The sequence below is a fragment of the Dyella caseinilytica genome (assembly GCF_016865235.1).
In the GTDB taxonomy this organism is placed as follows: Bacteria; Pseudomonadota; Gammaproteobacteria; order Xanthomonadales; family Rhodanobacteraceae; genus Dyella_B; species Dyella_B caseinilytica.
Window position 1 is genome coordinate 173,015 of record NZ_CP064030.1, and the last position, 115,343, is coordinate 288,357.

At 60.9% G+C, this 115,343-nt stretch carries 98 protein-coding genes and 1 pseudogene (1 of these 99 cut by a window edge); 33 read left to right on the plus strand and 66 right to left on the minus strand.

Translation table 11 applies throughout. From position 1 onward, the window contains the following. Positions 1-497, minus strand: partial view of a 4-hydroxybenzoate octaprenyltransferase gene (ubiA, locus tag ISN74_RS00750; RefSeq protein ID WP_229679183.1) — the 5' portion only. It extends 397 nt beyond the left edge of the window; the window shows 497 of its 894 coding nt (coding positions 1-497); its start codon is at positions 495-497; its stop codon lies beyond the left edge, outside the window. Between the two features lie 262 nt (positions 498-759). Here ubiA and ISN74_RS00755 point away from each other — a divergent pair, with 262 nt between their 5' ends. Then, positions 760-1,134, plus strand: a complete 375-nt coding sequence (locus ISN74_RS00755; RefSeq protein WP_188796425.1) for a VOC family protein — start codon at positions 760-762, stop codon at positions 1,132-1,134. Here ISN74_RS00755 and ilvA read toward each other — a convergent pair. The 12 genes from ilvA to ISN74_RS00815 all read right to left on the minus strand — a co-directional run bounded on the left by ilvA (position 1,123) and on the right by ISN74_RS00815 (position 14,282). After that, complete coding sequence (ilvA, locus tag ISN74_RS00760) at positions 1,123-2,688, minus strand: threonine ammonia-lyase, biosynthetic (protein WP_188796426.1); 1,566 nt, start codon at positions 2,686-2,688, stop codon at positions 1,123-1,125. The two genes, ISN74_RS00755 and ilvA, sit on opposite strands and share 12 nt — an antisense overlap. Further along, the gene (ilvN, locus tag ISN74_RS00765) at positions 2,685-2,924 is read right to left on the minus strand and encodes an acetolactate synthase small subunit (RefSeq protein WP_188799428.1); all 240 of its coding nucleotides are present in this window, start codon (positions 2,922-2,924) and stop codon (positions 2,685-2,687) included. Before ilvN ends, ilvA begins: the two co-directional genes overlap by 4 nt. A 30-nt stretch (positions 2,925-2,954) precedes the next feature. After that, the gene (gene ilvB / locus ISN74_RS00770) at positions 2,955-4,829 is read right to left on the minus strand and encodes a biosynthetic-type acetolactate synthase large subunit (RefSeq protein WP_229678920.1); all 1,875 of its coding nucleotides are present in this window, start codon (positions 4,827-4,829) and stop codon (positions 2,955-2,957) included. 92 nt (positions 4,830-4,921) lie between these two features. Further along, a complete protein-coding gene (locus ISN74_RS00775; RefSeq protein WP_188796428.1) occupies positions 4,922-5,236 on the minus strand; it encodes a VOC family protein in 315 nt (104 codons plus the stop codon). Positions 5,237-5,311: 75 nt separating this feature from the next. Beyond that, positions 5,312-6,328: a ketol-acid reductoisomerase gene (ilvC, locus tag ISN74_RS00780; RefSeq protein ID WP_188796430.1), complete on the minus strand. Its 1,017-nt coding sequence runs from the start codon at positions 6,326-6,328 to the stop codon at positions 5,312-5,314. After that, positions 6,325-8,043, minus strand: a complete 1,719-nt coding sequence (ilvD, locus tag ISN74_RS00785; RefSeq protein WP_188796432.1) for a dihydroxy-acid dehydratase — start codon at positions 8,041-8,043, stop codon at positions 6,325-6,327. Before ilvD ends, ilvC begins: the two co-directional genes overlap by 4 nt. Positions 8,044-8,054: 11 nt before the next feature. Then, complete coding sequence (gene leuB / locus ISN74_RS00790; RefSeq protein ID WP_188796434.1) at positions 8,055-9,146, minus strand: 3-isopropylmalate dehydrogenase; 1,092 nt, start codon at positions 9,144-9,146, stop codon at positions 8,055-8,057. Beyond that, positions 9,143-9,730: a 3-isopropylmalate dehydratase small subunit gene (gene leuD / locus ISN74_RS00795; protein ID WP_188796436.1), complete on the minus strand. Its 588-nt coding sequence runs from the start codon at positions 9,728-9,730 to the stop codon at positions 9,143-9,145. The genes leuB and leuD overlap by 4 nt, the downstream gene beginning before the upstream one ends. Further along, entirely contained in the window at positions 9,727-11,139 is a 1,413-nt protein-coding gene (leuC, locus tag ISN74_RS00800; RefSeq protein ID WP_188796438.1) for a 3-isopropylmalate dehydratase large subunit, read from the minus strand. Before leuC ends, leuD begins: the two co-directional genes overlap by 4 nt. Continuing rightward, entirely contained in the window at positions 11,136-12,125 is a 990-nt protein-coding gene (locus tag ISN74_RS00805) for a branched-chain amino acid transaminase (protein ID WP_188796440.1), read from the minus strand. Before ISN74_RS00805 ends, leuC begins: the two co-directional genes overlap by 4 nt. Beyond that, entirely contained in the window at positions 12,122-13,726 is a 1,605-nt protein-coding gene (locus ISN74_RS00810; protein WP_188796442.1) for a 2-isopropylmalate synthase, read from the minus strand. The genes ISN74_RS00805 and ISN74_RS00810 overlap by 4 nt, the downstream gene beginning before the upstream one ends. Before the next feature lie 295 nt (positions 13,727-14,021). Continuing rightward, the gene (locus ISN74_RS00815; protein WP_188796444.1) at positions 14,022-14,282 is read right to left on the minus strand and encodes a hypothetical protein; all 261 of its coding nucleotides are present in this window, start codon (positions 14,280-14,282) and stop codon (positions 14,022-14,024) included. A gap of 191 nt (positions 14,283-14,473) precedes the next feature. Here ISN74_RS00815 and pssA point away from each other — a divergent pair, with 191 nt between their 5' ends. Then, positions 14,474-15,871 carry a CDP-diacylglycerol--serine O-phosphatidyltransferase gene (pssA, locus tag ISN74_RS00820; protein ID WP_188796446.1) on the plus strand — a complete coding sequence of 466 codons (1,398 nt, stop codon included), beginning with the start codon at positions 14,474-14,476 and terminating at the stop codon, positions 15,869-15,871. Positions 15,872-15,873: 2 nt separating this feature from the next. On the opposite strand, the gene ISN74_RS00825 is transcribed toward pssA, so the two are convergent. Together ISN74_RS00825 and ISN74_RS00830 are read right to left on the minus strand one after the other, a co-directional pair. Beyond that, positions 15,874-16,470 carry a GNAT family N-acetyltransferase gene (locus ISN74_RS00825; RefSeq protein ID WP_188796448.1) on the minus strand — a complete coding sequence of 199 codons (597 nt, stop codon included), beginning with the start codon at positions 16,468-16,470 and terminating at the stop codon, positions 15,874-15,876. A 90-nt stretch (positions 16,471-16,560) separates the two neighbouring features. Beyond that, positions 16,561-16,767, minus strand: coding sequence for a YdcH family protein (locus ISN74_RS00830; protein WP_188796450.1), 207 nt, complete (start codon positions 16,765-16,767; stop codon positions 16,561-16,563). 105 nt (positions 16,768-16,872) lie between these two features. Between ISN74_RS00830 and ttcA the strand changes: the two genes are divergently transcribed. The 5 genes from ttcA to ISN74_RS21045 all read left to right on the plus strand — a co-directional run bounded on the left by ttcA (position 16,873) and on the right by ISN74_RS21045 (position 21,699). Further along, complete coding sequence (gene ttcA, locus ISN74_RS00835) at positions 16,873-17,754, plus strand: tRNA 2-thiocytidine(32) synthetase TtcA (protein WP_188796452.1); 882 nt, start codon at positions 16,873-16,875, stop codon at positions 17,752-17,754. Between the two features lie 56 nt (positions 17,755-17,810). Continuing rightward, positions 17,811-19,010, plus strand: coding sequence for an amino acid aminotransferase (locus ISN74_RS00840; protein ID WP_188796454.1), 1,200 nt, complete (start codon positions 17,811-17,813; stop codon positions 19,008-19,010). Between the two features lie 141 nt (positions 19,011-19,151). Next, complete coding sequence (locus tag ISN74_RS00845; protein ID WP_188796456.1) at positions 19,152-20,063, plus strand: recombination-associated protein RdgC; 912 nt, start codon at positions 19,152-19,154, stop codon at positions 20,061-20,063. 212 nt (positions 20,064-20,275) lie between these two features. Further along, entirely contained in the window at positions 20,276-21,043 is a 768-nt protein-coding gene (locus ISN74_RS00850; protein ID WP_229678921.1) for a M48 family metallopeptidase, read from the plus strand. Positions 21,044-21,372: 329 nt separating this feature from the next. Further along, entirely contained in the window at positions 21,373-21,699 is a 327-nt protein-coding gene (locus tag ISN74_RS21045) for a methyltransferase family protein (protein ID WP_229678922.1), read from the plus strand. Between the two features lie 6 nt (positions 21,700-21,705). Here the strand turns inward: ISN74_RS21045 and ISN74_RS00860 are convergent, their stop codons facing one another. The 5 genes from ISN74_RS00860 to pip form a co-directional block, all read right to left on the minus strand. After that, positions 21,706-22,125, minus strand: a complete 420-nt coding sequence (locus tag ISN74_RS00860) for a GFA family protein (RefSeq protein WP_188796458.1) — start codon at positions 22,123-22,125, stop codon at positions 21,706-21,708. 13 nt (positions 22,126-22,138) lie between these two features. Then, complete coding sequence (locus ISN74_RS00865) at positions 22,139-23,128, minus strand: alpha/beta fold hydrolase (protein WP_229678923.1); 990 nt, start codon at positions 23,126-23,128, stop codon at positions 22,139-22,141. Positions 23,129-23,247: 119 nt separating this feature from the next. Then, positions 23,248-25,104 carry a M1 family metallopeptidase gene (locus ISN74_RS00870; protein WP_188796460.1) on the minus strand — a complete coding sequence of 619 codons (1,857 nt, stop codon included), beginning with the start codon at positions 25,102-25,104 and terminating at the stop codon, positions 23,248-23,250. Positions 25,105-25,182: 78 nt separating this feature from the next. Then, entirely contained in the window at positions 25,183-25,824 is a 642-nt protein-coding gene (locus tag ISN74_RS00875) for a glutathione S-transferase family protein (protein WP_188796462.1), read from the minus strand. 79 nt (positions 25,825-25,903) lie between these two features. Next, on the minus strand, positions 25,904-26,854 hold the full coding sequence (gene pip / locus ISN74_RS00880; protein WP_188796464.1) for a prolyl aminopeptidase: 951 nt from the start codon (positions 26,852-26,854) through the stop codon (positions 25,904-25,906). A gap of 288 nt (positions 26,855-27,142) precedes the next feature. Here pip and ISN74_RS00885 point away from each other — a divergent pair, with 288 nt between their 5' ends. Continuing rightward, positions 27,143-28,858 (plus strand): DUF3300 domain-containing protein, encoded by a 1,716-nt coding sequence (locus tag ISN74_RS00885; RefSeq protein WP_203546679.1) that lies wholly within the window; start codon positions 27,143-27,145, stop codon positions 28,856-28,858. Between the two features lie 60 nt (positions 28,859-28,918). On the opposite strand, the gene ISN74_RS00890 is transcribed toward ISN74_RS00885, so the two are convergent. Continuing rightward, positions 28,919-29,419 carry an Lrp/AsnC family transcriptional regulator gene (locus ISN74_RS00890; protein WP_188796466.1) on the minus strand — a complete coding sequence of 167 codons (501 nt, stop codon included), beginning with the start codon at positions 29,417-29,419 and terminating at the stop codon, positions 28,919-28,921. 118 nt (positions 29,420-29,537) lie between these two features. Here ISN74_RS00890 and ISN74_RS00895 point away from each other — a divergent pair, with 118 nt between their 5' ends. Together ISN74_RS00895 and ISN74_RS00900 are read left to right on the plus strand one after the other, a co-directional pair. After that, positions 29,538-30,467 carry a DMT family transporter gene (locus ISN74_RS00895; RefSeq protein WP_188796468.1) on the plus strand — a complete coding sequence of 310 codons (930 nt, stop codon included), beginning with the start codon at positions 29,538-29,540 and terminating at the stop codon, positions 30,465-30,467. 42 nt (positions 30,468-30,509) lie between these two features. Beyond that, positions 30,510-31,196, plus strand: a complete 687-nt coding sequence (locus ISN74_RS00900; protein ID WP_188796470.1) for a glutathione S-transferase family protein — start codon at positions 30,510-30,512, stop codon at positions 31,194-31,196. A gap of 101 nt (positions 31,197-31,297) precedes the next feature. Here ISN74_RS00900 and ubiE read toward each other — a convergent pair whose 3' ends face one another. Then, positions 31,298-32,047 carry a bifunctional demethylmenaquinone methyltransferase/2-methoxy-6-polyprenyl-1,4-benzoquinol methylase UbiE gene (ubiE, locus tag ISN74_RS00905; protein WP_188796472.1) on the minus strand — a complete coding sequence of 250 codons (750 nt, stop codon included), beginning with the start codon at positions 32,045-32,047 and terminating at the stop codon, positions 31,298-31,300. Positions 32,048-32,185: 138 nt separating this feature from the next. On the opposite strand from ubiE, the gene ISN74_RS00910 reads away from it, so the two are divergent. From ISN74_RS00910 to ISN74_RS00930, 6 genes and pseudogenes are all read left to right on the plus strand, one after another. Further along, positions 32,186-32,722, plus strand: a complete 537-nt coding sequence (locus ISN74_RS00910; protein WP_188796474.1) for a DsrE family protein — start codon at positions 32,186-32,188, stop codon at positions 32,720-32,722. A 15-nt stretch (positions 32,723-32,737) separates the two neighbouring features. Then, positions 32,738-33,688: a substrate-binding domain-containing protein gene (locus ISN74_RS00915; protein ID WP_188796476.1), complete on the plus strand. Its 951-nt coding sequence runs from the start codon at positions 32,738-32,740 to the stop codon at positions 33,686-33,688. A 2-nt stretch (positions 33,689-33,690) separates the two neighbouring features. Further along, positions 33,691-34,347 carry a c-type cytochrome gene (locus ISN74_RS00920; protein WP_229678924.1) on the plus strand — a complete coding sequence of 219 codons (657 nt, stop codon included), beginning with the start codon at positions 33,691-33,693 and terminating at the stop codon, positions 34,345-34,347. Next, positions 34,344-35,273 (plus strand): c-type cytochrome, encoded by a 930-nt coding sequence (locus tag ISN74_RS00925; RefSeq protein WP_188796479.1) that lies wholly within the window; start codon positions 34,344-34,346, stop codon positions 35,271-35,273. Before ISN74_RS00920 ends, ISN74_RS00925 begins: the two co-directional genes overlap by 4 nt. A gap of 500 nt (positions 35,274-35,773) precedes the next feature. Further along, positions 35,774-36,016 (plus strand): annotated as a pseudogene (locus ISN74_RS21310) (hypothetical protein); the annotation flags it as partial. A gap of 24 nt (positions 36,017-36,040) precedes the next feature. Then, the gene (locus ISN74_RS00930) at positions 36,041-38,770 is read left to right on the plus strand and encodes a S8 family serine peptidase (RefSeq protein ID WP_425488842.1); all 2,730 of its coding nucleotides are present in this window, start codon (positions 36,041-36,043) and stop codon (positions 38,768-38,770) included. A 585-nt stretch (positions 38,771-39,355) separates the two neighbouring features. Here the strand turns inward: ISN74_RS00930 and ISN74_RS00935 are convergent. Next, a complete protein-coding gene (locus ISN74_RS00935) occupies positions 39,356-39,583 on the minus strand; it encodes a hypothetical protein (protein WP_188796490.1) in 228 nt (75 codons plus the stop codon). A gap of 25 nt (positions 39,584-39,608) precedes the next feature. Between ISN74_RS00935 and ISN74_RS00940 the strand changes: the two genes are divergently transcribed. Continuing rightward, positions 39,609-42,323: a S8 family serine peptidase gene (locus ISN74_RS00940; protein ID WP_188796492.1), complete on the plus strand. Its 2,715-nt coding sequence runs from the start codon at positions 39,609-39,611 to the stop codon at positions 42,321-42,323. Between the two features lie 95 nt (positions 42,324-42,418). Here the strand turns inward: ISN74_RS00940 and plsB are convergent, their stop codons facing one another. From plsB to ISN74_RS00955, 3 genes are all read right to left on the minus strand, one after another. Beyond that, positions 42,419-45,124 (minus strand): glycerol-3-phosphate 1-O-acyltransferase PlsB, encoded by a 2,706-nt coding sequence (gene plsB / locus ISN74_RS00945; protein ID WP_188796499.1) that lies wholly within the window; start codon positions 45,122-45,124, stop codon positions 42,419-42,421. A 153-nt stretch (positions 45,125-45,277) separates the two neighbouring features. After that, positions 45,278-46,255, minus strand: coding sequence for a hypothetical protein (locus ISN74_RS00950; RefSeq protein WP_188796501.1), 978 nt, complete (start codon positions 46,253-46,255; stop codon positions 45,278-45,280). 338 nt (positions 46,256-46,593) lie between these two features. Next, positions 46,594-47,490: a 5'-nucleotidase, lipoprotein e(P4) family gene (locus tag ISN74_RS00955; protein WP_188796504.1), complete on the minus strand. Its 897-nt coding sequence runs from the start codon at positions 47,488-47,490 to the stop codon at positions 46,594-46,596. Between the two features lie 142 nt (positions 47,491-47,632). On the opposite strand from ISN74_RS00955, the gene ISN74_RS00960 reads away from it, so the two are divergent. Next, entirely contained in the window at positions 47,633-48,601 is a 969-nt protein-coding gene (locus ISN74_RS00960; protein WP_188796512.1) for an AI-2E family transporter, read from the plus strand. A 62-nt stretch (positions 48,602-48,663) separates the two neighbouring features. Here ISN74_RS00960 and bluB read toward each other — a convergent pair whose 3' ends face one another. Together bluB and ISN74_RS00970 are read right to left on the minus strand one after the other, a co-directional pair. Beyond that, the gene (gene bluB, locus ISN74_RS00965; RefSeq protein WP_188796514.1) at positions 48,664-49,368 is read right to left on the minus strand and encodes a 5,6-dimethylbenzimidazole synthase; all 705 of its coding nucleotides are present in this window, start codon (positions 49,366-49,368) and stop codon (positions 48,664-48,666) included. A gap of 9 nt (positions 49,369-49,377) precedes the next feature. Further along, the gene (locus ISN74_RS00970; RefSeq protein WP_188796516.1) at positions 49,378-51,360 is read right to left on the minus strand and encodes a UvrD-helicase domain-containing protein; all 1,983 of its coding nucleotides are present in this window, start codon (positions 51,358-51,360) and stop codon (positions 49,378-49,380) included. Between the two features lie 217 nt (positions 51,361-51,577). Here ISN74_RS00970 and ISN74_RS00975 point away from each other — a divergent pair, with 217 nt between their 5' ends. Together ISN74_RS00975 and ISN74_RS00980 are read left to right on the plus strand one after the other, a co-directional pair. Beyond that, complete coding sequence (locus tag ISN74_RS00975; protein WP_188796518.1) at positions 51,578-52,210, plus strand: thymidine kinase; 633 nt, start codon at positions 51,578-51,580, stop codon at positions 52,208-52,210. Positions 52,211-52,240: 30 nt separating this feature from the next. Beyond that, positions 52,241-53,017, plus strand: a complete 777-nt coding sequence (locus ISN74_RS00980; protein WP_188796520.1) for a hypothetical protein — start codon at positions 52,241-52,243, stop codon at positions 53,015-53,017. A 61-nt stretch (positions 53,018-53,078) separates the two neighbouring features. Here ISN74_RS00980 and mutM read toward each other — a convergent pair whose 3' ends face one another. The 5 genes from mutM to ISN74_RS01005 are packed head-to-tail and all read right to left on the minus strand — an operon-like array spanning position 53,079 to position 57,255. Next, a complete protein-coding gene (mutM, locus tag ISN74_RS00985) occupies positions 53,079-53,906 on the minus strand; it encodes a bifunctional DNA-formamidopyrimidine glycosylase/DNA-(apurinic or apyrimidinic site) lyase (RefSeq protein WP_188796522.1) in 828 nt (275 codons plus the stop codon). Position 53,907: 1 nt separating this feature from the next. Beyond that, entirely contained in the window at positions 53,908-54,402 is a 495-nt protein-coding gene (locus ISN74_RS00990) for a hypothetical protein (protein WP_188796525.1), read from the minus strand. After that, on the minus strand, positions 54,399-55,721 hold the full coding sequence (locus tag ISN74_RS00995) for a GldG family protein (protein WP_188796527.1): 1,323 nt from the start codon (positions 55,719-55,721) through the stop codon (positions 54,399-54,401). Before ISN74_RS00995 ends, ISN74_RS00990 begins: the two co-directional genes overlap by 4 nt. Beyond that, complete coding sequence (locus ISN74_RS01000; RefSeq protein WP_188796529.1) at positions 55,721-56,506, minus strand: ABC transporter permease; 786 nt, start codon at positions 56,504-56,506, stop codon at positions 55,721-55,723. The genes ISN74_RS00995 and ISN74_RS01000 overlap by 1 nt, the downstream gene beginning before the upstream one ends. Further along, positions 56,503-57,255 carry an ABC transporter ATP-binding protein gene (locus ISN74_RS01005; RefSeq protein WP_188796531.1) on the minus strand — a complete coding sequence of 251 codons (753 nt, stop codon included), beginning with the start codon at positions 57,253-57,255 and terminating at the stop codon, positions 56,503-56,505. The genes ISN74_RS01000 and ISN74_RS01005 overlap by 4 nt, the downstream gene beginning before the upstream one ends. Positions 57,256-57,425: 170 nt before the next feature. Between ISN74_RS01005 and ISN74_RS01010 the strand changes: the two genes are divergently transcribed. Continuing rightward, entirely contained in the window at positions 57,426-58,625 is a 1,200-nt protein-coding gene (locus tag ISN74_RS01010; protein ID WP_188799433.1) for a DesA family fatty acid desaturase, read from the plus strand. Positions 58,626-58,726: 101 nt separating this feature from the next. Here ISN74_RS01010 and ISN74_RS01015 read toward each other — a convergent pair whose 3' ends face one another. From ISN74_RS01015 to rpmB, 3 genes are all read right to left on the minus strand, one after another. Beyond that, entirely contained in the window at positions 58,727-59,143 is a 417-nt protein-coding gene (locus tag ISN74_RS01015; RefSeq protein WP_188796533.1) for a thiol-disulfide oxidoreductase DCC family protein, read from the minus strand. 160 nt (positions 59,144-59,303) lie between these two features. Beyond that, on the minus strand, positions 59,304-59,471 hold the full coding sequence (gene rpmG / locus ISN74_RS01020) for a 50S ribosomal protein L33 (RefSeq protein ID WP_126675274.1): 168 nt from the start codon (positions 59,469-59,471) through the stop codon (positions 59,304-59,306). Between the two features lie 10 nt (positions 59,472-59,481). Beyond that, positions 59,482-59,718, minus strand: a complete 237-nt coding sequence (rpmB, locus tag ISN74_RS01025) for a 50S ribosomal protein L28 (protein WP_128899395.1) — start codon at positions 59,716-59,718, stop codon at positions 59,482-59,484. A 339-nt stretch (positions 59,719-60,057) separates the two neighbouring features. Here rpmB and secB point away from each other — a divergent pair, with 339 nt between their 5' ends. The 4 genes from secB (at position 60,058) to ISN74_RS01045 (ending at position 68,352) form a co-directional block, all read left to right on the plus strand. After that, positions 60,058-60,555, plus strand: a complete 498-nt coding sequence (gene secB, locus ISN74_RS01030; protein ID WP_188796535.1) for a protein-export chaperone SecB — start codon at positions 60,058-60,060, stop codon at positions 60,553-60,555. Positions 60,556-60,565: 10 nt separating this feature from the next. Further along, complete coding sequence (locus ISN74_RS01035) at positions 60,566-61,597, plus strand: NAD(P)H-dependent glycerol-3-phosphate dehydrogenase (protein ID WP_188796536.1); 1,032 nt, start codon at positions 60,566-60,568, stop codon at positions 61,595-61,597. A gap of 98 nt (positions 61,598-61,695) precedes the next feature. Further along, complete coding sequence (locus ISN74_RS01040; protein WP_188799434.1) at positions 61,696-64,719, plus strand: DEAD/DEAH box helicase; 3,024 nt, start codon at positions 61,696-61,698, stop codon at positions 64,717-64,719. Between the two features lie 321 nt (positions 64,720-65,040). Next, positions 65,041-68,352: an autotransporter family protein gene (locus tag ISN74_RS01045; RefSeq protein ID WP_203546680.1), complete on the plus strand. Its 3,312-nt coding sequence runs from the start codon at positions 65,041-65,043 to the stop codon at positions 68,350-68,352. A gap of 162 nt (positions 68,353-68,514) precedes the next feature. On the opposite strand, the gene ISN74_RS01050 is transcribed toward ISN74_RS01045, so the two are convergent. The 4 genes from ISN74_RS01050 to ISN74_RS01065 all read right to left on the minus strand — a co-directional run bounded on the left by ISN74_RS01050 (position 68,515) and on the right by ISN74_RS01065 (position 72,825). Continuing rightward, complete coding sequence (locus ISN74_RS01050) at positions 68,515-69,309, minus strand: SEL1-like repeat protein (protein ID WP_188796540.1); 795 nt, start codon at positions 69,307-69,309, stop codon at positions 68,515-68,517. A gap of 104 nt (positions 69,310-69,413) precedes the next feature. Further along, on the minus strand, positions 69,414-70,097 hold the full coding sequence (locus tag ISN74_RS01055; RefSeq protein ID WP_188796542.1) for an HAD family hydrolase: 684 nt from the start codon (positions 70,095-70,097) through the stop codon (positions 69,414-69,416). Positions 70,098-70,181: 84 nt separating this feature from the next. Next, entirely contained in the window at positions 70,182-71,192 is a 1,011-nt protein-coding gene (gene glk / locus ISN74_RS01060) for a glucokinase (protein WP_188796544.1), read from the minus strand. A gap of 106 nt (positions 71,193-71,298) precedes the next feature. Then, on the minus strand, positions 71,299-72,825 hold the full coding sequence (locus ISN74_RS01065; RefSeq protein ID WP_188796546.1) for a S53 family peptidase: 1,527 nt from the start codon (positions 72,823-72,825) through the stop codon (positions 71,299-71,301). Between the two features lie 212 nt (positions 72,826-73,037). Between ISN74_RS01065 and hemB the strand changes: the two genes are divergently transcribed. Then, the gene (gene hemB, locus ISN74_RS01070; RefSeq protein WP_188796548.1) at positions 73,038-74,030 is read left to right on the plus strand and encodes a porphobilinogen synthase; all 993 of its coding nucleotides are present in this window, start codon (positions 73,038-73,040) and stop codon (positions 74,028-74,030) included. A gap of 80 nt (positions 74,031-74,110) precedes the next feature. On the opposite strand, the gene ISN74_RS01075 is transcribed toward hemB, so the two are convergent. The 3 genes from ISN74_RS01075 to ISN74_RS01085 are packed head-to-tail and all read right to left on the minus strand — an operon-like array spanning position 74,111 to position 75,410. Continuing rightward, entirely contained in the window at positions 74,111-74,491 is a 381-nt protein-coding gene (locus ISN74_RS01075) for a tautomerase family protein (RefSeq protein ID WP_188796550.1), read from the minus strand. A gap of 23 nt (positions 74,492-74,514) precedes the next feature. Continuing rightward, complete coding sequence (locus ISN74_RS01080; RefSeq protein WP_188796552.1) at positions 74,515-75,087, minus strand: DUF4865 family protein; 573 nt, start codon at positions 75,085-75,087, stop codon at positions 74,515-74,517. Beyond that, positions 75,084-75,410, minus strand: coding sequence for a carboxymuconolactone decarboxylase family protein (locus tag ISN74_RS01085; RefSeq protein ID WP_188796554.1), 327 nt, complete (start codon positions 75,408-75,410; stop codon positions 75,084-75,086). Before ISN74_RS01085 ends, ISN74_RS01080 begins: the two co-directional genes overlap by 4 nt. Positions 75,411-75,517: 107 nt before the next feature. On the opposite strand from ISN74_RS01085, the gene ISN74_RS01090 reads away from it, so the two are divergent. Beyond that, positions 75,518-76,405 (plus strand): LysR substrate-binding domain-containing protein, encoded by an 888-nt coding sequence (locus tag ISN74_RS01090; protein ID WP_188796556.1) that lies wholly within the window; start codon positions 75,518-75,520, stop codon positions 76,403-76,405. A 195-nt stretch (positions 76,406-76,600) separates the two neighbouring features. Here ISN74_RS01090 and ISN74_RS01095 read toward each other — a convergent pair whose 3' ends face one another. The 4 genes from ISN74_RS01095 to ISN74_RS01110 all read right to left on the minus strand — a co-directional run bounded on the left by ISN74_RS01095 (position 76,601) and on the right by ISN74_RS01110 (position 78,670). Beyond that, positions 76,601-76,987, minus strand: a complete 387-nt coding sequence (locus ISN74_RS01095; protein WP_188796558.1) for a DUF1801 domain-containing protein — start codon at positions 76,985-76,987, stop codon at positions 76,601-76,603. A gap of 52 nt (positions 76,988-77,039) precedes the next feature. Continuing rightward, positions 77,040-77,450, minus strand: coding sequence for an SRPBCC family protein (locus tag ISN74_RS01100; RefSeq protein ID WP_188796560.1), 411 nt, complete (start codon positions 77,448-77,450; stop codon positions 77,040-77,042). Then, positions 77,447-77,770, minus strand: a complete 324-nt coding sequence (locus ISN74_RS01105; RefSeq protein ID WP_188796562.1) for an ArsR/SmtB family transcription factor — start codon at positions 77,768-77,770, stop codon at positions 77,447-77,449. Before ISN74_RS01105 ends, ISN74_RS01100 begins: the two co-directional genes overlap by 4 nt. Positions 77,771-77,866: 96 nt before the next feature. After that, on the minus strand, positions 77,867-78,670 hold the full coding sequence (locus ISN74_RS01110; RefSeq protein WP_188796564.1) for a glutaminyl-peptide cyclotransferase: 804 nt from the start codon (positions 78,668-78,670) through the stop codon (positions 77,867-77,869). Positions 78,671-78,793: 123 nt separating this feature from the next. On the opposite strand from ISN74_RS01110, the gene ISN74_RS01115 reads away from it, so the two are divergent. Beyond that, positions 78,794-80,629 (plus strand): monovalent cation:proton antiporter-2 (CPA2) family protein, encoded by a 1,836-nt coding sequence (locus ISN74_RS01115; protein ID WP_188796566.1) that lies wholly within the window; start codon positions 78,794-78,796, stop codon positions 80,627-80,629. Positions 80,630-80,840: 211 nt separating this feature from the next. Here the strand turns inward: ISN74_RS01115 and ISN74_RS01120 are convergent, their stop codons facing one another. Continuing rightward, a complete protein-coding gene (locus ISN74_RS01120) occupies positions 80,841-84,314 on the minus strand; it encodes an ankyrin repeat domain-containing protein (RefSeq protein ID WP_188796568.1) in 3,474 nt (1,157 codons plus the stop codon). A gap of 66 nt (positions 84,315-84,380) precedes the next feature. After that, the gene (locus ISN74_RS01125) at positions 84,381-84,695 is read right to left on the minus strand and encodes a YcgL domain-containing protein (protein WP_188796569.1); all 315 of its coding nucleotides are present in this window, start codon (positions 84,693-84,695) and stop codon (positions 84,381-84,383) included. Between the two features lie 374 nt (positions 84,696-85,069). On the opposite strand from ISN74_RS01125, the gene ISN74_RS01130 reads away from it, so the two are divergent. Both ISN74_RS01130 and ISN74_RS01135 read left to right on the plus strand, forming a co-directional pair. Beyond that, a complete protein-coding gene (locus tag ISN74_RS01130) occupies positions 85,070-86,479 on the plus strand; it encodes an OmpP1/FadL family transporter (RefSeq protein WP_188796571.1) in 1,410 nt (469 codons plus the stop codon). A 242-nt stretch (positions 86,480-86,721) separates the two neighbouring features. Beyond that, complete coding sequence (locus tag ISN74_RS01135) at positions 86,722-87,714, plus strand: fatty acid desaturase (RefSeq protein ID WP_229678925.1); 993 nt, start codon at positions 86,722-86,724, stop codon at positions 87,712-87,714. Positions 87,715-87,893: 179 nt separating this feature from the next. Here the strand turns inward: ISN74_RS01135 and ISN74_RS01140 are convergent, their stop codons facing one another. The 11 genes from ISN74_RS01140 to ISN74_RS01190 all read right to left on the minus strand — a co-directional run bounded on the left by ISN74_RS01140 (position 87,894) and on the right by ISN74_RS01190 (position 104,875). Next, a complete protein-coding gene (locus ISN74_RS01140; protein WP_229678926.1) occupies positions 87,894-89,165 on the minus strand; it encodes an SEL1-like repeat protein in 1,272 nt (423 codons plus the stop codon). Further along, positions 89,165-90,361 carry an SEL1-like repeat protein gene (locus ISN74_RS01145; RefSeq protein ID WP_203546681.1) on the minus strand — a complete coding sequence of 399 codons (1,197 nt, stop codon included), beginning with the start codon at positions 90,359-90,361 and terminating at the stop codon, positions 89,165-89,167. The genes ISN74_RS01140 and ISN74_RS01145 overlap by 1 nt, the downstream gene beginning before the upstream one ends. 69 nt (positions 90,362-90,430) lie before the next feature. Next, entirely contained in the window at positions 90,431-92,440 is a 2,010-nt protein-coding gene (locus ISN74_RS01150) for a phospholipase D-like domain-containing protein (protein ID WP_188796575.1), read from the minus strand. Beyond that, positions 92,430-95,084, minus strand: a complete 2,655-nt coding sequence (locus tag ISN74_RS01155; RefSeq protein ID WP_188796577.1) for a type VI secretion system Vgr family protein — start codon at positions 95,082-95,084, stop codon at positions 92,430-92,432. Before ISN74_RS01155 ends, ISN74_RS01150 begins: the two co-directional genes overlap by 11 nt. A gap of 192 nt (positions 95,085-95,276) precedes the next feature. Next, positions 95,277-96,692, minus strand: a complete 1,416-nt coding sequence (locus ISN74_RS01160; protein WP_188796580.1) for a coniferyl aldehyde dehydrogenase — start codon at positions 96,690-96,692, stop codon at positions 95,277-95,279. 8 nt (positions 96,693-96,700) lie between these two features. Continuing rightward, entirely contained in the window at positions 96,701-99,184 is a 2,484-nt protein-coding gene (locus ISN74_RS01165; RefSeq protein WP_188796583.1) for a TonB-dependent receptor, read from the minus strand. A gap of 57 nt (positions 99,185-99,241) precedes the next feature. Beyond that, entirely contained in the window at positions 99,242-100,429 is a 1,188-nt protein-coding gene (locus ISN74_RS01170; RefSeq protein ID WP_188796585.1) for an MFS transporter, read from the minus strand. A gap of 48 nt (positions 100,430-100,477) precedes the next feature. Further along, positions 100,478-101,107: a class II aldolase/adducin family protein gene (locus ISN74_RS01175; protein ID WP_188796587.1), complete on the minus strand. Its 630-nt coding sequence runs from the start codon at positions 101,105-101,107 to the stop codon at positions 100,478-100,480. 5 nt (positions 101,108-101,112) lie between these two features. Beyond that, positions 101,113-102,588 carry an aspartate aminotransferase family protein gene (locus tag ISN74_RS01180; protein WP_188796590.1) on the minus strand — a complete coding sequence of 492 codons (1,476 nt, stop codon included), beginning with the start codon at positions 102,586-102,588 and terminating at the stop codon, positions 101,113-101,115. Beyond that, positions 102,585-103,250, minus strand: a complete 666-nt coding sequence (locus tag ISN74_RS01185; RefSeq protein ID WP_188796592.1) for a class II aldolase/adducin family protein — start codon at positions 103,248-103,250, stop codon at positions 102,585-102,587. The genes ISN74_RS01180 and ISN74_RS01185 overlap by 4 nt, the downstream gene beginning before the upstream one ends. Then, complete coding sequence (locus ISN74_RS01190) at positions 103,247-104,875, minus strand: xylulokinase (protein ID WP_188796594.1); 1,629 nt, start codon at positions 104,873-104,875, stop codon at positions 103,247-103,249. The genes ISN74_RS01185 and ISN74_RS01190 overlap by 4 nt, the downstream gene beginning before the upstream one ends. 85 nt (positions 104,876-104,960) lie before the next feature. Here ISN74_RS01190 and ISN74_RS01195 point away from each other — a divergent pair, with 85 nt between their 5' ends. After that, positions 104,961-105,638: a TetR/AcrR family transcriptional regulator gene (locus tag ISN74_RS01195; RefSeq protein WP_188796596.1), complete on the plus strand. Its 678-nt coding sequence runs from the start codon at positions 104,961-104,963 to the stop codon at positions 105,636-105,638. Between the two features lie 46 nt (positions 105,639-105,684). On the opposite strand, the gene ISN74_RS01200 is transcribed toward ISN74_RS01195, so the two are convergent. Further along, entirely contained in the window at positions 105,685-106,839 is a 1,155-nt protein-coding gene (locus ISN74_RS01200) for an SO2930 family diheme c-type cytochrome (protein WP_229678927.1), read from the minus strand. A gap of 11 nt (positions 106,840-106,850) precedes the next feature. Beyond that, positions 106,851-108,086, minus strand: a complete 1,236-nt coding sequence (locus tag ISN74_RS01205; protein ID WP_188796599.1) for a parallel beta-helix domain-containing protein — start codon at positions 108,084-108,086, stop codon at positions 106,851-106,853. Between the two features lie 266 nt (positions 108,087-108,352). Between ISN74_RS01205 and ISN74_RS01210 the strand changes: the two genes are divergently transcribed. Continuing rightward, entirely contained in the window at positions 108,353-108,586 is a 234-nt protein-coding gene (locus ISN74_RS01210; RefSeq protein WP_188796601.1) for a hypothetical protein, read from the plus strand. Positions 108,587-108,655: 69 nt separating this feature from the next. On the opposite strand, the gene ISN74_RS01215 is transcribed toward ISN74_RS01210, so the two are convergent. Continuing rightward, positions 108,656-109,402 carry a glucose 1-dehydrogenase gene (locus ISN74_RS01215; protein ID WP_188796603.1) on the minus strand — a complete coding sequence of 249 codons (747 nt, stop codon included), beginning with the start codon at positions 109,400-109,402 and terminating at the stop codon, positions 108,656-108,658. Between the two features lie 103 nt (positions 109,403-109,505). On the opposite strand from ISN74_RS01215, the gene ISN74_RS01220 reads away from it, so the two are divergent. Next, entirely contained in the window at positions 109,506-109,886 is a 381-nt protein-coding gene (locus ISN74_RS01220) for an ArsR/SmtB family transcription factor (protein ID WP_188796605.1), read from the plus strand. 6 nt (positions 109,887-109,892) lie between these two features. Here ISN74_RS01220 and ISN74_RS01225 read toward each other — a convergent pair whose 3' ends face one another. The 3 genes from ISN74_RS01225 to putA form a co-directional block, all read right to left on the minus strand. After that, positions 109,893-110,975: an AraC family transcriptional regulator gene (locus ISN74_RS01225; RefSeq protein WP_188796607.1), complete on the minus strand. Its 1,083-nt coding sequence runs from the start codon at positions 110,973-110,975 to the stop codon at positions 109,893-109,895. Positions 110,976-111,229: 254 nt separating this feature from the next. Then, on the minus strand, positions 111,230-111,970 hold the full coding sequence (locus tag ISN74_RS01230) for a TlpA family protein disulfide reductase (protein WP_188796610.1): 741 nt from the start codon (positions 111,968-111,970) through the stop codon (positions 111,230-111,232). Between the two features lie 144 nt (positions 111,971-112,114). After that, a complete protein-coding gene (gene putA / locus ISN74_RS01235; RefSeq protein WP_188796612.1) occupies positions 112,115-115,285 on the minus strand; it encodes a bifunctional proline dehydrogenase/L-glutamate gamma-semialdehyde dehydrogenase PutA in 3,171 nt (1,056 codons plus the stop codon). Positions 115,286-115,343: the final 58 nt, after the last annotated feature.

Consider the following 115,343-nt stretch of genomic DNA (forward strand, 5'->3'; position numbering starts at 1 on the left):
GCGAAGGCCATCGGGATGGACCAGCCGAAGGCCGCACCGAGCACCACTTGCGGCAGATCGGTATAGCGCTTGGTGAACGGATAGATAGCCGCGAGCGCTGCGCCGATAAAGGACAGCTTGATGGTCAGCGGGTTGGTGAACAGCACCAGCACGAAGGCGAATACCAGCAACGAGGCGAAGACGATCAGTGCTTCGCGCGGCGTAACGCGGCCCGAGGCGACCGGGCGCCCGGCGGTGCGTGCCACCTGGGGGTCGAGCTTGCGGTCGGCGTAATCGTTGATGGCGCAACCGGCGGCGCGCATGGCGAAGACGCCGAGCGTGAAGATCACCAATGGCTTCCAGGGAGGGAAGTCGCCCGCGGCCAGCCATAGCGCCCACCAGGTCGGCCACAGCAGCAGCAGCGCGCCGATGGGGCGGTCCATGCGGGTAAGTACCAGAATGTCATGCGCTTTCTGGCGCTGTCGCTCAGGCAGTTTCTGCAGCAGCCAGTCCAGCACACGCGCCGCGCGGGTAGAGCTGTCTGCGGGGCGCTGGGGTTTGGCCGGTGCAGGAGCGGCCGGGCGCACGCGGTTGGTGGCGGGCGCGGGTGGGTTGCGCCGTGGGCGCTTGCGGGAAGTCGGGGCCATCCCACAAGTTTAGCGTGCTGCCATCGCTTCGAAACTGTGCGTTACGCCACCCCTGCCGTGACACCGATCCATTGCCGCCGGGCCAGAAAGCGGTCTAGCATCGCTCCCTCTGCTTCAGGGGTTGGAGTCACTCATGGTTGCGTCTATCGGTCATATCGCACTGATCGTGCGCGATCCTGCGCGCACGGCGGAATTATTCGCCAGTGTGCTGGGAGCCCAGGTGATTCTTGATCGGCCCGATGGCGAAGGTCACCCGCAAAGCTTTGCGAAGCTTGGCGGCGTCTGGTTTTTGCTGCGCCAGGGCGACGGGCCGTCCGGTCGCAATGGGGACCGCATCGCGCTGGAAGTCAGCCATGACGATTTGCGGGCCTGTGCGGATAAGCTGGCGACCTTCGATGTCGAGCATTTCATGGCGCGCCAAGACAGCGCGCTGTATTTCATGGATTACGACAATCATGTGTTCGAGCTGGATGCCAGCGGTTCGATCGATCAAACACTAAGCGCCTAGCAACAGTCGATAAGCTGGATTGTCGCTTTCGTCCACGTGGGGGTAGCCGAGCGTCGAAAGAAAGTGACGCAGCAGCGCATGCTCACTTGGGGGCACCTGGATGCCGACCAGAATGCGACCGTAGTCGGCGCCGTGATTGCGGTAGTGGAACAGGCTGATATTCCAGTCCGGATGCATGCGGTCGAGAAAGCGTGCCAGCGCACCGGGGCGTTCCGGAAAATCGAAGCGGTACAAGCGTTCGTCGCGTGCCAGCGGTGAGCGGCCGCCGATCATGTGGCGTAGATGCAACTTTGCGAGTTCGTCGTCGGTGAGATCCAGCACGCCGAAGTCATTGGCACGAAAAGCGTCGGCCAGCGCATCGCGTTCTCCGCGTCGGGCCATTTGCACACCGACGAAGATATGCGCGGCCTGTGCATCGCCGATGCGATAGTTGAATTCGGTGATTGCGTGCTGGCCCAGCGCGCTGCAAAAGCGCCGAAAACTGCCGCGCTGTTCGGGAATGGTCACCGCAAAGACGGCTTCCCGCTGCTCGCCGACTTCCGCGCGTTCCGCCACGAAACGCAGCCGGTCGAAATTCATGTTCGCGCCGGAAACAACGGCCACCAGGGTGCCGTCGCCAACGCCACGCGTGGCGACGTACTGCTTGAGACCGGCCAGCGCGAGAGCGCCAGAAGGTTCAGGAATGCTGCGGGTATCCTGATAAATGTCGCGAATAGCCGCGCAGATCGCATCGGTGTCGACGCGCAGCACATCATCGACGTACTGCTGGCATAGCGAAAAGGTCAGGTCGCCAACTTGCTTGACCGCTGTGCCATCGGCGAACAAGCCGACTTCATCCAATGACACGCGCGTTCCGGCGCGAAGCGCCTGCGCCATCGAATCGGCATCACTGGCCTGCACGCCAATCACGCGCACATCGGGACGGCACGCCTTGATGACCGAGGCGATACCGGCGATAAGTCCGCCGCCGCCAATCGGCACGAATATCGCCTGCAACGGCCCGGGATGTTGCGCGAGGATTTCCAGCGCGATGGTGGCCTGGCCGGCAATCACATCCGGATCATCGAATGGATGCACAAAGGTGGCGTCCAGCGCCTCGCGCAAACGCAACGCTTCGGCTTGCGCATCGCTGTACGAGTCACCGGCGAGCACGACTTCAGTGAACGCGCCGCCGAAGCGGCGAACTGCATCCACTTTGACCTGTGGCGCGGTGACCGGCATCACAATCGTTGCATGGATGCCAAGTCGCGATGCCGCCAGAGCGACGCCTTGCGCATGGTTACCCGCGGAGGCGGCGATGACGCCCTTTGCACGCTCTGCAGCGCTGAGCTGAGCCATGCGGTTGTAGGCGCCGCGCAACTTGAACGAAAAGACCGGTTGCTGATCTTCGCGCTTAAGCAAAACGTGTGCGCCGATACGCGCGGAAAGCAGCGATGCATGCTCCAGTGCGGTGTGGTGTGCGACTTCGTAGACGCGTGCCGTTTCCGCTCGTCGCAGCACCGAGGCTGCGGTCAATGCGAAGGCAGTGCGCTCCTGCGCGAGACTTGCGTTCATGCTTGCGCCGGGTGCTCGACCAGCAGGACGTCAACCAATTTGCGCGTCTGTTGCAGGATCTGCGTGAGCTTGGCGTCGTCGCCACGCACGGTCAGCGTGAGTCGCGATACGGCTGGGTCGGCGGTGGCGGAAACCGTCAGCGTGTCGATGTTGTGGCCGCGTGCGGCAAACAATCCTGCCACGCGCACCAGCGCGCCGGCTTCATTCTGCAGAAGGATGGAAAGCGTGTGTTGCATGGCAAGGTCCAGTTCGGTCATGGGGGCGGGTCAGAAGCTGTCGGATGTGGCAGCTTCGATGGCGTGTGGCGCTTCACGCGCCGGAATGAAATCGCCCGTGATCATTTGCGCGTAGCTGGCGCCGGGTCCCACCATGGGATAAACGCCGGCGTCAGGATCGATCATCACCTCCAGGAAGGCTGGACCATCGAAGGCCAGGAACTCGGCGATGGTGTCGGCCAGTTCTTGGCGGTCTTCGAGCTTGCGTGCCCAGGTAAAGCCATCAGCTTTGGCTGCGAGCACGAAATCCTTGCGATGCAGACTCTTGTCGGACGAGGCGAAGCGGCCTTTGAAGAACAGCTTCTGCCACTGCCGCACCATGCCGTCGCCGACGTTGTTCAGCACCACGATCTTCAGCGGGAGGCCGTAGGTCGTGACGGTTTCCAGTTCGCCCAGATTCATGCGGATGCTCGCGTCGCCATCGATATCGATGACCAGCGCGTCGCGTTTGGCAAATTGCGCGCCCACGGCCGCGGGCAAACCGAAGCCCATCGTGCCCATCGAACCGGAGGTGAGCCAATGCCGGGGTGCACGAAAATCCAGATACTGCGCCGCCCACATCTGATGCTGGCCCACGCCGGTGCTGATGATGGCGCGACCTTGCGTGTGGCGATTGATTTCCTCCAGCACGGCGTAAGGCTGGATCATGTCGCTGCCATGATCGTAATTCATAGCGTGCGTACGCTTGAGTTCGGCGATATGCGTATGCCACGCATTGAGCGATGGCTGCTGATGGTGCGCGTTGCCGTATTGCGTCAGTCGTTCGAGCGCGCGATCCAGTGGGCCGACATGGTGCCAATGGGCATGTTTGACCTTGTCGATTTCGGCCGGATCGATGTCGATATGTGCGACGAACTTTGCCAGCGGCGCGAATTGCGACGGTAAGCCGGCGACGCGATCGTCAAAACGGGCACCTAGTGCAAGCAGGAAGTCGCAATCTTCCACGGCGTAGTTTGCGTAAGCAGTGCCGTGCATGCCGAGCATATGCAGCGCGAGCGGATCAGTGGTGTCGAAACCGCCGATGCCCATCAGCGTGGTGGTGACAGGCAGGCCGAATGCATCGACAAACGCGCGCAGCATCGGCGTGGCACCGGCAGCGATGACACCGCCACCGGCATAAATCAGCGGTCGCTTTGCCTTTGATAACGCGTCGAAGAAGCTTGCGCATTCGTTGTCGTTGAGCGTTGCTTGTTCAACGGCACGCAGGCGCGCGCGATAACCTGGCAGCGGCAGTTCACCTTCGCCTTGGAAGCGAATCGTCGCGTTCTGGATGTCCTTGGGAATATCCACGACGACCGGCCCCGGACGTCCGCTGCGCGCGATGGTAAAGGCTGTGCGCATGGTCGCTTCCAGTTGCGACGCATTGGTCACCAGGAACACGTGCTTGGCACAGGAACCCATGATGTTGCTGATGGGTGCTTCCTGGAACGCATCGCTACCGATCGCTTGCGTCGCCACCTGTCCACAGAGCACCACCATGGGGATGGAGTCGGCGGTGGAATCGCGCACCGGCGTGACCATGTTGGTGGCCCCGGGGCCGGAGGTGACGACGGCCACGCCCACCTTGCCCGAAGCGCGCGCGTAACCGGAAGCCATGAAGCCGGCGCCTTGTTCGTTGGCTGGCACGATCAGCGGCATCGGTTCGCCGCCATCTGCACGAGGATGTTCGGCGTTGTAGCGGAAGATGGCGTCATAGACGGGCAGGATCGCGCCACCGGAATAGCCAAAGAGTACGTCGACGCCTTGCTCAGCCAGGATTTGTACAACGACATCCGCACCGCTCAGGTCCTTTCCTGCGAGCGGGTGACGCGCAATGCCCGTGTCGGCGTCGGCGGCGAATGTGGGTTTGAGCAGTGGCGTATTCACGTCGGTCCCTTGGTGATGTTCAAAGCGTGTGTCGCTGTCTTGTTGTATGGATCGGAGCGAGGTCGTTTCGCTGGAAGCGTGCCGATCAGGCGCTATGCACTGACCGGTACGCCATACATCGCCACGATGCGTTCATCCTGCGCAGCCGTGGAAAAGTGTTCCCATTCGATGCCGTTCACATCCGATGTGCTGGTAAAGCCTTCCGCGCTGTCGTCCTCGAAGCCGATGTGCCGCAATTGGCCGGCACGATCGGGGTTCTGATTGATCGAGAAATTCAGCAGCTCGGTGCGCCACATGGCGTACTTGCCTTCCACCACGGCGTTCGGGTGCTGACCCAGGCGCGTGGTGTAGTCGGCAATCGATGCAGCGAGATCGCGTACGGCAAGTGCAATGTGGAAGCGTTTCATGAGTGCATGTCCATAAAGGTCCATGCGACGCTCTCCCGCCGGAGGATGGGGGAGGTGGGAGAGCGCCGCATGGGTTTAACCCACCTTCTTCAGCGGCGGCTGGCCGGCTTTGGCGCCGGTTTGCAGCCACGGCATGCGTGCGCGCAGCTTGGCGCCCACCTGCTCGATCGGATGATCGAGATCTGCCTGCTTCAGACGCTTGTAGTTCGGCAAACCAGCGTTGTATTCGGCGATCCAGTTGCGCGCGAAGGTGCCGTCCTGGATATCCTTGAGCACGTCCTTCATGCGCTCCTTGGCGCCAGCATCCACCACGCGCGGGCCGCTGACGTAGTCGCCGTATTGGGCCGTTTCCGAGACGAACTCGAGCATGCGCGTGATGCCGCCTTCGTAGAACAGGTCGACGATCAGCTTCAGCTCGTGCAGCACTTCGTAGTACGCAATCTCCGGCTGATAGCCCGCTTCGACCAGCGTTTCGAAGCCCTTGATCACCAGCTCGCTGGCGCCGCCGCACAGCACGGCCTGTTCGCCGAACAGATCGGTTTCGGTTTCTTCCTTGAAGTCGGTCTTGATCAGCATGGCGCGCGCGCCGCCGAGGCCGGCTGCATAGGACTTTGCTTTCTCTTCGGCGTGACCGCTGACGTCCTGATGCACGGCGAATACACACGGTACGCCACGGCCGCGCTCGTATTCGGTGCGCACCAGTGCGCCCGGTCCCTTGGGTGCAACCAGCACGACGTCGATGTCGGCGCGCGGCTCGATCTGCTTGAAGTGCACGTTGAAGCCGTGCGCGAACAGCAGGGCGGCGCCTGCCTTGATGTTCGGTTCGATCGCGTCCTTATACAGCTTGGGCTGCACCATGTCCGGCGTCAGCACGGCGACCAGGTCAGCGCCGCGCACGGCTTCGGCCGGTTCGACCACATGAAAGCCATCGGCCACGGCTTTGTGCCAGGTGGGGCCGTTCGGGCGCAGCCCGACCACGACATCCAGTCCAGAGTCTTTGAGATTAAGCGCGTGGGCGCGGCCCTGGCTGCCGTAGCCAAGAACGGCGATGCGCGCCTTGGCGAGCGTTTCGGTGGTGGCGGTGGTGCTCATGCGGTAACTCCTGCGTCGACGTCTGAAGTAGTGGGTGAGGAAGTAGCGGCTTGGTTGGATGTGCGTGTGGAAGGCTGTGTGGTGGCACCTTCCGAAGCGGAGCCGACCAGTTGCGCGTATTTGGCGAGGGCGCCGCGTGTGACTTTGGGTGCCGGCGGTTGCCACGTGGCACGGCGCGTGGCGAGATCGGCGTCGGTGGAGATCGTGCGTGTCTGCGCGTCAATGACGATGCGATCACCTTCATGCAGCAGTCCGATGGGACCACCGCGGACGGCTTCGGGTGCGATATGCCCGACCATGAAGCCGTGTGTGGCGCCGGAAAAACGGCCATCGGTGATCAATGCAACGTCATCGCCCAAACCACGTCCGATCAGCGCGGCGGTGACGCCGAGCATTTCGCGCATGCCAGGTCCACCGGCAGGGCCTTCGTTGCGGATCACTACCACGTCGCCCTTGACGATCTTGCCGGCTTGCACGGCAGCGAAGGCTTGTTCTTCGCTTTCGAACACGCGCGCGCGTCCTTCGTAGTGCATGGCGCCCTTGCCAGCCAGTTTCAAAATGCAGCCTTCCGGCGCGAGATTGCCGTACAGGATCGAATAGCCGCCGCGGGGTTTCAGCGGTTGGCTGACCGGGTGCACCACATCTTGTTGTTCCGCGCGTGGTGCGGTGGCGCATTCCTCGAACAGGCTGTGGCCGGTGACGGTAGGGCCGTCTTCCAGCATGCCTGCAGAGATCAGCTCTTGCGCGACGCGCGCGCTGCCGCCAGCGCCGAACAATTCGACTGCCGTATAGCGGCCGCCCGGCATCAAGTCGGCGATGACGGGGGTATGCACGGAAGCGGGTTCGAAATCCTCAATCGTCCACGGCACACCTGCTTCGCGTGCGATCGCCAGCAGGTGCAGCACGGCATTGGTGGAGCCGGCGGTGGCAGCCACCATGCGCGCGGCATTGCGGAATGCCGTTTCAGTGAGGATGCTCAGTGGCTTGCGCTGCTCGCGCAGGCAATCCATCACCAGTTCGCCGCAACGGAACGCCGCGTGCGTCTTGGCCGGATGCGTGGCGGGGATATCGTTGAAACCCAACGGCGACAGCCCAAGCGTCTGCAGCACCATCGCCATGGTGTTGGCGGTGAACTGACCACCGCAGGCGCCGGCACCGGGGCACGCATCCTTTTCGACGGCAGTCAGTTCGGCATCATCGATCTTGCCAGCACCGTGCGCACCAACGGCCTCGAATACCTGCTGGATGGTGATGGGATGATTGTTGTGATTGCCGTGCGCGATGCTGCCGCCGTACAACGCAACGGAAGGAATGTTCAGACGCGCCATGGCCATGGCCGCAGCCGGAATGGTCTTGTCGCAGCCGCACAGCACCACCATCGCATCGAGGCAGTGACCGTCCACGGCCAGCTCGATGGAGTCGGTGATCACTTCGCGGCTGATCAGCGAAGCGCGCATGCCGGGCGTACCCATCGCGATGCCGTCGGTCACGGCAATCGTGTTGAATTCCACCGGTGTACCGCCCGCAGCACGAATACCTGCGGAAACATGTTCGGCCAACTCGCGCAGATTGAGATTGCACGGACTCACGTTGGACCACGTATGCACCACGGCCACCAAAGGCTTGGCGATGTCGTCATCCTGCATGCCCGTGGCACGCAGCATGGAGCGCGCGGGAGCGCGATCGGGGCCGGTTTTGATCAGATCACTACGCATCATGTCCTCGCTTAGCCACACGCACGCAGGCCGCACAGAAAGGCGGGCGTGGCGACATCGTCAAGCGCGGCAATCACGGCATCGCGCATTTCGCTGGTGGAGGCCTTGCCGCCGATATCACGGCTGTGCGGACCGTTGGTCAGTACGTGGGCCACCGCGGCTTCGATCGTCGTGGCTTCGATTTCCAGGCCCAGCGAGTGACGCAGCAACAGCGCCGCGGAAAGGATCGCGCCCAGCGGGTTGGCCACGCCCTGGCCGGCGATGTCCGGCGCGGAGCCGTGGATCGGTTCGTACAGGCCAACTTTGCCTTCACCCAGCGACGCGGACGGCAGCAGGCCGAGCGAGCCGGCCAGCGCGGCGGCTTCGTCGGTGAGGATATCGCCGAACAGATTTTCGGTGACGACCACGTCGTAGCGGGATGGCTGCGTCAACAGCAACATCGCCATCGAATCGACCAGCTGATGTTCCAGCGTTACGTCCGGATACTCGGCAGCGATGCGCGTGACCGTGCTGCGCCATAAGCGTGACGTTTCCAGCACGTTGGCTTTGTCGACCGAGGTGACGTGCTGCTTGCGCTCGCGTGCCAGTTCAAAGGCGCGACGCGTGACGCGCTCGACCTCGGCAACGGTGTACTTGCATTCATCCGTGGCTGTGTCGATCGTGCGCGTTTTAGCGCCGAAGTAAGCGCCGCCGGTCAGTTCGCGCACGAACAGTACGTCGACGTTTTTCAGCTTTTCGTTCTTCAGCGGTGACAGCGACGCCAGTGCCGGATGCACTTGCAGCGGGCGCAGGTTGGCGAACACGCCGAGTGCGGCGCGCAGCGCGAGCAAACCCTGTTCGGGACGTACCTTCGCCTGCGGATCGGACCACTTCGGCCCGCCGACTGCACCGAGGAAAACCGCATCAGCCTTCTTGCACGCTTCCAGCGTCGCGGCGGGCAGTGGTTCGCCGGTCGCGTCGATCGCGCAACCACCGATGAGATGCGATTCAAACTCGAACGTTTGGCCGCTGCGCTCGGCAACGGCTTTCAGTACGGCAACTGCCGCGTCGGTAACTTCGGGACCTACGCCGTCGCCGGGCAGGGTAACGATGCGAGCAGTCATGCCACCTTCTCCTGTTGTTGCTGTTCGTATTGAGTGATTGCGTCGGTGTGCTGAAGCAGGAAACCGAGCTGGTCAACGCCGTTCAGCAGGCAATGCCGCGCAAACGGTTCGAGCTGGAATCGGATATGTCCGCCATCGGGGAGCTGGATGGCCTGTTCGCGCACATCAATGGATAGTTCGATGCCCGGGTTTTTCAGCAGCCAGCGGTGTTCGGCTTCGTCGATCACGATGGCGAGCAGGCCGTTCTTCAGTGCGTTGCCGCGGAAGATGTCCGCGATCTCGCTGCACAACACAGCCTGGATGCCGTAATCGAGCAACGCCCACGGCGCGTGCTCGCGTGAGGAACCGCAGCCGAAATTGCGGCCGGCGACCAGAATCGCGCAACCATGGGCTTCGGGTTTGTTGAGCGGGAAATCCGGGTTGTCACTGCCGTCCTGGCGATAACGCCAGTCGTTGAAGCAGAACTTGCCGAGTCCCGCACGTTCGGTGGTGGTAAGGAAGCGCGCAGGGATGACGCGGTCGGTGTCGATGTTTTCGTCGAGCAGCACGGCGGTACGCGAATGGATGCGGGTAACAGGTTTCATGCGGCCACCTCCGTCAGGTATTCGCGTGGATCGGCAATGGCGCCGGCAATCGCCGATGCGGCAGCGGTCGCGGGGCTGGCGAGCACAGTGCGAGCCCCTTTGCCCTGGCGGCCTTCGAAGTTGCGGTTGGAGGTGCTAACCACCAATTCGCCCGGTTGTGCCAGATCGCCGTTCATGGCGATGCACATCGAGCATCCCGGGATGCGCCATTCCGCGCCTGCGGCAAGGAAGACTTCATGCAGGCCTTCCTTCTCCGCATCGCGGCGCACCGCTTCGGAGCCCGGCACCACAAGCATGCGCACGCCCTTGGCGACATGGTGTCCGCGCAGCACATTTGCTGCTTCGCGCAGGTCCGACAAGCGCGAGTTGGTGCAGCTGCCGACAAACACCACGTCCACGGCCGTACCCTGCATCGGCTGATTCGCCTTGGCTTGCATGTAATCCAGCGCGCGTTGCTCGACGGGATTGCGTGCAGCAGGTACGGGTTTGTCCATGGCGATGGCCATGCCTGGATGCGTGCCGTAGGTGACAGTCGGGCGAATCTGGCTGGCGTCGATGCGCACTTCGCGGTCGTAGCTCGCGCCTTCGTCAGTGCGCAGCGTGCGCCAATGCTGCACGGCCGCGTCCCATGCAGCGCCTTGCGGTGCGCGTGGACGGCCTTTCAGCCAGGCAAACGTGGTCTCGTCCGGTGCAATCAGGCCGGCGCGGGCACCGGCTTCGATGGACATGTTGCATACCGTCATGCGTTCTTCCATCGACAAAGCTTCGATGGCGTCACCGCGATACTCGAGGACGTAACCGGTACCGCCGTCGACGCCGATCTCGCCGATGATGTGCAGGATCAGATCCTTGGCGCCAACGCCACGCGGCAGCTTGCCATCGACATGGATGGCAAACGTTTTCGGTTTGCGTTGCAACAGGCATTGCGTCGCCATGACGTGCCCGACTTCGGTGGTGCCGATGCCGAACGCCAGCGCGCCGAATGCGCCGTGGGTGGATGTATGGCTGTCGCCGCAGACGATCGTCATGCCCGGCTGGGTGGCACCCAGTTCCGGACCGATCACGTGCACGATGCCGCGATCGCTGCTGTCCCATCCGTACAACTGCACGTCGAATTCGCGGCAGTTGGCTTCCAACTGCGCCACCTGCGCCTTGGCTTCGGCGTTCGCATAGGGACGTTCGCCATTCGCCTGCGGGGGCAGGGTGGGGGTGGAGTGGTCGAGTGTGGCCAGCGTGCGATCCGCACGGCGCAGCTTCAGTCCGCGCGAACGTAATTCGCTGAAAGCTTGCGGCGAGGTGACTTCGTGCACCAGGTGCAGATCGATGTACAGCACGGCCGGTGTATCGGTCGTTTCGGGGGCCACGACATGGGCGTCCCAGATTTTTTCGAACAGCGTACGAGGGGTCATGCGGAAGCCTGCTCTTCTTGAGGAGTGCGGCCATGGATGGCCGCTTTTTGACTTTCACGGTCAAGGACGACCGCATTAACTGGTGTCAGCCAGTTGTAGTGATCGGGGGTCTTGCCGCTGAACAATCCGAAGAACGCATCGCGCAAGGCGCGCGTGATCGGACCGGGCGTGCCACTGCCAACCTTCTTGCGGTCGACCGAACGCACTGGCGTGATTTCCGCGGCTGTGCCGGTCATGAACACTTCGTCGGCGGTGTACAAGGCTTCGCGCGGCAGATCGCGCTCCTCCACCGCAATGCCCAGATCGTTGGCCAGCGTGATCACTGAGTCGCGCGTGATACCGGCGAGAATTCCGGCGCTCGACGGCGGCGTGAGCAGCTTGCCGCGCTTGACCAGGAACAGGTTTTCGCCGGCGCCTTCGCTGAGCAGGCCGTTGTGCCCCAATGCGATGCCTTCGTCATAACCGCCGCGGCGCGCTTCCAGGCCGATGAGCTGGCTGCTCAGGTAATTGCCGCCGGCCTTGGCCCAGCTGGGGATGGTGTTGGGCGCGGGGCGATGCCACGAGGACACACACACATCCGCACCCACTTCGGCTGCTTCACCGAGATAAGCACCCCATTCCAAAGCCAAGATCGCGACGTCGACGGGCGCGCCGTCCCTGGGGAGTACGCCGAGCCCGCCGGCGCCGCGAAAAACAATCGGACGAACATAAGCTGAGGCCATCCGGTTGGCGCGAATCACTTCCAGGCAAGCATGGTTGATCTCTTCTTCGCTGTAGCCGACGTCGATCTCGTAGACGCGTGCCGATTCGAACAGGCGCCGCGTGTGATCGGCCAGGCGGAAATACGCAGGGCCTTCTGGTGTGGCGTACACGCGCTCGCCTTCGAACACCGACGAGCCGTAGTGCAGTGCGTGGGCGCTGACATGGACGTTGGCTTCAGCCCAGGGCTTGATGCGCCCGTTGTGCCAAAGAAAGGCAGTGCTCATGCGGAAACTCCTTGCGACTCCAGGGTATCGGCGGAGCGCTCGCCCTGCCGTTCGATACGATTGACGATGGCCAGCGCGGCGTGCGCGGTCGCTTCGATGATGTCGGTGCTCACGCTGCTGCCGTTCCAGTCGCGCTGCGCGTGACGTGCGGTGAGCTGGGCATGGCCTTGCGCGTCGCCGCCTTCACTGATGGCGCGCACCTGGAAGCCGGTCAGTTCCATATCGGTGCCGGTGGCGCGCTCGATCGCGCGCAGCACGGCGTCCACCGGGCCATCGCCGATCGCTGCTTCGCCGATTTCGCGGCCGTCTTCATGGCTCAACTTCACCGTGGCCGAAGCGCTGCTGCCCAGATGCGAACTGGTGTTGAGCTGAGTGAGATGCCACGGGCCGGTAGCATCGGGATCCTGGCCCAGCGCCAGCGCTTCCAGGTCTTCGTCGCGGATGTCGCGTTTGCGGTCGGCCAATGCCTTGAAGCGTTTGAAGATGCTCTCCATGGCTTGGTCGTCCACGGTATGACCGAGTGTTTCCAGGCGCTGGCGCAGCGCATGCCGGCCGGAATGCTTGCCGAGCACCAAGGTGGTTTCGGCGATGCCGACATCCTGCGGACGCATGATTTCGTAGGTGCCGCGGTGCTTGAGCATGCCGTGCTGGTGAATGCCCGATTCATGTGCAAAGGCGTTTTCGCCGACGATCGCCTTGTTGCGTGGCACGGCCTGACCGGTCAGCTGCGTCAGCAGGCGCGAAGTGGGATACAGCTTGCGGGTGTCGATGCCGGTGCGCAGGCCGAAATGGGGTTCGCGCACTTTCAGCGCCATCACGATTTCTTCCAGCGAGGCGTTGCCGGCGCGTTCACCGATGCCGTTGATGGTGCATTCCACTTGGCGCGCGCCGGCGCTCACGGCGGCCAGGCTGTTGGCAACGGCCATCCCCAGGTCATCGTGACAATGGCTGGAAAACACGGCCTTGTGGGCATCGCGCACGTTGCGGCGCAGGTAGGTGAACAGCTCGACCATTTCGGCGGGCGTGGTGTAGCCCACGGTATCGGGAGCGTTGAGCGTGGTGGCGCCGGCAGCGATGGCGGCGCTGAAGACTTCGACCAGGAATTCCGGCTCGGTGCGCAAGGCATCTTCAGCGGAGAATTCGACGTCAGCGCAGTACTTGCGTGCGTGTTCGATGGAAGCGACGGCGGTGTCCAGAACTTGCTGCTTGCTCATGCCGAGCTTGTGTTCGCGATGCAGCGGGCTGGTAGAGAGAAACAGATGAATGCGTGATCGTCGGGCGCGTTGCAATGCGCGGGCGGCGGTGTCGATGTCGCCGGTTTGACATCGCGCCAATGCGCAAACCGTGGTGTTGTGCAACGTTCGTGCGATTTCGTCGACAGCCGCAAAATCATCGGGAGAAGCTTGCGGAAAACCGGCTTCCAGGATGTCCACACCCAACGTTTCCAGCGCTTGTGCCATGCACAATTTCGCGCGACGGTCCATGGAAAACCCGGGGGCCTGTTCGCCGTCGCGCAAGGTGGTGTCGAAGATCCGTACCTGGTCGTCGACGCTCTCGCCGTCGTCGTTCGATTCGTTCGGTTGTGGCGTTTCGCTGGTCATGTCTTGCTCCGTTTTGGCCGGCGCCAAGGGCAATAAAAAACCCCGCATCCTGGTCGGGTGCGGGGTTCTTTGGGGTATCTAGGTTATTTTTGCTCTACCTGGACACACGCCCTCAGCCCGCACCTCCATTAGTAATAAGGAGTACGAGTACAAGGGAAATAAGAAGGAGGCCGCCTAGTGGCAGCATGCCGATGTCCGAGGGAGGTCGGATCGCGCTGGTGATGTAGCGGTGGCTGTTGCGTTGCGGCATGTTGTCGACCGTACGGCATGCCCTTGCAGCCTGTCAATCTTTTTCTTATTCGAATTTTTCCGAAGTGGCTGTTGAGGCCGGATTGGACGGATGGACGTCCATATCCAAAAAAATTTCAGACGAAACCGTTTCATGAGTAACCAATCCATCGACCTCGTCTTGCGTCACGCAAAGAGCGATGTCCTTCGCATGATCAAGTGGCGGGTGCTCGATTTGCGTTGGCCTTTCGTTCTTCGCGATGTAGGCGGAGATGAATTCGCATCCATAAGACAGAAACCATGCCGTAGCTTCGTGCGTGACGATCACGCGAAGTCACTTCGACGCATGCCCTGGATCGGCTGGCGCTCATCGAAGCAAGAAATCGCCGGCATGGTGCATCAGTCGTGCTGACGGGTCTGTCTTGACTCGCGTGCTGGCGCTGCTTTGGAAGCCGATGAAGCGTGCCGGTTGGCGTGCAGCGAATGCGGGGTGTCCCGGCGACCCGGTACCATGTGGGCATGACATCACCCCGTTCCCCGCTGGCGCATCGCATCGCGCGCCGCTTGTTGCCGTTGGGCCGTTCCTCACGATCGGCGCTGGAAACCCCACACGCCTTCGCCGTGTCCGCCGCCCATGTCCAGACGCTGGAGGGTCCCGGCCCGTTTCGTCAGGCCCTGCTTGCGCAGATTGCACAGGCGACGCGCCGCATCGTGCTTGTTGCGTTGTATCTGCAGGATGACGAGGCTGGGCGGGAGGTGCTTGAGGCCCTCTATGCGGCAAGCAGGGCGCGCCCCGAGCTGGAGATCGAGGTCTACGTGGATTGGCATCGTGCCCGACGCGGCCTGATCGGCAAGGTGGCCAGCGAGGGAAATGCGGCCATGTATCGCGATTACACAGCGCGGTGTGGCGAAGGCGTGGCGATCTACGGTGTGCCGGTGCAGAACCGGGAGTTGTTTGGCGTGCTGCACCTGAAAGGCTTCGTCATCGACGATGCCGTGTTGTACAGCGGGGCCAGCATCAACGATGTCTATCTGGCCACGCAGGGACGTTATCGGCTGGATCGCTACCATCTGATCCGGCATGCCGGATTGGCCGATAGTATGGTTGCCTTCGTGCAACGGTATTTGCGCGCGAGCGAGGCCGTGCAACGGCTCGATCGGACACCTTTGCCAGCGACACGCGAACTGCAGCAAGCCATCCGGCATTTGCGCAAGGAGCTGCAGCACGCGCATTACCAGGTGCCACGCGAGGCGTTATCGGGAACCGATATTGCCATCACACCATTGGCAGGATTTGGGCGCAGCGGCAATACGCTTAACGATACCCTGTTGGCGTTGTTACGGCAGGCGCGCCGCCGAGTAGTGTTGTTTACGCCGTACTTCAACTTGCCGCGACCGGTGCGTGCCGTGTTGGGACAGCTGCTGCGCAGGGGTTGCACCATCGACATTATGGTGGGCGACAAGACGGCCAATGATTTCTACATTCCGCCAGCCCAGCCTTTCCGCAAGATCGGCCTGCTGCCTTATCTCTATGAAAGCAATCTGCGCCGGTTTGCACGCGCCCATCGCGCGCATATGGCGCGTGGGCAACTCAATCTCTGGCTATGGCGTGATGGTGACAACAGCTATCACGTGAAAGGGTTGCTGATCGATGACGAGATCGCCGTGATCACCGGCAACAACCTCAATCCGCGCGCGTGGGCGCTCGATCTGGAAAACGGCCTGCTGCTGCGGGATCCGTCGCATCAGCTCGTTGCGCAGCATGAAGCCGAGTGGGCGGCGTTGCGGCGTCACGCCGTGCGGCTTGAGGATTACCACGCACTGGACAATCCGCGCCGCTATCCGGCCGAAGTACGTACGCTGCTGCGCCGATTGAGCCGGGTGCGATTGGACCGTTTGCTCAATCGGCTGCTTTGACTTTACGCGGTAAGCCGGGCCAGCCGCATGTCCAGCCAGCGCTGCACATCCGGCCATTCACTGGCGATGATCGAATAGCAGACCGTGTCGCGTAGCGTGCCATCCGGACGGCGCTTGTGGGCGCGCAGCATGCCGTCGCGATGGGCGCCAAGGCGCTCGATGGCGCGCTGCGAATCCTGGTTGAAACGATCGGTGTGGAACTCAACGGCTACGCAATCCAGCGCTTCAAAAGCGTGTTTCAGCAGCAGTCGTTTGCACGCGGTGTTCAGGTGGCTTTTCTGCCAGCGCTTGGCATACCACGTGTAGCCGATGGCGATACGCGGCAGCGCCGGGTCGAAATCGTAGAAGCGGGTGGTGCCGACGATCTCGTTGCTGGATTTCTCGCGCACCGCAAACGGCAACATGATGTTGGCGGCAAGGCCGTCGAGTGCCTTCTGAATATAGGCCGCGGTCTCGCCCGGTGCGGGGGCACTGGTGAACCAGAGGTTCCAAAGCTGGCCATCGGCAGCGGCGGCTTCCAGTTCGGAAACATGGTGCAGGCCGAGGGGCTCAAGCTGGACGTGATCGTCCTGGAGGATGGCCGGGGCTAGGGATGGCATGTCGGGTTGGGGGCTTTGTGAGAGAGGGAATACTACCGCCATGGATGCGTCCGCCGGCGGCAACGTAACCGCCGGGCCTGGCCGCAAGCCTCAGGCGTCCAAGTCCGGAATGAGTTTGCTTTCCAGCCGCGCGATGGCGTCCTTTAGCAGCAGTTTGCGCTTCTTCATGCGGGTGATCTGCAGTTCGTCGCTGCCGATCGAGCGGGACAGTTGCTCGATGGCAGCATCCAGGTCGCGATGTTCCAGACGAAGTTCGGCCAGAAGGTGTGCGATCTGGGAGGGATCCTGGGCCTGCATGGTGGGCAATCATAAAGGCGGCGGTAGAGCGCTGATTGTAGCGCGTCGGAATGGCGTGAGTGGACGGGTACAATAGGAGCCTGCCCGTCCTTCAATGTCCCCATCATGTCCGCCCCATCCGAGGTTATTCCGCTCGAAATCAGCCGCAAGCAGGCCTACGAAGCCGGCAAGCTGGCCAAGCGCCTGCGCCATCAGGTCGGCCAGGCGATCGCCGATTTCAACATGATCGAAGACGGCGACAAGGTGATGGTCTGCCTGTCCGGTGGCAAAGATTCGTACACCATGCTGGACATCCTGCTCTCGTTGCAGGCCAAGGCGCCGGTTCGTTTCGAATTGATTGCCGTGAACCTGGATCAGAAGCAACCGGGATTTCCCGAGCATGTGTTGCCGGAGTATCTCACCGAGCGTGGCATCCCCTTTCATATCATCGAGCAAGATACGTACAGCACGGTGACGCGGGTGATTCCCGAGGGCAAGACCATGTGCAGCCTGTGCTCGCGCCTGCGGCGCGGCGCGCTGTACGCCTGGGCCGCGGCCAATGGCGTCACCAAGATCGCGCTGGGACATCATCGCGACGATATTCTTGGCACCTTCTTTCTCAATATGTTCTACCAAGGCAGCTTGAAGGCGATGCCGCCGAAGCTGCGTTCCGACGATGGGCGGCACGTTGTCATTCGCCCGTTGGCCTACTGCAAGGAAAGTGACATTGCGGAATATGCCGAGCACAGGCAGTTTCCGATCATTCCCTGTAATCTCTGCGGTTCGCAGGACAATCTGCAGCGCAAGGCTGTCGGCCACATGCTGCAGGATTGGGAGCGTCAGTTTCCAGGGCGCAGCGAAACCATGTTTCGCGCGCTAGGCAATGTGGCGCCCTCGCAACTGGCAGACCGCCAGCTGTTCGATTTCGTATCGCTGGGTTCCCGCGAAGGTGCTCAACGGGCCGATGTCCATGGCTGGCTGGCGGGAACCGATGGTGACCACAACTAGAAATCAGGCGGACGTCTGGACGTCCATATTCTTCTTTCTTTGAATCGAGTACAGCCGTGTCTCTCTTTGCATCCGTTGAAATGACCCCGGGCGATCCGATCCTGGGACTCACCGAAGCTTTTGTGGCCGACGCCCGTCCTGGCAAGGTCAATCTGGGTGTGGGCATTTACTACGATGAAAGCGGTCGCATTCCCTTGCTGCGCGCTGTGCGCGAAGTCGAGGAAGCGCTGGCGCGCGAAGCCAAACCGCGCGGCTACCTGCCGATCGACGGTCTGCCGGCGTACACGCAAGCCACGCAGAAGCTGGTGTTCGGCCCCGACTCGCCGTTGCTGGCCGCTGGCCGCGTTGCCACCTCGCAGACGGTAGGCGGCAGCGGCGCGTTGCGCGTTGGCGCGGATTTGCTGCGCAAGGCATTACCGAACGCCAAGGTGGCGATCAGCAGCCCAAGCTGGGAAAACCATCGCGTCGTGTTCAATGCTGCCGGTTTCGAGGTCGTAGATTACGCCTACTACGACGCTGCTACGCATGGCCTGGATTTTGCCGGCATGCTGGCCGATCTCGGCAAGCTGGAACCCGGCACAGTGGTGCTGCTGCACGCCTGCTGCCACAACCCGACCGGCGTGGATCTCTCCGTCGAGCAGTGGAAGCAGGTCGTGGCGCTGGTGAAGGATCGCGGATTGCTGCCCTTTATCGACATGGCTTACCAGGGATTCGACAAGGGCATCGATGCCGATGCCGCTGCGGTGCGCCTGTTTGCCGAATCGGGCATCGAATCTTTCGTGGTCGCCAACTCGTACTCCAAGTCGTTCTCGCTTTATGGCGAGCGTGTGGGTGCGTTGTCGATCGTCGGCGCCAACCGCGAAGAAGCGCAGCGTGTGCAATCGCTGGTCAAGCGCATCATCCGCTCCATCTATTCCAGTCCGTCGACGCACGGCGGCGCGCTTGTCGCTGGTGTGCTCAACAGCGTGGAATTGCGGGCAGTGTGGGAGCAGGAACTCACCGAGATGCGCGAACGCATTCATGCCATGCGCGCAGGCATGGTGCAGGGACTTGCTGCACAGGGCGCGGCGCAGTTCAGCTTCATCCAGAAGCAGGCGGGCATGTTCTCGTATTCCGGACTGAGCAAGGCGCAGGTGGATCGTCTGCGCGAAGAGCACGCGATCTACGCCATCGGTACCGGGCGCATCTGCGTGGCAGCGCTCAATCGCGGTAACCTCGACAACGTGGTGGCTGCTGTCGCGGCTGTCATTCGCTAAAGAGAACGTCATTACACCGTCGCCCCGGCGTAGGCCGGGGCCCAGCGCCTTCTGTGTGCCAAGTCGCTGGATAACCCGTTTGGTAGTTATAAAGCGCGTCCGCTTTGTCGGGACGATGTCTATTCGCGAACCGGATCTTTCATGTTCTTCCGCAACCTCACGCTATTTCGCTTTTCTCCCTCTGTCGCCGAAGATCTGAAACGCCTCGAAGAGGCGCTAGGTGAGCATCGCCTGCGCCCTTGTGGTCCGCTGGAAATGGGCACTCGCGGTTTCGTGCCACCTGTCGGGCGCGGCGACGATGCGGCCATGACGCACGTCGTGAATGCCTGCACGTTGATGACAGTCGGTGGCGAGGAAAAGCTGTTGCCGGCCGCGGTCGTCAATGACGAACTGCAACGCAAGGTGCAGAAGATCGCCGAAGAAGAAGGGCGCAAGGTGGGCGGTCGCGAACGCAAGCGCATCAAGGAAGATGTGCTGACCGAATTGCTGCCACGTGCCTTCGTGCGCAGCTCCCGTATGTCCACCTATGTCGATCGCAAGAACGGCTGGCTGGTGCTCGATACCTCAAGCCGCAAATCGGCAGAAAATGCGCTGACCCAGGTGCGCGAGGCGCTCGGTAGTTTTCCTGCCGTGCCGCTGGCGCCGGAAGAAGGTCCGCGCGTGCTGATGACCGACTGGCTGGCCGGCGGTAATCTGCCCGGCGGTTTGGCGCTGGGCGATGAATGCGAACTGCGCGATCCCGCTACGGCCACAGGCGCGATTGCGCGCTGCCGCCGCCAGGATCTGGATGCTGAGGAAGTGAAAGAACATCTGCGCAATGGCAAGCAGGTGTTTCAGCTTGGACTGGTATTCGACGACCGCATCAGCTTTGTGCTGGGCGAGGATCTGGTCGTGCGTAAGCTGAAATTCCTCGATGCGGTGCTCGATGAACTGGGCGACAGCCAGCAGGATGCTGCCGCTGAAATGGATGCCCGTTTTGCACTGCTGACACTGGAACTGGAGCGTTTGCTGGGCAAGCTGGAAGAGTGGTTCGGGCTGCCCCGCCCGGAATGATCTGCCTTTATCCCTCCCCCGGTACCCTGGGGAGGGGGGGTAAAACGGCCAGATCTACCCGGTCAGCCGTCCCACTCCGCCTGAGATTCGCGCTAGACCGGGCTTCCCGCAGGGGCGACAAAAAAGCCCTTGCGCCAGCCCCCGCCACCCCACATTCTCACTGCAGCCAGGGGCCCTTCCGGCCCCCCGGCAGCAGTTCTGAAGGCAGGATCATGGCGTACCTCGACGGCGATTGGCTGGAGCTGGCGACACCCAGCGGCAATACGATACGTGTGCTCAAAGCTTCGCATCCTCGCGCGAGGCGATTGCGTTTGACCGTGTCGCCCAAGGGCGCGCGGATCACCTATCCGCAGGGTACGCATCCCTCGCAAGTGAATGCGTTTCTTCGTCATAACGCCGACTGGCTCGAGAAGAAGCTCGATGAACTGAACCTCGTCGTCGAGCCCTTGCCGCCTTTGCGCGTCGGCAACCCCATCGATTTCCCGTTGCGCGGCGAAACCACCCTGCTGGAGTGGGCTGAAGGTCCCTATCCGCGCGTCGTGGCGTATGAGGGTGGCCTTACGCTGGAAATTCCGCGTCCGCATAGCCGTGCACTCCCTGTTGCGCGTGGCTTGCTAGCTTCTTATTTCGAAAATCAGATTCGCCGCGACGTGTCACGCTGGCTTGCCGGTTATGTGCCACAGCTGGGACTTGCGCCGACCGCGCTGCGCATCCGCCCGATGAAAAGTCTCTGGGGTAGCCTCGACACACGCGATCGCATCAATCTCGATCTCGCATTGGCATTGGCACCGCCGGCTGCGCTGCGTTATGTACTCGCGCACGAGCTTTGCCATCTGAAAGTACGCAACCACTCGCCACGTTTCTGGGCACATGTGGAATCGATCTTCCCTGACTGGCGCGAGCAGCGCGATTGGTTGCGCCAGAATGGCGCGACGCTGAAAGCGGAGTTGGACAGACTGATTGCCGACGTAGCGGACTGACGTCTGTTGCAGGCGTAAGTCGAGCGTCACGTCAGCAGGGTTAAACTGCCTCCCACAGCGAAAGAGACTGACGATCATGATGTCGTTCGGTAGCTTGTTCGGCGGAGTTTGGCTGCTTTGGCTGGCCTATTGGGGCATCAGCGCTATCGGCGTGAAGCCGGCTATCCGTGTTGAATCCAGCGCATCCCGCCTTGGCAAGTACGTCTTGCCGATTCTCGTGGCAGTGGTTCTATTGTGGGATTCTCGGGGCTTGTTGCGCGGAACCTTTCTTGCCGAGCGCTTTGTGCCAGCAGAACTCTGGATCGTGTGGTTTGGGGTTTTTCCTGACCGTGGCAGGTCTCGTTTTCACCTGCTGGGCGCGCGTGATTCTTGGACGCAACTGGAGCGGCGTCGTGCAGCTCAAGCAGGATCACGAGCTGATTGTGCGCGGTCCTTACAGCATCGTTCGCCATCCCATCTATACAGGGTTGTTGCTGGCCTTCCTGGGGAGTGCGCTTGCTGTGGGCGAGTGGCGAGCTTTGCTTGCCGCGTTCATCGTCGGCATTTCGTTCTGGCGCAAGCTGCGGCTGGAAGAAAGTTGGCTATGCGAGCTGTTTGGTGATCAGTATCGCGACTACATGGCGCGTGTGAAAGCGCTCATACCCTGGGTGCTGTGACGCGCTTCAGGCCTGGCGGGGCCCAGGCCATTCCAGACGCGCAGCCGGATCTTCGATCGTCATGCTGGCGCCCTGGGTCGCGCGAACGGGAACGGTCGCCGGATCAAAATCCTTCAGGCAAAACACGTTGATGCCGAAATGATCGGGCATCGATCGCTTGCGATGAAACACGTAAATGCCGCAATGACGGCAGAAATAATGCTTGGCGCGACGCGTGTTCCATTGATAGAGCGTCAATGCTTCTTCGCCCTGTCGAATCGTCAGTGCCTGCTCGGGCACTTTCAGCATGAGTGCGTTGCGCATTTTGCAGAGCGAGCAGTCACACGTCGTCAGTTCGGTGACTGCTGCTTGCACATCGAATCGCACGGTGCCGCAATGGCAGGATCCCTCCAGCGAGCGCACGTTTTCATCCTGCGGTTGCGGCATGCGCTCGTGCCTGTCAGTGCTGCAGGATGAAGCTGGTCAGGATCTGTGAAAACTCCTGCGGCTTTTCCATCTGTGGCATGTGATTGCATCCGTTCAGGATACTGGTGCTGATCGCGGGCGCATGAGTGAGGCCGCTGCGCAGACTGTCCATCGCAGAAATATCGATGATCTTGTCATCGTGGCACCACAGACCAAGGGTCGGCATGGTCAGTTTGTCCAGGCGATCCTGCAGCGCCGTTTCTTGCGATGGTTCGCGCAATTCATTGAAGGTGTTTTCGATAAAGGCGCGGTTCTTGATGTTGTCCTGCACGAACACATCGATGAAACGTCCCGGGATATTCGGTACGTGTTCGAAAGCCAGCGCCGTGGCGCGCTCGAAGCCGGCGCGATCGTCAAAGATAAACGGATCCTTTCCGGCTAGCGCTTCTTTGGCGAAGGCGTTCTCCTTGAATTTCAGGCCGAACGAATCGACCAGGGCCAGCTCGGCGACATCCTGCGGATGATCGGCGGCATACACGCCGGCAATGGCGCCGCCCATGGAGTGGCCCACGATCAACGCATGTTGCAAATGCAGGGTTTGCACAAAATCGTTCAGGCGCGCAGCCTGATTGTCGATGTTGTAGCTGGCGCCGGGAATACGCGAGGACTCGCCCCAGCCCGGCAGATCCGGAATCACCACGCGAAAATGCGCGGTAAGCATGGGCGCGACTTTCAGCCACACCTCTTTGCTCGCCGCAAAGCCGTGCAGCAAGACGATGGTGGGGCCCTGGCCGCCTTCGTAATACACCCAATTGGTGTCACCGGCCTGCACGGACTGCTTTTGCAGTCCTGCGCTCATCGCTTCGCGCATGGCGTTGGCCTTGAGCAGCCAGCGCGGTGCGAACAGGTAGCTGCCGCCGAGCAGTACGACCAGCAAGGCGGCGACGATGCCCAGGAATTTCAGGCGTCGGATCAGCAGGCGCTGCCAGAGCGGGCGGGCATTGATATTTGCGGGTGTACTCATTTCTGTGATTCTCAGTAGGCCGTGTTTTTGCGTTTTGCCTAAAACGGTGCCGATGCGTCATCCCGGCCCAAGCCGGGATGACGAACATCGTCGTGTTCATGCAACGACATGAATCGTACTTACTGTTTGCTGGCTTTGGCTTTGGCAAACAACGTTTCGACCGCTTGCTGTGTCAGTGGGTGATAGCCATCTTTCGCTTTGGCATAGACCTGCTCGGCAAAAGCGAGACCGTCTGGCGTCTTCGCCAGCGCAGCGTAGATCGGCATGGTCAGATACATACGGCCGATGCGCGTCATATGCTCAGCTGCAGCTGGCCACGCCGACTTGTCACCTGCGTTGATCGCATGCACGTACCAGCGCATGCCGATTTCCGCATTCGGTGTGCCGGTCAGATGCCAGGCAGCGTCGATCTGCTGCATCTTGGCGAGCGGCGGCGCGTCCGGCAGGCCGTCGAGGAAATACATCCATTCCTGCGTGTTCCAACCCTTGGCATCCAGCTTGTCGGCGGTCAGCGTGCCAGCGAGGAACGCGCTGCGTTCCTTGTCGATGGTGGCAAAGTTCGGCGAATCAGGGATTGGCGCATCTTTAGGAACGCCGGTGCCGTAGATCCAGTCTTGCACTTCGCCCCAGCTCATCTTGCCGGGGTACTTATCGATCAGGTTCGGCTTCATGAAAGTGAGCATCTGTTCCGTGGTGATGCTCTGGAAGGCGAAGTGATTGAAGTAGCTCTTCAGGTAATTGTCGAAGGTTTCGCGGCCAAAGCGCTGTTCCAGCGTGCGCAGGAACCAGGAGCCTTTGCTGTAGGCGACATCGGAGAGTGCATCATCTGCATCGATGTTGCTCGGTTTTGGCGCCAGTCGCTGCGCATTTTCCGGCAGGCTCGGCAGTTCCTTTTGCAGGGACTGGATAGAGAGCAAGTCTTCTTCTGTGGCCTGGCGCGTGCCGTACAGTGCTTCGGTGATGCGGCCTTGCACGTAGGTGGTCACACCTTCGTTGAGCCAGATGTCTCGCCATGATGCAGCCGTCACCAGATTGCCCGACCAGGAATGCGCAAGCTCATGCGCTACCAGTGAGACCAGGCTCTTGTCGCCTACCAGCACAGTCGGTGTGGCGAAGGTCATGTTGGGATTTTCCATGCCGCCATACGGAAAGCTCGGCGGTAGCACCAGAATGTCGTAGCGGCCCCAGCGGTACGGACCGTACAACTTTTCTGCGGTCTGGATCATCTTTTCGGTGTCTTCGAACTCGTGCGCTGCCTTGCCGACGACCGACGGCTCCGCATAGACCGCCGAGCGCGGACCGGTTTCCTTCACGGCAAGATCGCCCGCGGCGATGGCTAGCAGATACGAGGGAATCGGATGCGTCTGGGTGAAGCTGAAGTCCCCGTTCAACGGATGCTTCGGATCATTCGGCGCGCTCATTGCCACGCGCGTATCCGTGGGCGCGGTGACCTGCGCGTCATAGGTGAAGCGGATCGCGGGTGAATCCTGAAGCGGCACCCACGAACGTGCGTGGATGGATTCGGATTGCGAGAACATGAAAGGCTGTTTCTTATCCGCCGTCTGGGCTGGCGGCAACCACTGCAAACCTGTCGCCGCTGGCGACGTGGTGTAGAGGACGCGCACCTCGTGCGGGTGCTGCGGTGTCTGGATCGTCAGTTTGCTGCCGAGCTGTTTGTCGCGCGCCGCCAGTGCGTACTGCAGTGGTGCTGTCTTGCCGTTGGTGTCCACGGATTCGACGCTGGCGATGTTCAAATCGCGCGTATCCAGAATCAACGCGTTGGCCTTGGGATCCTTCCAATCCAGTGTCAGCGTGGCTTGGCCATCGAGCTGGCGCTGCGGGAAATCGATCTTCAGCTTCAGGTCCAGATGGGTGACGCGCACCTCATCGGGCTGGGCATAGGAGTAAGGATCGTTGGCGTGGGCGGCCAGGGGCAGCACCAGCGCACCAAAGGCCAGGGTACGAAGCGGGGACATCTTGCGGCTTCCAGTGGGACTCGAGAGCGGCGAGTATGCCACTCCGAGCCCTTTCCCTGCCTATGGCGGGGGTTGGTTTTATCCCAATTCGCCGCTGCTGAACGGGTCGTCCGAATAGGTGTGCGTGGAGGGCAAATGGCCGGGTTGAGCCCGAACCCGCTCGATCCAGGCCCGGAAGTTCGGAAAGGGTTCCAGCGAGAACCCCGCCTCTTCGGCGTGGCTGGCGTAGGCGAACAGGGCAATGTCGGCAATGCTGTAGCCGTGATCGGTCAAGAACGTGCGGCCTGCCAATTCGCGGTCCAGTGTTTGCAAAGTTTGCAGCCCGCTTTTGCGTTTCATCTCCACCAGTACCGGCGCGCGGCGCTCCAGCTTGCCAGTGAGCGTCCAATAGCGAAGCGAGCCGATTACCGATTCAACGCGTTCCTGTTCGAAACTCAGCCATTGCTGCACTTTCGCGCGGCCGAACACGTCATCGGGAAGATAGGGCGTATCGGTAGCGAGAAAAAACAGAATCGCGCTCGACTCGGACAGCGTGCGGCCATCTTCGAGTTGAATCGCCGGCACCGTACCGGTCGGGCTGATGCGCAAATAACCCTCGGAGCGACCTTCGCCCTCGAAGATGCTGACGTTCACAGTGTGATAGGGCTTTTGCAGATGCTGAAGCAGCTGGCGGACTTTCCAGGCATTCTCGGAAGCAGGGTAATCGAACAAGGTAAGCATGGATCAAATCCCGATGCAGTAAGAGCGTGCAATTTTCTGCAGATGTCCGATGACTCGCTATCCGATTTTTGCTTGGTGCTCAGCAATACCGATCCGCCAACTGATCCGTCGCTTGCACCAGAGCATCTACGATCGCTGGCTCCGACGCCGCATGTCCTGCCAGCACGATATGCAGATCAGCCTCCGGCCATACGGCGGCCAGATCGCAGGCATTTTTCGCTGGGCAGATGATGTCGTAGCGGCCATGCACGATCGTGGTAGGAATGTGGCGGAGCTTTTCTACGTCACGCAGCAGTTGGCCGGGTTCGAGAAACGCGTGGTTGCGGAAGTAATGCGCTTCGATGCGCGCAAGGCTCAGGGCGACGTCCGGTGACGCAAAGCTGGCTTCGGTTTCCGGGCTTTCTTCCAAAGTAATGCCGCCGCCTTCCCATGCGCCCCACGCCTTGGCAGCGGCGAGCCGGATGGCTTCGTCCTCGCTGGTCAGTCGCTTCCAATAGGCGTCGAGCATGTTGCCGCGTTCCTCCGGTGGAATGGCCGAGGCGTAACGCTGCCACTTCTCCGGCAGGATCCATGATGCGCCGCCTTCTTCGTAGTACCAGCGGATTTCTTCCGGGCGGCACAGGAAGATGCCGCGCAATACCAGTCCAAGCACGCGTTCCGGATGCTTCTGCGCGTAGGCCAGGGCCAGTGTGGAGCCCCATGAGCCGCCGAAGACGACCCAGCGCTCGATGCCGCATTGCTCGCGGATCGCTTCGATATCGGCCACCAGATGCCAGGTGGTGTTGTCGGTGAGATCGGCAAATGGCGTGGAGCGTCCGGCGCCGCGCTGGTCGAACAGCACGATGCGGTAGCGCGCCGGATCGAAGAATCGCCGGTGATACGGTGACAGGCCGGCGCCAGGCCCTCCATGCAGGAAAATCACCGGCAGGCCATCGGGATTGCCGCATTCTTCGACATACAGCGTATGGCCGCCGTCCACCGTCATGCTGTAACTGCGATAGGGTTCAATCTCGGGGTACATCGTGCGCATGGTTTAATAATCCGTTATGACGCAGTGCCGGGGATGGTGGCTTGCAGGCGTAGAACTGACGTGAAGCTTACTGTTTTGCCTAACGCCAACCAAACGCGAAAAGTGTTCATCGCGCATTAGCCCAAACGCAACAGGGGCGTAGGCATACTGCAGTCGCATCCAGCGCCGACAAGGCGAAACGGAACATCGCGCCTCGTGCGGCCCGGAAACAGGGTGCAGGCCGCGCATGGCAAAAAGGTGGAAAGCCGGAAGGTTTTCCGTGACAGATATCGCGAAGGAGTGGCTCCAGTGGGCAAGCAACATTATCTCGGCGCGGCGATCGCTGCAGGCATGCTGATCGTTGCCGGTTGCAATCAGCAGCCGGCGCAGAATCAGGCTAATGCACCGGCATCATCGGCCAGCGCCGCCGGCCAGCAGCAAGCCGCTGCCTATACGCCGCCGACGGCAGATCAGCTCTACCAAATGGTCGCGCCCATTGCGCTGTTCCCGGACAAGCTCGTCGCGCAGGTGCTGGCCGGTTCGACTTATCCGGATCAGGTCACCACAGCGGAAAATCTGCTGACGCAGAATCCCAATCTGAAAGGCGATCTGCTGCAGGCGGCGGTCACTCCGGAAAGTTGGGATCCCAGCGTGAAGGGGTTGACCCAGTTCCCCACGGTGCTGAGCCAGATGGCGCAGAACATTCAATGGACGACAGCGCTGGGTGAGGCGTACGTCAACGATCCCACCGACGTGCTCAACGCTATCCAAGTGATGCGGCAGCGTGCACGCGCGCAGGGCAATCTGCAGAGCTCGGCCCAACAGGCAGTGAGCGTGCAGCCGGTGCAGCAAGTGCAGCAGAGCGAGCAGCAGGCGGGTTATGTCGTCAACAGTGACGCGCCGCCGGTGTATTCGGGTCCGGATGTGGTGCCACCGCCGCAACAGGTCATCCAGATCGAACCGGCGGATCAGGATACGGTTTACGTACCCAGCTATAACCCGCAGGTCGTCTATGGCGGCGATATGCCGGTTTATCCCAGCTATCAATACGTGCAGCCAACCTACTCGGTTGGTGAAGTGGCAACCGTGGGTGCGGTGGTGTTTGGCGCTGCCATCGTGGTGGGAGCGTTGTTCGACCACGGCGGCGGCGGGGGCGGTGGCTGGCATTCGTGGGGCATGAACTGGGGTGGCGGTTATAACGGCGGTGGTGGCGGCTACAACGGCGGCGGCTACGGTGGTGGCGGTGGCGGTTGGCATCGCCCGGCAGTCGTCTATAACAACCAGACCTATGTGTCGCGTTCGACCACGGTGATCAATCGTTATACGAACATCACCAACAACAACATCACCAATAACCGCTACAACAACATCAATAACAGCACGGTCAACAACAATCGCACCATCAACAATAACAACGTTACCAACAACACGACGAACAACATCAACAACAACCACAATCAGTTCAATCGCAACGTCACGAACAATGTGACGAACAACAACCATCCGGCCGCGCAATCGATGAGCATGCCGAACTTCGCGCGTGCGGGTTATCCGGCGGCGCAGGCGCCGCATGCCGCCGCCGCGGCGGCACCGGAGCAACATGCACCGGCGCGGTTTGCGGAAGCGCAGCATCCGGCGGGGGAAGCACAACGTCCGGCCGCCGCTCATCCGCAGCCAGCTGAAGCGGCGCAACGTCCGGCTTTCGCGCCGCGTCCGCAGGAGGCCGCGCGCCAGCCAGCACCGCAAGCCCGTCCGGCACCGCAAGCACAAGCAGCGCATCCGCAACCGGCGCAGCAGCGTCCGCAGGAGCGCCCGCAGGTGCAGGAGCGTCCACAGCAGGCGCCTCATCCTGCGCCACAGGCTCAGCCACGTCCGCAACCGGCGCCGCGTCCGGCGCCTGCCCAGGAAGTGCATCGTCCGGCCCCGCCGCCGGCTCAGCACGCTGCGCCGCCACACCCGCAGCCGCAGGCTCATCCGGCTCCGCATCAGCCGCCGCCGAAGAAGAAGGACGATTCGCACAACTGACGTACCGCACCTACCCCCTGCTCAAGCAGGGGGTAGGTGTTTATGGAACAATGATGCCCTTCAATCTTGCGATAACGTCCGCGCCGCGTCCCACATGGTGCGGGTGATCGAGCGATTCGCATGCGGTGTCTGCAGCACGATCAGTGTGGTCGTACTGATGCTGGGATGGATTTTGAGCAGGCGGTCGAGCACGGTTTCCAGATGCGTGATCGACATGGCCACCACGCGCAACAGCGCGGAATCTTCGCCGGCGAGGCGACGGCAATCCAACACCTCCGGCACGTTCTCGACGATCTTGCCAATACGTGCGCAGATGCCGCCATCGCAGCGCAAGCGCACCATCGCATCGATGCCATAGCCGAGCCGCTTGGGCTCGACCACGGCGCGATAGCCGGTGATCACACCGGCTTCCTCCAATCGTTTCACACGCTCGGCCACGGCCGGGGCGGACAGGCGCACCTTGCGGCCCAGCTCGGCGTAACCCAGCCGGGCGTCGCGTTGCAGGGCTTCCAATAGTTGCCAATCCTTGGCGTCCCAATCGGGTTTCGATTCGTAGGTCATAGGCATCAATTGATATTTTGATCGATGGCGAAACATGCAGGTTGGCTTTGGTGCCATTATTCCTCGGTAATGAGCGCAAGGCTAGGATTTGCACATTCCTTCCCCGCGGAATCGATCCATGGACACCACGGAGCGCCTCGACGGGCGCGCGTTGATTTACATCGGTATAGCGCTGGTCACCTGGTCATCGGCGTATGCCGCCATCGCTTACGCCCTGGCGTCATTCACGCCGGGACAGGTGGCTTTGGCGCGATTGGCCATCGGCTCGCTCTGTTTCGCTTTGCTGCTTTGGGCCAGGCGCGTGCCGCTGCCGCGCCGGAGCGACTGGCTGCAACTGACAGCGCTGGGCGTGTTCGGTCTGACGGTCTATCACCTTTGCCTTAACTACGCGGAGACACGCATCGCCAGCGGTACAGCGGCGATCCTGATCGCGCTGGTACCAGCTGCCACGGCGACCCTTTCGGCGCTGTGGATCGGTGAGCGGATCAGTGCGCGTCGCGTGCTGGGGTTGGGTGTGGCGCTGTTCGGCGTCGTGCTGGTGGTGCTGGCCAGCGGCAAGCAGGTGAAGTTCCAGCCGATGGCTGCGCTGGTGTTGGTAAGCGTGATTGCTTCGTCGGTTTTCTTCGTCGGACAGAAACCGTTTTTTGTTCGCAACAACATGGTCGGTGTGACGGCCTTCGGCTTTTTTGCCGGAACGTTGGGCGCGGTACCGTTCGGGCTTGGCTTGCCGCATGCACTCGTACTTGCGCCGTGGTCGCATATCGCGGCGCTGCTGTGGCTGGGGATTGCGCCGACTTTCGTCGGCTATCTGGCCTGGAATGCAGCGCTGCATCGTGCCTCGGCATCGCAGGTTTCAAGTTTCATTTACTTCTCGCCGCCGATAGCCGTGTTTATCGGCTGGATCTGGCTGGGCGAGCAACCGGGATGGTTGACGCTCGTCGGTGGTGTGATCACCGTGGGCGGCGTGGCGCTGGCCAATGCGAAACGTCAGGCGCCTGCTGTGGCAGCACCTGTTGCGCCTGCTTCCATCAAGCAGAGCGGATGCTGATAGTGAACGTATGACTGCGGTTCAACACGTCGAGGGGATGTCATGTATACGCTCTACATCGCCAACAAGAATTATTCTTCGTGGTCCTTGCGCCCATGGGTGCTGTTGACACAGCTGGGCATCCCGTTCGAGGAAAAGCTTACGCCTTTTCTCGGTACGTCATCCAGCTGGACGGCATTCCGCACTTTTTCACCGACTGGCAAAGTGCCATGTCTGCGCGATGGTGACCTCACGGTGTGGGATTCGCTGGCGATCGCCGAATATGTCGCCGAACGTCATCACAGCGTATGGCCAGCCGATCCGCGCGCACGCGCATGGGCGCGCAGTGCGGCAGCTGAAATGCATTCCGGTTTCGAGGCATTGCGTTCCCATTGCCCCATGAATTGCGGTATTCGCCTGCAACTGAATACGCATCCTGCTGCGCTCACGCGTGACCTCTCGCGCCTGCAGGAGTTGTGGAGCGAAGGCTTGAGCCAACTTGGCGGCCCTTATCTCGCAGGCGCGGCATTCAGCGCCGTGGATGCGTTCTATGCGCCTGTCGTGTTCCGCATCCAAAGCTATCAATTGCCGATCGATGAGCGCGCGCGAAACTATGTACAGCGCATGCTGGCGCTACCGGCCATGCAGCGCTGGTACGAGGCCGCACTGCAAGAAACGTGGCGCGATCCGGATCATGAAGAAGAAACGCTGCGCCAAGGAACATTGCTGCAGGATTTGCGCGCGGCTTGATATTTGCGGGATGTATCGCCTGTTATAGCAACGTCGTTGCCCCCTTCTGAACAAAGGCGTGACCATGCGAATGGCCGGCGTTACATCCTGAGGTCTGCAAATCAGAGTTTGTAGGCGCGATGGATCGCGACGATCCCGTTGCTGAGATTGCGCACTTCCACGCGGCCAAAACCTGCCTGTTCCATCATGCCCTTGAGCGTTTCCTGATCCGGATGCTTGCGGATCGATTCGGCCAGATACTGGTAGCTGTCCGCATCGCGTGCAAACAGACGGCCGAGCTTGGGTAGTACCTGGAAGGAATGGAAGTCGTAGAGCTTGCTGAAGAGCTCGCTCTGTACTTTGGAGAATTCCAGCACCAAGGCGCGGCCACCGGGCTTGAGCACGCGGCAGATATCGGCCAGTGCCTTGTCCTTGTCGGTAACATTACGCAGGCCGAACGCCATGGTCACGGCATCGAAGGTGTTGTCCGGGAACGGCAGCACTTCGGCGTTCATCTGTGCCCAGCGCAGACCGGACACCAGGCCGCGGTCGGTGAGCCGATCGCGGCCCACAGTGAGCATGGCGGCGTTGATGTCACCCACCACGACATCGCCTTCGTCGCCGACGACGGGCTTGATCAGCGCGGCGATATCGCCGGTGCCGCCGGCCAGATCGAGCACGCGATCGCCACGGCGGATGCCACTGATCGCCACGAAATGGCGCTTCCACAACCGATGGATGCCGAGCGACATCAGGTCGTTCATCAGGTCGTAGTTGCGGGCGACCGAGGTGAATACCTGGCCGACCAACTTTTGCTTATCCGCCACCGGGACGTCGCGGAATCCGAAATGGGTAGTGGGCTGCTCGCTCATGCGCGCATGGTACAGGATGAGGAGGGGTGATAAGGCAAATTTATCTGTTATATACGCAGTACGAAGTGGCCTGATGGCCTTGAGCGGCGTAGCCTTCCCGATGACGCAATTCGCGCGTTGTTCGGTGAGACGGAAAGCATGAAACGTTTGGTCCTGTTGTTGTCCTGTGCCGGCCTGCTTGCCTGCGGCGCTGCCGCGGCGCAGAACGCCCCGCAAGTGATCACCGCCGCCGGTGCCTACCATCCGCTGCCCCATGCGGCTTATCAGCCGGATCGGAACGCGACGTACAAGGTGGTGTTTGCGCTGACCAAGGCGGCTGACAAGCCGGATCAAGTCAATCCAGGCATCGAACGTGTGGCGCGCACAGTGAACCTGTATGTCGCGGCTGGTGTTCCTCTTGGTCACCTGAAATTTGTCGCGGTGGCCTATGGTCCGGCGACCGGCCTGGTGCTGGATGACGAGCACTATCAGGCCCAATTCGGCACCAGCAATCCCAACTTGGCGGTGATCAGCCAGCTGCGCAAGGCGGGCGTCGATGTGGCTGTGTGCGGTCAGGCCATGGCCGAGCATCACTACCCGAATGACTGGGCAGCCAAGGACGTTACCTTGAGCCTGTCCGCGCTCACCACGATTACCGAGTTGGAACAGCAGGGCTATGCCCTGATGCCGCTGTAAGACCAAGGAGCCTGTATGTTGCCATCGCCGAATCGCCGCCGGTTGAGCGCGTTGCTCGCCGGGATGTTTGCTGTTGTCTGCAGCGTGGCCAGTGCTGCGCAAACGGACTATCTGCCGCCCTGGAATCCGCCGCCGGCAGGTGGCGTGTCATTCGCGGTGCCGCCATTCGATGCGATTGCCGATTTGCATGGCGACATTGTCGATCCGCAACTGACGGTGTTCTTCGCCGGCAACCAGTTCATGGTGGTGCACGATCTGGTGGAAGCCTTCAAGCAGCGCTATCCGCAGTATCAACGGATCTATGTGGAAACGTTGCCGCCTGGCATTCTCGCCAAGCAGATTGAAACCGGTTCGCTGGTGATGGGCAATCTGCGTATTGCGCTGAAGCCGGACATCTTCACCAATGGCAAAGGTTCGATCGCTGATCTGCAAAAGCAGCATGGTTGGTTTGCCGATACGGCAGACTACGCGCGCAATCCGTTGGCGATCATGGTGGCGAAGGGCAATCCCAAGCACATCGAGGGGTTGAAGGATCTCGGGCGTGGCGATGTGCGCGTCAGCATGCCCAATCCGCAGTGGGAAGGCATCGCCAAGCAAATCGAGGCGAGCTATCGCAAGGCGGGTGGCGATGCGTTAGATCACACGATCATGGATAGCAAGGTAAAAGACGGCAGCACCTATCTCACCCGCATCCATCATCGCGAATCCCCGTTACGGGTGTTGCAGGGCGAATCCGATGCAGCACCGGTATGGTCGACGGAAGCGTATTTCCAGCAGGAGATTTTGCATCGTCCCGTAGAGACCGTTGCCATACCCGCGGATCAGAACGTTACGGCAACCTATACCGCAGCCCGCATGAAAGATGCGCCGCATGCGCAGGCTGCGAAAGACTTCCTCGCTTTCATGACGTCTTCCGAGGCGCAGGCTATTTATCGCAAATACGGCTTCCAGCCACCGCAGCCATGAACATGCTGCGCATCGCAGGACTCATGTTTTGCGCGCTCTGGGTGAGCTGTACGCTGGCCGACACGCCTGATGGCGCCACGATTGCGCAGCAGGGCAACGGACATGGCGCGGCACCTTGCATGGCTTGCCACAGCGCTGATGGTGGCGGACAGGCCGCGGCGGGTTTTCCGCGCCTGGCCGGCTTGCCGGAAGCGTATCTGCGCAAGCAACTGGAAGACTTCGCCAACGGCACACGCGTCAATGCCACCATGCAACCGGTGGTCAGCGCGTTGAGCGATGCTGATCGCGATGCGGTCGCGCTGTACTACGGCAAGTTGCCGGTGCCTGCGCCAGCACCGGTGCCTCCACTCAGAGACGACGTAGCAAAGCTCGGCCAGGAGCTGGCGACGCGTGGACGCTGGTCAGACACATTGCCCGCTTGCGAGCAATGTCACGGTCCCGGAGGCATCGGTGTCGGCGATCATTTTCCGCCATTGGCAGGACAGTCATCGGTGTACATCAGCAACGAACTGCAAGCCTGGAAGCAGGGATCGCGGCACAACGATCCGCTGCAACTGATGCAGCACGTTGCAGCAACATTGAACGATAAGGATATCGAAGCCATCAGCGCGTGGTACGCGGCACAACCGGTCACGCCGCCGAAGGAGCAGCAGCCATGAAACCAAAGTTCTTGATCCTGATGGTGTCGGCCAGCCTGCTTGCAGCCTGCGATCACTCCACGCCGCAGGCTTCCGCGCCTGCAACCCAAGAACCGGCACATGCTGCCTCATCCGCAAAAGCAGAAGCCCGCTTCGAGCCTCCTGCCGAATCCACCATTCCGAATGACGATTTTGGCAAACAGATAGCACTTGGCCGGCAGATCTTCATGGATCCTGGCACCTACGCCAAAGCCTACGTTGGCAATCAGCTCAGCTGCGAAAACTGCCACCTCGACGCCGGACGCCTCGCGCACTCCGCTCCTCTATGGGGCGCGTATCCCATGTACCCGGCCTACCGCAGCAAAAACCATCACGTAAACACGTTCGCCGAACGCTTGCAGGGCTGTTTCAACTACAGCATGAACGGCAAGGCACCGCCGCTTGGCGATCCGGTGCTGGTTGCGCTGGAAAGCTATGCCTATTGGATGTCGAAGGGCGAACCGATCGGGACGTCGTTGCCGGGTCGCGGTTATCCCAAACTGGCAAAGCCTGCACAGGCTCCGGATTACGCGCGAGGTGAAACCGTCTACAAACGCGATTGCGCGTTATGTCATGGCGACGATGGACAGGGGCAGCAAGCTGCCAGCCGCACGGTATTCCCGCCGTTGTGGGGGCCGCAGTCTTTCAACTGGGGCGCCGGCATGGAACAAATCACCAACGCTGCCGGTTTCATCAAGGCCAACATGCCACTTGGACGAGGCAATACGCTCACTGATCAAGATGCATGGGATGTGGCGTACTTCATGGATGCCCACGAGCGGCCACAAGATCCCCGCTACAAAGATTCGGTAGCGGCTACGCGCGAGGCCTATCACGACACGCCCGATTCCTTGTACGGCGTTACGGTAAACGGGCATGTCCTGGGGCAGGGAATCAGTACGCATTGAGCACATGGCTTCCGCAAATTATTGCGACAGCGCACTGTGTGAGATTCAAGAACTTGCTGTTACTTTGTGGCCCGAAATGACATAGCATCATTTCGGTAACAGGGGGCTTAAAACGGCGCAATAAGACGCCGTTTCGCATAAACAGGGAGGCAGTGTGTCAGGCAATCTGACGCACTGTTTGCAACAAATTCCGTCGATTGGGGCGACTGGAAACCTTACAAGCGAGTAGCACCTGCGAGGCGGGGTGGATGTGCGTGTGCATCCGTCCCATTTGAGGTTTATCAGGGATCGACGGATCGATGAAAATTCTTCCGCAGTCGCTTTGCACGAACATGGCATGCATCGGCATGCTCCTTCGACCGACATTTGCGTGCGCCCATTGGATTAATCCTGCGCAGCGAATGCGTCCTTGATGTAACTCCCCGATTTCCATTCATGGCGCATCTGGCATGCGCCGCATCTTCCTGTGCGAATTCAATTGAACAAATGGAGTTGCATCCATGCATAAGGTCAGTCGTCGAAACGTGTTGGCAGTTTGTTTGGGAATCGCGTTAACCACTTCACTGACGGCATGTGGTGGTGGAGGGGGTGGTGGCAACAGCAATGTAAAGCCCACGGTCACTACGCCTTCACCGACTCCTGCGCCGACTCCTGCACCGGCGCCGGCTCCCACCCCAGCCCCAGCTCCTCCATCAGGGCCGGCACCTACGACACTTACGGGCAGTCCCACGCCGCTCTCCACGCCGGCCATTCTCGGCTACAACCCGTTGCTTGCGCAGCTCGCTCCAGAGAACGTCACGCTTGCATGGATTACAGCGCAGAGCCTTACGGGCAATCAGGGTCAAGGCGTCAAGGTTGGTGTGCTGGATAGCGGTGCGCAAGCCAACAATCCCGCGCTGCTCAATCGCATCAGTTGGTTCCAGGATTACGTGGATCCCAGTAATACGACGCCGCAGGATACGGATGGTCATGGAACCATGATGGCGGAAATCATCGGCGGAACGGCGAATGCCAATGGTTCGGGCAACAATCCCTTCGAGGGTGGCGTGGCGCCGCAGTCTTCGCTGTACATCGCGAGGGTTGGTGACAGTAGCGGCAATGTCGACCTCAGCCTGGTGCCACAGGCACTTGCCGACCTGACTGCGCAAGGCGTGAAGCTGATCAACAATTCCTATGGAAGCACCACATCCATTACTGGCGTAGCTCCAACCGATCCGCAGATTGCCGGGAGCTATGCGGTCTATGCTTCGACCGCGACCAATGGTCAGTTGATGGTTTTTGCGGCAGGTAACGAAGGTAAGTCTCAGCCAAGCATTGAAGCAGGATTGCCTTATTACGAACCTAGCCTGCAGAACAACTGGTTGGCGGTGGTGAATGTCACGTTGAACGCCAATGGGCAGGTGACAGGCCTGGACACCACTGCCACCTCCAACGCATGTGGCGTGGCCGCTCCCTGGTGCCTCGCGGCGCCGGGTTATATCTATGTTTCCCCTGTGGCCAACACTCCATTCTCCACTGGAGCCGGCGACGGTACATCCGGATCGGCCGCTGTTGTCAGTGGTGTGGCAGCGCTCGTATGGCAAAAGTTTCCGTTCTTTACCGCGTCCAATGTGCAGCAGACGTTGCTGGGTACGGCTACCAATCTGGGTAGTCCGGCTTATTACGGCTACGGGTTGGTGAATGCCGAGGCGGCGGTTAATGGACCAGGTCAGCTCAACTGGGGTGTTTTTGACGTCAACGTCCCCACAAGTCAAACCGCGGCTTTCTCGAACAACCTCTCCGGCGGCGGCTCGCTGCAATTGGATGGTGCAGGATCGCTCTTTTTGATGGGGATGAACAATATCGGTGGCCTTACCGTCAATGGTGGCACGCTTTATGTGTCGACCGGTACCACGACCACGGCGAGCGAAACGACTGTCAACGGCGGTCAACTTATCGTCGATGGTACTTTGGCTTCCAATGTGGTCGTCAACCAATCAGGGGAGTTGACGACCGTTGCAACAGGAAATGCCATCAACGGCAACGTTCTCAGTAGCGGGATGGTCTACACGGGAGCTGGCGGGTCCTTGCAAATCAACGGCAATTACACGGTCATTCTGGCAACGCAGGCCGGGTCGCCGACTGAAACGGAAATCACTCTGACTTCGCCGCTGGAAGTTTCCGGTGTGGCGACCTTGAACAAATCCTTGCTAATCGTAGATCTGCCGTCTGGCTACACGCCGCAGGCGAACGCGCTCGTGTTACAGGCGAATGGAGGCGTATCCGGTGTATTCGGATCGGTCACGGTCGCCAACAGTGTCTATACCAGCGGTAGCCTGTCCTACACGGCTACCCAGGTCGATATAACCCTCAACCAGGCATCGGTTTCGGCTGTCGCACAGGCTGCGATGCCTGGGCTGGTCACCACACAGCAGACGGCCGAGCACATCCAGGCCGCATTGGTAAAGGCCAATCAATGGGTCGCTTCGGATCCTTCGTCGCATGCAACCTTTCTCGATGCGGCAGGTGACTTTTTACACGTGAGTTCCATGGCGCAGGCCGCGGCATCGATCAATAGCCTCTCGGGTCAATTGCTGGCATCTTCACAGGGGCTCACGTTTGAGCAGGCAGGCATCGTCAACCGAACTGTGGCCGATCGCCTCGTTGATATCGATGATGGCAACGCGCAACAAGGCGCTTGGTTCCAAGGCACCGGCGCAGATGGTGATATCGCGCGCAGTGGTTATGCCACTGGCAATTACAGCGGTGGCGGTTCCGTAGCCGGTTACGACATGAAGCTCGCTGACGATTTCATGCTGGGCGTGGGCCTGGATTGGAATCACCTGGGTTCGAGCTACAGCCTGCAAGGCGGTAACAACACCTCTCGCAGTACGGGTGCGATGCTGTATGCCAAGTGGACGGCCGGTAATGCGTACCTGTCGGGCCGCATGGGCGAAGATTGGATTCACAGCGACACCAGCCGTTGGGGTGTGCTTGGTGTAGTGCCCGCTGCCATCACCAGTTCGCGCAATGATGAGATGACGTCCGCTTATCTGGAGGCGGGCTACAACGTGAAGTCGGATGCATGGACGACCACACCCTTCGTGTCGGCTGGCGATGAGCATCTGGATCGTGGTGCGATCAACGAGCAAGGTGCGGGTGGTTTCGGTATTGCCGCGCCAAGCGATGATTTCAACCAAAGCTACGCGCAGCTCGGCGCACGTCTCGCTTATCGTTGGGCGTGGGGTGATGGGCAGCTCTCGTTGAAAGGCTATGCGTTGTATCAACGTATCCTGGGCGGCAAGGATCTTGGTTTCACCGCCGCCTATGCCGGAGCACCCAACGCCACCTTCGAGCTTGAAGGTGTGAACTCACCACGCAACAGCGAATGGGTCGGTGCAGGTTTGAATGCGGTCATGAATAACCACTGGTCGTGGTATCTGAATCTGGATGGGCAATTCGCAAGTGGTGGCACCAAGGCGCGGATGATCAGTGCGGGGGCTCGCTACAGTTTTTAATCGAACAAGGGTGATGCCAAGCGGCCGGTGTCGCAAATTCATGCGATGTCGGCCGCTTGGCACCACAGCGTCATTTCACTGACTCTTCACGTCAGCGTATGGTCTGCGTGCTCGGGAAAGCGCGGAATGGCACGCGCCGAGGATCTCGGCTCAAGACAGTTGTGTAACTTGCCGTTGAGCTTGAACTTGTACTGCAGCGGCCATCAGCGACTTGGTTTTTCATCTTCACGCCAGCGTGAAGATGTGGCCTGATTTTCAGGTATTTTCCTGAATGACCTGAACAAAAGAGCCCGAAAATAGCTGGCATTCGTCTTGCTTCGACCCTCCCTGGGTTTTGCAGTCATAGATGGCTGATGGGGTGATACGTCAATCAAGTCGGGATGTATGCGTGCCACGCACACATTCACTTGTTTGATGTTTCTGCTGACGTCTCCTTCAGACGTCAGGCGCCGATGCGCTTCAGCCATTTTTCTGCCGACTGACATGGCTGCGCTGTGTGCGATTTGCACCAGCGCATGGGGAATAGCTGTCTCGATTTCCCAAGCCGATCATGCGTGCGCTTGTCAGCACGTGTTGTGGTTTATCTCAATGCTTGACGGGCAGGGTTGTAGTGATGGGTCGTAACAACGTATTGGCTTTTTCAGTTGCATTGGCATTGACGAGTTCATTGAGCGCTTGTGGCGGAGGAGGAGGCAACGGCAATGTGCAGTCTTCGACAGCCGCGTCGGCAACCGTATCGCCTGCTTCGTCGGTAACATCTACGACAACGCCGTCACCTACGCCTTCACCTTCACCAACACCCGCCGCAACCATTACGACAGCACAAGTAGCAGTCGAATTGCGTCAGCAGTTGGATCCGGAAAATGTGCCGACAGCATGGGCTTCGGGTGGATCTTCCACCAGCGTGCAGGGGCAGGGTGTGAAGGTGGGTATCCTCGATACCGGCGTGCAAGCGAACAATCCGGCATTGAGCGGTCGTATCAGTTGGTTCCAGGATTATGTGGATACCTCGAACACTACGCCTACCGATCCGGTGGGACACGGTACGGTGGTGGCGGAAATCCTGGGTGGCACCGCTAATTCGGATGGTCCTGTCGACTATCCGTTCTATGGCGGCGTTGCGCCGCAAGCGTCGCTTTATGTCGCGCGCGTGGGCGATGCTTCAGGCAGTTTCAACATGAGCTTGATACCACAGGCGTATACGGATCTGCTTAATCAGGGCGTGCGACTGTTCAACAACTCGTACAGTGTCGAGCAATCCATCACTTCGCAGACTACCGGCGCGGGCAGCTTGGTTGCGCAGGAGCAGGCGTATTTTCAGCCTGCGATCAATGCAGGAAGCCTGCTGGTTTGGGCGGCAGGCAATAGTGGCAACAGCCAGCCGAATGTGGAGCCGGGACTGCCCTATCTCGAGCCGTCGCTGCAGAAAGGCTGGCTGGCGGTGGTCAATGTGATCATCAATGCGTCCGGTCAGGTGGTTGGTCTGGACAATGGTGCGGAACCGTCGAACGCATGCGGTGTTGCCGCGCAGTGGTGTCTTGCAGCGCCCGGCAACCTTACTTTCTCACCGGTAACGGGAACATCGTTTTCCACCGGTGCGGGTGAAGGGACGTCGTTCTCGGCGCCAATCGTGACGGGTATTGCCGCGCTGGTCTGGCAACGTTTTCCCTATTTCACCGGCAACAATGTGCAGGAAACCTTGCTTGGTACGGCCACTTCGCTCGGCGATCCATCGTTATATGGCTACGGTCTGGTGAATGCCGCAGCGGCGGTGAATGGGCCGGGCGCGCTGAACTGGGGTGTCTTCGACGTCACGATCCCCAGTGGTGAATCCGGTACGTTTTCCAACAACATGAGTGGCAGCGGCACACTGCAATTGGACGGCAGCGGCAGCCTCACGTTGACCGGTACGGATAATTTCGGCGGTGTCACTGTCAATGGTGGCGATCTGACGATCACAGGTGCTGATACGTTCTCGGGTGATGTCGCGGTCAATGGTGGTGCGTTTATCACGAACAATTCGTTGACTGCGCAGGCGATCACGATTGCGCAAGGCGCCTCCCTGTTCGCGTCGGGGATTGTTGCCGGAAACATCTCCAATGCCGGAACGCTCAACAGTGTTCCGCCGTCTTCATCGCCATCGCTGCAGATTCAAGGCAACTACTCGGCATCGTCATCCGCCAATACCGTGGTGCAACTGGGTTCACCGATCAAGATATCCGGACAGGCGGCACTCAACAGTTCAACCGTTACCGTGATTAGTACGAGCGCCAGTGAAATGGCAGGCATGGTGTTGCAGGCGGTCGGTGGCGTGGCTGGTCAATTCGGTACGCTGGTGGTGCAGGGAAGCGTGTTCAGCAGCGGCTCGCTGAGCTACACACCGACCGAAGTGAATGTTACGCTATCCAATGCGCAGGTTGCCGGAGTAGCGGCTGCAGCGATGCCAAATGTCGCCACCACGCAGCAGACGGCGCAGCACATCCAGACGGCGTTGAACCAGACCTATTATCCGGCTGCTACGGCCAGTGCGTCGGGCAGTTCTGCATTCGTGAGCGCCGAAGGTCAGTTCTTGAACGTCACATCGATCCAGCAAGCGGAAGCGTCGATCAATTCGCTTTCCGGCCAGATGCTGGTGTCATCGCAGGCGCTGACGTTCGAGCAGGGCGGCATCGTCAACCGTTCGATCGCCGATCGGCTTGCTGATCTGGATGACGCGCCGAGTCAGCACGGCGTTTGGTTGCAAGCTACCGGTGCGAACGGCGATATCGGTCAAAGCGGTTACGCGACCGGCAAATACAGTGGTGGCGGCTCCGTCGCAGGCTATGACATGGCGGTCGGTGATGACGTGACACTTGGTGTCGGCGCGGACTGGAATCGCCTGGATGCCAACTACGATCTGCAGGCGGGCAGCGGCAGTTCGCGTGCATTTGGCGGGATGCTGTACGGCCGTTACAACACGGGAGCGGCCTATATCAGCGCGCGCGCTGGCGAAGACTGGATTTCCAGCAGCACCAGCCGTTGGGCGATTCTCGGAACGAACGGTGATGCAATCGCCAGCGACCGCAAAGATCGGCTCACTACTCTCTATGGTGAAAGCGGCTATGCGATGCATGTATCGGACTGGACGATAACGCCCTTTGCATCCGCCAGCTTCGAAAGCCTCGATCGCGGTCACATCGCGGAAGAAGGTGCCGGCGGATTCGGGATTACCGCTCCGGGGGACACTTTCAATCAAACCAGTGGCCAGCTAGGCGCACGCCTCGCGTATCAATGGAACTGGCAAGGTGGGCAGACCACCTTGCAGGGATATGCTTTGTATCAACGTGTGCTGAGCGGAAGCAATCTGAGTTTTACCGCGGCCTATGCGGGAGCACCGGCTGCAAGCTTTCAGCTGGAAGGCGTGAACTCACCGCGCAATAGTGGATGGGCGGGCGTCGAGGTGACGACGCAAACGGCGAGCAGGTGGATTTGGTTCGTCGATCTAAGTGGCGAATTTACTGGTGGGCGTACCGATGCGGGCATGATCAGTGCGGGAGCACGGTTTCGCTTCTGAGGCAACCATCGAAGGCGGAAGTGGTCATGCCGAAGCTCTGAACGTTCGAGCTTCAGCGTCTTGCCTGTTCCATCGATGGATGACCTGCCGCGCAGCTACGTCTTGTCGTGATGATCCGACACATGCGCATGTTCGTGTTCGTGATGTTCGGTATTGACGTGGCGCTCGTGCAGCTCTTCGCTGGTGTTCAGCGGTAATTCCTGCTGCTCGGCAGGGTGTTCCTGTTCTTCCTTGGGGTGCACGGTTGCTTTCGCGGGCTGTGCTGTCGCGGGCTGTTCAGCGGCAGCGGCGACAGGGCGTGCGCTTTCCTTCTCCGGATCGCCACCGGTGATCTTGAGGATGGAGTGGCGCATGTCACGTGCGAGGATAACGCGGGCGTCGCGCACCATGTCTTCCAGGGCGCTGTCGTAGTCGAGCTTGCCTTGATCGTCGGTCCATACCACGCGGCGTTCCCGCAGTTTCTGGATGAAGCCGCGGAACAGGGCCTTGTCGAAGAATTCCGGTGCGGACGGTTCGCTGAGCAGGCTCAGGCGCTGCGCGGTGAGCGTGCAGATATTTTCCAGTTCCGCGGCGGTCACGGTGTGCGGACCGTTCTTCACCAGCGCGGCGATGGCGATGTAGTAGCGCTCGAAAGCCTGGATCAGGCTGCGTGCGATCACCTTCAGCTGATAAGCCGCGTCATCCTGGCCCGGGCCACGTTCCAGTACGCGGCCTTCGCCGGAGGCTTCCAGCAGGCCGCGGCGTACGAAGAAGTCGATAGTGGCTTGCAACTGGTGGCCGAAGCCTTCGCTGTCCCAAGGCAGGAACAGTTCGCCCTGGATAAAGGGATAGATGATGCGGCCCAGACGCAGAATGGAGGCGCGCGTCATGCGGCGGTTGTTGAGGAAGCAGCACGCCACCCATGCCGCAGGCGTAATCAGGTGCTGTACGTTGTTGCGGAAGTAGCTCAGCAGAACCGCCGGTTCCCCTTCCACCGTGAGCACGTCGCCGAGCGGATGACGCACGCGGGTGATCCAGCCCATCTGTTCGCCATAGGCGATGATGGCATCGGGCGCCATCGGCGTGAGCGTGATGCGGTCTGAATAGGGCAGTTCTTCGAACAGCGCCTTCATCAGTTCCAGCTGCGACAGCAGATCATTTTCCGCCATCGCATGCTTGGGCGTGGCGAGCAGAGCCAGAGCGAGCAGATTGATCGGATTGATGTCCGCTGCGCGGTTGATGTTGATCTGGATTTGCTCGGCCAGCTTGTCGACCACACCGTTGAACCATTCGGGCTTGGCATTCGGATCGGTAGTGGTATCGCGCCAGTCCTTGCTGGCCGCATCGAGCATCGGCGTCAACTCGATCGGCTCGCCGAAATTCAGCGCTACATGGCCATAGCGTTGGCGCAGCACGCTCAAGCCGCGGATCAAGCCGATCAGCGATTCCTTTTCTTTCGGCTTGCCGGACAGCTCGCCGGCGTAGCTCTTGCCCTCCATGAGCTTTTCGTAGCCGATGTAGACCGGCTGGAACAACACCGGGCGACGCGGCGCACGTAGGAAGGCGCGCACGGTCATGGCCAGCAGGCCGGCGCGCGGCGCCAGCATGCGGCCGGTGCGCGATCGTCCGCCTTCGATGAAGTATTCGATGGGCACGCCGCGGTCGATCAACTGCGCCAGGTATTCGTTGAACACCACGGGATACAGCGCATTGCCCTTGAAGCTGCGGCGCAGGAAGAACGCGCCACCGCGACGCAGGATCGGGCCGATCAGCGGCAGGTTGAGATTCACGCCTGCAGCAATGTGCGGCACCACCACGCCGGAAGCATTCAGCTGATACGACATCAGCAGATAGTCGGCGTGACTGCGGTGACTGGGCACGTACACCACTTCGTAGCCAGGCGCTGCGGCGCGTGCCTTGTCGAAGTGATGCATGGTGATGCCGTCGTAAAGCTTGTTCCAGAAGTTGCGTAGCAGGAACGACAACGAACGCACCACCGGATGCGAGTAGTCGGCGGCGATCTCCATCGCCATCTTATGCGCGCGCTCCCACGCCTTGGCGTAGCTGATGTTTTCCTTGGTCGCCGTGGCGGTGATCGCGGTGCGCACGGGTTCGGCATTGAGCACGGCATCGACCACGGTGCGGCGGTGCGAAAGGTCGGGGCCGATTACCGCCGCGCGGATGCGGCGGAAGTGGGTGCGCAGCACGCGCGCGATCTTTCGTGCGAAACGCTCCGGTTGCAGCTCGATGCTTTCATCCATCACCGCACGCAACGATACCGGTGCAGAGAAGTGCACCACGGTGTCGCGCCCGTTGAGCAGCAAGGCGAGCATGCGGCGGAAGCGGCCGACCATCACCCAGTTTTCCGAGAACAGCACGCTAAACCAGCCGGTTTCGCGCGAGGGTGCGCGGCCGACGTAGATCGATACGGGCACGATCTGGACATCTCGTTCAGGGAAACCTTCCAGCGAGCGGATCAGCTGGCCGATCGGCTGATCGGGCGAGCGCTTGCGATTGCGGCCGAACACCTCGCCATCGCGGCGAGCCAGCGCAAACACCGAGCGCTTGCGCCGGGTGTGCGGCAGCGGCTGCATCGGGCTGGGCAGCCCGGCTTCGCGGCAGGCGCGGTCGAGGATCAGCGCGTCGGAAAAACCGTCGCGCTCGATCACGTAGCACACAGGGGCATCGCTCTTGAGGAGCGCGGCCGGCTCGGCTGGGTCGCGGCGGATGCGAACCCAGGGCTCTAGCAGGTGCCCGGCCAGATTGAACCACCAGGGGGCGCGGCTGCGGTAAGTGGTTTCCGCGGTCGTTATCGTCGGCATCTGCCTATTCTATCGTTAGCGGGTTGTGGGCTGTGATGGCGGTGTGAGAGCGCCAGCCTCCAGCTTCCGAGCAGCCCTGCCTTGCTTCACCGTCATCCCGGCTTGCGCCGGGATGACGAGCGCGTTGATTCGGAACACATCGAAGGCGTGCGACTACGGCTTCGCCGCCATCACGTTCCCCGTCGTCGAGGCGCTGGCCGGCGCTTGGGTGCTGGCCGCAGGTATGGGCGCGCTGGCGCTACTGGCTGGTGCGCTTGGATGGAGCAATTGCTCGTGTTCGGCGCGGGCGCTGTTGATGAGATCCTGGCTATACCAGCGGCCATCGACCAGCACCAGTTGCGAATCGGTGGTGAGCGGCTTGCCAAGCAGGGTGTAGTCAATCTTCACGTGGGCCTGGCCGTGGTCCATGCTGATCGTGGTGGCTTTGACCGAATTGAGCGCGTCATCGACCGAAAGGCCGTAAATGTCCAGCAATTGCTTCACCCCGCCAAAGCCAATGGAGTAATTCTTCATGGCGGTGTCGAAATCCATGTTCTGCACTTGGTCGGCGCTCTTTAGATCGAGCTGGCGCGCGGTGACCACCACCACGCCGACGGCCTGTTTGGCCTTGTCCTGATCGAACCAGGGCGTTTGCTGGGCCCAGGGCAGCAGCACGTTCAGCGCGTCGCGCGCTTGTTGTTTCTGGGTTTCCGTCATCGTCTTGTTCTGGGCGATGCCGGTGGTGAGGATGGCTTGGCCGATACCGATCATCACCGGTAGCTGGTCGTGGTACTGCGCCTCCAACTGCGCCAGCTTGGGCTTCAGTTGGTCATAAAGAGTGGTTTCGGCATTGGGCGCGGTGATCTGCTGCACAGCCTGGGTGAAGCGGGCACGATCCCCATCGGTAATCGGGCGCCGGTCGGGGTGCGGCAGTTTCCAGTCGTTGCGCAGGTTGGCGTAATCTGCCGGGGGCAGGGCGTGTTTCCAGAAACCATCGAAGTCGCCGGCTTTGATCAAGGTCACCGATTGCTGCACGGCCGCTTCCGGCGTATCGCCGCCGGGTACCGCAACGTTATCTTCCTTTTTGTGGCACGCGACCAGCGCGAACATCGCCAGAACCAGCAGGCTACGGCCAAGTATCTGAAAACGCATGGAATCTCTCACGTAGGATGGCGGTTTATGGCCCGTCGAGGCCGATGGCGGCATCAAGGCCGCGGTGCATCTTAGAGCCTGTTTCATGTCTGCTTATAGCTTGCGCCGCCGCCGCGGTTGGCACTTGGGGCGCAGATCACACGGGCATGCAGAAGGCCGTCAAAGAAAACCCCACGGGCGTTAGGCCTCGCGGGGTCATGCCGGCATCGCCGGAAGGGAAATGGCCGTTGCCCGCAGTAAATTTGGAGGTCAGCAGGATTCGGCGGAGCCCATGATACGGATCTGACGAACCTCAAGCAATACTTGAGATATCTATCTCTAAGTCATTGATATTTAAATTAGTCAACGCGCAAAGCATCGATCTTTTGCTGGCGGCGCTGGTCCCGCGGCGCGCTCCACTCGTTGTTGAATAGCGCGGGCTCCCATGAGCCGTAGGTCGGGTTGGGCAACACAAACCAGCGGCTGCCGATCCACTTCGTGTACGGCACCATGGCCTGGTTGCGGCCGGCGTCAGTATTGCTCAACACGCTGACAAAGTCGCCGAGCTGGTCGCCGAACTGCATCAGTACACGATAGTGCTGGCCCACCAGCTGGCGGCGGCAGCTCTTCTCCGTGCCCACCTGATCGCAACCGCGCAGGATGGTGCCCAGGCCGAGGAAAGCATCTGGCCCCGACACCGGCAGGCCGGCGTGGCGCAGGTTGTCGATGGTGGCCGTATCCAGATCCTGCGAGCGGTTGGAGATGTAGATGACGGCGACACCGTGCTTGGCCGCGAACTGGGTGAATGCGACCGCGCCAGGCAGCGCGCGGGCGCGTTTCTCCTTGCACCACTTGGCCCAGTCGGCCTCGTTGTATTCGCCGCCGTTGCGGATCAGCCGGGCCTGATAGGGCGAGTTGTCGAGCACGGTTTCGTCGATATCCAGGATTACTGCCGGCTTCAGGCCCTTGTACGGCGCCGTGCGATCCTCGGTGGGCAATGCATCCCAGCTCTTGTCTTTCAGCGCGGTGAGCAATTGCGACTGCGCGCTGCGATAGGTTTCCAGGTAGACCAAATCATGTTCCAGCGCCGTCTGACTCCAGGCGACAGCATTGAGATTGTCATCGGCAGCAACGGTGGGCTTGGTGGCCGGAGCAGGTGCAATCGGTGCGGCAGAAGCCGGAGCATGTGATGCCTGATTGGCGCAGCCCGCAAGCACCAGTGCGGTGCCCAGCAAGGCGGACAAGGATTTGGTCATGAAACACCCTGTAAAAAAGACAAAGGCCGCAGAGGACGGCGCAAGTTTATGACAGACTCGTCAGCATCCGGTTCTGCCAAAGGTGACCAAGGTGCCTGCACTTACTGAGCTAACCCGAGGCATTCGCCTTAGCAGTTACATCATGGCTGCGCTGGCACTGCTGATGATGCTGTGGCTGCATTTGCTGCCTGCGCTGCTGGCCGGCTTGCTGGTGTACGAATTGGTGCATGCCATGACGCCCTTGCTCGGCCGTCGTATTTCCGGCGAACGGGCGCGTTTGGTGGTGGTGACGGTGCTGGGCGTGGTCGTTGTCGGTCTGCTTACCTTGCTGGTGGTGTGGCTGGTGAGCTTCTTCCGCAAGGAAATGGGTGATCCAGATCTGTTGTGGCAGGAGCAGTTGATGCCACTGGTGGAAAAGGCGCGTGAGCAATTGCCGCCTGCGATCACCAACTGGCTGCCGGACAGCGTGGATGAGTTGCGCGTCATGGCCATGGACCTGACACGCAAACACGCGATGAGCCTGCAGAACGTAGGCAAGGAAACTGCGCGCGTGTTGGTGCGCATCATCGTCGGCATGGTGCTTGGTGCACTGGTCGCACTCAATCGCGCGCGTCCGCCGCATCAAGTGGGGCCGCTGGCGGCGGCGCTGGGCGAACGCTGCCAGCATCTGGCCGAAGCGTTTCACAACATCGTGTTTGCGCAGATCAAGATCTCGCTGATCAACACGGTGGCCTCCGGCATCTTCCTGCTTGGCGTTTTGCCCTTGATGGGCATACACGTGCCGTTAGCCAAGACGCTGGTGGTGATCACCTTCCTGGCCGGCCTGTTGCCGGTGATCGGCAATCTGATTTCGAACACGGCGGTGACGATTGCGGGCTTGTCCGTATCGATCTGGGTGGCCGCTGCGGCGCTGGGCTTCCTGATCGTGATCCACAAGCTGGAATACTTTCTCAACGCGCGCATTATCGGCACGCAGATTCGTGCTCGCGCGTGGGAGCTGCTGGTGGCGATGCTGGTGATGGAGGCCGCCTTTGGACTCGCTGGCTTGATCGCTGCGCCGGTCTATTACGCCTATCTCAAGAGCGAGCTTGAGACAGAGGGGATGATTTGAAGGAATCCACCGTAGACTGGGTTGCGCCCGGGTCAAGTTCGGGGTAATTCAATCTGCGTGCATCAGGTCCCGTCAGGCTTGTTGATAGCAGATATCAAGGCATCGTTTTCGATGCGGCCATCCCATGTATTGCCGTGAAGCAATTGCTCCAATGGCAGGCGTGAACGCCATCCGGCTATTTCCAGCTCCGGCTTCGGCAGAAATTCACTGACATAGCCCAGGCACAAGTAAGCCACGGGATAGACGTGCTCCGGCAGCTTCAGCGTCTGCGCCAGCAACACGGGATCGACAATGCTCACCCAACCCACGCCAATACCTTCCGCGCGTGCGGCCAGCCACAGGTTCTGCACGGCGAGACAGGTGCTGAACAGATCGGTTTCCAGCATCGTATGGCGGCCGAGTACATGCGGCCCTCCGCGTTGACGATCGCAGGTGATGCACAGATTGATCGGGCTGTCGACGATGCCTTCCAGTTTCAACCGCCGGTATTGCGTCGCGCGATCGCCGGTGTAGTTGCTGGCAGCATCCGCATTGGCCTGTTCGTAGAGCGCCTTCACGGCGCGCTTGATATCCAGGCTGTCGATCACGACAAAATCCCACGGCTGCATGAAGCCGACGGATGGCGCATGATGCGCAGCCTGCAACAGCCGCGCCAGGATGTCAGGCGCGATCGGGTCGGGCAGGAATTGCGAGCGCACGTCGCGACGTTCGCGGATGGCGCGGTACAGTCCCTCGCGTTGTTCGTCGGTAAAGCTGTGTTCGGTCATGTTGTGGCCTCAGTTGCCGGCAAGCATCGCGGCAATCTTTGCCATGTGCGACTCGGCCGTTTCACGCACGGCCTCCTTGTCGGCTTCCAGGTCCTTGCCTTCCCAGTGCAGATCGTCCTGCGGCAGTTCGTGCAGGAACCGGCTGGGCTGGTTGGAATGAATTTCGCCGTAGCGTTTGGTCTTGGATGACCACGACAGCGTCAGCAATTCTTTTGCGCGCGTGATACCCACGTACATCAGGCGGCGCTCTTCATCCGTGCGGCCTTCATCGATCGCGCCGTCGTGCGGCAGCGTGCCTTCCTCGCAGCCGACGATGAATACAAAGCGGAACTCCAGGCCTTTTGCGGCATGGAGCGTCATCATGCGCAGGGCATTGCCAGGCTCATCGCGGTCAGCGTGACTAAGCAGCGCAAGCTGCGATGCAAGATCGCCCGCATTGTTGCCGCCCTTCTGCATGGCACGGAACCAATCGGCCAATTCGCGAAGATTGCCAAGACGACGATCACGCAGAGCGACGTCCGACGTGCTGCCGGCGATGTGCGCGGCATACTGGGTGCGTGAGAGCACGCGATCGACCAGATCGGCGGCGCTTTCGTGCAGCGATGCGCTGCGCAGTTCATCCAGTAGTTCGGAGAACGAAGCGAGCGCGGCAGCGGGGCGCGGGCTGAGCTGGCGCAGTACGCTGTCGCTGCGCGTGGCTTCCAGCAGAGAATATTGGCGTGTCTGTGCGATCTGACCCAGCTTTTCCAGCGTGGTAGCGCCGATTTCGCGCTTGGGTACATTCACCACGCGAAGAAATGCAGCGTCATCGCTCGGGTTGGTGAGCAGGCGCAGATAGCAAAGCACGTCCTTCACTTCGGCGCGATCCAGGAAGGACAGCGCACCGGTCAGGTGATACGGCACGCGCGCCAGCCGAAGCGCTTTCTCCAGTGGACGTGCCTGGAAGTTGCCGCGATAGAGAATGGCCATGTCATGCCAACGCACCTTGTGCTTTTCCGCCAGGGTGGCCGCCATGCCGGCGATGCGTTCGGCTTCGTGTTCGTTGTCCTTGCATTCGATGATGCGGATCGGCGCACCTTCTGGATGTTCGCTCCACAGTTTTTTAGTGTGCAGATGGGGGTTGTTCGCGATCAGCTGGTTGGCGGCACGCAGGATGCGCTTGCCGCAGCGATAGTTCTGTTCCAGCTTGATCACGCGCAGGTTTGGCCAATCCTTGCTGAGCTGATCGATGTTCTCGGGATTGGCGCCACGCCAAGCGTAGATCGATTGATCATCGTCGCCCACGCAGGTGAAGCTGCCGCGCTCGCCAGCCAGTGCCCTGACCAGGCGGTACTGCGCGTCGTTGGTATCCTGGTATTCGTCCACCAGCAGATAGCGCAGGCGTTCGCGCCAGGTATTGCGGCATTCCTCGTCGCTTTCGAGAATGCGCAGCGGCAGGCGGATCAGATCGTCGAAATCGACAGCGTTGAACGCCGCCAGACGTTGCTGATAAAGGTCGTAAATGGTGGCTGCATCCAGCTCGCGCGGACTGCGCGCGGCGGCGAGCGCTTCTTCTGGCGACAGACCACTGTTCTTGGCGCGGCTGAGTAGATTGCGGATGCCGAACAGCACATCCGGCTTCGCACCCTTGGGCGCGAGTTCCTTGACGATGTTTTCGCTGTCGTCCGCATCCAGCACGGAAAAACCGCGCCGCAGGCCGGCACGCGCGTGTTCCATTTGCAGGAATTTCAAACCCAGCGCGTGGAACGTGCACACGGTCAGCGCCTGTGCGTCCTCCGCGCTGACCAGTTTGCTCACACGCTCGCGCATTTCGCGCGCCGCCTTGTTGGTAAACGTGATGGCGGCGATGCGCGACGCTGCGAGCTTGCGGCGTTGCACCAGGTGCGCGATTTTCTGCGTGATGACCGAGGTTTTGCCGGAGCCTGCGCCGGCGAGCACCAGCAGCGGGCTTTCGACGTGTTCGACGGCGGCCAGTTGTTGGGGATTGAGCATGCGAGGGGCGAAGCGTGGTGCGCAGGAGCGCGGTGCACGATGGTAGCAGCGGGGAGGGGCAAATGGATGGGCGGCGGCATGGCACGGTCGTCCCGAAAAGGTTATTCCAGGGATGACAAGGTGTTAGTGAATCCAGTTGGAAGATCGGGCGGCGCGTTCGGGTCGAACCGCGCCCGATTGGCGTTACCATGTGTAGCCATAGACGCGGTAGGGGACCATGGCCAAGCTGTATTTCTATTACTCGGCGATGAATGCCGGTAAGACCACCAATCTGCTGCAGAGCGCTTATAACTATTACGAGCGCGGCATGCGCACCTTGATCCTTACCCCGGCGCTGGACAATCGCTATGGCGAAGGCATCGTTGCTTCGCGTATCGGCTTGAAGTCTCAGGCGCAGCGCTTCAGCAGCGACGCGGATCTCTATGCGATGGCGCGGGCAGATATCGCCGCGCACGGCGACCTGCATTGCGTATTTGTCGATGAGGCGCAATTTCTGACCAAGGCGCAGGTCTGGCAGCTGAGCGATGTGGTCGATACCTTGAATATCCCGGTGCTGGCCTATGGCTTGCGCACGGATTTTCGCGGCGAATTGTTCGAAGGCAGCCGCTACCTGCTGGCCTGGGCCGACAGCCTGGAAGAGATCAAGACCATCTGCCACACCGGCCGCAAGGCCACCATGGTGGTCCGCGTGGACGAGCGCGGTCGCGCGATTACCGAAGGGCCGCAGGTTGAGATTGGCGGCAACGAACGCTATGTGTCGGTGAGCCGCGCCGAGTTCAAGAAGATTACCCAGGGGCATGGCCGTATCGAGTTGCAACAGCCCAGCCTGCCGCTGGACGACCAGCGCTGATCAGCGCTGCCAAGAAAAAAGGACGAATCCATGAGCAACCCGCTTTATTTCCCCGCCTGGCAGCGCCCGCATTGGCAGCCTAGCGATGAGGAAATCATCGTGCAGTTCTACGTGTTCGGTGATTTTCAGCCGATTCGGGTGCCCTCCGAGCCATACGGCAGCGATGGCTTGCCGGAGGAAGTGGAGTTGACCAGCCACCACCACAGCGCCCTGCGCGAATGGGAAGGCTATCCGCTGAAAGGTTCGCTGGGCGAGTTGTTCAAGGACGATGCGCCTGAAGCTTTCGAGAAAGCCATCGCTGCGCCGCAGGTGCTGGTGCTGCGCGGGCGTTTCAAGGACAGCGCGGATACCGGCTACCTGCGCGACACGCTAGGCGTGATCGCCGGACTACTCGACATGGGCGGTGTGGCGGTGCTTGATCCGCAGATTCTCACTTTGTTCAGTGCGGATGAATGGCGCAAGCGTTATCTGATCAAGGATGGTGCACCGCTGCGTCATCACGTGCTGATTCTGCGTGATGAGGAAGGAGACTCCGATCGCCTGTGGATTCACACGCGCGGCTTGCGCAAGTTCGGCCGTCCCGATATCAGCCTGCACGATGTGCCTGCGCAGGAGTTGGATCGCGCGGGTGCGCTTTGCCAGCGACTGGTCGAGTTGCAGGCACTCGGTGCGCACTTCAAACAAGGGCAGGCGCTGGAAGTCGACGGGATTTTGGGAGGGCTAACGGCGGAGTTGGGTGGCGGGTATAGCGATCCGCAGTTCAACAATACGTATGTGGCGTTCTATTGGCCGTCAGAGCAGGCTTAACCTTCATGGTTGTCATTCCCGTTTCCGCGGGAATGACGGCCGCGGGATTGCGCATCCAGCTCTATTTCTGACAGCGCGGACACCAGAACGTCGAACGCTGTCCGATCACGGTCTGCCGAATCGCGGTGCCGCACACCTTACAGGGCTCGCCTTCACGTCCATACACGAACAGCTCACGGAAGAAATAACCCGGCGCACCATCTGGATTGAGAAAGTCGCGCAGGGTGGTGCCGCCGCGTTCGATCGCCCAAGCCAGAATGCGCTTCACTTCAGCAGCAAGTCGCTGATAACGCGCGCGTGACACCGTGCCTGCGGCACGACGCGGGTCGATGCCAGCGGCAAACAGCGCTTCGCTGGCGTAGATATTCCCGACGCCCACCACGATGGCGTTGTCCATCAAGAACAGTTTTACCGCTGCCTTGCGTCCGCGTGAACGCCGATAGAGCAGTTCGCCATCGAAGGCATCGGTAAGCGGTTCCGGGCCGAGTCCTGCGAGCAATTCATGCGTGATTCCAGGCGGCTGCCACAGCAGGCAGCCGAAACGGCGCGGATCGGTAAAACGCAGGATACGTGATCGCTCGCCTCGCAGCGGTTCGAGCGCAATGTCGACATGGTCATGCGCGCCAGGCGTGACATCAGGGGGCAACACGCGCAGGACGCCAGTCATGCCCAGATGCAGCAAGGCGCTCCCGGCGTGAGTATGCAGCAGCAGGTATTTCGCGCGGCGCTCGACCTCGTCGATGCGTTGTCCGGGCAACAGTTCGGTGATTTCACGCGGAATCGGCCAGCGCAGGTCATTGCGGCGCAGCGTGACGCTTGCAACCCGACGCCCGATCAGATGTGGCGCAATGCCTCGTCGGGTGGTTTCGACCTCAGGCAATTCAGGCATGTCATTCGGCCTTGATGTTCTGGCTTTGCGCTGAACGCGGCATATAGCGCAAGGATACGATGCCTACGCGTTCGCCAACGCGTACATAAGCATTCTGGCCGACGGCCGTCATGCCGCCGAAGTTAATCGTTTGGCCGTCCAAATCCAATTTGGCCTGAGGTGGCGAAAGACCAATTTTGGTCGCGTCGTAATTGTTTGCCTGCTCCCAGCTTTGCACCGGCGCGGCAGCGATGTGAACCAGTTCGCTCAGTCGCAGGTCGTCGGCTCGGACAGAGGCGGTTTCGTCAACGTGCCACCAATGGTCGCCGCGCTTCACATAGTGTTCGGCCGGCGCATTGCCCATTTGCAAGTCAACACGGGTGATCGCATCAGGTTTGATCGGCAGCAAGGTACCGGGCGCGGCAAGCTGATCGCTGTGCAACTGCCACCATGCTGCGGCCACCAGGACGATGACGGCAGCGAGTAGCCAGAGTTGCCGGCGTGCTGCGCGTTTCATGCGCGCCGCCGGCGCCAGGCGATGATGCCGCCAATCACCAGCAGCAGCACCGGTATGACGAGAATGAAGGTGATGCTCAGAATGTCGAGTTCCTGTTGAGACACCGTCAGTACGCGATCCGGCGCGCCGCGCGGCGGCATGTTGATCAGCTCGTCGTCACCCAGCAACCAATCAAAAATGCGCTCGCCGAGCGCACGGTTACCACCATTGCCAAGATAACTGTTGGACAGGAAATCGCCGTTGCCGATCACCACTACGCGCTGCTCGCTCTTGGCCGGGCTGGGCGACAATCGGCTGAGCGCAAAGCCGAAATCCAAGGGGCCTTTGAGTGCATTGGCCGGCGAGCTGTCGAGCGATTGAGTGGTTGCTTGCGGGCTGGAGCGCAGGAACGGCGCGATTCGCCATTCGCTTTTGCGCACTTCCGCCAACGGTGCGACTTCGGGGAACAGCGTGGCAAGCGTGAAACCTAGCGTGATCGGGCTGGGCGGATAATCGCCGAGCGGAATCATGCGCGGATCCTTCAAGCCGAGCGCGGCGGAAGATGCATCGACCAGTTCGCCCGGCAGCACACGAATGCCAAGCGTATCGGCAAGCGGTTGCAGGCTGGGGTCCTGATTGCCTGGATCGGCCAGCCACAGCACGTTGCCGCCGCTGTTGACGTAATCGACCAGCGACTTGGTCGCACCGGTTGATAACGGCGCTTGCGGGCTGGCTAGCACCACCAGATCAGTCTGATCAGGCACCGCAGCCGTCTGCGAGAAATTCAGCGGCACAGCCCGCATGCCGCTCTGCTCAAGCTGCGACACGAACGTGCCCAGATCTGCGTTCGCGACGCCATCGGCGCGGCGTTCGCCGTCGCCGGTAACAAAGGCGATGATGCGATCGTTGCCGCGCACCAAGCGTTCCAGCGCATTGGTGAAGCTGCGCTCGGTGAGCACATCCAGGCGCTGTTCGCGGTTGCGGTAATGCAGGATCAACTCACCGTCGACAGTGATGCCGAGATTGCGCATCGCGGCGGGATCTTTCTGCGGATCGACAAAGCTCAGGTGCAGATCGGCCTTGGCTTGACGATAGCGTTGCAGGAATGCCGCGACCGTCTGGCGCAGATCGCCCTGCGGATTGGCGTAGCTGACAATCTCGACCGGACCATCCAGTTTTGCCAGCACAGCGCTTGTTTCCGGCGACATGCTGACGCGGCTGCCGTAAGTCCAGTCGGCAACATGATCGTGACGGGCTGTCAGGTAGCCGATGGCGAGTGCACCAAGCAGCACCAGCAGTGTGAACAACCAGCCGTGGAGGCGACGCGTGACGGTACTCATCAGCCGCGCTCCCGGTCGGAAGCGAGTCGTTGCGCGCCGAGCGCCAAGGCCACGGCGATGACAAGCAGGAACCACACGATATCCGCACTCGATACCAGCCCACGCAACAAGGTTTCCTGATGCGTGCTCATTGCCAGCCAGTTGAGAAAGCCACTGTTGACGCCAGCCAGCTGCGCACCAAGATTGATGCAGTTCAACGCCAGTCCCACCATCAGTGCCGCGACGGCGGCAACCGAAGGATGCGAGGCGAATGCGGAGCAAGCCACGCCGATCGCGCCCAATACCGCCAGCGCCAGAAAAGTGCCTAAGGTGGCGGCGGCAAGCTTGCCCCAGTCCAGCGTGGCACCGTGCGCAAGGCTCACGGGAATGGCAAGCGCGAGCAGCAACCACAGCGCCAGCCAGATCAGCACGGCAAGGTATTTGCCCAGCAGTATCTGGGTCGACGAGAGTCCGCTGGCGAATAGCAGCGGCAAAGTGCCAGCGCTGCGTTCGCCGGCTAACGTCGACATGGTGAGTAGCGGCACCAACAGCAGCGCCAGCTCGATCAGCCCGAACGGCAAGGGGCTGCCGGTGATGAAGCTGCTGTACATGCGCACCGCCACCAGATCGGTGTAGCCGGGGCCATCGGGCAGTGCGGCCAGTCGCACCTGGTTGAGCAGGAAGATCTGCAGCAGCAGCGCAAAGCGCCAACCCAGCTCAGCCAGAGCCAGCGCAGCCATGATCCATCCGAGCGGGCGTACGAACAGTCGGCGCAATTCGAGCCGCGTCACAGCAAAAAGAATCATGCGGCTTGAGCCCTGCCTGCCACGGCAATGTCGAAGAAGGTTTTTTCCAAGGCGTCGTGATGATCCGCATGCAGCGGTGCGTCGTGGCGCAGCGTGCCTTCGTGCAAGATCGCCACGCGGTCGCATACGGCGGTGACCTCGGCCAACTGGTGCGTTGAAAGAATGACGGCGGTGCCATCGGCGGCCAGTTCGCGCAGCAGCTTGCGCAGCGCGACCACCTGCACCGGATCGAGGGCATTCGCCGGTTCGTCCAGCACCAGCAGGGCCGGGCGATGCAGCAGGGCGCAGGCCAGCCCAAGTCGCTGGCGCTGGCCCTGCGACAATACGCCCGCCAGGCGGCGTGACAGGTCCGTCAGTTCCAGCCGTTCGAGGACGGCGTCGCGAGCCTCGATGAGATGGGCGCCTTGTATGCCGCGCAACCGGCCGTGCGCCTCAAGATGTTCACGCACCGTCAGTTCCGGCCACAGCGGGGCACCTTCCGGCAGCCAGCCGATGACCCGCCGGGCCAGTTCAGGGTGTTCCGAGAAATCCTCACCCTGCAGATAAATGGCGCCACTATCAGGCCGCAGGGCGCCGGCGATCATCGACAGCGTGGTCGACTTGCCAGCGCCGTTCACCCCAAGCAGGCCAAGCACTTGGCCGCCCTGCAGGTCCAGGCTGAGGTCGCGCACGGCCGGGCGGCCGGCACGGTGCCGGACGACCTGTTCGAGTTGCAGTACGGGAGGTAAAGCGGGTTTCGGCGCGTTCATTGCATGATTGTCGGGGCGACCCCATCCGTTACACAACCGTAGGCCGTCACGAAGCTGTGATTCGGCTTTAACAGAAGTGAACAGGGCCGCGAGCTAGCATGGCTACCATGCTGGTGGGTACGGCCACCCTCGACTACACTGCTTTTTCAACGCTTCCGGGTATATCCAAGATGTTAGATGCTGTGCTGCAGTTCCTTTCCAACGGCGTAACTGGCGCCGGGTGGGTGGGGATCGTTGTCTACCTGCTGGTAGTCACCCAGATCACCATCTTCACCGTCACGCTCTACCTGCATCGCTGCCAGACGCATCGTGGCGTCGACCTGCATGCGTCCATTTCGCACTTCTTCCGCTTCTGGGGCTGGCTCACCACGGGCATGGTCACCAAGGAGTGGGTTGCGGTGCATCGCAAGCACCACGCCAAGGTGGAAACCGAGGAAGATCCGCACAGCCCGCAGATCTACGGTCTCAAGAAAGTCTTCTGGGATGGCGTCGGTTTGTATCGCGATGCCAGCGAAGTGAAGGAGGACCTGGAGAAGTACGGCCGCGGCACACCGGACGACTGGATCGAGCGCAAGCTCTACAGCGGTCATCCGTACTGGGGCCCGTCGCTGATGCTCATCATCAACCTCGCGCTGTTCGGCGTGATCGGTGCGGCCGTGTGGGCGGTGCAGATGGCGTGGATCCCGTTCTGGGCCGCCGGCTTCGTCAACGGTGTCGGCCACTGGTGGGGTTATCGCAACTTCGAGAGTTCCGACACCGCTACGAATCTCGTCCCTTGGGGTGTCTGGATCGGCGGCGAAGAGCTGCACAACAACCACCACGCTTTCCCCAGCTCGGCCAAGTTCGCGCTGCGCAAGTGGGAGTTCGATATCGGTTGGGCGATGATCTGCGTGCTGCGTTCGGTAGGTCTTGCCAAGGTGCTGCGTGTGGCGCCGACGCTCGACATCCGCCCCAACGTGCATCTGCCGGATGCCGAAACCCTCAAGGCCGTGTTGACCCATCGCTTCCAGGCGATGACCGATTACTACCGCAACGTCATCGTGCCGACGCTGGCCGACGAAGCGCAGCATGCCGGCGAAAGCATCAAGGCCGTGCCGCGTCGTCTGCGTCGCGCCTTCGCCGATGGTGGTCGCTGGCTCGACGGCGAAGGCCACGAGCGCATGCAGGCTGTACTGGCTAAGCGCCCGACCCTCAGCACCGTCTGCGATTTCCGCAATCGCCTGGCCGAGCTGATGGAACAGCGCGGTGCCGAGCAGGCACTCAAGGGTCTGCAGCAGTGGATCACCGAGGCTGAGCAGAGTGGCATTCGCGCGCTGCAGGATTTTGCCCAGCGTTTGAAGAGCTATTCGTTGGTTGGCAGCAACGCCTAATTTCAGCGCTGCGAGTGATCAGAATCAAAAGCCCGCCATTCGGCGGGCTTTTTTGTGGCCGGTGGAACTGCGTTTGCCAAATTGAGGGTGCGGGGTCACGCCTATGGCATAAAGCGCGAGCGTTGTTCGGGCGTCGGCACAAAGCATTGGTCGCTGCGACCGAAAAAGCGATAGCGATGACGTGCGACGAAGCGATATGCCACGTCGCGTATTTTTTGTGGAAACGCCAGGATCGTTGCGCTCAGCCAATGCCAGCGTCGTTGCGGTAAGGTGCGAAGAACGCGAGCGATCGCGGTTGCATCGGTGTAGCCCTGATCGTTTTCGACCAGCAACATGGAAAACGGTGAGTCTGGGTCGAGGCCATGAGAGATCAGTAGCTGCCGACCGCTGTCCGATTGCATCGCGGCGAACCGATAGCGACCTTCACGATCGTGTTCCAGTAGAAAGCGGATCCATCTGCTACAGAGTAGGCAGACGCCATCGTAGACGACGATAGGCGAGCTTATGGAGTGACTCATTCGCCGCGATCTCCACCGTTACTATCTTTACGCGACAAGTTTGCCAGCTGTCGGCCATCGTGTGTTGCGGGCCGAAGCATAACGGTCTGGGGCGCGTCAGGCAGATAAAAGAAAACCCGCCACAGGGGCGGGTTTTCTTAAAGCTTGGAATGCTGATCAATTACTTGATCTTGCCTTCCTTGTAGATCACGTGCTTGCGAACGACCGGATCGTACTTCTTGAATTCAAATTTGTCCGGGGTGTTCTTCTTGTTCTTCTGCGTGGTGTAGAAGTGACCGGTACCGGCCGACGAGATCAGACGGATCTTGTCTTGCTTGCTGTTAGCCATGACTTACTCCTTAGACCTTTTCACCACGGGCACGCAGGTCGGCAATCACGGCCTCGATGCCCTTCTTGTCAATCGTGCGCAGCGCCTGGTTGGAGACGCGCAGTTTCACCCAACGGTTTTCGCTGGGAACCCAGAACCGACGCTCATGCAGGTTGGGCAACCAGCGGCGACGGGTCTTGTTGTTAGCGTGCGAGACGTTGTTGCCGGTCTGCACACCCTTTCCGGTGACTTGGCATACACGGGCCATGATGACCTCCGTAATTCGTAAACCGCCCGTTAGCCAGGGCGACATCGGCCCAGCGGCGCTGTGCGCCACGCGATGCTGGAGGTCTTGCTCTCGCCGGGAGTCGTGAGGTCCGCATCGCGTTGCGGACATGCCCGGAAGACCGGGTCGACAGAAGGGCGAGCCGCGCATTGTCTCAGAAAATCAGGCGGGTGCGCAATCTTTGAGCAGCCGTGTGACGTGGGGGCTTTGATATGCCGCGCGTTGCCCCCACCCCGTCTCATAGCGGGCGGACCAGGATATATGGAACAATCCACCCCTTTGCGCACTTCGCGCGCACCTATTTTGAACCGAGGGATTCCCATGGCAGAAATCACCGCCAACGGCCAGAACAACGGCCCCGCCGGCCAGCCCCAGCTGGCGCTGCAGAAGATCTATGTAAAGGACGTGTCCTTCGAGGCTCCGAATGCTCCGCAAATCTTCCAGGAAGTCGGCGAAATCAGCGAAGCGCCGCAAGTCCAGCTGAATCTCACCCAGCGCGCGACCGGCCTGGGCAACGACCTCTACGAAGTCGTGCTGAGCCTGACCCTGACCTGCACCGTGAACGACCGCACCGCCTACCTGGCCGAAGTGCATCAGGCTGGCCTGTTCGGCATTGCCGGTTTTAGCGAGGCCGATCACGCCGGCATCATCGGTAGCTACTGCCCGAATCTGCTGTTCCCCTATGCACGCCAGGTGATCTCCAGCCTGGTTCAGGAAGGTGGTTTCCCGCCGTTCCTGCTCCAGCCGATCAATTTCGAAGCCTTGTACGCGGAGCAGCAGCGCCGTGTCGCTGGCGAGCCGCATACGCTCAATAGCTGATTTCTCCGCTATGAGTGCTCAGCCATTGATGGCTGTTCTGGGCGCCGGCTCCTGGGGCACGGCGTTGGCGACCCTGGCCGCGCGCAACGGCGTGCCCACCCGCTTGTGGGGGCGCGATGCCGAAGCGCTGGCGGCCATGAAAGCCACGCGTCGCAACCAGCGCTACCTGCCGGATCTGGAGTTGCCGGAAGAACTGGACTACGAGCCCGACCTGGCCGCTGCTGTGCGCGGCGCCAAGGTCGTGCTGATCGTGGTGCCCAGCCACGCTTTTGCCGAAATGCTGGATGAGCTGGCGCCGCTGCTCGACCCCGAGGCCAATATCGCCTGGGCGACCAAGGGCTTCGAGCCGGGTACCGGACGCTTCCTGCACGAACTGGTGGCTGAAAAGCTGCCGGGGCGCGAAGCTGCGGTGATCACCGGTCCGTCGTTCGCACGCGAAGTGGCGGCGGGGATGCCGAGCGCCGTCACCGTGCATTCGGAAAGCGAGGCGTTTGCCCAGGAGCTGGCCGTCCTGCTGCATGCCCCCAACTTTCGGGCCTACTCCGGCAACGATGTGCTGGGTGCGGAGCTCGGTGGCGCCATGAAGAACGTGCTGGCGGTCGCCACCGGCGTCGCCGACGGCATGAAGCTGGGCCTCAACGCCCGCGCCGGTCTCATCACCCGCGGCATGAATGAAATGTTGCGTCTGGGCAAGGCGCTCGGCGCGCGCCCGGAAACCCTGATGGGTCTGTCCGGCCTGGGCGATCTGGTGCTCACCTGCACGGGCGACCTGTCGCGCAACCGCCGATTGGGCATCGCGCTGGGGCAGGGCATTGGCATTCATGAAGCGGTGACGCAGATCGGTCAGGTGGTCGAAAGCGTCGTGACAGCCGATGAAGTGATGCGCCTGGCCGAGAAGCATGGTCTGGATTTGCCGATCAGCAAGGGTGTGCAAGCCGTGCTGCATGGCGAAGTCACGCCGGTCGAAGGCCTCAAAGCCTTGATGGCGCGCGAGCAGAAGCCGGAGTATCCGGAGGGCTTGTTCGAAACGCGTCGAGCATGACTTTTGATTCTTTTGATTTAGATGTCCGTACTGCTTGCAGCACGGACCCGAATCGCTGCTAAGCTCAAGGTTTTGATCGCTCCAGGGATCGCATGCGCATGCACCTACCGGACGAGAAACACCACGGCGATCCCTCCGCCCAGAGCGACGAGCGCGAGGAAAGCCTGCCTGGCGTATGGCGCAAGCTGTTGGCAAAGCCTGCCGCTGCTGCCGTGCACGAGCACGCCGTGCTGGGTTTCTTCTTCGAAGTGATGCCGGAAGACGGCGCGCCTTACGCGCGCCTGGACGCGGCGCCGGTGCTGCTGGTTCCTGCCGAGCACGGGCGCTTCACCCGGCCTGCACCCTTGGAGAGCAAGCTGCTGGCGCATACGGCGCTGCAGATCCACGAGCAGCGTCTTGCCACCGCAGCGCTGGGCCTGCCGCAGACCCTGCGCAAGTCGCGCAGCTACGCTCGGCTGACCGGGCACGTCGGCAACACCTTGCTGGCCGAGATGCTCGACACCGCCCCATGCTTCCTCGGCGGGCTGGCTGGTCTGCGCCTGTCGCGCGGCAAATCGCATCAACTCAACTGGCACTGGCACCTGGAGCATGACGGCAGCCAGCGGCTGTTGCCCGCATTGCCACACAGCCAGCGCCTGCTGCGCCTGGATGGTCTGTGGTACCTCGACGCCGAACGCGCCGAGCTGGGCCATCTCGAGGCCGATCCAGAAGAAACGCATTGGCTCGACCTGCCACCGCTCAAGCACGAATACAGCCGTACGCTGCGCGGCTGCCTGCCTTCGAGCCGGCTGGCGCAGCGTATCCCGTTGCCGCAGGTGTTCGATGAACTGCGCAAGGCCGAGCACGCGCCCAAGCCGGTGCTCATCCTGCATGCATTGACCCGTCACGCGCGACTGGCTGCCGGTACGCCGCCGCTTGCGTACGCGCGGCTCGCTTTCGATTACGCAGGAGAGCGCCTGCCCGGCCGTGGCGGCGAGCCCTTGGTGCGCCGCGTACGCAACGGGCAATTGGTGGAAATCACGCGCCGCCGCGCCGAAGAGCTCTCCACCATGGAGCAATTGGAGCGCGCGGGGCTGACACTTGGCGTGGATACCGAAGGTTTGCCCTGGGATCTGGCCGACACCTTGCCCGAGGATGCCTGGCTGTTCCCCGGCAAAGGGCACGCAGGCGCGCTGGAGGTCAATACGCCGGCACGCTGGTTGGCCTTGCGGCCGAAGCTTGAGGCCGAAGGCTTCCTGCTCGAGTACGCGCCGAGCTTCCCGTTCGAAGTGCTGGAAGGTCCGGTACGTTGGTACGGCAATGCGGTCGAAGATGCCGATGATCATGCTTTCGATCTGGAAATCGGCATCGAAGTGGAAGGTAAGCGCCGCAACTTGTTGCCCGCCGTGGCGCAGGCGCTGGCCGAACATCAACTCAACCTGAGTCCGGCGCCGAACGAGCCGGAAGATGCCGTGTGGTATGCGCCGGTGGATGAACGCCGCCGTGTGCCCGTGCGCTTGAAAGAGCTGCGCGGATTGCTTGCACCGCTTGCCGAATACCTGGAAAAGCCCAAGAAGAAACTGCATCTGCCGCGCGTGCAGGCAGGTCGACTGGAAGAAATTGTCGAAGCGCTGCCGAGTGGCGGTGAGTTGCAGGCACCTGAACAACTGCGTGGTTTCACCGCGCGTCTGCGCGATGCGGCCGAGCGCGCCAGCGATGCCATCCCTCCCGGACTCACAGTCGAAATGCGTCCGTATCAGCGCGAAGGTTTGCGCTGGTTGAATGCTTTGGCCGAAGCCGGTGTCGGTGGCGTGCTTGCCGATGACATGGGTCTGGGCAAGACGCTGCAATTGATCACGCACCTGCTGTCGCTGAAGGAAAGCGGCGCGTTGCAGCAACCGGCGTTGATCGTGGTGCCGACCAGCCTGATTCCCAACTGGCTGGCGGAAATCGCACGTTTTGCACCCTCGCTGAAAGCGCTCGCCCTGCATGGTCCGCAACGCAGCGGCGACTTCTCGCAGATTGCTTCGCAGGACATCGTGCTCACCAGCTATGCCTTGTTGCCGCGCGACGTCGTCACGCTGCGCAAGCAGCCCTTCTCGTTGATCGTGTTCGATGAAGCGCAGCAAGTGAAAAATCCACGTACGCAAGCGCGCCGTGCTGCGCTCACTTTGCGTGCGCCACGCTGCGTCTGTCTCACCGGTACGCCGCTGGAAAATCACCTGGGCGAACTGTGGTCGCAGATCGATCTGGCAGTACCCGGCCTGCTGGGTGATGAAGGCGCCTTCCGCCGTCACTATCGCGTGCCGATCGAAAAGCAGCACGACGAAGAATGCCAGGCGCGACTCAATCGTCGTCTCGCCCCGTTCATTCTGCGCCGTACCAAATTGCAGGTGGCGTCGGAACTGCCGCCCAAGACCGAGATCACGCGCCGCGTCGTGCTCGATGGCCGTCAGCGTGAGCTGTACGAAAGTCTGCGTTTGTCGCTGGCCGATGAGTTGCGCGAAGTCATCGCACAACGTGGTATCGCGCACAGTGGCATCGTGGTGCTGGATGCGCTGCTCAAGCTGCGTCAGGTCTGCTGCGATCCGCGTCTGGTGAAGCTGGAAGCGGCACGCGGCGTGCGCGACTCTGCGAAGTTCGAATTGCTGATGGACATGCTGCCCGCGTTGCTGGCCGAAGGCCGCAAGGTGTTGCTGTTCTCGCAGTTCACCGAAATGCTCAAGTTGATCGCCAACGAGCTGGATCGCCACCGTATCCGCTACGTGATGCTGACCGGTGAAACGCGCGATCGCGCTGAACCCGTGCAGCGTTTCCAGGATGGCGACGTACCGCTGTTCCTGTTGTCACTGAAAGCGGGTGGCGTCGGGCTCAACCTCACCGCGGCCGATACGGTGATCCATTACGATCCATGGTGGAATCCCGCTGCCGAAGCGCAGGCCAGCGATCGCGCGCACCGCATCGGGCAAGACAAACCGGTGTTTGTATTCCGCCTGATTACTGCGGGCACCGTCGAAGAGCGCATCGAAGAGCTGAAAGCGCGCAAGGCCGAACTGGCACAAGCGGTGCTGGAAGGTGGCGGTACGCGCGAGAAGCTCAGCTTTGATCAATCCGACCTGGATGCGCTGCTGGCGCCTTCTTGATGGAATGCGTTTCGCTGCGCTATGCGAGCGATGGCATATCGCTCCACGCGGATTTTTTCGAAATTTAGGATCGGTCAGATAGGTCCCGCCAAGTCTCTACTTTAGCTTGTCGCGCGAACGTCGAAGCGACTAGCTCTATCGCACAGGTTCAATGGCATGTCGTCGTGTTATCGGGCGACATACGAGGCTTTTCGTGCGCCGTCGTTCAGGATGGTTCTTGCAGCACTCTCTTCTCGCGGATGTGTGTCGTCAGCGTGTGTCCGCGCGTATCCATTTAGGACGGACCCTACCTTGATCAACTCTGCAAATACGTTCATCGGAATGACCCGGCGCATCCTCGTTGGCGCCATCTCAGCGAGCCTGTTCGCACCGTACGCATCCTACGCGACCAGCGGACAACAAGTGGCCAATGGTGTTTCGCTCCTGCTCGCGCCAGACAACTACGTGACGTCCGCATTGCCAACGCTGTCCGTGCTCAATGCGGGCAGCATAACCGCGGACGGCGGTGTGTCGTTGAATGCTTCCGGCAGTAGCGGCATCGGCGCACAGGTCAATGGTCAAGGCAGCTGGCTGGTATTCAGCGGCGGAAGCATCAGTACCAGCGGTCCATATGGTTATGGGGTTTATACGCTGGCCGGCGGATCGGCCACTATTGGGCGTGATTCCCAAGGCGCGGGGACCAGCATCACCACATCCGCAAACTACGGTTACGGTTTATACGGCACGGATGCCGGCACGGTTATCAATGCCGTCGGGGCTACCATCAATACCTCGGGCGGGGCGAGTTACGGCGCACGCATCAGTGGTGCTGAATTGCTATTGGCAAACAGCAGCATCAGCACAATAGGTAATACTTCCTACGGCGTTTATGCTGATGCGTCGACTTTCGATCCCGCTGCGCAGGGGCAGGTTGTACTCAACAAGGTGTCGATATCGACGCAAGGTTCCAGTTCACATGCTGTGTATCTTGATGGATCGCGTGCGGGCGTAACGGCCACTATTACCGGTGGCTCATTCACGACGTCAGGTAACCAATCGGTCGGCATCTACTTGACGCAAGGTGCGCAAGCGACGGTAACGGGAGCGAGCGCGCAAACCACGGGCACCTCCTCCTACGGCATCAGCATGAATCAGGACGGTTCGCAGATTGCGCTCGATCGCGTGTCTGTGACCACGGCCGGTAACAATGCCGATGCGGTGTGGGCGCCGAGCAACACCATCATCACCGCGAGCAATTTCGATATCCACACCACGGGCGGCACTGCGCTGGGTTTCGACAATCGTGCATCGACGATCACCCTGACGAACGGCAGTATCCTCACTGAGGGTGCTAACTCTCATGCGCTGTATGCATCACAAGAATCTTCCAGCGCCGCTGTCATTTTCGGCGAAAATCTCGACATTCAAACGAAAGGCGCTGGTGCCGTTGGTGCATGGGCACGGCTGGGCGGTCAAATATCGCTAAGTGATAGCACCATTGCGACAACGGGTGACACGAGCGTTGGTGTTCGTACTGGCGGGGGAAGTACGGTTCTGCTGACCGACACCAACATCGAAACTGGCGGCACGACGGCATACGGTGTGTACGCTCAGGGTGTGGTGAACATGCTCAACGGAACGATTCACACCACGGGTCAGGGTGCGTACGGCGTTGCGGTGGCGGACGGCGGCCAAATGAGTCTGCGCGGCGTTGACGTGATGACGGATGGTATCGATGCCGTCGGCATCGCATTCGGCGGGACGACTTCCGCTAGCGAAGGTGGTGCCTTCGGCATGGATGGTGGCTCACTTATCAGTATGCAATCCCATGCATTGGCCGCGGCAGGAAATACCGATATCAACTTGAGTAATGGCGTGCAAGCTATCGGCGGGAGCGGTGTCTTGCTGGATGTACGCGATGTGGTCGGTCAAGTCACGTTGACGATGGACAACAGCGTAGACGCCCAGGGCGACATCGTATTCGATCCGTCTCTTCTCGGCGGCGCCATTCCAGCCGCCAACACCATGGTGTCGTTGAGTAACGGCTCGAAATGGACGGGCGCTACGCAGAATGCGGTGAGCACGTTGTCGCTGGATAGCGGCAGCTTGTGGGTCATGACGGGCGATTCCTCCCTGGGTCAACTGGCGTTGAGTAATTCCACCATCCAGTTTGCGCCACCGGAGAGCGACAACTACAAAACGCTCGTAGTGAACGGCGATCTATCGGGCGCGGGTGGTGTGATCGGAATGAACACGCTGCTCAACGAAGGTGGAGTGCTTGGCAATCAGCATACCGATCGCTTGCTCATTCTCGGCAACGTCACCACGACGGGTACGGTGCTATTGGACATCACCCCGCAAGGTGATGGTGCGGCGACGGGTGCCAGCGACGATGGCACGGTGAGCCCGAGCGAAGGCATTTCCCTGGTGCAGGTCGCCGGTTCCTCGCGTGCCGATGCCTTTGCGCTGAAGAATGGCTACGCCGCCGTCGGTCCATGGAAATACACGTTGTACGCATTCGAGCCCGGTCAAACGGATCCTGCCCAGAATGCAATGAACTCTGGCACGTTCAATTGGGACTATCGACTGGCTAGCGCCTATGTGGGGGAGGCCGATGGCAGCCCCGATGCGTCGACGAATAACGTCACGCCTCAGGATGAAAGTCGGCCGGATGCGCCAGTACGTGTTCGTCCTGCGGTGGTGCCCCAAATGCCTTCTTACATCGTCGCGCCAACAGCCTTGTTGAACTATGGCGATTCGATGATCGACACCTTGCATCAGCGCCTAGGCGAGATTCGCGACGCTACCCCAAGCGATCCACACGGTGGCGAGCTGTTCGTGCGCTACGTCGGTAGCCAGGAGCAGTATTCGTCAAATCTCGGTTTTGCCGATTACGGTTTTGGTTTCGATCAACAGATCAACGCGCTGCAGTTGGGTGGCAGCATCGTCTCTTGGACTGCTGATAATTCAAGCTTGCGTGCTGGATGGGCCCTCGACAAAGGCACCACACGCGTGACACCGAATGCGCCCGACGGCGCCAGTGTAGGTAGATACGACGCGCATGGCGTGTCGGCCTGGATGACGTGGCAGCAAGCCAATGGTTTCTATGTGGATGCGGTGCTGGGTGGTGAGCACTATCGGGGCGATGTGGATACGCAGGCCCGCAATAGCGCCGTTGCCAACCTCAGGGCGGGAAGCTGGACTGCTTCGGTGGAGATGGGTTACCCCTTCGCACTTGGCAAGGGCTGGTCACTGGAACCGCAAGCCCAGCTGAAGCATCAATCGTTGACGTTCAACGACTTCGCAGATGCCGATGGCCTCTCCACGCAGATCAATGTGGGTGGCTTAACGGCAACACGCGTGGGCGCTCGTTTAGTGAAAACCGACGATACGCGTTTCTCGCCTTATCTGCGCGCGGATTTCATTCGTACCACCGGCGGTGATTCGCAAATCGGCACATCGAGCAGCGCTTGGGATGCAAGCGGTGTGTTCAGCGGAGGGCGCCTGGGTAACAGTTACAGGCTTGGTGCGGGTGCGACCAGTCAATGGACTTCACACCTGGCGCTGTATGGCGAAGCCGATTATCGGCGCGGCACTGCTAGTCATGGCTTGCGCGGCTGGCAGGCAAATATGGGGTTGCGTTTCGACTTCTGATGCGTCGTGAAAAAGGGCGCTGAATGTGCGCATTTAGCGCCTCCACCGCGTTGATGAGTTAGCGATATCGGGAGAACGCTGCAAGGCGGCAGCACGCGCGAGAAACTTAGCCTCGATCAGTCCGATCCTGGGGCTGTGCTCGCGCGGCTGATCAACATATCTTCACGGTTGCTGTGAGGATCCGCTCGCCTGCGGCCCATTAGTGGTCGCCGGTTGCGCTTGCAGCCATTCGGGCTTGCCGACGACGACTTGTCCATGGATATCGTCGAAATCGTTGCTGGCTTGTTCGTGGAGTTTGTTCGCAACGGCGAATGCGCTCTGCGGAGAAGGAGCATATCCATGGATATAGACGATGCCGCCATCTTTGGCCGCTTCGTCGATCGGCTCGATCGCATGGTTGAAGCGGCGAATGGCACGTGGCGCGGCCACGCTGTCGCCATACTTCGTTCGCATCTGCCGCCACAGGACAAGCGCCTGGCGGACTTCCTCCGGCGTCGATTTGGAACGGGCTTCGGCGTAAGCCAGCTGATATTCGGATTTTTTGCGCTCCGCGGACAACGCCAGCCATGCCAGGCCCAGCGGCCGGTTTTGCGGCACTTCGGGTATATCGCCGTTGAAGAAAGCCAGGCCGAGCGAATACTGGGCATCCTTGTTGGCCCAATACGCCGACTCCTGCAGCATGTCGATCATCTTGGGGCCGTTGTCGTGGCCGTAAGCGGCACGCGCTTCGCAGGCGTAGTAGTCACCCGGCAGGATCGGCTCGATGGCCGGCGGGCAGTAGATATCCTTATCCGAAATAGGTGGGTTTGAATCGTCCGGAGCGGGCTCGTATTGCGCGGCGTCGGGCTTGGCGCCGTTCACCGTAATACTTGGTGCCGAAGACTGTGCGGATGCGATCGTCGTGAACGACAGCGCTGCGGCGAGCGCTCCCAAAGCGAGCAATGGTGTTTTCAACATACCCCTACCTGAATCATTTCCCCAAGCCAGCATAACGGGAAAGCACCGTTTTCGATGACTTGCCAGGTCAAATCCACACGCATTGTCCACGCGTGTGAATGTAATCAGTCGCGTGCGGCGACTTCGTCAATATGTCGCAGCAGATCGGCTGGATCGTCGTACACGCGGAACGCACCCGAACGCTGCAGCTCATCTTGCCCATAACCGCCCGATAGCAGACCGATGCCCAGGGCGCGTGCGCGCTGAGCGGCGAGCATGTCCCAGATGCTGTCGCCAACGACCAGCGATTGATGAATATCCACATCCAGCCGTTCTGCCGCGGCAAGGAACAGATCCGGATCGGGCTTGGCGTGGCGCACCATGTCGCGTGTCACCACCGGCACCTTGTCCGGATCGACCCCGAGCGCGGCGAGATTGTGTGCGGCGGTCTGCATGCGGCCACTGGTGGCGATCGCCCAGGGAATACCTTCCTTGGTGAGGAAATCGAGCAGCTCGCGCGCGCCGGGTAGTGGTCGCACGGAACCTTGCGTGTGATGGCGGTTGAATGCTTCGGCATGCCATTTCTGCAGGCGCAGGATGCGTTCCTCGGTAATGTCGAGCCCTGTTTCGCGCAGCAGGATATTGGTGAACAGGCCGCCGCTCATGCCGATCTTGCGGTGGATGTTCCATACCGGCAGCACAACGCCTTCACGATCCAGCGCTTCCTTCCAGGCCAGCACGTGCTGGTAGACGCTGTCGATCAGCGTGCCGTCGAGGTCGAAAAGGAAAGCGGTGCTGGAACGTGGCATGGGAAATTTCCGGCGCGTGATGTGCGTAATGCGTAGGTTAGGTTACCCCGGATGATGTCCGGGGTAATCCAATCTACAAAAGCTTTATCGCGACAAGGACCGGCCGGACTCGAGCACTGCCAGCGCCGCTGCACCAAGCAATCCGGGTTCCGGATGCGTGATCGCGATGGTCGGCACGCGTTCCATCGTGTCGCGGAAACGTCCTTTGGCCTCGAAGCGTTCACGGAAGCCGCCGCTCTGCAGCCAAGGCATCAGGATCTTCAGCACGCCACCGGTGAGATAGACGCCATCCCAGCCGCCCAGGCTCAGCACCAGGTCGCCGGCGACGCTGCCGAAAATACCGGCCAGCGTTTCCACCGTGCGCACGCACAGGGCGTCGCTGTTATCGGTGGCGCGCGCGGTGATGTCTTCCGGCGAGTATTCCTCGGCGGGCTGGCCGGCGATGTCGGCCAATGCCAGGTACAGGTTCACCAGACCATTGCCGCAGATCATGCGTTCGTTGGAAACGCGACCGAAGCGTTCGTTGAGTCGATGCAGGATCTCCACGTCTTCCGCGGTGTGTGCTGCAAAACCGGCGTGGCCACCTTCGGTTTCCAGCACGATCCAGTGGCCGTGGCGCAGCAGGAGGCCCGCAACGCCGAGGCCGGTGCCGGGACCCATCACGACGAAGGTCTGCGACGACTTGTTGTCGTGTTCTGGTAGCAGGTCCGGGCCGACGGCCTTGAGCTGGTCTTTCTGCAGCAACGGAATCGACATGCCCTGAGCGGCGAAATCGTTCACCAGCTGCACACCGTCAAAGCCCATTTCTTGCTGCAATCCGTGCGCGGAAACCGCCCAGGGATTGTTGGTGATTTTCACCGTTTCACCATTGGCGATGCGGCCAGCTGCCGCGATGATCGCGTGTGAAGCCGTATGGCCGGTGTCGGTGAAATACTGGCGGATGGTGTCGGCGAGCGTGTCGAAATCCTTCACGCGGTAGCGCCGAACACTATCGAGCATCAACGGTGAATCGGAGGTCGTATCGGCAAGCGCGAAGCGGACGTTGGTGCCGCCAAGATCAGCAAGCAGGGTCGGGGTGTGGGTGGCGCGATCCATGGGAATTCCAGACAGCTAACCCGACAAGACTGCCTGCTGCCATGCGATTCGTCCAGCGCGGGGGCCGGTTACGCCCTCTCCCCGAACGGGAGAGGGCGCAAATGCCTCAGCTTTTCAGTGCAGACAGCGCATTCAGCAGGGCCTGTCCATTCGGGCTACCCAGCCCTGTGCACGCATCCCAGCCAACGCCAGCCTGATAGGCACCATTATTCCCTTGGGTGATGTCGCGGAACGCCGATTCGCCAATCTGATAGATCGACGCATGGATATCGCCGACCGGCGCGCCAAGCTTCTGATTAAGACGCGCAATCAGTGCCGCCCACAGCGGGGCCACGGCACTGGTGCCGCCAATGACCTGGGATTGCCCATCCACCAGCACCTGATAGCCGGTCATCGGATCCGCATTGCCGGAGACATCCGGCACGCCGCGGCCGCTGCTGCCACTGGGCGAAGCAGGCACGTTTGCATTCTGCTGCCAGGTCGGCAGCGGGTATTCGACGCTGACGCCGCCACCGGTCGCCCCTTCGTTGCTGGCCGTTTCATTCCACACCACTTCGCTTTGGATGGTGGTGCCGCTGGCCACCAGCGTGGTGCCGCCGCAGCCGAGCGAGTACGGGCTGGAGGCGGGAAAATCCACATGCGGCTGGCCGTCGGTCTCGCCGTCGCTGGAGCCGTTGTCGCCGGCGGCAACAGTGACCGTCACACCGAGTGCGGCTGCGTCCTGCAACGCGCTTTCCATCGCGCTCAACGATGTGCTGTTCCAGCCGTCTTCCGGGCCGCCCCAACTGATCGAAATCACCGATGGCTTGTTGGTGGTGTCGTGTGCAGCCTGGGAAATGGCTTCGTAAAAGCCCTGGTCGGTGTTGGCGGTGAAATACACCGCAATAGTTGCGCCCGGGGCGAGGGCGCCGGCCACTTCGATATCCAGCATCACCTCGTCGTCGGCATCGCCGCTGCCGGGCTGATTCTGGCCACCGGCCACCGAAACGGCGATGACTTTCGGCTCCGGACTGATGCCCAGGCTCGAAAAATACTGGCTAAGGTCGCTGGTGCTGTAGCCGCCGCCGAGTTCAATAATGCCGATGGTTTCGCCGGTGCCGTCCGTGCCGCTGGGGAAGTTATACAGCTGGCCCACCTGAATCGGCGTGTAGCTGGTATTGGGCGTGGCCTGCGCCCGGCGTGACCTCGGCTGCGCCACGGGGCGCCGATCCAGGCCGAGTACGGCAATGACTTCAGCAGGAAGCGTGGGAGCATGCCCGCAGCCGACAAATGGCGGATGATCGTTGAACTGGTATTGACCAAGCGTTACAGCAAATGCTTTTTCCAACGCTGCAGGCGTGCCGCGCAGATGCAAGACACGTCGATTCAGATCGTTGTCGATCTCGCTCAATCCGTACTGTTTCGCAAAGTGTCGCAGGCTTTCCAGATCGGCCGGATCGCCGCCGTAATGCTGGCCGAATTCGCCTCGCTGCCAGCGCGGCCGGTGTGGCCATGATGCTGACGGTGGTGCGGTTTTCGAGCGGCGTCGCAGGACAAGGGTCACATCGATCGGCTCGGTGCCTTCGTGTTGACCGAGATATTTCATGCCTTCGGGCGAGGTCCAGTGCGGCGAACGCTTGGTGGGTTGGCTCATGGGGGCGACTCCAGCGAGGGGGACATGCATGGCTCGAAGATGCCACACGGAATGTGTCTATCTTGCTAATGCGCGGACAGGCGTTTATCTCCGGTCACAATTGTCGGTGGCCGTGATCTCATGGATTGAGCGATTGAGGCGCGGCGATGTGTCCGAACGCACAAAATGCCGGCGGCGCTAAACTACGCAGATTGATCGACAGAGACTTGCCCATGAACTTTCCCGCTATCCGTATGCGCCGCATGCGCCGCGATGTTTTCTCCCGCGCGTTGATGCGTGAGCACACCCTGCTGCCCAGCGACCTGATCATGGTCGCGTTTGTGATCGAAGGCGAAGGCAAACGCGAGCCGGTTCCGTCGATGCCGGGTGTGGATCGCGTTTCCATCGATGGCCTGTTGCAGTTGGCGGGCGAATGCGTCCGTCTGGGCATTCCGGCGCTGGCGCTGTTTCCGTCGCCCGGTGCGTCGGTCAAGAGTGAGGACGCGGCAGAGGCATGGAATCCGCAAGGCTTGATGCAACGTGCCACGCGAGCCCTGAAGGCGACATATCCTGAGTTGGGTCTGATCGGCGATGTCGCGCTCGATCCGTATACCACGCATGGGCAGGACGGTCTGATCGACGAGCACGGCTACGTGATGAACGAGCCCACCGTCGAGGCGCTGATCAAGATGTCGCTGGCGCAAGCCGAAGCAGGCATGGATTTCGTTGCGCCCTCAGACATGATGGATGGCCGCATCGGCGCCATCCGCGAAGCACTGGAACACGCCGGTCATATCCACACACGCATTCTTGCCTATTCAGCCAAATACGCCTCGGCGTTCTACGGCCCGTTCCGTGATGCGGTCGGTTCCGCTGCCAACCTTGGCAAAGGCAACAAACACACTTACCAGATGGATGTCGCCAACAGCGATGAAGCTCTGCGTGAAGTGGAGCTGGACATCGCCGAAGGCGCCGATGCCGTGATGGTGAAGCCCGGCATGCCCTATCTGGATGTACTGCGTCGTGTGAAGGATGCCTTTGGCGTGCCGACGTTTGTGTATCAGGTGAGTGGCGAATACGCGATGCTGAAGGCAGCGGCACAGAACGGCTGGCTGGATGAGAAAGCAGTCGTGATGGAATCGCTCACCGCATTCAAGCGTGCGGGTGCTGATGCGATTCTTACCTACTTTGCGATCGATGCGGCGCGCTGGTTGCGTGGGGAATAATGTGATCGACGCGTAGGTCGGGTTGGCCTGGCGTGACTTGACGTCACGCCTCCAACGGCGAGGCAAACATCACGCCCCGATCACGCGTACTGCGCAATCCCATTCCCAAACGACCAATTCTCCTTGGCCGTCTCCACCAGATTGATGAAGACATCCTCCGACCTCACGCCAGGATCTGCCGCAAGCTTCTCCGCCACCGCTTTGTAGAACACCTGCTTCTGCGCCACGGTGCGCGTGTTGTTGCAGGTGATCTGGATGATCACCAGGTCATCGCTGCGTGCGATATCCATATAGCTGGGGTCGTAGTCGAATTCCTCCGCGTCATGCTGGCTAACAATAATGAAGCGGTCCTTGTCCGGCACGTTGAAGCTTTCGCGCATCGCGGCGTAGATGCCGTTGCGCAGGGCGGCGATATAGGCGGCGGATTTGCCGCGGCGCAAGGCTATGCGAACGAGAGGCATGGCTGACTCCTGTGGGTGGATATTCAATGGGCGGATGAGGGTTGCGAGATGTGGCCGATTGCGTAGACGTCGGCATCGTGTCCTTGGGGCCGATCCACGATGTGTTGCCAGAGACGAAAACGCATCAACGTCCACGACGTAGGATCGAACGCGCTGATCGCTGCGAGCGCACCGCGTTCGACATCATGTTGTACTTTGGCTTCTTCCTCACTGCGCAGGGCAGCCAATACAGCCTGCGCAGAAATCGGTGCGATCTCACGCGTGGCGTACTGCGCAGCGGAAAGATCGGATGCCGTCTCCGCGCGCCACACCGACCAGGTGCGCACGACGGGTCGTCCAAACGATTCCACGACACCGGCGAAGCCCGGGCCAGCGAGAAAGGCATTCATACCTTCGTGGTTGTGCCACAGGTAGAACGGCGCATAGAGATTCTCACCGCCGGCTGCGTAGGTGGAGGTGCGATCAGCGTAGAGATAGGTCTTGAACGCCAGGTGCGGAAAGTCATCGGTCAGGTGTCCGCGCTCGGCGATACGGTGGCGGATGATGTCCATGTCGTAATCGGCGGGCAGGCCGATGCGGTATTGCATGGTGATCATGGTGTGTTGTCTCCGTCGACTGTACGTAATACCGACACCGCCGAGACCGCGCATGGCCAGCCCGCATAGAAGGCCAGGTGTGTGATTACCTCGGCCAGCGTGTCGCGGTCGATGCCGTTGTCGCGCGCGCGGCGCAGATGAAAGGGAAGTTGCTCGATGCGGTAGAGCGCGACCAGTGCCGAAACGGTGATGAGGCTGCGTTCGCGAGGCGTGAGGCCCGGGCGCTGCCAGATATCGCCAAACAAGGTCTGGTCTGTGAGTTCGGCCAGTTTCGGGGCGATGTCGCCAAGGGAGTGCTGGCCGTAAAGCGGATCGTGTGCCATGGGAAGCTCCGAGCAGGGTGGCTTGACGGAACTAGCCTATCGAGCGACCATCGTATTGAAAATCGGGAAATTCAGTATATATAGTTCCAAAAAATGGGATGATTTCCATGACCCGCGTGAACCTCGATCTGGACGTCCTGCGCAGCTTCGCCACCGGCATCGAGCTGGGCAGTTTTGCCAAGGCCGCCGATCGCCTGAACCGCTCCACCTCGGCGGTGAGCGCCCAGCTCAAAAAGCTGGAGGATCAGGCAGGCACGTCGTTGTTGCGCAAATCCGGCCGCGGCATGGCGCTGACCGAGGCGGGCGAGGTGATGCTCAGCTATGCGCGCCGGCTGTTGGAGCTCAACGACGAGGCCGTCAGTGCGGTGCGCGGCGTCCAGTTGGAAGGGCGCGTGCGGCTGGGATTGCAGGAGGACTTCGGGGAAAGCCTGTTGCCTGAAGTACTCGGGCGCTTCAAGCGTGCGCATCCCAGACTGCGCGTGGAAGTCCAGCTCGCGCGCAATACGGTGTTGATGCAATCGTTGCAAACGGGGCGGCTTGATCTTGCCCTGGCATGGGAAACGAGTGAGGCGGTGCCGCATGCCGAGCATGTGCACATCTTGCCGATGTGCTGGATCGTTGGCGGCAATGAGCAGGTCTCAACGTTGTACGGCCACGGAGAGCCGGTGCCTTTGGTTGTGCTCGAGGCGCCCTGCATGATGCGCACGGCGGCGACCCAGGCGCTGGATCATGTGGGTATTCCGTGGCGCGTCGCGTTCACCAGCCCGAGCTTGGCTGGCAACTGGGCGGCAGTGAAAGCGGGGCTGGGTGTGAGCGTGCGCACGCCGCTTGGCCTGCCGGCCGATGTGCGTACGCTGGATGCGCACGAAACGGACCTTCCGGTTTTGCCGCAACTCGGTCTGGCCCTCTACCGCAGTGAAGCGGAGCCGGAGCCGGCGGTTGGGCGTCTTGCTGAGTTGATCATGGAGAAGCTGCGCGAGTCGATCGCGGCTTAGTACGGTGCCTTCTACTCGTGGTGTTTTCGTGTATTGCCGCGGGGAGGCGCCATTCATTGCAAAGCGTTGCAGATGGTGTGAAAGCACGACACTTTGTAGAAACTCCAAAATGCGTCGTCCCGGCGAAGGCCGGGACCCAGCGACTTGAAGACCTCCAAAGACACTAGGTCACGGCCTTCGCCGGGACGACGAGCTTTACTTTCGCGTCTTGGACTGATTCAAGGCCACCGCAGCACGGATGAGCGTCTTCAACGCCTTCTCGTTGATTTTCTCGTTTTCAACAAAGTCGATCGCACGCCGCGTGTTCCCGTCGAGACTGGCGTTGAAGAGATTTGAAGGGTCTTTCAGAGAGGCCCCTTTGGCGAAAGTCATCTTCACGACGTTCTTGTAGGTCTCACCCGTGCAGATGATTCCGTCATGCGACCACACCGGAACACCTCGCCACTTCCACTCTTCGACGACGTCGGGATCGGCTTCCTTGATCAGCGTGCGGAGCCGGTTGAGCATCTCGCCGCGCCAGTCATTGAGCTCTGTGATCCTTGCATCTATCAGCTGAGCAGGTGACGGCTCACTCTTGGGCATGATCGATTCTCCTTAAAGCGCAAACTAGTGAAGTGGCGACACGGTGCGGGCTTCAATCCATTCGCGCCAGCACTTCCTCCATGGACGCAAAGAACTTCTGCCAACCGTATTGGGCGCCTTTGTACGCCTGCTGCTGATCTGCATGGAAGCCCGAATGTTCCATCCGCAGATGGGTGCCTGCGCTCGTTGGAGTGAGCGTCCAGGTGACGACACTCTCCAGACCCATGGCCGCCCACGTGTAAGAGAGCGACTTGTTCGGCTCGATTTCCAGCACTTGGCAGTCGACAGAGCCCCAGTCCCCGCTAAGCGTGAAACGTTGTTTCACGACGGGCTTGAAGTCGTTCTTCATGAGCCACTCTTCGATCAGATGCGGCTGCGTGAGTGCGCGCCAGATTTTTTCCGGCGGATGAGGTATCTCGCGTTCAACGACGACGGAGAGTGTTTCGGTCGAGAGCTTGTTCATTGATCCATCCTTTTCAGCAAGTCTTCGAGGCGATCGAACCCGTTTTGCCAGAAACGAGTCATCTGGTTGGTCCAGTCAGCCAGTGGGGCCAGGGCGTTGAGTTGCGCGCTGTAGTGCGTCTGGCGACCCTCAGGGCGGTCGCGCACCAACCCGGCGTCCTTCAGGATCCCAAGATGTTTCGAAACGGCTGGTTGCGAGACCCCGGCCCTGGCCTGCAGGGCGCCGACTGTCTGCTCACCTTCGCGGCACAGCCGCTCGAAGATGGCCCGCCTGGTCGGATCGGCGAGTGCACTGAAGAGCGCATCGTGAGCGTTCGGCATGGGGACTAATCACCATTTGGTTATGGATTTATATATAACCAATGAGTTATGTATAAGTCAACAGCATCGCGCGGCGCATGGCCGCGCATCGATCCATTACTTGCCGGCGGGCGGGTTGGCTTGTTGCGGCGGCAGCAGCTTGATCTCGTAGATCAGCGGCCAGCGCTTGCCGGTGACAAACAGACGGTCTCGCTTGGCGTCATAGGCGATGCCGTTGAGCACGTCGTTGCTCGGATCCTGGGTCTCTTCCGGCTTGGGCCCCAGACCGGTCAAATTGATCACCCCCACCACCTTGCCGGTGGCCGGATCGATGCGCGCAATGAAATGGGTCAGCCAGACATTGGCGTAGATCTCGCCTTTTACCCATTCCAGTTCGTTGAGGTTGGCGACCGGTCGGCCTTCCGCCGTGACATCGATCTTGCCCACCTGTTTGAGCGTAGCCGGATCGAGGATGCGCAGGGTCGGCGTGCCGTCGCTCATGTAGATGTGATGGCCATCTTCGGTGAGCGCCCAGCCTTCACCGTCATAATCGAACGGGGCGCCGATACGTTTGAATGTCTTCAGATCGTAGACATAGCCGTGATGCGACTGCCAGGTCAGCTGGATCAGCCGATCTTTCCACGCCACGATGCCTTCACCGTAATCCGGCGGTGGCAGGTCGACTTTCTGCAGCACCTTGCCGGTGTTCATGTCGACCTTGCGAATCGTCGATGCGCCGACGTTGCCGGTGGCTTCGTAGAAATAGCCGTCGAGGTAGAAGAAGCCCTCGGTGTAAGCGCCGGTATCGTGGGGATAGGTACGTACCACCTGATAACCGTAGACCGGAATCGCTTCCTGCGCGGTGGCGACAGAAAGGCAGCATGCGAGGGCAAATACGAGCAAGAAGGTTAGTGATTTCATGGCGCTGGATCATCCCATGTCATGGCGCACGCGTCAGCAGCAAGCTATTACGTTTTTGCCTGCCATCGCGTGAAATAATCAGGCCCAAAGATGTCATCGGGAGCATTCATTTGGGGAGCAAGCGTGGATAGCCATCATTTCCTCCGTGCCGCGGTGGTCTTTTTGCTGGCGACGGTGATTGCCGTGCCACTTACCAAACGTTTCCGCCTCGGGGCTGTGCTCGGCTATCTGCTGGCGGGCATCGCCATTGGACCGGAAGCGCTGGGCTTGATTGGCAATGCCAGCGGCGTCGCCTCCATTTCGGAGTTCGGCGTCGTGCTGATGCTGTTCGTCATTGGCCTGGAATTGTCGCCGCAGCGCTTGTGGGTGATGCGGCGGGCGGTGTTCGGCACGGGATTGCTGCAGGTACTGGCGACCAGCATCGTGGTCGGGGTAGTGGCTTACGCCTGGTTCGGTTTGGTGCCCGGCGCTGCCGCGATCGTCGGCGGCAGCCTGGCCCTGTCATCCACCGCATTCGGCCTGCAGATTCTCACGGAGCGCAAGGAAGCCGGTTCGGCCTACGGGCGCCAGTCCTTCGCCATCCTGCTGTTCCAGGATCTCGCCGCCATTCCCTTGATTGCCGCGGTGCCATTGCTGGCGTCCACGTCCAGGCACGGTATCGATCCTACTGCGGTGCTACGCACCATTGGTGTGATCGTCGCAGTGGTGATCGGCGGCCGCTATCTGCTACGTCCGATTTTCCGCTTCGTGGCGCGTACCGATTCGGTGGAGGTTTCCACCGCAACAGCCTTGCTGGTGGTGACCGGCACGGCGCTGTTGATGGAGGTGACGGGCGTGTCAGTGACCCTCGGCGCTTTCCTTGCCGGTGTGCTGCTGGCCGATTCGGAATACCGGCACGAACTGGAATCGAACATCGAGCCGTTCAAGGGCTTGCTGCTCGGTCTGTTCTTCATCAGCGTCGGCATGTCGATGCATGTGCATCTGCTGGTGCAAGCGCCATTGCTGGTGCTTGGGCTGACACTGGGGCTGCTGTTGCTGAAAGGCTTTTTGCTATGGCCGCTCGGGCTTACCGTGGGCGGCCTGCATCGAGCCGATGCTTTGCGATTGGCCGTGTTGCTTGCCTGCGGTGGTGAATTTGCGTTCGTGGTGCTGCGCGAGGCTTCTGAGCTTGGTTTGATCGAAGCGCAGCAAAGCGCGTTGCTGGTGCTTGCGATCACGCTATCGATGGCGCTGACTCCCGTACTGGTTGCCGTCCTCGGTAAGGTGCTCGGCGCGAAGAAGAAAGAAGCGTCCACGCGTCCTTTCGACACGATCGATGTCGAACGCCCGCGCGTGATCATCGCCGGCTATGGCCGCATGGGACAGATCGTTGCACGCGTGTTGCGCACGCGCGGGATTCCGTTCGTGGCACTGGATCATTCGATCGAGCAGCTCGAACTTGTGCAGCGCTTTGGTCGTCCCGGCGACATTTTTTATGGTGATCCGGCACGTCCCGAACTGCTGCGCGCCGCGCAGGCCGACAAGGCAGAAGTATTCATCCTGGCCACCGACGATCCCGAAGCGAGCCTGCGCGTGGCGCGCGTAGTACGGCGTCTTTATCCCAACCTGAAAGTCATCGCGCGGGCGCGCAACCGCCAGCATGTGTGGCGTCTGATGGATCTGGGTGTCGAGGAACCGGTGCGCGAAACGCTTTATTCCAGTTTGAAGATGACGCGCAAGGCGCTCGAGGCATTAGGCCTCACGGCGGAGGACGCCATCGCAGAGGTCGAGCGCTTCCGCCGCAAGGATGCAGAGCTGATGAAGATTCAGTATCTAGTCTACGACGACGAAGCGAAGCTGATGCAGACCACGCGCGAGGCGGTCGAGGATCTCAACAAGCTGTTCGAGGCGGATGCAGAAACCCCTGCGCCGCCCGAGAAGGGGCCGGATGCGGATACGCCGTTGATCAACGAGCGTTGATCAAAGGCGGCCAAGATCTATCCCAGTTGAATACCCATGGCCCATGAGTCCGTCGTCCCGGCGAAGGCCGGGACCTAGTGACTTTGCTTTTCGAACGTTTGCAGTCACAGGACAGTCACTGGGTCCCGGCCTTCGCTGGGACGACGGAAGTGTGACTTGCTGACAAGATTGCTTACATCACATCGCGTGCAGCAGCCGGCAAAGCTCGTCGTTACGACTGATCAGAAGGCTGCGCCGGCTGGCGTAGCGTCTGCCGCACACTGGGAATGGCATTGCCGCGGGCCGTCAACTCGTGCGCGATATCGATAAAGCCCAGATGCCGCGCCACATCTGCCGCCGTGCGGCCGAAGTTGTCGACAGCATTGCGATCAGCGCCACGCGTCAGCAAGACGCGCGCAGGTGGCAGCAACGCGTGCATCGCGCAGGCATGTAGCGCTGTCACGCCACGCTGGTCCGCATGCTCGATGCGAGCACCAGCATCGAGCAGCACGGGCAACAACGCACCGATGTGTGTCGCATCGCATTCGCTGCCGGGGCGCAAGTGTGCGCCGAGCAGCAACAGCAACGGCGTCTTCCCTTCGCCGTCGGCGAGGTTCACGTCAGCCTTGCGTTTGAGCAGTGCATCGAACAAACGACGTGCGCGCAAGCTGTCGTTTTGTTCAAATCCGAATTGCGACGCGGCGTGCAGTGCGCTGTGACCGCGCGCATCCACCGCATTCGGATCGGTGCCGGCGTCGAGTAGCTGTTCGGCCATGTCGGGGTAGCCCTGGACTGCGGCGATCATCAGTGCCGTCGCATCACCGGGTAGGCGCTGATCCACCACAGCGCCGCGTTCAAGCAGCAAGGTGACCAAGGCTTCGCGGCGCGCAGCGACGGCGGCAGCCAGCGGGGTCATGCCATTGTTTGCGCTGGCGCCAAGGTCTGCGCCGGCTTCGATCAAGGTGACGGCGACATCGCGATGACCGGCACCGCAGGCATGCAGTAACGCGGTCGCGCCTTGCGCATCGCGTGCATCGACAGGAAAGTCCAATTCGAGCAAGCGGCGTACGGCAACGTCCGCGCCTTGCTTGGCTGCCTGGATCAGATCGTCGGCGCGCAATGCGCGGCGCGGGCGCTGCCAATCATTCCAATCCAGCCAGCGCTCCAGTTCCGGATGTTCGAGTGCGAGACCGAGCGGGGTTTCGCCATTGGGATCGGTGGTTTCTGCATCAGCGCCGTGGGCGACTAGGGCGCGCACCAGCGGAAGCGCGCTGCTGCCGTGTTCAAGCGCGGCGAACAGTGGCGTGCGTCCATGGCTGTCGCGGGTGTTCGGATTACAGCCGCGGCTCAGCAGGGCTTGCAACAAGGCAAGCTGGCCGTTGACGGCAGCCAGATGCAGCGGTGTGCGCTCGCGTTCGTCAGGGCCGAAGGGATCAGCACCACGCTCAAGCATGTCCAGCGACAGAGATCCCGCCGCCTGAGACGCGTTGTGCAGATAGGTCAGCGCCTGAGTCAGCAGGCCGGTTCCGGCGGGGCTGGCGCCTGCGGCCATCAAATCCGCGATCGCGTCCGCGCTCTCGGGAAGCTGCGGCAGCAGTGCATCGAACAGACGACGGCCAAGTGGTGGCAGGGTGGGATGCTCGCTGTCGAGATCGTCGATCAGTTGCGGTTGCAGGCGTGCCTCGGCCTGCAGCCCGTGGTCGAGCAACCAGCGGCGCGCGGCGCCATGGTCGGAGTCGATCAATTCCAGATAAAGCTGGGCAAGTTGCGACTGCGACCAGTCGCGCACGCGGCTTGCGAAGCCGGAAACGATAGCCCAGTGTCCGAAGCGCAAGGCGTCGAGCAGATGCGCCGGTGTGTCGGCACCTTCGGCAATGACGTTGAGATCCAGGCTGGCCGGGAGCGGTGTATCCGGATCGAGCAAGGCGACTAGGTCCCAGCGCCCGCTTGCGGCAGCGTGATCCAACGCGCTGCGGCCATCGCTGCCGGGCGTCTTCGGTTCAGCGCCAAGAGCGAGCAGCGCGCGTACGGTTTCAGCTTGCGCATGTGGCGATTGGCAGGCGAGCGTCAGTGCGTCGCGACCATGTTTGTCGCGTGTCAGCGCGTTGGCTTGGGCATCGGCGAGCATTTGCACTACGCCGACCACGCCAGCCCGCGAGGCCTCCATCAAGGCGGTCGTGCCGTGGTGGTCGGCCAGATTCACGTCGGCGCCGGCGATGCGCAGTGCGCGGGCGATTTGTTCGTGTCCTTCGGCTGCGGCGGTCATCAAAGCGCTGCGTTGACGTGCATCCACGCCGTTTACGCCGGCGCGGTGCTTGAGCAGCATCTTCACGCCGGTGACATCGTCATCTCGAATGCCGGCTGCGGCGACCAGCGCCGGTTCGCCATTGGCCAGTGATGGTTTGGCGCCACGTTCCAGCAGAAACTGCACCAGTGGCCAGTTTGCGGCACGGCAGGCTATCGATAGCGGGCTTGCGCCGGACTTGTTGAGTGCGTCGACGTGTGCACCGGAGTCCAGCAGCATCGCGGCCACCGTGGGTTCGCCGCTGAGCACGGCGCCGTGCAGCGGCGTGTTGCCATCGGCGTCAGTCACCAGCGGACTCGCGCCATTGGCAAGCAAAGTCATGACCGCATCCGGACGGCCATGCCAGCTGTCGCGTGTGGCGGCCAGCAACGTGGTAAGGCCGCCACTGGCGCGATTCACATCAGCGCCCTTGGCGATCAGTGCACGTAGCAGATGCGTGTCTGGCAGCAATGCGGCCAGCATCAGTACGGGACGCTGGTCACGATCGTCCGCGATCGGCGCTGTATTCGGATCGGCTCCCGCTTCCACCAGCGCCAGTGCACGTGCGATATCACCGTTGCGGGTGGCGGCGAGCAGGGCCTGCGCCTGCTCTGGCGTACCGGCGGTACGCTCCTGTTCGCTCAGTTCAGGCGGCGCAGCCGGACGTGCCATCACGGGCTCGACGCGCTCACCGCGAGCGGATTCCTTACGCTTCGGCCGGCGGCTTTCGCACAGCATTACGCGCAGTGTGCGATTGGCGATCACCAGGCAGCCAAGCGGCAGCACCACTACCGCGTAGAGCACCAGCGCCGCTGTGCGCATTTCCGTCGGCAGCACCACATAGAGGCCGCTCAGTGCGATGCCCGCGAACGACAGGATCACCAGCGCGAGGGCGCTGGGCAGGAAATGGCTGAAGAAATGTTCTTCGCGCGAGAGGTGCCGTCCAAAGGTGATGCTGCGCGCGGTGGCGGTGAACAGCGACGAGCCTTCGTGCTTGTCGTGGGCAGGGTAGGCATCGTCCCACACGAACACCAGCGCAAAAGCGGGCCACAGACGCCATAGCACCGTTAGCGCCACCACCAATGCCGCCGCGAGCAGCAGGCTTGCGCCCAGGGTGGGGTGCTGAGTGAGTCGCAGCATCGGCCATGCGACCAGCAGGAACACCAGCGCTACGTAGCAGGTGAACATGGTCAGGTGTGCTGTGCCACGGCGCAGCACTGTGCGTATGAAGTCGGGCTCCGGATCGAAACCGATCGCGTGGCAGACCGCCGCCATAGTCAGCGTGTTGGCGAGCAGCAGCAGGATCAGCGTCACCGGGTGAGCGCCGACAGCGGCAGCGATGCCGGCCACGATGAAGCCAGGCAGGAACCAGATGAGGGAGGTCAGCACGGAGGATGGGCGGCGCGATTTAGGAGATGGCATGGGGCGAGTATAGGAATCGAAAGCGCGTGAGACGGTAACCACACGTTAACGGTGGTGAATAAGCTCTCATTCCAGCGGTTGCTCGGGCGCATCGTCCCGGTCTTCATTGGCGGAGTCCGGACTGGCTGCACCGGATCGCGTGGCCAGCATTTCCTGCGGTGGAAGCTGCAAATGCCACCCCTGCGTGCGTAAGTGCTCCATCACGACTTCCACGTCTTCGTACGGCAGACGCCGCTCCGCATGCAGCTCCAACTCCAGTACGAAGCGCAAGTCGCCTAGCAGTACCGCCAGCGACGCGGGGATTGCCTTGAAGTTGTCCTTCTGCGCTAGCCACACGTAGGAGTTGGCTTTGCGCTGGCTGGCGTAGACGAAACAATGCATGCCGAAGCCCGCGAAATCATAGGTGGGTCGTGAAGGGTAGTCCGAAGACAGGTAACAAGGAACCCGGAACGGAGAACAGGCCGACCCGGTGAGGGTGCGTGTTTGATGCCTTGAATCAGCGGCGTAGGTCATTGCCAGACCAGGGGCAGAGGCGATGACACCAGTTCTGTTAACATTTCATGTTGCAGGCGCACTTGCATGCCCAGAACTGAGTGGGCAGAGTGCCTCCCGGGGATATCAAACGCGCGTATGAATTTGGCCGCGATGCCCCCCGCCCAATCCCGAGCCGTCATCCGGGGGACGACGATCCTCCGGCAAGGTCCCGGCCAACGCGGCCGGACTCGTCACCAAGAAAAAGCAGGAGCAAGCAAGCGATGCACATCTCTTTCCGCAATACTGTCCGTGGTGGCCATTCGCTCGCCCTGGCTGCCCTTGGTCTGGCCATTGCCGGTGCCCTGGCCGCGCCGCAGCAGGCTCACGCCAGCGCCTTCCAGCTGAAGGAAGACAGCGCACAGTCCATGGGTATGGCCTATGCCGGCTCGCTCGCCGCGGATGGCGATGTGTCCGTGGTGGCCAACGGCCCAGCCTCGATGACCAATCTGAAGGGCACCTATTTTGAAGCGGACATCACCGCCATCAACTTCGGCACGACCTTCACTGGCAGCGCGCACGACGCGTTTGGCAACCCGATCAGCGGCAACAATGGCGGCAACGCCGGTACGACCCTGCCGGTTCCCGCCATCTTCTTTGAAACCCAGGTAAGCGATCGTTGGCACGTCGGTATGGCCTTGTCCGTGCCGTTCGGTTTCAAGACCGATTACAACAGCGACTGGGTTGGCCGTTACAACGCGATCGAATCGAAGTTCGAGTCGCTGGACGGCACGTTCTCGGCCTCCTATGACGTCACCGACAACTTCAGCATCGGCGCCAGCGCCATCGCGCAGCACACCACTGCCACGCTGTCCAATGCCATCAATTTCGCCACCATTGGCCAGCAGCTCGGCGGTGCCGCCGGCATCCCGCCGGCTGAGATTTCTGCCTTGATCCCGCCGGGTACTGACGGCTATGCGCGCGTCAATGGTCATAGCTGGGATTGGGGTTGGCAGCTGGGCGGCTACTGGAAGATCGATCCGAAGGATCGCCTGGGCTTCAACTACCGCTCCAAGATCACGCATCGCCTGGAAGGTACGGCCGATTTCACCGTGCCGCAGACGGTGTCGACACTGCTTGGCCAGTTGGCGCAGCAATCGCCAGCGCTTGGTGCAGCGACTCAGGCCTTCCAGAACACCCAAGGCACCGCGCTCTTCACCACCCCGGCCGTGGCCACCGCCAGCTACTGGCATCAGGAAGACAAGTTCGGCTTTGGCGCGGACGTATCCTGGACCGAGTGGGACGTGTTCAAGAACCTCACGGTGAACTACGCCAACCCGTACCAGCCGGCGACCACCCAGGTGTTCAACTGGCATAACTCCTGGTACGCCTCGCTCGGCGGCGAGTACTACCTCACCGACAAGTTCACCGTGCGCGCTGGTCTTGGCTTCGACACCACGCCGACCGCTGGCGACACCCGCGACGTGCGCGTGCCGGACGAAACCCGCAAGCTGCTCTCGGTTGGCGTGGGCTACAAGGCGACTGAACACTTCACGATCAATGCCTCGTATGCGCACATCTTCGTGAACCGCGCGGCAATCAACAACGACGTGAGTGCCACCGAAGACGCGATCACCGGTAGCTCCAGCGATTACGGCAACCTGTTTGCGCTGTCGGGCGTCTACAAGTTCTGATCACTGGCAAAGTTGAAACGAAAAACCTCCCTGTATCAGCAGGGAGGTTTTTTTATGTCTCGACTCTTAGTCAAACAGGGATCAGAGTGCACTTTCTTCAAAGGCGGCGGCTTCCTGGATCCCGAGCAAATGGGGCCGTAAATGGGCCGGATCCACGGACGTACCATCGCACAAGCGTTCTTGAGACTGTCACGAGGCGTTGTTAAGTTCTGCGGTTACTTGTCGTGTCTATGGAGAAAATGATGGACCCACAAGCATCCACTGCGGCGGGGCCGGACGCGGCCGACACGGCTAGCGAACGGCGAACGCCCCGGCGTGTTGCCATCGACCGCCGCGCCAATCTGGCACTCATGGCGCTCGTCGCGACGGCCATGTTGCTGCAATTTCTTGCGTGGCCGTTTCTGTTGCGCCAATGGGGCGCAGTAGCGCTATGGCTCGTGGTGCCACTTGTGGTGCTTACTCCCATGCATTGGGGTTTGATCCATGAAGCGATTCACGGTCAATTGCTACCCCGGCGAGGCGCTAACGAATCGGTTGGCCGCGCGCTGGCCATCGCCTTCCTGCTGCCATTCGATGCGGTGCGCTTCGGTCACCTGATGCACCACCGTTTTACGCGCGAACCATTCGATCAGCCAGACGTGCACGATGGCAAGACGCATCGCCTCCTCGCCTTCATCGGCTATTACGCGCATTTGCTGGGTGGTCTATATGTGGTGGAACTGATCTTGCCGTTGTTCGCATTTCTGCCGGCCAAATGGACGTGCTGGCTGGTCGCGCGGCAGATCGGCAGCGAAGGGCCCGCAGGCATGGATGTCCAGCGTCTATTTGTTGGGTTTGCTGGCAATCAGGAACGGCGTAGCCGGATGCGGCGCGACTGGATACTGTCGGTCATGCTGCATGCTGCTGCGTTTTATCTATACGGCACGTGGTGGCCAGCGCTTGCCGTGACGATGTATTTGCGCGGAGTGTGGCTCTCGCTGGCGGACAACCTGCCGCACTACGATGTCTCGCTCGACGAACCGGAGCGGGCGCGCAACTTTCGCGTGCCGGCCATCTGGCAGACGGTGCTGATGAATCATCATTTGCACCGCTTGCATCACCGGCATCCGACGCACCCGTGGACAGCGCTTCCGGCGCTGGCGAGCGAGCTTCCCATGACATCAACACCCGTTCCCGATGCGGGCTACTTCGGTGCGGCGCTTCGGCAATTTCGCGGGTTTGGCAAAGTACGCTGAGCGGAGCAGGTTACGGCGGCTTTCTCATGGCTGGCTTTGGGGTAGGCGTGCGTTCGAGCTGTAAGCACCCCTTGCTAGGTAATGTTAAGACACCCTAGGAGATACGGTGTTCTTGTTGTGCGAACACACATGCAGGAGACCGACAAACGCCGCTATGAGGAAAGCGCAGTGGTATATCGCTACACCGTATCGGCATAACGCACGAGTTCCCACTTCACCACAACCTCTTCGTGGCGCATGCCGAACATGTCGTCGAGCAGACCGAAGCGGCGTGGCTTGCTGAGCATGTAAGTGGGCATGATGTCGCCCTTGCGCAGACTTCGCTGGAAATAAGCGACGCGATAGGTGGGCGTGAGCCACGCGCACCAGTCCCCACTTTCCGGGCAGCGTTCGCCGGTTTTGACGCGGGTGCCGAGGGCCGTTTTAGGCGGTGGTGGAATGGGCAGGCCGGTGGCGGGATCGAGATTTTTGCCTTTTGCCATTCGTTGGATCAGTTCATCCGATGGTTTGGGTGGAATCTGTTCCTGTTCTTTTTGCCATTGGAATGTGCCGTCCCATTCGGGTAGTTGTGCAGGTGGCAAAGGAACGATCTTGTCGATGTCGGGGACTTTGGGGTTGTGGCCGTCGTTGTGATCGATGAATTGGCCAATTAGCTTGTAGCGGCGCGAACGCTCGGGGTCGCTGGGAAGGGCTAGATAATTCAATTCATCCGACGATGTGGGAGCCTCGAAGCCCTTTTCTAGAAAGGAGGTCGACAAGCTATCACCCGCCGCGGCCCCCCACTGGAACGCTTGGGCAGCTTCGGCGTAATGTTTGGCAATCTGAAAGTTGATTCCTAGCATCTCAGCGGCTTGACCATGTCCCTGAGCGGCAGCGCAGCGGTACATCTGCCAACCCACTTTATAAGCGTCGGCATCCTTCGCAGAAGTCAACTTGTCGCCCACATAGTATTGTCCCTCGGGGCTGCCCAAGTCCGCCGCCTTGCGGTAGTAGCGCCAAGCCAACTCCTGATCCTGCCTCACGCCATAACCTTGCTCCAGGTAATACCCCATGTCGTAGTAACCACCGGGAATACCGTCCTTGATCAACTGCTCCACCAGTGCAATGGTTTCATTCGGTCGGCTGGGTGAATCAGCCACGCCTTCGGACACTAGCACTTGCAGGTTGTGATTGGCCTTGTAATGACTATGCGCAGCGGCGATCCGGTAATAACGCGCGACCACGTTGAAGTCCTTGGGACCGCTTTTCTTCTCCAGATAACGGGCATACTTGAAGAGCTGGTCTGCGTCGGGATCGAGCGGCGGCAGATGATCGGCTTCGTGGGTGCAGATAAAGGCGAGATTGGCCTTGATGTTGGCCAGATCCGGCAGCGCTGGCGTGTCGTTGTGCTTTCCGCAGGCGCCCAAAGCACCCAGCAACGCAGCCAGTGAATAAACGACGAGCCTCTGCATCAGGACGTGGTATCCGCGTAGCGCATCAATCCCCATTCCACCGCCACAAAGTCGTAACGCATGCCGAATATGTCGCCGAGCAGACCGAAGCGGCGTGGCTTGCTGAGCATGTAAGTGGGCATGATGTCGCCCTTGCGCAGACTTCGTTGGAAATAAGCGACGCGATAGGTGGGCGTGAGCCACACGCACCAGTCCCCACTTTCCGGGCAGCGTTCACCGGTTTTGACGCGAGTGCCGAGGGCCGTTTTAGGCGGTGGTGGAATGGGCAGGCCGGTGGCGGGATCGAGATTTTTGCCTTTTGCCATTCGTTGGATCAGTTCATCCGATGGTTTGGGTGGAATCTGCTCCTGTTCTTTTTGCCATTGAAATGTGCCATCCCATTCAGGTAGTGGTGCAGGTGGCAAAGGAGCGATCTTGTCGATGTCGGGGACTTTGGGGTCGCGACCATCGTTGGCATCAAGAAAATTGCCAATCGCTTTGTAACGGCGAGAACGCTCAGGGTCAGCGGGAAGAGCCAAATAGTTGAGTGAGTCGGACAACGGAGGGCTTTTGAAACCGTATTCCAAATATGAAGCGCTTATGCTTGCACCTGACGCTGCTCCCAATTGAAATATATTTGTGGCGTCTCGGTATAATTTATCCCCTCGCATATAAATGCCCAATTGAGAGGCTGCTTCTCCATACCCCTGTTCTGCGGCACAGCGCCACATTTGTTTAGCTACGTCCGGAGCGTTATCCGACGGAATCAGTAGTTTTCCCACGTGGAATTGGGCATTCGGACTCCCAAGGTCAGCTGCCTTACGGTAATAGAGCCAAGCTAATTCTTGGTCTTGCTTCACACCATAACCCTGCTCCAGATAATACGCCATATCGTAATATCCGCCGGGAATGCCACCCTTAATCAATTGCTGGACTAGATCAATGGTTTCCTTGGAGCGATTGGGTGAATCGGCATCACCTTCGGATACCAACAGCTGCAAGTTGTGATTAGCCTTGTAATGACCATACGCCGCGGCAATGCGGTAATAGCGTGCGATGTCGTTAAAATTCTTGGGGCCATTAGCTTTCTCAAGATAACGGGCGTATTTGAAAAGCTGATCTGCGTCCGGATTGAGCGACGGCAGATGACCGGCTTCATGCGTGCACGTGAAGGCAAGTTTCGCTTTGACAGCAGCAAAATCGGAAGAATGCGGCATAGGTGATTCCTGGGAGCAAGCAGCGAGCATAAGGGTGGCCATACACAGCCATCGAGCACATGTCATGGCTTAGTCCGTTTTGGAGCGCTTAGTGTCGCCGTAGTTAAATTCGACAAGAGAGGCATAAGGTTGCTCCTTGTAGAGCTCAGCTTGGCGCCTTCCATTTTCACTAATGATTTTTTCCCATTGCTTAAATACATCCTTCGCATTTAATCGCATCCCTTTACCCAACTCCCCTACACCCATGCCATTCGTATGAATCCCCCACAGTTTCTCGCGCAGCGGCTGCGTAACCGCAATGTGCTCATGGCAGATGTTCAACTCACTATCCACCTCCATGCTACGCGTGTTGAGGTTGGCCGAGCCTAATGTCATGAATACGTCGTCCACGATCATCAGCTTGGCGTGCACGTACACGTAGTCCCACGGTGTTCCCGCGGGGGTGTCGGGCGATACCAGTGAGCACACATGCACTTTCAGGCCATCGATGGATCGTGATGACACGGTCTGGTTGTCGTTGTCCTTGATCTGCTGATTGAGGGTGTCGATTTGTTGCTGGAGCGATTGCACATAGGCCTGACGTGAGGTTTGCGCTTGGTTTCCTTGCTGCGGACCCGAAAGATCCAGCGCAACGCCCATAGGGGAGCTAGTGCTGACACCTTGTTGCCAGAGCAATTCTTGTTGCAGTTTGTCGCGTTGCTGTTGTAGCGCCGAGCTCCGCTCACCTTTGGCGACATTGGGAATCGTATTGGCTTGTCCCAAGGCATCGAGCATGCGATAGGTATTGACCGTGCCGGGGCCGATGCCTTCTTCGTTGTCATTGGTCACCACGAACAGGTACAGCGGATCTGTGCGACCGCGGCACTTGTAGTTTTTGACCATGCTGGTGATCTTGTCGGCCAGCAGCGGCCAGCGGAAGTATTGGTTTTCGATGTAGATGAAGTTGGTGGCGTTGTTGACCGCTTGCAGGTACATCGTTTCGATGTCGCGCTTGCCCTCCTGCGACTGCGTACGCAGGATTTGCGCCATCACCGGTACGTCGTCGTTGCTCGGTAGAGTCAGTCGCTTGACTGTGTCTTTGCGCGCGGCGGTCAGGTTTTGGCGCGTAACCCGGTCCCACGCGGTGCAGAAGTTGGTGTTGAGATCTTCAAGGATCGGGCCACAAACTCGGCTGGAGATGTCCTGCCGCGGATGCGGGCCATTGCGACCCATGGCTGGATGCATGCGCACACAGCTGTGTTTGTCGGTGTCCCAGTAGGTGTCGAGCATGTTATGGCCCATCACGAAACCCACTGCGTGTTCCGGATCTTCCATGTCGACCAGCACCATCTTCTGGTGGTGCGTTGGGAAAACGGCCATCGCCGTGGGGCTCACGGGTACAGCCCCTGCGCCACGCTGTGCGGCGGCATTGTTGAGCTTCATGCGGTAATAGATTTCTTCGCGGTTTTCCAGGCTGAAGTCGCGTGTGGCGAACTGGACGTTTGCGAAGGCATCGCCTCTGGCCAACTGGGCTCCGCGCAGGATGTCGCCATCGAGTGTTCGCGACGATAGGTCCGGGTCATGCCACGTCACGTTGTTGAGGACGGCGCGTCGATACCATTCGCGGTCAAATTCCACCTGCCAGTCGGCTTGGTAGTCTTTCTGGAGGACATCCGATACCGGCGGTAATCCAGCGAGCCAATCCGGTACCCATCGCTTCCATGTGGTCGCTGCGTTGTTACCTGGCGCCATGTTCTCGCCCAGTTCAGCCAAGTGCAGGTCGTCTTGCCAGCACAGCAGGCGTACCGTGCGCCCTTCGGCCCCCTTTTGCACCAGCAGTTCGCCGATCGGCATGCCGCGTGCCTCGCCCCGCTTGAAATACATAGAGGGCTGAAAGCCCCAGCAGATGATGTCGATGCTGCGTTGCGCTCCGGCGATAGCGTCGTAGACGGCACCGAACGCCTCTTCGCCATTGACCAGTGGCTTGAAGGCGGCATGCGCAGGTTGGTATTCCGTACGTTGCACAAACCAAGGCAGGGTGATGGTTGCCTCACGGCTGCAACTTAAGGCAATGGGAACGGTGATGGGTTTATCGGCCATGGTTAGCTGTCTTGGTTTGCGTGGGGCTGAGCAGATTGTTGTAAACCTGCCGATGTGCAGCTCGATCTACGGCATCGGCTGGGTTGTCTGGCGCGCCTTCGTGATAGTGGAAACCTCGATTGGCCAGTTGACCATTGGTTGCATCGCCACGGAAGTTTTCCGTGACGGGAATGGCATAGATCGCGCCATTGCCCAGTTCCAACCTGTAGTGCTGGGTGAAGGCTTGATGGTCGATGGGAATTTGCCCCGAGGCATCGGTGAGGCCTTGTTTCACCAGTGCGCCATCGGCAAATAGTTCGTAGGGCATGCCTGCGGATACGACGCTTTTGGATGCCGGCGAAGCGGCCATGTTGATGAACAGTGGTTGTGTGGGGAGCTTGTCTTTGAGGACATCGGTGATTTGCATCGACGCCGGCCCCTGAGTCTCCCAGTACGCACACTTCTCAAGGATGTCGCCTGGCGTACCGGATTCGATGCCGGTGGCGGTGATCTTGATGTAGGACCCGCCGGCACTGAGCCAGATTTCCTTGGCGGCGGCAAGCTGCAGCTTGCCGCCGCTGGTCACGGTGACATCCTTCTGCGCACTGAGATTCATCTCGCCTTTCTGCGCTTGGATATCCACCTTGCCCTGTGCGGCAATGAACTTGGCACCGAGTTTTTGCGCGAACAGCGAGACCGCCTCGCCAGCCGCCACGGTAAACGACTTGCTGACGCCGATATCGAGATGTCCGCCCGTGGTACCGATGAGGTTCTCCTTCGCACTCATCTGCAGATGGCTGCCGGAGGTCACGCCGATCCCGTCGGGCGCGCTGATCAATAGACCGGCTTGGCGCAGCTGTTTGAGCGTGTTGTCGAACAGCGTCTGTTGCGCCTGAACGTCTGCTTCGATGGCATTGGCACTGCGGACGGCGGCGGCCATGGCCTGCACTTCCCGCAAGCGTCTTTGAAGCTGATCGATGGCCGGTTGCATGTCTAGCAGCGAGCCGTTCGCGTTCGCTTGGGCGTCGGCGCTGAGGAATACGCCCTTGCCGCCGCGAATGGTCGCATGCCCATCGGTGCGCAATTCCGCCCCGATACCGCGCTCGGTGTTCTGAGCATCCACCATATGGCCCAAATTGAGTTCGCTGGTTTGGGTAGGCGTGGTGACGTGGATATGTTCGCGGCCCTCGCGATCCTCCATGCGCAGTTCGTTGCCGCTGGCGGTGCGAATCCGGTTGCGGGTGTTGTTCTGGTTAGTGACCAGATCGGTGCGCTGGCTGTTGTGGACGGCGCCGACGATGTAGGGGCGATCCGGATCACCTTGGGTAAAGCCCAGGTAGACCTCTGCCCCGTCGATCAGCGGGAAGTGATAGCCGTAGTCGTCGCCGGCATACGGTCTGAGCAACCGCACGGGACGGCTGGTACCACCGGGGCTCCAGGTATCCAGATCGAAGGGCAGTTGTACGCGGTATTCCCCCTCGGGGGTGAGGTAGGCGTAGGTGTAGTTCCCCGGCGAGGTGATGCGTGCGGGCATAAACCCGTCGATGGAGGGCCACGGTAGCGGCGGACTGCGGTAGGGACGATCCGCCGGCATGGCGTGAAAGGCATGGGTATAGGCTTGATCGCGGGCGGCGGTGTGGGTGACGGCGGTGATCAACAGGCCGTGCGGGGCATCGGGCAGGGTCGTATCGCTGAGCTGCAGCACGCGGCCGGGCGCGATCGCCAAGACATTGCCGGTGCCTTCATACACCACTTGCTGGGTGAGGTGCGCCTGATGACGCAGCCGGGCGAGGCGCTGGGCATCGTCGGGGCTTTTTTGATGCTCGCCCCAGCGATCGTCGGTGCCTTGGGTGGTGCGGTCGTCGCGGGCGAGGTTGATGTCGGTGAGTAGCGAGACGCCTGCGGTGCGGTGATGGTCGTCATTCAGACGCACCGATTGGGTGACGCGGCGGCGCTGCTGGGTGAGTGATTGGATCGCCTCGGCACCGGTGCTTTCCAGGCCGGCGTTGGGGCGCAGTGGCGCGCTCAGGCCGCGGCGGTCATAGGCATCCACATCATCACCGAAGACGATGAGGTCGTGGTCATCGGTTTGCGTAAAGCGAAACCAGATCCCTTCGTCGGCGGCGATGCGTTGAAGAAAGGCCAGCGCGCTTTCGTCGTATTGGGTGGTGTATTCCCGGGTCGGATACGTGGCACGCAGCTGAAACTGAAAGTCGTTCGCCGTGAACCCCGCGTGGCGCAAGACCGCTTCGATCATTTCCGGCGCGCTCTGCTGCTGAAAGAGGCGGCTGCTGATGTCGCGTGACAGGTCGGCCAGGCGCGGCTCGAGCACCAGACGGTAGTGGGTTTGGTCGGCGGAGGTGCTGAGTTGATCGAACTGGGTGATCAGGCCGTGGAAGACGCGTGTGGGGGCGGGCGCATCGGCCAGATCGCCGATCCGTGCGCGCAAGGACACTGCGGTGGTATCGATGGGCTGGAGGGTGAAGCGCGCCGGTTGGCCGAGTATCGAGGCCATGGGGAGATCGGCGATCGGGCTGGTGACGTCGATCTCGAAGCGATAGGGCGTGCTGAGTGCTTCCTTGCCGCTGAACGTGAGTACCGAGAGCAGCGCAGGTGAGCCGGTGACGTGCAGGGCGTAGCCGGTGCTCGGTGGACTCGTGGGCATGGCATCACTCCCGGCAACATGAAAGGGAGTGATTCATTCATAGGGGACGCGCAAAAGCTGTCGTTTGAAATCGTGCTGTCGCGTAGGTGTTTTCTTTTGCGTGGAAAGGCTACGGGATGTGAGCCGGATGCATCATAGCTCCTCCTTCAGTGGCCTGATGCTTGGCGTACGCTGCGCCCCCGTCAGTATTTTTCAACCACGCCGCAACAAAATCTCCAGCATTTGCCTGAAGCGCTTTCCATAAGGCGGATTGAGCAATCCCGTGCCGTTAAGTCGCGCCTGACGGAATACGGGTTTCATATGCGAGAACGTGCGAAAGCCTGCTTCGCCGTGATAGCCGCCCATGCCTGATGGTCCCACGCCGCCGAAGGGCAGGTTGTGTTGGGCGATGTGGTAGAGCGTGTCGTTGAGGCTGACGCCGCCGGCATGGGTGCGTGCAAGTACGCGGTCGACTTTTGCCCGGTCCTGCTCGAACAGATAAAGCGCGAGTGGTCGTGGATGGCGGGTGACGTAATCGATGGCGTCATCGAGATGGTCGTAAGGCACCAGCGGTAGCAGCGGGCCGAAGATTTCTTCCTGCATCACCGGCATGTCGTCGCGCACGTCGGTCAGCAACACTGGAGTGAGCAGACGCTGTCCGGGGCGATCGTCTACCTCCGCCAGTTTGGCGCTTTGTGCGCCTGCTTTCACTGCTTCGTCGCGCAGGTTGGATAGGCGTTGGTAATGGCGGTCGGTGGCGATGCTGGCGTATTGCGCGTTGCCGGCGAGGTTGGGATAGAGACGTGCAGCGGCATCGCGTGCGGCAGCGGTAAAGCGTGGTATCTCGGCACGCGGCAACAATACGTAGTCGGGAGCGATGCAGGTCTGACCGGCGTTGACCATCTTGCCGAATACGATGCGTTCCACCGCGTGATCGAAACGCGCACCGGGACCGATGATGGCGGGTGATTTGCCGCCCAGCTCCAGCGTTACGGGTGTGAGGTTGGCCGATGCAGCGCGCATGACGTGATGGCCGACGGCAGTGGAGCCGGTAAACAGCAGATGGTCGAACGGCAGATTTGCAAACGCTTGTCCGACCGAGGCGTCGCCGTTGACCACGATCACTTCATCCGGTTGGAAGTGGCGTGCGACGAGATCGGCGAAGAGTTGCGAGAAACGTGGTGTGAATTCGCTCATCTTCACCATCACGCGATTGCCCGCGGCAAGTGCATCGGCCAGCGGACCGACTGCCAGATACAACGGGTAATTCCACGGCACGATGATGCCGACTACGCCCAATGGCTGCGGGCGCATTTCGGTACGGGCCGGCAGGAAGGCCAGGCTGGCCAAGGCCCGCCGTGGCTTCATCCAGCGGCGGCCATGACTCAACGCGTGGCGGATAGCGGAAAGGCTGGGAAAGACTTCCAGCATCTCCGTTTCTTCACGTGGGCGGCAGCCGAAGTCGGCATGAATCGCGTCCGCGATTTCGCTGCGGTGATCGCGCACCACGGCTTCCAGCGCACGCAGACGGCGTGCGCGAATGCCCCAGTCGGGTAGCGGGTTCTGCGCCTGCACGTCTCGCAGGCGCTTCAGCTCGCTGGGTAGGTCCAGGCGGTCAGGCTGGTTCATGGCATCGCTCAGAACTTCGTCCGCAACTCAATACCATATACGCGCGGTGGCGTTATGACTGCGTAGGGCGTACCGAAATCGTTGGTGCTGTCGTTGCCGATGCTGACCACGTAGCGTTTGTTGAACATGTTGTTGACGTAGAACGCCACGCCCCAGCGCTGGTCCGGTGTATGCCAGTCCAAGCGGGCATCCGTGCGCTGGGTGGAGGTGCCGACGCTGAACAGCGGCGTGGTCAGGCAGGTGCCCTGGAAGCCGGAGTCCGCATTGCAGCGCGTGGGGCCGCGATACGCATACTGCATGTTGAACTCCAGGTTGCCGTTGTAAACGCCAAACCAGGTGTAGTCGAGACCCGCGGTGGCAGAGAAGAACGGTTCGCCCGTCGGCTGGCCATCCAGGCTGACGCCCGAGGTGGAGGTGCCTTGGATATAGGTGCTGTCGATATACGCGCTGGTGAAATTCAGGCGAAGCGCGTTGACTGGCTGCCACTGCGTCTCGAAATCCAGGCCGTGCGCATGCTGGTCGCTGGTCATCACCGTGTAGAACGGTACGCCCGAACCGGAGAAGTTCGGATTGAGCACCGACGACTGCAAATTGGAATAGCGGTAGTAGTAGGCCGAGGCATTGACCATCAGGTTGTAGTCGGGGAATACCGCCTTCACGCCGCCTTCGTAGTTCCAGACTTTTTCCGGTGCGTACAGCGAACCGACCTGCAGGCTGTTGTAGCCGCCGGCTTTGTAACCCTTGGTCACGGACACATACCCCATCACGTTCGGCGTGAACTTGTAACTTGCTACCGCGCGCGGGCTGAAATCATGCCAGCTGTGTTGGGCTTGCACCCATTGGCCGACGGCATTGGGGAAGATGACATTGCTGCCGAAGGCACCCAGTGCCTCCTGCGCCTGCGGCGGAAGCAGGTTGACGATGCCGGAATTGACCAGCTCAGCCACGGTTTGATCGAAGGCTGTGGCTTGGCGCAGCGGTGTGTACCAGGTGAAGTATTTCTGATCTTCTGTGTAGCGCAGGCCGGTCGTCAGATCGAAGTCATCACTGATATGCCAGATCACGTCGCCGAAGGCCGCATAGGCTTTGAAGTGGCCGACGTTGTTGATTTGTTCGCGCCACGAGTCGCCAAGCAGATTGTAGGGCAGGCCAAGCGCCTGCAAGCCCTGGGTGATTTCAGTCAGCGGCAGTCCAAGGCCGTCGACGTTCTGTGCCAGCGTGTCGAGGCTGTAGGTATTGGTGTTCACCTCGCTGGTCTGGCGTGCCTGTTCGGAATAGGCGCTGATACCCGAGACCCAGTCCATCAGGTCGTTGTCGCCGGACAGTTTGAATTCCTGGTAGTAGCTGTTGTTGTGCTCGATATTGGCGGTGTCGAGATAACTGACGATGTGATCGGTGCCATCGTTGTCTTCGTCGTTGAACGTATTGAAATGTCGCCACGCCGTGGTGGAGGTGAAACTGCCCCACGGGAACGAGTGGTCGATGACCAGCGTGGAGCCGTCAAAGTGTCGCCATTCAGCCGCTTGGGTCGCATCGTTATACAGCGGTGCGGTCAGCGGATTGATATAAGTTTCCGGATTCGGCGGATACGGCGGACGTTGGTAAGTATTGTTGGACAAAGCCACCAGCCCGATCGCCGGTTGAGGCGGTTGGTTCAGGCGCTCGTGATCCCACGACCAGAGCAAGGTTGTGTCCGGCGTGATGTTCCAGCGGTAAACGAAGCGGCTGCCCCAATCATCGTTCTTGCCGTAGTGCTGACCGTTCGCCTGGTCCTTGATCCAGCCATCGCTCTGGTTATCCAGCACGCTGATGCGCAGTGCCATATCCTTGTTGAGCGGAATGTTCAGCAGTGCGTTTTCGTATTTTTCGCCGTCGTTGCCGAAGCGCACGATGACTTTGCCTTCGAATTTATCGGATGGCTGATTGGTGACGATGGAGATCGCGCCGCCGGCCGCGTTGCGTCCGAACAGCGTGCCTTGTGGACCTTTCAGCACTTCGATGCGGTCGATATCGTTGAAGGCTAACAAGGCGCCACCAGAGCGTGCGGCGTAGACGCCGTCGATGTACACGCCGACGGCAGACTCGGTGCCGATGCCGAAGTCGCTCGTGCTGATGCCGCGCAGGGAATAGCTCGGTTGCGTCGGCTGGCTGCCGTCCACCACCAGTCCCGGCACGAACAGCGAGATCTTGCTCAAATCCGTCGCAGCCTGGGTGTTGATTTGCGCCGCGGTCAGAATTTGCAGCGGAATAGGTACCTGCTCCATCTGCTGCGTACGGCTCTGCGCCGTGACGGTGATATTGCCCAGTTGCTTGGCCTGGCTTGCATCCGGCGCCGATTTACTCGTGGATGGCTTGGTTGCCGGCGGATTATTGCCTGTGTCCTGATCCGCTCCTTTGGCCCCCGCCGACCAGAGCGCACAAACAAACAGCGCAGCACCGCCAAACAGCGCGTGGCGCATGCACCGGGATAGAGTACGTTGCCGCATCGTCATGTTGATCTCCCCTCGATTCATCAGACCGTATGGCCGCCCAAGGCGGACGCAGGTCGTTTATTTGAAGTGCTCGCCTCCGGCCAGAACCCCACTCCCGTCCCCGGAAGGAGCGCGATATTTCACAAACAGCAATGCCACGATCACGCACACCGCGAATCCCGCCGCAATCAGCGGAATGCGTTGTACATCTTCACCTTGCACACTGAAGGAAGCCGCCAGTGGCCCGAATCCGGAGCCCAGTAGCTGTGCCGGCGGTACCAGCATGGCGACGCGCCCGCGCGGATCGATATCGAACGCCAATCGCACATGGAATGGCATCTGGAACAGCCACGCAAAGCCGAATACTGCACACAGCGCGGCGAACGGCCATGGTGCAGGTGCCGGCAGGCGATGTATCGCTATGCCGATGAGGGCAATGACCGTCGCACTGATCACCAGTGTGGGCCCAACACGCCAGCGACGCACTGCGATAGCCGCGATGCTGCCGCCGATCACCTGCATCAGCAGCACCAGTGCCACCAGCGCATCGGCATTGCTGCCGACGATGCCGGCGTTCTTGCTCAAGGGCTCCAGATAAGCCCACAGCGTGCCTATGGCACTCAAGTGTGCGAATGGAATCAGCAAGGCGAAGAAGCCGCGCCATGAAACCAGCGACGGCATGATGGCATCGCTATGCGTGCCGACCTGTCGTGGCAATCGTGCTGTGACCAGTAAAGGCACCGCGCACACTGCCGCGAGTACGACGAATCCTGCCTGCCAGCCGAAAAAGTGCAGCGGCAGTCGCGCCAACGCCAGCGCTACCAGCGCTTGTGTGAGCGTCTGCGCGGTGAGGAAAATACCGGCCAGCCGATCGGGTTTCGGTGAGCGCACGATCACGATGGTGGTGATCCAGAACAGGCATGCTTCGAGCAATCCCGCGGCAACACGCATGATGACGCAGGCGACATCGCCGTGCGCAGCCAGCGTAAGTAGATTGACGGCCACCAACAGCACGCTGCCAATCACGGCAACCGGGCGAAGGTGTTGCAGCGGCAAAAACTTCTCCGCCAGAACCACGCCGACACCAAGGGAAAAGATTTCGCCCATGGCGACGATGCCGACACCCTCCAACGAAATACGATGCTGTTCGACCAGGTTCCCGAGCAGTGCAGGCTGCAGGCCGAGCATCATGAGCGCAACACAGCCCACGGCGAGCGCTGCCATGATTTCGGAACGGCGAAACGCAATTGAGATCGATGTCGTCATGCGTTTCTCCCGTGGCTGTATGTTTCGCGCTGATGCATGCCGCAGTCCTCAGTAGCCTTTCACTTCTTCGGGTAGCACGCCTTGTGCAAAACGTTCGCTGGCTCGCCGTTGATCCTTTTTCAGACGACCGTTGGCGATATGGCAAACCCACCAGGGCAAGGTATGCACCGGCTCGCCGCTCGCATTGGCCAACGCGTACGCTTTCGCGCATTTCTCCAACAGCTCGGCGTTGAGCACCAGGCGCTGTGCGGTACTGCCGAACACCAGCACAATGTGCCCGCAGAACCACGCATTGCCGCCAGTAATGAGGCTGTGTGCGGCACTACTTTCCGCATCGCCTTGCAGCTCTGCCAGTGGCAGCGCCGTGCGTCCGAGATGTCGTGCCTGCTCGTCAAACACTTGCGGCAGATGTCCGCCGAAGTCACCAAGGGTTCGGCCATAGGTGCCGCCACCCAGTGCAATCGCACCCACGTCGGCACGCGTGCGATAAACCGCCGCGTGCCATGCTGGCTCGCCCTGTGCGGTAGCCAGCGACACGCGCATCGCTGCTTTTCTTGGCGCGCCAATGAGCATGTCCTGCGTGCCGGGCAGGCGCACGGAAACGCTGCCGTCTGCGCCAAGCAAATGCTTGGCGTCCAGGCGGTGGATCGCGTCTTCGAGAAGGTTGGAGAGCGGCATCGGTGCTACACCAGTTTCAGCACGTCTTCGAAACGGTTGAGCGCGTCGTCGATGACCTCGTCGGTATCGGCCAAGCTGGTGTAGATGCGGCTGCCAGCGAGCGTGATCAGCCCATGCGCGGCGTAGGCGGCGCCCATTTCCTCCATCATGTGTCTGCGTTGCTTGGCCTCGTTGCGCAGGCGGACGAGCTTGAGCAGGTTGCTGGTGTCCAACAGCAGCACGCCGGATGTCTGCAGATGCACGATCGAACCCATGTTGTAGGCCACATAGGGTAGGCCGAGTCGTTCGATGATCTGCTCCAGCCCCTGGCGCAGACGATCACCGGCACGACCGGCTTTCGCCGCGGCATCGGTGCGCTGGATTTCTTGCAGCGCGAAATAGCCGGCTGCGCACGAAAGCGGATTGGCGGTGAGCGTGCCACCGACGAAAGCGCGTTTGCTGGTGGTGCCGATGCCGCCGACCAACATCATCATGATGTCGCGCTTGCCGCCGATCGCACCCGCCATGGGATATCCGCCGGTGAGGCATTTACCGAGAATGGTGAGGTCCGGCGCCACGCCGAAATAGGCTTGCGCACCGCCCATGCCGGCACGGAATCCGGTGACGACTTCATCGAAGATCAGCAAGGCGTCGAACTCGTCGCACAGACGGCGAACCTGCGCATTGAAATCCTTGGTCACCGGCCGCGTACCGCTTTCAGGGCCGAACGGTTCGACGATGACGGCGGCGGTGCCGCCGCGAAGGCGGTTCCACTGCAATTTGCGCCGGATAGCCGCGAGATCGTTTGGCAGGCTTTCCTGCGTGCTGGCAGTGGCGCCGCGCGGGATGCCGATCGCTTCCATGCGCCCGGTATTCGGCAGGCGCATGCCGTAGACCATCTGGTCGCTCCAGCCGTGGTAGCCGCCGCCGATTTTTATGACTCGTTTCTTGCCGGTATAGGCGCGCGCCAGGCGTATCGCACCCATCACCGCTTCCGTGCCCGAGCCCATCATGCGTAGCATGTCGACTGCTGGCATGGCATCGCAAACCAGCTCGGCCAGCTTGATCTCGTATTCGTGCAACAGGCCGGTGACCGGGCCGCACTCCTGCATCAGGGCCTGTACTTTCTCCCGCACGTCCGGGTAGTTCGAGCCAAGCAAGGTTGGGCCGCCGGCTTGCAGAAAGTCGGTGTAGCGGTTGCCATCCACATCCGTCATGTGCGCGCCGCTGGCATGGTTGATGGCGAGCGGGAACGGATAATTAAAGGCGAGATTGTGCTGTACGCCGCCGGGAATCACCTGCTTGGCCTGCTCAGCCAGACGTTTGGAGCCCTGGCAGCGCTGCTCGAAATAGTTGAGCACCTGCTGCATCGCATCGCGTTTCAGCGGACGGATCGGTTGCTTCACCAGCGCATCGAAGCGTCGATAAAGCGCGTCCGTATCCGGCCATTGCGACACCGCGCTGTTCGCCGGAAGTACGGCGGAGGCGTGATTGAAATTCATGCGGTCAACTCCTGAATGGGGTTCGCATCGAGCGTGGCGATCAGCTTTTGCAGGGCGGCCTGTTCAGGGCCTGCAGACGTCGCTCGTGCCGCGATGCGTTCGCGCAACTGCGCAATTGCGAACGCTTCCAGTGCCGAGATGGCGTGCAGCGCCTGTTCGGGACTGCCGCCGCAGCAGATCGCGCCATGCGTACGCAACAAATAAGCGTTGATGTCCTGGCGCAGCACGCGTCGGAGTTTGCTGGACAGCCAGCGCGTTCCGGACGGTGCATAACCCGCAATCAGCACCTGGGGACCAAGCAGTGCGCGATGTTCCGTGTTCTGTACGGTCAGCGGCCGGCCCAGCAGACTCAGCGCGCTCGCCGCAGGCTGATGCGTATGGATGCTGGCCAGACAATCCTTGCGATGACGCAGCACCTGTGCGTGCATACCGCTTTCCACCGACGCTTTGCGTTCGCCATCCACCTTGGCCAGATCGCTCAGGCGCAGCACGCAGATATCCTGCGGTCCCATCTGGTAGTAATCGACTGCCGATGGCGTCACCACGATGTGTTCGTCGTCGACGCGCAAGGCGAGGTTGCCACCGGTGGCGGCAAAGTAACCGTGATCGGCCAGCCGCACGCTCATCTCGACGACGCGTTGGCGCATGGATTGGAATTTCATCGCGGCACGCTCCGGTGTTGATTGAGCCGGCGATAAAGTGGCGCGAGCCGCTTGTGCAATTGCTTGAAGGTGGCGAAGCTGTCGTCGTACAGATGGCGCAAGGCTTGGCGCGGTTCGAAACGATGCCGATGACGGCACAACGCCGGCACATCGTGAAAAGACAATTCACCGAGCCCGATGCCCGCAATGAACGCCGCGCCCAGCGCGTTCGCCTGGATCGGCGCATGGGGTTGTTGGATGACCATGCCGGTGACGTCGGCGATCATCTGACACCAGACTTCCGATTGGCCGCCGCCGCCGACAATAGTGATGGCGCCACCGCGTCCGCTGTCGACGAAATCCAGCATCGGTTCGAGCATCCAGCGCGTGTTCAAGGCCACGCCTTCGAGGAAGGCGCGGATCATGTCTTCGCGGGTGTGCTCCAGCGAGAGGTTGAACAGGCCGGCGCGCAGATGCCGGTCGTCCACGGGCGTGCGTTCGCCGTGCAGCCACGGCATGTAGAACAGACCGCGTGACCCTGCCGGTACGCGATCGGCGATGCGGTCGAGCAGCGGATAGACATCCGTGCGCTGATCATCGCCGAGTAGCTCGTCGGCATGAAACAGAATGCGGTCGCGCAGGAACGAAAGATTGCCGCACGCCGTCGTCTGCATTGCCATCGCCAGATAACGGTCGCGTTGTGCGCATGGCAGCGATGCGATGAAGGTGCTGATATGCGTGCGCTTGTGCGGCATATGTGCGCCCAGCCAGGACGATGTGCCCAGATACAGGTGCAGTTCGCCATCGCGCACCGTTCCGGCACCGATGGCCGCCGCCGAGTTGTCGATGCCGCCGGCGACAACCTTGGTATCCGGCGCAAGTCCCAGGATGTCGGCGACCGTTGGCAGCAAGTGGCCGATCACTTCCGTCGAATGCACCAGATCCGGCAGCTTGTCGCGATCGACACCGAGCAGCCGCAGCAGGCCCGCGTCGTAACGCACTTGTGAGAGATCGCGGTTATCTGTGGCCCAGGTGGTGAGGGCCGAATCGTAGGTGGCGCAAAACCGGCCGGTCAGGCGCAGATTCATGAAATCGAGCGCGTTGAGAAATTTGCTGGTGCGCTCGACCAGTGCCGGCTGATGATCGTAGAGCCAGGCCATATGGCCGGCCGGATCCTTGCCGGACAGCGACGGCGCGCCGCCGGTAAGGCGCAGCCAGCGTGCGAGGCGGAGCGGACCATAGCCCTGGATGTTCAACCGTCCGCGGCGCGCACGCCGGCGGATCGCGTCGGCGCCGCGCATATCTACCCACAACATGGCACGTGCGAGCGCGTTGCCTTCCTGGTCGACCGGGATGGTGCATTCGCCGAAGGTCGAACAGCAGACCGCTACGACTTGCCGCCGCCGGCGTGTGTCCGAGGTCAGCAATTCCTGCGCGCCGTCGAGAAAGGCATGCCACCAGTCTTGCGGATCCTGCTCGACGCCCAGTTCATCGACCAGATGCAGTGCCACCGGGCGGAAGGTCCATGCCAGTACGCTGCCATCCATGCCGATCAGTGCGACCTTGCAACCGGACGTGCCCAGATCGACCGCCAGCACAAGGCGTTCGTTGCGTGAGGGCACGATGGCGGGCGCCGCGCTGGGCATAAAAGTCTTACTCCCCTAAAAGCTAGTATTAGCTACAATATAGTTATAGCTATAATTACCGCAAGACCCCAAGGACCTACATTCCGTGCCAGTCCCGACCAAGCGGCCCCGCCGCAGCGCCAAGCCCCCCAAGCTCGATCTGGCGCCCAAGGTGACCCCCGCGCAGTCCCGCGCTGCCGAAACCTACGAACACTTGCTGGACGTGACCGCCCAGGTGTTGGCCGAGGTGGGTTTCGAGCAGCTCAGCACCAATCTGGTCTGCCAGCGCGCAGGGCTGTCGCCGCCGGCCTTGTATCGCTACTTCCCGAACAAATACGCCTTGCTGCACGAGCTCGGCCTGCGCCTGATGCACCGGCAGAATGCGTTGATCGAACCATGGCTGACGACGGCGGCGTTCGTCTCGGCGAACGCGCTGGAAGAAGCGCTGACCGGCTTGCTGCTGGAAACCTATGAGGTCACGCGCCAAGCGACCGGTGGCATCTGGATCATGCGTGCGTTGCGTGCGATTCCCATGCTGCAAGATGTGCGGCTGGAGTCGGCCAGCGAAGTGGCGGTGCAGGCGACGGCGCGCCTGAGCGAAGCCTTTCCTGAAGTGCCGGTGGCGGAGTTGCAGCTCATCAGCCGGGTCGCCGACAGCATGGCTTTCGCGGCATTGGAAATGCTCTTCGACGATCCGTCGCTCGATGCGCCATCCGTCATGCGTTTGGTCGCGGCGAGTCTGGCCAGCAATGTTGCACGTCTTCAGGGTGACGCCACGCACTGAGCGATATCGCCACAAACCTGCATGTCTTGCATCCATGCGATTCATGTCAATGCATCACCACGCATTGCCCGGGCAGCGATGCAATCCACGCTTTGATGAGTGCGACGCCTTCTTCATGCACGGTGCTGCGTCCCAATTCCGGCATCATCGTGCCGGGCACGGCGGAGCTGAGCCGGTAGGGAATGATGGAGTCGTCAGAATGGCCCGGCACGATGTCGAACAGATGGTCGCCTGTGCCCTGACCCGCAGCGGTCGGTGGTTTGCAGATGCCGATGTGACGGTCTTCCAGCGTGGTGATATCCAGTGTCAGGCCCGTGGTATTGGCGGCACCTTTCGGGTTGTGGCAATGGCCGCAATTGATATCCAGATAGGCGCGGGCACGAGCATCGAGTGACGCATGCGTGTCCATCCAGTTCGCATTGCGTGGCGCATCGGCAGGATCCGGTGCGCCGGTGAGATAGCCCTCGCGCACCAGGTGCGTCAGTTCGTTCTCATCGCCGTCGGCATAGCGGTAATCACGATTGAGATGGCGTGCCTTGGGCCCGATCGGTTGTATTGCACGAGTGGTCCAATCGTGCGCGTGGCAGCTCACGCACTGGCTTTGGTCGGGCACGACATAGTTGAAGTCTTCGCGCTTGCCGTCGTCGCTCACCAGGGTCAACGCCTGTACATCGCCAGTGCGTGCAAGTACCGCATCGGTTTGCTCGGCATTCCACACATAAGGGATGGCGACCCAGCCGTCCTTGCGACGCACCAGCAGGCGCGTTTCGATCAGATGCACATGGGCAAGATTCAGGCCTTGTCCTGCGAAATCGCGGCTGGTGTCGTAGGTGCGCGCGATATCCGTCGCATTGCGCGGTTTGTCCTTTGGCAGTGGATAGAAAAATGTCTTGCTGATGATGGTGCCGACTGGGAAGTCGAACGTGTCGGTTGGGCTGTACTTGGCCGATACACCTTTCGGCATCCAGATCGTGCGAAGTTTGTGCGCGTAGTCGGTGAACAGCGGCGTATTGAGCTCATAAGGCACCACGCCCTCATTCAACTGCAATACGCCGTCACGCGCTTCCACTACGTGCCAGTCGCTCAGCTTCGGCGGATAGCCATCGTCATGGAACGCCACCGGATCCATGCCGTGGTGACAGGCCGACAAGCATAGCAACGCAAGCAGCAGTAGCCCGCGTACCCACATCTTCATCTGCATCGACGCGATTCTCAGACTTTCGGTTCTGGGTTCAGCACGACAGGCGGCAGCTTGGGCAAGGTGCACTGATAGGGCTTGGTGTCGGTGCTTGGATTCTTGTAGCTGTGCGGACCATCGATGTTGAGCACGCCATTCACATCCTGGATGCAGATGCGATCGCCTGACGGCGGCAGGCCATCGACAAGGTCTTTCGGATCGGCATAACCATCCCAGATCACATCCGGAAATTTACCGGTAAGGCCGTAGACGGCGGTCTTGAGTGTTTTCAGCTTCAGTCCGTCAGGCGAATCGCCGCCGCCGGTGATGCGATTGCCGTAGACATAAATGCTCTTGGGATACGGGTTGTAATCGGCGGCAACGCCGCTGGTGTTGTAGTAATTCGTGGAGAAGTAACTGGAGATGATGATGCTGGCTGTCTGGTTGTCAGCAATGTCGTTGTCGAAGATCTCCACCTTGTCGTTGGAGTTCACCACGATGCCCGAGCCTGCAGGTACGCTGGCAACGGCGGCACCTTTTCTAGCGAAGTTGCCGGTGTTGTTGTCGAACACCTTGTTGTGGAAGACACGAGTGGCATGTCCCTCCTGCGACAGGTTGGGCATGTTGAACACCAGGATGCCGCCGGTGTTCTTCGTGGCCGTGTTGTCATACACGTCGGCGTTGACCGAGTTTTCGATTTCGACGCCGGCCACGTTCTGCTCGGCGCGATTACGCCGCACTACGATGTTGTTGGACTGGCCCACATAGATGCCGGCATCCGACGCGCCAATCACCACCGAGTCTTCCACCAGCACGTTCTGTGTCTTGACCGGATAAAGACCGTACGCGCCGTTGGTGGTCTTGGGGCCATCGGTCCATTCGATACGTACGCCGTGGATAGTGATGTTCTTGCCTTGGTTGATCTTCAGCGCATCGCCCATCGTGTCTTCGATGGCTAGGTTTTCGATGGTGAAGTCATCGGCATTCACCAGCAGCCCTTCTGGACCGACGACCTGGCCCTTGAATGACAATACGGTCTTGTCCATGCCGGTGCCGCGGATCGTTACGCCATTCGTGCGCAGGCTTAAGCCCCGCTTGAGCGAGTAATGGCCAGCCGGAATGTCGATGACGCTGCCAGGCTTGGCATCGAGCAGTTGTTGCTCCAGCTTGCTCTCGAACGAAACATCGTTCTGATTCTGCGTTGCGCTTTCCTGATGGCCGCAGGCGGCTAGCAGCAGCGCGATGGCGATCAGCGTGCAGGTCTTGCGCATGGTGGCATCTCCCCTCGCGCCATACGGACGCGTACAAGCGCACTGTCCCCCAAGGAGCGTTGTGGGGGGAGGGCGAAAGGGACGGAGATGGGGGGCAAAGCGGCCAGTGTAATGGCCATGTGACAGCGCTGGCGCACCGGTCTCTTCGGGTGGCCATCCTCGACCCGGTGGTCAAAGGTGGGGTGAGCAAGGCGTTGAGATATTCAAATTTTCTCAAGTCTGCCTTGCAGAGATATCGCTTTTAGGCGAAATGAACTGGATCTATCTTGAACATCATTCAAGTGGATCCGGAGATGACCATGCGTTCGTTCTGGATGAATCGGCTGTTCCACCTCGCCTATGCGGGTGACCGGGTTTCGACGCAGGTTCCGCTGAGCGTGCCGGCTTTGCCTCCGAAGAGGGGTGCGACGGAGCGGGTACTGCGAGCACAGGCAACAAACTCGCCCCGATCGCAGCGCCTGTGTCTGGGCATTGGCGACGGCAGCGTGCACCGGCAATAAAAAATGGCCCTGCCGGATTCGGCAGGGCCAAGTGGGTTCATCGTGCTAGCGCGGCGACGTCTATTCCAATCAACGCATTCCGCCGGCAGCGAAAAGATGTTCGCCGGTCAACCAATATGAGTCGTCGGAGGCCAGGAATACGGCGATGGAAGCGATGTCGTTGGGTTGGCCGATGCGGCCCAGTGGCGTCTGCGCGGTGGCGTGTTGATGGAAGTCCGAACCGATAAAGCCTGCGCTATGGGTGCCCTCGGTTTCCACCATGCCGGGATTCAGCGCGTTCACGCGAATCTTGCGCGGACCAAGTTCACGCGACAGCACGCCGGTGATCGCATCCACGGCACCCTTGGTCGCGGTGTACACGGCACTGCCGGGCGGAGTCAGGCGCGTGACCAGCGAACCGATGTTGATCACGCTGCCACCTTCGCCCAGGTGCTTCGACGCCGCCTTGGTAGTCAGCAGCAGGCCCAGCACATTAACGTTGAAGTGCTTGTTGAAATGCTCTTCGGTGATGTCTTCGAGTGGTGCGAACTCATAGACGCCGGAGTTGTTGATCAGCACGTCGAGACGACCGAATTGCTTGACTGCTGCGTCGATGATGCCCTGCGCGTCGGCAGCTTTGGACACATCGCCACCTACGGCGAGGGCCTTGCCGCCGGCCTTTTCGATCTCAGCCACGACCGCGTCGGCGCCGGCCTTGCTGGAGGCGTAATTGACGACCACCGAGGCGCCTTCGGCGGCGAGCGCCTTGGCGATGGCCGCGCCGATGCCCTTGGAACCGCCGGTTACAACGGCGACCTTACCTTTCAGCTTGCTCATGAGTTTGTCCTGCAGACAGGTGGAGGGAGGTAGTCTTAAATTCCATAGTTCGTAACTTATGAACTATAGAACTAGAAATCAAGTGCCTGATAAAATACGCCCCATGAGGCCGCTGGTTCACCCGTCGATCGAAGACATCACCGTAGAGGGCATCCTGCACGCCCTGTCCGATCCTGTGCGCGCGGCCATCTACGCCGAACTGGCCATTTGCAGCGGTGCGACTTGTTCCAACTTCCTGAAAATCAGCGATCGGGACATTCCCAAATCCACGCTTTCACAGCATTTCCGCGCGTTGCGTGATGCGGGGCTGATCCGCAGTGAGCGGCAGGGCGTGGAAATGCGCAACAGCACACGTTGCGTGGAAGTCGAGCAACGCTTTCCAGGGCTGGTCGCCACGATCATGAAAGCGCATCAATTGCAGGCTATGGAAAGAATGCGTACGGACAAACGCAAGCCGGCGGCGAAGAAGCGCCAAGTCAGCTGATCGGTTTCAGGTCGGGAAGCTGCGCCGCGCCAGCTGCGGCGGCATGCCGGTCCAGCGCTTGAACGCGCGGCGAAATTCACGCGGATCGCTGAAGCCAAGTTCGATGCCGATTTCGGCGACGCTCATTTGTCCTGCGTGCAGCAATTCCAGCGCGCGTTCAGCGCGCACGCGATCGTGGATTTCGCGGAAGATACGGCCGCTGTCGGCGAGCCGGCGACGCAGCGAGCGTTCACTCAGGTGCAGCGTGCGCGCGACTTCCGTGAGCCGGGGATGTTCGCGCAGACGGCTACGCAACAGGCGCTCCACGGAACCGACGATTTCATCGGAACTGCTGGTGCCGCGCAGTTGCTGGTGGCATAGCGCCAGCGCTTGCCGTGAGGTGAGCGGGTTGTAGCCAGGCAGTGGATAGTCCATCCAATGCGTATCAATCAGCACACGATTGTGTTGTGCGCCGAAGCGCACATCGCATTGGAAGGTTCGCGCGTATTCGTCAACGTAGGGCGGTGCGGGATAAGCCAGCTCCACACGCACAGGAATCAAATTCGCGCCGACCAGTTCACGTGCAAGCGCTAGACTGCTGGAAAGCAGTTCTTCGCACAGAAATGGCACCAACTCGATTTCGCCGAAGCGCGGCCATGCTTGTGCAGCAACGGTGTGTGCATCGACCACTGCGAAATCCACATCGAGCAAGCTGCCGCAGACTTTGTGGTTTTCGATACCTACGCCCATCGCTTCGCCGAAGTTGCGCGAGGTCATCATCGCCAGCCCAAGTAGGCCGAAACTGCCGATGGTTTCGTTGCGGCCAATGAGCAAACCAAGCCCGGGATCGCGCAATACGCGCAACGCACGTGCAATGACAGTGCGCGCCTGACGATAAGACACACGCACGGATGGATCGTTGATCTGCTGGCGCGTGATGCCGAGCCCGGCGAACCATGGCTCGCTGGAATGACCGCGTCGTGCAGCCAGTTCGGTGAGATGAACGAGCACGTTGGGAGGAATGGTTGCGGCGAGCGCGCGTGGATCGGGTTCGATCAAAGGCGGCGACAGACGTCGCGCGCGCAGCGGTTCAACTGCCAGTTCTGACATGCCAGACCATCCCCGGGCCGACCCTCTTCGGCGCAGAAAGTGTTTTCTAGCACGTGTGGCGGCGGGTTGGTTGGCGCGGCGCACAAGTGCGGGTGCAGGGAGTGCGCATTCTTGATGTGTTGATTCGTGCAGAGGTTTCTAATTTCGCCATACCGTCGTCCTAGCTTTCCTCGCTCCTCAAAGCCGGGCACGTCCATGTGCCCTCTCCGCGTCCGCTGGGACGACGGTATGGAGGTTCGAGGCAAATCAGGTAGCTATCGCGTTGTAGAAGACGCTGCTTTCTTCCACTGCGCAATCCAGCCATCGAGATCCGCCAATCGCTTCACAGAATCATCACTCAGCGACATACCCACGGCCGCGCCTGCGACATGGCCGGAAGGATCGATCAGCATCAGCGTGGGATAGGTGCCCACGCCCAGCGTGTCGGTAAGGGCCTCACCGTTGTAGAGCACGTTCCAATTCAGGCCGTGATCTTTCACAAAACCGCGTGCCAAATCGGCGTCTTCGAAGGTGACGGCAATCACGTTCATGTCGCCGTGTTCGCGTGCGAAGGCGTTCAGCGTCGGCACTTCCGCAATGCAGGGCGCGCACTCGGCGAAGAAAAAGCTGATTAATGTGTAGCGGCCGTGAAAATCGCCAAGTCGCTGGGTGGTGCCGCGCAGTGACGGTAGTTCGAATGGCGGGAAGGCATCGCCGCGGCCGAACGAGAATCGTCCGGGTTCGCCAGCATGAGCGCCGGATGGGCGAAGGCGCAGTACGGCCATACCGGACTGGCGGTCGCGGGTCATGCTGTAGGAGCGGCGCTGCTGCAGTTGTTGCGCGAAGGCGTCGTATGCGAGTGGTTTGCCGTTGGAGTCCAGATAACGGACCTGGGGCGAGGCGCCGAGTTGTAGCGTGGCGAGGAAGTGCTGTTCGTTCGGATCGAGATTGGCGGCGTGGGCCGCCATGCCCAGGCATATCAACAAAAGCAGGGTCGCTAAGCGAAGCGTGGACATTTTCGCAATGACTCCATCTTGCCCCGCCGTCATTCCCGCGAAAGCGGGAATCCATCTTGCTCTTTGGCGAGAAACTAAAATGGATTCCCGCTTTCGCGGGAATGGCGACGGGGATGCTTTTTACATTCCGGGAAAGCTGGGGCGTTACTCGCCGATGGTCAACAGCGACGCATTGCCACCTGCAGCCGTGGTGTTGATGGTCAGCGTGCGCTCACCCGCAAAACGCAGCAGATAGTGCGGACCGCCAGCTTTCGGACCGGTGCCGGAGAGGCTTTCGCCGCCGAACGGCTGCACGCCGACCACCGCGCCGATCTGGTTGCGGTTGACGTAGCAGTTGCCGACGCGGGCGTGGCTGCGGATGTATTCCACGGTGTCGTCGATGCGGCTGTGCACACCGAGCGTCAGGCCGTAGCCGGTGCCGTTGATGGCGTCGATCACCTTGGGCAGATCGCTGCCCTTCCAGCGGATCACGTGCAGCACCGGACCGAACACTTCGCGCTTGAGAACGTCGAGCGACGGAATTTCATAGGCACGCGGCGCGAAGAAAGTACCGTTGCCGGTGGCGGCCGGCTCGAGTTTGGCCTCGGCGATTTTCTTCGCTTCTTTGTCCATGCGTGCGGCGTGATCGTTGAGGATCTTCAGCGCGTCCTCGTCGATCACCGGACCCACGTCAGTGGAGAGCTGGCCCGGATCGCCGACCTTCAGTTCGGCCATGGCGCCGGCGAGCATGCCGATCACCTTGTCGGCGATGTCTTCCTGCACGAACAGCACGCGTGCAGCGGAGCAGCGCTGGCCGGCGGACTGGAAGGCGGAGGCGATCACGTCCTTCACGATCTGCTCGGGCAGCGCGGAGGAGTCGGCAATCATCGCGTTCTGGCCGCCGGTTTCGGCGATCAGTGCGGCGATCGGTGCGTTGCGCGCGGCGAGTGCGCGGTTGATCGCCCACGCGGTTTCGGTGGAGCCGGTGAAGGCTACGCCGGCCACGCGTGGATCTTTCGTCAGCGCAGCGCCGACCACGGCGCCATCGCCCGGCAGATACTGCAGCACGTCGGCCGGGACACCGGCTTCGTGCAGCAATTTCACAGCGGCGTAGCCGATCAGGCTGGTCTGCTCGGCCGGCTTGGCGATCACGCTGTTTCCTGCGGCAAGCGCGGCAGAGACCTGACCCAGGAAGATCGCCAACGGGAAGTTCCATGGGCTGATGCAGACGAACACACCGCGACCGTTGAGGAATAGCTGGTTGCTTTCGCCAGTCGGGCCGGGCAACTGTTCCGGGTGGCCGAACAGGCGGCGCGCCATCGTGGCGTAGTAGCGCAGGAAGTCGGCGGCTTCGCGGATTTCGGCAATCGCGTCGGGCAGGCTCTTGCCGGCTTCGCGCACGCACAATGCGATGAATTCGGCGCGGCGTGCTTCAAGCTGGTCGGCAGCGTGCTCAAGAATCGCGGCGCGGCTGGCAGCGGGCAGGCGATCCCAGTTCGATTGGGCGGCGACGCCGTTGGCCAGCGCCTTGTCGACCAGCGCGGCATCGGCGCTGACGTAGCTGCCGACGTTGTCACGGCGATCGGCCGGATTGGTCACTGGCACGGTGGGACCATTGCCCTGTGCGCCCGGCACCAGCGGTGTGGCGTTCCATTGGCCGGATTTTGCGTTGACCGCCTCGGCGAGGGCCCTCAGTTCATTGTCGTTGGAGAAGTTGACGCCCATGGAATTCTTCCGAAGTTCACCGAACAGGTTGACCGGCAGGGGGATGCGCGGGTGAGCAAAGTTGCCGTGGTTGGCGGCCGCGAAACGGCGCACCGTTTCGCACGGATCAGCGACCAGTTCGCGCACCGGTAGCGTTTCGTCCACCACGCGGTTGACGAAGCTGGTGTTGGCGCCGTTTTCAAGCAGTCGGCGCACCAGATACGGCAGCAAATCTTCGTGCGTACCTACCGGCGCGTACACGCGGCAGGGCACGTTGAGGTTCTGTTTGCCGATGACTTCCGCGTACAGATCCGTGCCCATGCCATGCAGGCGCTGGAACTCAAACGGACGGCCGCGAGCAATGTGATGCACCGCCGCGATGGTGTGTGCGTTGTGCGTGGCGAACTGCGGATAGATGAGATCGCTGCCCGCATCGAACAGCTTGTGCGCGCAGGCCATGTAGGACACGTCGGTGTTCGGCTTGCGCGTGTAAAGCGGGTACCCGGACAGGCCCAATTCCTGCGCGCGCTTGATCTCAGCATCCCAGTAAGCGCCCTTCACCAGGCGCACGTACCAGCGGCGGCCGCTGGCGCGCGCGGTTTCGATCAGCCAGTCGATCACGAACGGCGTGCGCTTGGAGTAGGCCTGCACCACGATACCAAGGCCATTCCAGCCTTGCAGCGACGGATGTGCGAAGACGTCGCCGATGATATCCAGCGAAAGTTCCAGGCGATCGGCTTCTTCAGCGTCGACCGATAGCGCGATACCTTGCTTCATCGCCAGCTGCGACAGCTCCAGCAGCTTGGCAGTGAGATCGCGGCGCGCGCGTTCGCGGTTGGCTACTTCATAGCGCGGATGCAGCGCGGAGAGCTTCACCGAAATCGACGGTGCGTCGGTGTGATTGGCAAATGGACCGCGCCCGCCGATGGCTTTGATGGCGTTGCGGTAATCCTGCTGGTAGCGCTCGGCGGTTTCGCTGGTGAGTGCCGACTCGCCCAGCATGTCGTAGGAATAACGATAGACGGCGTATTCCGCCTTGGCGCAACGGTCGAGCGCATCGCCAATGGTCTGCCCCATCACGAACTGATGGCCCATGATGCGCATAGCCTGGCGCACCGCGAGGCGGATGGCAGGCTCACCCGCACGGCCGACCAGGCGGCGTAGTGCGCCGGTGAAGTCGTGGCGGGTGTCTTCGGTGAGGTTCACCAGCTTGCCGGTGAGCATCAGGCCCCAGGTGGAGGCGTTGACGAACAGCGACTCGCTCTGGCCCAGGTGCTTCTTCCAATTCGCGTCGCCCAGCTTGTCGCGGATCAGCTTGTCGGCGGTGGCCTTGTCCGGGATGCGCAGCAGGGCTTCGGCCACGCACATCAGCAGCACGCCTTCCTCGCTGGATAGGTCGTACTGGCGCATGAAGGATTCGACCGCGCTCTGATCCTTGGCGCGGGCACGCACGCGAGTGACCAGGTCGGCAGCCAAGTCGATCACTTTTTCGCGCTCGGCCGGCGGCAGGGTGGCCTGGGCCAGTAGATCGTTGACCGCTTCGGTCTCGTCGCGCAGCCATGCCGCGGTGATGCGTGCACGGGCCGGCTCGGCGCCGGTCGGCAGTTCGGGGGTGAGTATGGGTTGGGTCACAATGGCGCGGCGCGTTGGGGAATGGGCTGGGGAACGCGGGATTGTACGGCGGGGTGGG

What these genes read in the sequence shown, in the direction of transcription:
- ISN74_RS00755 (WP_188796425.1), top strand. Translation starts at nt 760, where the DNA reads ATGGTTGCGTCTATCGGTCATATCGCACTGATCGTGCGCGATCCTGCG.
- ilvA (WP_188796426.1), bottom strand. Translation starts at nt 2,688, where the DNA reads ATGAACGCAAGTCTCGCGCAGGAGCGCACTGCCTTCGCATTGACCGCA.
- ilvN (WP_188799428.1), bottom strand. Translation starts at nt 2,924, where the DNA reads ATGCAACACACGCTTTCCATCCTTCTGCAGAATGAAGCCGGCGCGCTG.
- ISN74_RS00775 (WP_188796428.1), bottom strand. Translation starts at nt 5,236, where the DNA reads ATGAAACGCTTCCACATTGCACTTGCCGTACGCGATCTCGCTGCATCG.
- ilvC (WP_188796430.1), bottom strand. Translation starts at nt 6,328, where the DNA reads ATGAGCACCACCGCCACCACCGAAACGCTCGCCAAGGCGCGCATCGCC.
- ilvD (WP_188796432.1), bottom strand. Translation starts at nt 8,043, where the DNA reads ATGCGTAGTGATCTGATCAAAACCGGCCCCGATCGCGCTCCCGCGCGC.
- leuB (WP_188796434.1), bottom strand. Translation starts at nt 9,146, where the DNA reads ATGACTGCTCGCATCGTTACCCTGCCCGGCGACGGCGTAGGTCCCGAA.
- leuD (WP_188796436.1), bottom strand. Translation starts at nt 9,730, where the DNA reads ATGAAACCTGTTACCCGCATCCATTCGCGTACCGCCGTGCTGCTCGAC.
- leuC (WP_188796438.1), bottom strand. Translation starts at nt 11,139, where the DNA reads ATGACCCCTCGTACGCTGTTCGAAAAAATCTGGGACGCCCATGTCGTG.
- ISN74_RS00805 (WP_188796440.1), bottom strand. Translation starts at nt 12,125, where the DNA reads ATGAGCACTGCCTTTCTTTGGCACAACGGGCGCATCAAGCCCTGGGCT.
- ISN74_RS00810 (WP_188796442.1), bottom strand. Translation starts at nt 13,726, where the DNA reads ATGACCAGCGAAACGCCACAACCGAACGAATCGAACGACGACGGCGAG.
- pssA (WP_188796446.1), top strand. Translation starts at nt 14,474, where the DNA reads ATGACATCACCCCGTTCCCCGCTGGCGCATCGCATCGCGCGCCGCTTG.
- ISN74_RS00825 (WP_188796448.1), bottom strand. Translation starts at nt 16,470, where the DNA reads ATGCCATCCCTAGCCCCGGCCATCCTCCAGGACGATCACGTCCAGCTT.
- ISN74_RS00830 (WP_188796450.1), bottom strand. Translation starts at nt 16,767, where the DNA reads ATGCAGGCCCAGGATCCCTCCCAGATCGCACACCTTCTGGCCGAACTT.
- ttcA (WP_188796452.1), top strand. Translation starts at nt 16,873, where the DNA reads ATGTCCGCCCCATCCGAGGTTATTCCGCTCGAAATCAGCCGCAAGCAG.
- ISN74_RS00845 (WP_188796456.1), top strand. Translation starts at nt 19,152, where the DNA reads ATGTTCTTCCGCAACCTCACGCTATTTCGCTTTTCTCCCTCTGTCGCC.
- ISN74_RS00850 (WP_229678921.1), top strand. Translation starts at nt 20,276, where the DNA reads ATGGCGTACCTCGACGGCGATTGGCTGGAGCTGGCGACACCCAGCGGC.
- ISN74_RS00860 (WP_188796458.1), bottom strand. Translation starts at nt 22,125, where the DNA reads ATGCCGCAACCGCAGGATGAAAACGTGCGCTCGCTGGAGGGATCCTGC.
- ISN74_RS00865 (WP_229678923.1), bottom strand. Translation starts at nt 23,128, where the DNA reads ATGAGTACACCCGCAAATATCAATGCCCGCCCGCTCTGGCAGCGCCTG.
- ISN74_RS00870 (WP_188796460.1), bottom strand. Translation starts at nt 25,104, where the DNA reads ATGTCCCCGCTTCGTACCCTGGCCTTTGGTGCGCTGGTGCTGCCCCTG.
- ISN74_RS00875 (WP_188796462.1), bottom strand. Translation starts at nt 25,824, where the DNA reads ATGCTTACCTTGTTCGATTACCCTGCTTCCGAGAATGCCTGGAAAGTC.
- pip (WP_188796464.1), bottom strand. Translation starts at nt 26,854, where the DNA reads ATGCGCACGATGTACCCCGAGATTGAACCCTATCGCAGTTACAGCATG.
- ISN74_RS00890 (WP_188796466.1), bottom strand. Translation starts at nt 29,419, where the DNA reads ATGACCTACGAATCGAAACCCGATTGGGACGCCAAGGATTGGCAACTA.
- ISN74_RS00895 (WP_188796468.1), top strand. Translation starts at nt 29,538, where the DNA reads ATGGACACCACGGAGCGCCTCGACGGGCGCGCGTTGATTTACATCGGT.
- ISN74_RS00900 (WP_188796470.1), top strand. Translation starts at nt 30,510, where the DNA reads ATGTATACGCTCTACATCGCCAACAAGAATTATTCTTCGTGGTCCTTG.
- ubiE (WP_188796472.1), bottom strand. Translation starts at nt 32,047, where the DNA reads ATGAGCGAGCAGCCCACTACCCATTTCGGATTCCGCGACGTCCCGGTG.
- ISN74_RS00910 (WP_188796474.1), top strand. Translation starts at nt 32,186, where the DNA reads ATGAAACGTTTGGTCCTGTTGTTGTCCTGTGCCGGCCTGCTTGCCTGC.
- ISN74_RS00915 (WP_188796476.1), top strand. Translation starts at nt 32,738, where the DNA reads ATGTTGCCATCGCCGAATCGCCGCCGGTTGAGCGCGTTGCTCGCCGGG.
- ISN74_RS00920 (WP_229678924.1), top strand. Translation starts at nt 33,691, where the DNA reads ATGCTGCGCATCGCAGGACTCATGTTTTGCGCGCTCTGGGTGAGCTGT.
- ISN74_RS00925 (WP_188796479.1), top strand. Translation starts at nt 34,344, where the DNA reads ATGAAACCAAAGTTCTTGATCCTGATGGTGTCGGCCAGCCTGCTTGCA.
- ISN74_RS00935 (WP_188796490.1), bottom strand. Translation starts at nt 39,583, where the DNA reads ATGGTTGCGGCGGGTGTTGGTGAAGGTGAAGGCGTAGGTGACGGCGTT.
- plsB (WP_188796499.1), bottom strand. Translation starts at nt 45,124, where the DNA reads ATGCCGACGATAACGACCGCGGAAACCACTTACCGCAGCCGCGCCCCC.
- ISN74_RS00950 (WP_188796501.1), bottom strand. Translation starts at nt 46,255, where the DNA reads ATGCGTTTTCAGATACTTGGCCGTAGCCTGCTGGTTCTGGCGATGTTC.
- ISN74_RS00955 (WP_188796504.1), bottom strand. Translation starts at nt 47,490, where the DNA reads ATGACCAAATCCTTGTCCGCCTTGCTGGGCACCGCACTGGTGCTTGCG.
- ISN74_RS00960 (WP_188796512.1), top strand. Translation starts at nt 47,633, where the DNA reads ATGGCTGCGCTGGCACTGCTGATGATGCTGTGGCTGCATTTGCTGCCT.
- bluB (WP_188796514.1), bottom strand. Translation starts at nt 49,368, where the DNA reads ATGACCGAACACAGCTTTACCGACGAACAACGCGAGGGACTGTACCGC.
- ISN74_RS00970 (WP_188796516.1), bottom strand. Translation starts at nt 51,360, where the DNA reads ATGCTCAATCCCCAACAACTGGCCGCCGTCGAACACGTCGAAAGCCCG.
- ISN74_RS00975 (WP_188796518.1), top strand. Translation starts at nt 51,578, where the DNA reads ATGGCCAAGCTGTATTTCTATTACTCGGCGATGAATGCCGGTAAGACC.
- ISN74_RS00980 (WP_188796520.1), top strand. Translation starts at nt 52,241, where the DNA reads ATGAGCAACCCGCTTTATTTCCCCGCCTGGCAGCGCCCGCATTGGCAG.
- mutM (WP_188796522.1), bottom strand. Translation starts at nt 53,906, where the DNA reads ATGCCTGAATTGCCTGAGGTCGAAACCACCCGACGAGGCATTGCGCCA.
- ISN74_RS00990 (WP_188796525.1), bottom strand. Translation starts at nt 54,402, where the DNA reads ATGAAACGCGCAGCACGCCGGCAACTCTGGCTACTCGCTGCCGTCATC.
- ISN74_RS00995 (WP_188796527.1), bottom strand. Translation starts at nt 55,721, where the DNA reads ATGAGTACCGTCACGCGTCGCCTCCACGGCTGGTTGTTCACACTGCTG.
- ISN74_RS01000 (WP_188796529.1), bottom strand. Translation starts at nt 56,506, where the DNA reads ATGATTCTTTTTGCTGTGACGCGGCTCGAATTGCGCCGACTGTTCGTA.
- ISN74_RS01005 (WP_188796531.1), bottom strand. Translation starts at nt 57,255, where the DNA reads ATGAACGCGCCGAAACCCGCTTTACCTCCCGTACTGCAACTCGAACAG.
- ISN74_RS01010 (WP_188799433.1), top strand. Translation starts at nt 57,426, where the DNA reads ATGTTAGATGCTGTGCTGCAGTTCCTTTCCAACGGCGTAACTGGCGCC.
- ISN74_RS01015 (WP_188796533.1), bottom strand. Translation starts at nt 59,143, where the DNA reads ATGAGTCACTCCATAAGCTCGCCTATCGTCGTCTACGATGGCGTCTGC.
- rpmG (WP_126675274.1), bottom strand. Translation starts at nt 59,471, where the DNA reads ATGGCTAACAGCAAGCAAGACAAGATCCGTCTGATCTCGTCGGCCGGT.
- rpmB (WP_128899395.1), bottom strand. Translation starts at nt 59,718, where the DNA reads ATGGCCCGTGTATGCCAAGTCACCGGAAAGGGTGTGCAGACCGGCAAC.
- secB (WP_188796535.1), top strand. Translation starts at nt 60,058, where the DNA reads ATGGCAGAAATCACCGCCAACGGCCAGAACAACGGCCCCGCCGGCCAG.
- ISN74_RS01035 (WP_188796536.1), top strand. Translation starts at nt 60,566, where the DNA reads ATGAGTGCTCAGCCATTGATGGCTGTTCTGGGCGCCGGCTCCTGGGGC.
- ISN74_RS01040 (WP_188799434.1), top strand. Translation starts at nt 61,696, where the DNA reads ATGCACCTACCGGACGAGAAACACCACGGCGATCCCTCCGCCCAGAGC.
- ISN74_RS01045 (WP_203546680.1), top strand. Translation starts at nt 65,041, where the DNA reads ATGACCCGGCGCATCCTCGTTGGCGCCATCTCAGCGAGCCTGTTCGCA.
- ISN74_RS01050 (WP_188796540.1), bottom strand. Translation starts at nt 69,309, where the DNA reads ATGTTGAAAACACCATTGCTCGCTTTGGGAGCGCTCGCCGCAGCGCTG.
- ISN74_RS01055 (WP_188796542.1), bottom strand. Translation starts at nt 70,097, where the DNA reads ATGCCACGTTCCAGCACCGCTTTCCTTTTCGACCTCGACGGCACGCTG.
- glk (WP_188796544.1), bottom strand. Translation starts at nt 71,192, where the DNA reads ATGGATCGCGCCACCCACACCCCGACCCTGCTTGCTGATCTTGGCGGC.
- ISN74_RS01065 (WP_188796546.1), bottom strand. Translation starts at nt 72,825, where the DNA reads ATGAGCCAACCCACCAAGCGTTCGCCGCACTGGACCTCGCCCGAAGGC.
- hemB (WP_188796548.1), top strand. Translation starts at nt 73,038, where the DNA reads ATGAACTTTCCCGCTATCCGTATGCGCCGCATGCGCCGCGATGTTTTC.
- ISN74_RS01075 (WP_188796550.1), bottom strand. Translation starts at nt 74,491, where the DNA reads ATGCCTCTCGTTCGCATAGCCTTGCGCCGCGGCAAATCCGCCGCCTAT.
- ISN74_RS01080 (WP_188796552.1), bottom strand. Translation starts at nt 75,087, where the DNA reads ATGATCACCATGCAATACCGCATCGGCCTGCCCGCCGATTACGACATG.
- ISN74_RS01085 (WP_188796554.1), bottom strand. Translation starts at nt 75,410, where the DNA reads ATGGCACACGATCCGCTTTACGGCCAGCACTCCCTTGGCGACATCGCC.
- ISN74_RS01090 (WP_188796556.1), top strand. Translation starts at nt 75,518, where the DNA reads ATGACCCGCGTGAACCTCGATCTGGACGTCCTGCGCAGCTTCGCCACC.
- ISN74_RS01095 (WP_188796558.1), bottom strand. Translation starts at nt 76,987, where the DNA reads ATGCCCAAGAGTGAGCCGTCACCTGCTCAGCTGATAGATGCAAGGATC.
- ISN74_RS01100 (WP_188796560.1), bottom strand. Translation starts at nt 77,450, where the DNA reads ATGAACAAGCTCTCGACCGAAACACTCTCCGTCGTCGTTGAACGCGAG.
- ISN74_RS01105 (WP_188796562.1), bottom strand. Translation starts at nt 77,770, where the DNA reads ATGCCGAACGCTCACGATGCGCTCTTCAGTGCACTCGCCGATCCGACC.
- ISN74_RS01110 (WP_188796564.1), bottom strand. Translation starts at nt 78,670, where the DNA reads ATGAAATCACTAACCTTCTTGCTCGTATTTGCCCTCGCATGCTGCCTT.
- ISN74_RS01120 (WP_188796568.1), bottom strand. Translation starts at nt 84,314, where the DNA reads ATGCCATCTCCTAAATCGCGCCGCCCATCCTCCGTGCTGACCTCCCTC.
- ISN74_RS01125 (WP_188796569.1), bottom strand. Translation starts at nt 84,695, where the DNA reads ATGCATTGTTTCGTCTACGCCAGCCAGCGCAAAGCCAACTCCTACGTG.
- ISN74_RS01130 (WP_188796571.1), top strand. Translation starts at nt 85,070, where the DNA reads ATGCACATCTCTTTCCGCAATACTGTCCGTGGTGGCCATTCGCTCGCC.
- ISN74_RS01135 (WP_229678925.1), top strand. Translation starts at nt 86,722, where the DNA reads ATGGACCCACAAGCATCCACTGCGGCGGGGCCGGACGCGGCCGACACG.
- ISN74_RS01140 (WP_229678926.1), bottom strand. Translation starts at nt 89,165, where the DNA reads ATGCAGAGGCTCGTCGTTTATTCACTGGCTGCGTTGCTGGGTGCTTTG.
- ISN74_RS01145 (WP_203546681.1), bottom strand. Translation starts at nt 90,361, where the DNA reads ATGCCGCATTCTTCCGATTTTGCTGCTGTCAAAGCGAAACTTGCCTTC.
- ISN74_RS01150 (WP_188796575.1), bottom strand. Translation starts at nt 92,440, where the DNA reads ATGGCCGATAAACCCATCACCGTTCCCATTGCCTTAAGTTGCAGCCGT.
- ISN74_RS01155 (WP_188796577.1), bottom strand. Translation starts at nt 95,084, where the DNA reads ATGCCCACGAGTCCACCGAGCACCGGCTACGCCCTGCACGTCACCGGC.
- ISN74_RS01160 (WP_188796580.1), bottom strand. Translation starts at nt 96,692, where the DNA reads ATGAACCAGCCTGACCGCCTGGACCTACCCAGCGAGCTGAAGCGCCTG.
- ISN74_RS01165 (WP_188796583.1), bottom strand. Translation starts at nt 99,184, where the DNA reads ATGACGATGCGGCAACGTACTCTATCCCGGTGCATGCGCCACGCGCTG.
- ISN74_RS01170 (WP_188796585.1), bottom strand. Translation starts at nt 100,429, where the DNA reads ATGACGACATCGATCTCAATTGCGTTTCGCCGTTCCGAAATCATGGCA.
- ISN74_RS01175 (WP_188796587.1), bottom strand. Translation starts at nt 101,107, where the DNA reads ATGCCGCTCTCCAACCTTCTCGAAGACGCGATCCACCGCCTGGACGCC.
- ISN74_RS01180 (WP_188796590.1), bottom strand. Translation starts at nt 102,588, where the DNA reads ATGAATTTCAATCACGCCTCCGCCGTACTTCCGGCGAACAGCGCGGTG.
- ISN74_RS01185 (WP_188796592.1), bottom strand. Translation starts at nt 103,250, where the DNA reads ATGAAATTCCAATCCATGCGCCAACGCGTCGTCGAGATGAGCGTGCGG.
- ISN74_RS01190 (WP_188796594.1), bottom strand. Translation starts at nt 104,875, where the DNA reads ATGCCCAGCGCGGCGCCCGCCATCGTGCCCTCACGCAACGAACGCCTT.
- ISN74_RS01200 (WP_229678927.1), bottom strand. Translation starts at nt 106,839, where the DNA reads ATGCAGATGAAGATGTGGGTACGCGGGCTACTGCTGCTTGCGTTGCTA.
- ISN74_RS01205 (WP_188796599.1), bottom strand. Translation starts at nt 108,086, where the DNA reads ATGCGCAAGACCTGCACGCTGATCGCCATCGCGCTGCTGCTAGCCGCC.
- ISN74_RS01215 (WP_188796603.1), bottom strand. Translation starts at nt 109,402, where the DNA reads ATGAGCAAGCTGAAAGGTAAGGTCGCCGTTGTAACCGGCGGTTCCAAG.
- ISN74_RS01220 (WP_188796605.1), top strand. Translation starts at nt 109,506, where the DNA reads ATGAGGCCGCTGGTTCACCCGTCGATCGAAGACATCACCGTAGAGGGC.
- ISN74_RS01225 (WP_188796607.1), bottom strand. Translation starts at nt 110,975, where the DNA reads ATGTCAGAACTGGCAGTTGAACCGCTGCGCGCGCGACGTCTGTCGCCG.
- ISN74_RS01230 (WP_188796610.1), bottom strand. Translation starts at nt 111,970, where the DNA reads ATGTCCACGCTTCGCTTAGCGACCCTGCTTTTGTTGATATGCCTGGGC.